This window comes from Stenotrophomonas riyadhensis (genome assembly GCF_040256885.1).
Classification (GTDB): domain Bacteria; phylum Pseudomonadota; class Gammaproteobacteria; order Xanthomonadales; family Xanthomonadaceae; genus Stenotrophomonas; species Stenotrophomonas riyadhensis.
The window spans coordinates 1,058,712-1,169,348 of record NZ_CP155568.1; the positions used below are offsets into that span (position 1 = coordinate 1,058,712).

Annotated in this window: 105 protein-coding genes (2 of these 105 running past the window's edge); 44 read left to right on the plus strand and 61 right to left on the minus strand. The window is 67.1% G+C overall.

Annotation, left to right across the window (positions count from 1 at the left end; all coding sequences use genetic code 11):
- The 6 genes from SriyCCGPB3_RS04985 to purM all read right to left on the minus strand — a co-directional run.
- On the minus strand, positions 1-744 hold the 5' portion of the coding sequence (locus SriyCCGPB3_RS04985; protein ID WP_110711428.1) for a DUF3108 domain-containing protein. Its footprint begins 78 nt before the window's first position; the window shows 744 of its 822 coding nt (coding positions 1-744); it begins with the start codon at positions 742-744; its stop codon lies beyond the left edge, outside the window.
- 67 nt (positions 745-811) lie between these two features.
- Positions 812-1,471: a phosphoribosylglycinamide formyltransferase gene (gene purN, locus SriyCCGPB3_RS04990; RefSeq protein WP_164162888.1), complete on the minus strand. Its 660-nt coding sequence runs from the start codon at positions 1,469-1,471 to the stop codon at positions 812-814.
- A complete protein-coding gene (locus SriyCCGPB3_RS04995) occupies positions 1,468-2,130 on the minus strand; it encodes a DUF2238 domain-containing protein (RefSeq protein WP_350259927.1) in 663 nt (220 codons plus the stop codon). Before SriyCCGPB3_RS04995 ends, purN begins: the two co-directional genes overlap by 4 nt.
- 40 nt (positions 2,131-2,170) lie before the next feature.
- Entirely contained in the window at positions 2,171-2,599 is a 429-nt protein-coding gene (locus SriyCCGPB3_RS05000; protein ID WP_350259928.1) for a hypothetical protein, read from the minus strand.
- Positions 2,596-3,084: a hypothetical protein gene (locus SriyCCGPB3_RS05005; RefSeq protein WP_110711436.1), complete on the minus strand. Its 489-nt coding sequence runs from the start codon at positions 3,082-3,084 to the stop codon at positions 2,596-2,598. Before SriyCCGPB3_RS05005 ends, SriyCCGPB3_RS05000 begins: the two co-directional genes overlap by 4 nt.
- A gap of 22 nt (positions 3,085-3,106) precedes the next feature.
- On the minus strand, positions 3,107-4,165 hold the full coding sequence (purM, locus tag SriyCCGPB3_RS05010) for a phosphoribosylformylglycinamidine cyclo-ligase (RefSeq protein WP_350259929.1): 1,059 nt from the start codon (positions 4,163-4,165) through the stop codon (positions 3,107-3,109).
- Positions 4,166-4,264: 99 nt separating this feature from the next.
- Here purM and SriyCCGPB3_RS05015 point away from each other — a divergent pair, with 99 nt between their 5' ends.
- Genes SriyCCGPB3_RS05015 through hda form a run of 3 tightly spaced genes read left to right on the plus strand, consistent with a single transcriptional unit; the run spans position 4,265 to position 7,277 of the window.
- The gene (locus tag SriyCCGPB3_RS05015; RefSeq protein WP_110711440.1) at positions 4,265-5,404 is read left to right on the plus strand and encodes a DUF2066 domain-containing protein; all 1,140 of its coding nucleotides are present in this window, start codon (positions 4,265-4,267) and stop codon (positions 5,402-5,404) included.
- Positions 5,401-6,570, plus strand: coding sequence for an AI-2E family transporter (locus tag SriyCCGPB3_RS05020; protein ID WP_110711442.1), 1,170 nt, complete (start codon positions 5,401-5,403; stop codon positions 6,568-6,570). Before SriyCCGPB3_RS05015 ends, SriyCCGPB3_RS05020 begins: the two co-directional genes overlap by 4 nt.
- A complete protein-coding gene (gene hda, locus SriyCCGPB3_RS05025) occupies positions 6,570-7,277 on the plus strand; it encodes a DnaA regulatory inactivator Hda (protein WP_071228071.1) in 708 nt (235 codons plus the stop codon). Before SriyCCGPB3_RS05020 ends, hda begins: the two co-directional genes overlap by 1 nt.
- A 484-nt stretch (positions 7,278-7,761) precedes the next feature.
- On the opposite strand, the gene murU is transcribed toward hda, so the two are convergent.
- From murU to SriyCCGPB3_RS05045, 4 genes are all read right to left on the minus strand, one after another.
- Complete coding sequence (gene murU, locus SriyCCGPB3_RS05030) at positions 7,762-8,472, minus strand: N-acetylmuramate alpha-1-phosphate uridylyltransferase MurU (protein WP_350259930.1); 711 nt, start codon at positions 8,470-8,472, stop codon at positions 7,762-7,764.
- Positions 8,469-9,494 (minus strand): aminoglycoside phosphotransferase family protein, encoded by a 1,026-nt coding sequence (locus SriyCCGPB3_RS05035; protein ID WP_350259931.1) that lies wholly within the window; start codon positions 9,492-9,494, stop codon positions 8,469-8,471. The genes murU and SriyCCGPB3_RS05035 overlap by 4 nt, the downstream gene beginning before the upstream one ends.
- Positions 9,495-9,558: 64 nt before the next feature.
- On the minus strand, positions 9,559-9,828 hold the full coding sequence (locus SriyCCGPB3_RS05040) for a GlsB/YeaQ/YmgE family stress response membrane protein (RefSeq protein ID WP_005415577.1): 270 nt from the start codon (positions 9,826-9,828) through the stop codon (positions 9,559-9,561).
- A gap of 69 nt (positions 9,829-9,897) precedes the next feature.
- The gene (locus SriyCCGPB3_RS05045) at positions 9,898-11,391 is read right to left on the minus strand and encodes a M20 family metallopeptidase (protein ID WP_088024920.1); all 1,494 of its coding nucleotides are present in this window, start codon (positions 11,389-11,391) and stop codon (positions 9,898-9,900) included.
- A gap of 199 nt (positions 11,392-11,590) precedes the next feature.
- Between SriyCCGPB3_RS05045 and SriyCCGPB3_RS05050 the strand changes: the two genes are divergently transcribed.
- The 4 genes from SriyCCGPB3_RS05050 to SriyCCGPB3_RS05065 all read left to right on the plus strand — a co-directional run bounded on the left by SriyCCGPB3_RS05050 (position 11,591) and on the right by SriyCCGPB3_RS05065 (position 14,742).
- The gene (locus tag SriyCCGPB3_RS05050; protein WP_014036262.1) at positions 11,591-11,917 is read left to right on the plus strand and encodes a ComEA family DNA-binding protein; all 327 of its coding nucleotides are present in this window, start codon (positions 11,591-11,593) and stop codon (positions 11,915-11,917) included.
- Positions 11,918-12,268: 351 nt separating this feature from the next.
- Positions 12,269-13,354 carry a L,D-transpeptidase gene (locus SriyCCGPB3_RS05055; RefSeq protein WP_110711452.1) on the plus strand — a complete coding sequence of 362 codons (1,086 nt, stop codon included), beginning with the start codon at positions 12,269-12,271 and terminating at the stop codon, positions 13,352-13,354.
- A gap of 16 nt (positions 13,355-13,370) precedes the next feature.
- Positions 13,371-14,096: a murein L,D-transpeptidase catalytic domain family protein gene (locus tag SriyCCGPB3_RS05060; protein WP_350259932.1), complete on the plus strand. Its 726-nt coding sequence runs from the start codon at positions 13,371-13,373 to the stop codon at positions 14,094-14,096.
- 34 nt (positions 14,097-14,130) lie between these two features.
- Entirely contained in the window at positions 14,131-14,742 is a 612-nt protein-coding gene (locus SriyCCGPB3_RS05065; protein ID WP_164162718.1) for a HutD/Ves family protein, read from the plus strand.
- A 241-nt stretch (positions 14,743-14,983) separates the two neighbouring features.
- Here SriyCCGPB3_RS05065 and SriyCCGPB3_RS05070 read toward each other — a convergent pair whose 3' ends face one another.
- The 11 genes from SriyCCGPB3_RS05070 to SriyCCGPB3_RS05120 form a co-directional block, all read right to left on the minus strand.
- Positions 14,984-16,588 carry a sulfite reductase subunit alpha gene (locus SriyCCGPB3_RS05070; protein WP_350259933.1) on the minus strand — a complete coding sequence of 535 codons (1,605 nt, stop codon included), beginning with the start codon at positions 16,586-16,588 and terminating at the stop codon, positions 14,984-14,986.
- Positions 16,585-17,556: an FAD:protein FMN transferase gene (locus SriyCCGPB3_RS05075; protein ID WP_350259934.1), complete on the minus strand. Its 972-nt coding sequence runs from the start codon at positions 17,554-17,556 to the stop codon at positions 16,585-16,587. The genes SriyCCGPB3_RS05070 and SriyCCGPB3_RS05075 overlap by 4 nt, the downstream gene beginning before the upstream one ends.
- Positions 17,557-17,611: 55 nt before the next feature.
- Positions 17,612-18,415: a DUF4198 domain-containing protein gene (locus SriyCCGPB3_RS05080; RefSeq protein ID WP_032129250.1), complete on the minus strand. Its 804-nt coding sequence runs from the start codon at positions 18,413-18,415 to the stop codon at positions 17,612-17,614.
- 124 nt (positions 18,416-18,539) lie between these two features.
- Positions 18,540-19,058, minus strand: coding sequence for a DUF2271 domain-containing protein (locus SriyCCGPB3_RS05085; RefSeq protein ID WP_005408420.1), 519 nt, complete (start codon positions 19,056-19,058; stop codon positions 18,540-18,542).
- 41 nt (positions 19,059-19,099) lie between these two features.
- Positions 19,100-19,738, minus strand: a complete 639-nt coding sequence (locus SriyCCGPB3_RS05090) for a PepSY-associated TM helix domain-containing protein (RefSeq protein WP_110711460.1) — start codon at positions 19,736-19,738, stop codon at positions 19,100-19,102.
- A 124-nt stretch (positions 19,739-19,862) separates the two neighbouring features.
- Positions 19,863-22,283, minus strand: a complete 2,421-nt coding sequence (locus SriyCCGPB3_RS05095) for a TonB-dependent receptor domain-containing protein (RefSeq protein WP_350259935.1) — start codon at positions 22,281-22,283, stop codon at positions 19,863-19,865.
- Between the two features lie 146 nt (positions 22,284-22,429).
- A complete protein-coding gene (locus SriyCCGPB3_RS05100; protein WP_049463139.1) occupies positions 22,430-22,831 on the minus strand; it encodes a hypothetical protein in 402 nt (133 codons plus the stop codon).
- 164 nt (positions 22,832-22,995) lie between these two features.
- Positions 22,996-23,673: a Fe2+-dependent dioxygenase gene (locus tag SriyCCGPB3_RS05105; protein ID WP_049463140.1), complete on the minus strand. Its 678-nt coding sequence runs from the start codon at positions 23,671-23,673 to the stop codon at positions 22,996-22,998.
- Between the two features lie 48 nt (positions 23,674-23,721).
- On the minus strand, positions 23,722-26,046 hold the full coding sequence (locus SriyCCGPB3_RS05110) for a catecholate siderophore receptor Fiu (RefSeq protein WP_110711462.1): 2,325 nt from the start codon (positions 26,044-26,046) through the stop codon (positions 23,722-23,724).
- Between the two features lie 708 nt (positions 26,047-26,754).
- Positions 26,755-27,087 (minus strand): non-heme iron oxygenase ferredoxin subunit, encoded by a 333-nt coding sequence (locus SriyCCGPB3_RS05115; protein WP_100437470.1) that lies wholly within the window; start codon positions 27,085-27,087, stop codon positions 26,755-26,757.
- Positions 27,084-27,623: a GNAT family N-acetyltransferase gene (locus SriyCCGPB3_RS05120; protein ID WP_180846464.1), complete on the minus strand. Its 540-nt coding sequence runs from the start codon at positions 27,621-27,623 to the stop codon at positions 27,084-27,086. The genes SriyCCGPB3_RS05115 and SriyCCGPB3_RS05120 overlap by 4 nt, the downstream gene beginning before the upstream one ends.
- 208 nt (positions 27,624-27,831) lie before the next feature.
- On the opposite strand from SriyCCGPB3_RS05120, the gene SriyCCGPB3_RS05125 reads away from it, so the two are divergent.
- On the plus strand, positions 27,832-28,482 hold the full coding sequence (locus SriyCCGPB3_RS05125; RefSeq protein WP_350259936.1) for a transposase: 651 nt from the start codon (positions 27,832-27,834) through the stop codon (positions 28,480-28,482).
- 141 nt (positions 28,483-28,623) lie between these two features.
- On the opposite strand, the gene SriyCCGPB3_RS05130 is transcribed toward SriyCCGPB3_RS05125, so the two are convergent.
- The 5 genes from SriyCCGPB3_RS05130 to SriyCCGPB3_RS05150 form a co-directional block, all read right to left on the minus strand.
- On the minus strand, positions 28,624-29,880 hold the full coding sequence (locus SriyCCGPB3_RS05130) for a cysteine desulfurase (protein ID WP_350259937.1): 1,257 nt from the start codon (positions 29,878-29,880) through the stop codon (positions 28,624-28,626).
- The gene (gene sufD, locus SriyCCGPB3_RS05135) at positions 29,877-31,139 is read right to left on the minus strand and encodes a Fe-S cluster assembly protein SufD (protein WP_350259938.1); all 1,263 of its coding nucleotides are present in this window, start codon (positions 31,137-31,139) and stop codon (positions 29,877-29,879) included. The genes SriyCCGPB3_RS05130 and sufD overlap by 4 nt, the downstream gene beginning before the upstream one ends.
- Positions 31,139-31,903: a Fe-S cluster assembly ATPase SufC gene (gene sufC / locus SriyCCGPB3_RS05140; RefSeq protein WP_019337095.1), complete on the minus strand. Its 765-nt coding sequence runs from the start codon at positions 31,901-31,903 to the stop codon at positions 31,139-31,141. The genes sufD and sufC overlap by 1 nt, the downstream gene beginning before the upstream one ends.
- A gap of 74 nt (positions 31,904-31,977) precedes the next feature.
- Positions 31,978-33,453: a Fe-S cluster assembly protein SufB gene (sufB, locus tag SriyCCGPB3_RS05145; protein ID WP_350259939.1), complete on the minus strand. Its 1,476-nt coding sequence runs from the start codon at positions 33,451-33,453 to the stop codon at positions 31,978-31,980.
- A 17-nt stretch (positions 33,454-33,470) separates the two neighbouring features.
- Positions 33,471-33,926 (minus strand): SUF system Fe-S cluster assembly regulator, encoded by a 456-nt coding sequence (locus SriyCCGPB3_RS05150; protein ID WP_061479214.1) that lies wholly within the window; start codon positions 33,924-33,926, stop codon positions 33,471-33,473.
- A 209-nt stretch (positions 33,927-34,135) separates the two neighbouring features.
- Between SriyCCGPB3_RS05150 and SriyCCGPB3_RS05155 the strand changes: the two genes are divergently transcribed.
- Positions 34,136-34,603: an SET domain-containing protein gene (locus tag SriyCCGPB3_RS05155; protein ID WP_012479369.1), complete on the plus strand. Its 468-nt coding sequence runs from the start codon at positions 34,136-34,138 to the stop codon at positions 34,601-34,603.
- 72 nt (positions 34,604-34,675) lie between these two features.
- Here SriyCCGPB3_RS05155 and SriyCCGPB3_RS05160 read toward each other — a convergent pair whose 3' ends face one another.
- The 4 genes from SriyCCGPB3_RS05160 to SriyCCGPB3_RS05175 all read right to left on the minus strand — a co-directional run bounded on the left by SriyCCGPB3_RS05160 (position 34,676) and on the right by SriyCCGPB3_RS05175 (position 36,908).
- On the minus strand, positions 34,676-35,272 hold the full coding sequence (locus SriyCCGPB3_RS05160; RefSeq protein WP_350259940.1) for a DUF1439 domain-containing protein: 597 nt from the start codon (positions 35,270-35,272) through the stop codon (positions 34,676-34,678).
- 81 nt (positions 35,273-35,353) lie between these two features.
- Complete coding sequence (locus SriyCCGPB3_RS05165) at positions 35,354-35,890, minus strand: hypothetical protein (RefSeq protein ID WP_350259941.1); 537 nt, start codon at positions 35,888-35,890, stop codon at positions 35,354-35,356.
- Between the two features lie 56 nt (positions 35,891-35,946).
- Positions 35,947-36,255 carry a DUF3861 family protein gene (locus SriyCCGPB3_RS05170; protein WP_350259942.1) on the minus strand — a complete coding sequence of 103 codons (309 nt, stop codon included), beginning with the start codon at positions 36,253-36,255 and terminating at the stop codon, positions 35,947-35,949.
- Positions 36,256-36,509: 254 nt separating this feature from the next.
- Complete coding sequence (locus tag SriyCCGPB3_RS05175) at positions 36,510-36,908, minus strand: HU family DNA-binding protein (protein ID WP_010483539.1); 399 nt, start codon at positions 36,906-36,908, stop codon at positions 36,510-36,512.
- A gap of 371 nt (positions 36,909-37,279) precedes the next feature.
- Here SriyCCGPB3_RS05175 and SriyCCGPB3_RS05180 point away from each other — a divergent pair, with 371 nt between their 5' ends.
- A complete protein-coding gene (locus SriyCCGPB3_RS05180; protein ID WP_005408443.1) occupies positions 37,280-37,711 on the plus strand; it encodes an OsmC family protein in 432 nt (143 codons plus the stop codon).
- Positions 37,712-37,762: 51 nt separating this feature from the next.
- Here the strand turns inward: SriyCCGPB3_RS05180 and SriyCCGPB3_RS05185 are convergent, their stop codons facing one another.
- Positions 37,763-38,641, minus strand: coding sequence for a PhzF family phenazine biosynthesis protein (locus SriyCCGPB3_RS05185; protein WP_350259943.1), 879 nt, complete (start codon positions 38,639-38,641; stop codon positions 37,763-37,765).
- A 131-nt stretch (positions 38,642-38,772) separates the two neighbouring features.
- Entirely contained in the window at positions 38,773-39,645 is an 873-nt protein-coding gene (locus SriyCCGPB3_RS05190; RefSeq protein ID WP_350259944.1) for a PhzF family phenazine biosynthesis protein, read from the minus strand.
- 75 nt (positions 39,646-39,720) lie between these two features.
- Between SriyCCGPB3_RS05190 and SriyCCGPB3_RS05195 the strand changes: the two genes are divergently transcribed.
- The 3 genes from SriyCCGPB3_RS05195 to murD all read left to right on the plus strand — a co-directional run bounded on the left by SriyCCGPB3_RS05195 (position 39,721) and on the right by murD (position 45,134).
- Positions 39,721-42,315, plus strand: a complete 2,595-nt coding sequence (locus tag SriyCCGPB3_RS05195) for a bifunctional aspartate kinase/diaminopimelate decarboxylase (RefSeq protein ID WP_100437481.1) — start codon at positions 39,721-39,723, stop codon at positions 42,313-42,315.
- Between the two features lie 76 nt (positions 42,316-42,391).
- Positions 42,392-43,744, plus strand: coding sequence for a UDP-N-acetyl-alpha-D-muramoyl-L-alanyl-L-glutamate epimerase (murL, locus tag SriyCCGPB3_RS05200; protein WP_350259945.1), 1,353 nt, complete (start codon positions 42,392-42,394; stop codon positions 43,742-43,744).
- Positions 43,725-45,134, plus strand: a complete 1,410-nt coding sequence (gene murD / locus SriyCCGPB3_RS05205) for a UDP-N-acetylmuramoyl-L-alanine--D-glutamate ligase (RefSeq protein ID WP_350259946.1) — start codon at positions 43,725-43,727, stop codon at positions 45,132-45,134. Before murL ends, murD begins: the two co-directional genes overlap by 20 nt.
- A gap of 94 nt (positions 45,135-45,228) precedes the next feature.
- On the opposite strand, the gene SriyCCGPB3_RS05210 is transcribed toward murD, so the two are convergent.
- Positions 45,229-45,822: an SMI1/KNR4 family protein gene (locus tag SriyCCGPB3_RS05210; RefSeq protein WP_350259947.1), complete on the minus strand. Its 594-nt coding sequence runs from the start codon at positions 45,820-45,822 to the stop codon at positions 45,229-45,231.
- A gap of 134 nt (positions 45,823-45,956) precedes the next feature.
- On the opposite strand from SriyCCGPB3_RS05210, the gene SriyCCGPB3_RS05215 reads away from it, so the two are divergent.
- Positions 45,957-46,748: a dienelactone hydrolase family protein gene (locus SriyCCGPB3_RS05215; protein WP_350259948.1), complete on the plus strand. Its 792-nt coding sequence runs from the start codon at positions 45,957-45,959 to the stop codon at positions 46,746-46,748.
- A 96-nt stretch (positions 46,749-46,844) separates the two neighbouring features.
- Here SriyCCGPB3_RS05215 and SriyCCGPB3_RS05220 read toward each other — a convergent pair whose 3' ends face one another.
- Positions 46,845-47,843 carry a polyprenyl synthetase family protein gene (locus tag SriyCCGPB3_RS05220; protein ID WP_350259949.1) on the minus strand — a complete coding sequence of 333 codons (999 nt, stop codon included), beginning with the start codon at positions 47,841-47,843 and terminating at the stop codon, positions 46,845-46,847.
- A gap of 214 nt (positions 47,844-48,057) precedes the next feature.
- Here SriyCCGPB3_RS05220 and SriyCCGPB3_RS05225 point away from each other — a divergent pair, with 214 nt between their 5' ends.
- A complete protein-coding gene (locus SriyCCGPB3_RS05225; RefSeq protein ID WP_110711493.1) occupies positions 48,058-49,671 on the plus strand; it encodes an alpha-glucosidase family protein in 1,614 nt (537 codons plus the stop codon).
- A 265-nt stretch (positions 49,672-49,936) separates the two neighbouring features.
- On the opposite strand, the gene SriyCCGPB3_RS05230 is transcribed toward SriyCCGPB3_RS05225, so the two are convergent.
- Together SriyCCGPB3_RS05230 and SriyCCGPB3_RS05235 are read right to left on the minus strand one after the other, a co-directional pair.
- Complete coding sequence (locus SriyCCGPB3_RS05230) at positions 49,937-52,714, minus strand: TonB-dependent receptor (protein WP_350259950.1); 2,778 nt, start codon at positions 52,712-52,714, stop codon at positions 49,937-49,939.
- A 251-nt stretch (positions 52,715-52,965) separates the two neighbouring features.
- Positions 52,966-55,017 (minus strand): glycoside hydrolase family 97 protein, encoded by a 2,052-nt coding sequence (locus SriyCCGPB3_RS05235; RefSeq protein WP_350260356.1) that lies wholly within the window; start codon positions 55,015-55,017, stop codon positions 52,966-52,968.
- A gap of 237 nt (positions 55,018-55,254) precedes the next feature.
- On the opposite strand from SriyCCGPB3_RS05235, the gene SriyCCGPB3_RS05240 reads away from it, so the two are divergent.
- The 6 genes from SriyCCGPB3_RS05240 (at position 55,255) to SriyCCGPB3_RS05265 (ending at position 62,025) form a co-directional block, all read left to right on the plus strand.
- On the plus strand, positions 55,255-57,447 hold the full coding sequence (locus SriyCCGPB3_RS05240) for an MGH1-like glycoside hydrolase domain-containing protein (protein ID WP_350259951.1): 2,193 nt from the start codon (positions 55,255-55,257) through the stop codon (positions 57,445-57,447).
- Positions 57,444-58,931, plus strand: a complete 1,488-nt coding sequence (locus SriyCCGPB3_RS05245; RefSeq protein WP_350259952.1) for an MFS transporter — start codon at positions 57,444-57,446, stop codon at positions 58,929-58,931. The genes SriyCCGPB3_RS05240 and SriyCCGPB3_RS05245 overlap by 4 nt, the downstream gene beginning before the upstream one ends.
- Positions 58,931-60,646 (plus strand): alpha-amylase family glycosyl hydrolase, encoded by a 1,716-nt coding sequence (locus SriyCCGPB3_RS05250; protein ID WP_125427720.1) that lies wholly within the window; start codon positions 58,931-58,933, stop codon positions 60,644-60,646. Before SriyCCGPB3_RS05245 ends, SriyCCGPB3_RS05250 begins: the two co-directional genes overlap by 1 nt.
- A gap of 122 nt (positions 60,647-60,768) precedes the next feature.
- Positions 60,769-61,155, plus strand: coding sequence for an SseB family protein (locus SriyCCGPB3_RS05255; RefSeq protein WP_350259953.1), 387 nt, complete (start codon positions 60,769-60,771; stop codon positions 61,153-61,155).
- Positions 61,156-61,270: 115 nt separating this feature from the next.
- Positions 61,271-61,735, plus strand: a complete 465-nt coding sequence (locus SriyCCGPB3_RS05260; protein ID WP_180854121.1) for a GNAT family N-acetyltransferase — start codon at positions 61,271-61,273, stop codon at positions 61,733-61,735.
- Entirely contained in the window at positions 61,732-62,025 is a 294-nt protein-coding gene (locus SriyCCGPB3_RS05265) for a hypothetical protein (protein WP_350259954.1), read from the plus strand. Before SriyCCGPB3_RS05260 ends, SriyCCGPB3_RS05265 begins: the two co-directional genes overlap by 4 nt.
- A gap of 44 nt (positions 62,026-62,069) precedes the next feature.
- Here SriyCCGPB3_RS05265 and SriyCCGPB3_RS05270 read toward each other — a convergent pair whose 3' ends face one another.
- The 4 genes from SriyCCGPB3_RS05270 to SriyCCGPB3_RS05285 form a co-directional block, all read right to left on the minus strand.
- Positions 62,070-62,375, minus strand: coding sequence for a hypothetical protein (locus SriyCCGPB3_RS05270; protein ID WP_153856434.1), 306 nt, complete (start codon positions 62,373-62,375; stop codon positions 62,070-62,072).
- An 82-nt stretch (positions 62,376-62,457) separates the two neighbouring features.
- The gene (locus SriyCCGPB3_RS05275) at positions 62,458-66,042 is read right to left on the minus strand and encodes an ABC transporter permease/M1 family aminopeptidase (RefSeq protein WP_350259955.1); all 3,585 of its coding nucleotides are present in this window, start codon (positions 66,040-66,042) and stop codon (positions 62,458-62,460) included.
- Positions 66,043-66,054: 12 nt separating this feature from the next.
- Positions 66,055-66,957 (minus strand): ABC transporter ATP-binding protein, encoded by a 903-nt coding sequence (locus SriyCCGPB3_RS05280; protein WP_350259956.1) that lies wholly within the window; start codon positions 66,955-66,957, stop codon positions 66,055-66,057.
- 129 nt (positions 66,958-67,086) lie between these two features.
- Positions 67,087-68,118 (minus strand): LacI family DNA-binding transcriptional regulator, encoded by a 1,032-nt coding sequence (locus SriyCCGPB3_RS05285; protein ID WP_153856432.1) that lies wholly within the window; start codon positions 68,116-68,118, stop codon positions 67,087-67,089.
- Between the two features lie 138 nt (positions 68,119-68,256).
- Between SriyCCGPB3_RS05285 and SriyCCGPB3_RS05290 the strand changes: the two genes are divergently transcribed.
- From SriyCCGPB3_RS05290 to SriyCCGPB3_RS05315, 6 genes are all read left to right on the plus strand, one after another.
- Positions 68,257-68,652, plus strand: a complete 396-nt coding sequence (locus tag SriyCCGPB3_RS05290) for a hypothetical protein (protein ID WP_110711515.1) — start codon at positions 68,257-68,259, stop codon at positions 68,650-68,652.
- Between the two features lie 170 nt (positions 68,653-68,822).
- The gene (locus SriyCCGPB3_RS05295; RefSeq protein ID WP_010483495.1) at positions 68,823-69,398 is read left to right on the plus strand and encodes a single-stranded DNA-binding protein; all 576 of its coding nucleotides are present in this window, start codon (positions 68,823-68,825) and stop codon (positions 69,396-69,398) included.
- A 201-nt stretch (positions 69,399-69,599) separates the two neighbouring features.
- Positions 69,600-70,496: a hydroxypyruvate isomerase family protein gene (locus tag SriyCCGPB3_RS05300; protein ID WP_350259957.1), complete on the plus strand. Its 897-nt coding sequence runs from the start codon at positions 69,600-69,602 to the stop codon at positions 70,494-70,496.
- 27 nt (positions 70,497-70,523) lie between these two features.
- Positions 70,524-72,209 carry a GMC family oxidoreductase gene (locus SriyCCGPB3_RS05305; protein ID WP_350259958.1) on the plus strand — a complete coding sequence of 562 codons (1,686 nt, stop codon included), beginning with the start codon at positions 70,524-70,526 and terminating at the stop codon, positions 72,207-72,209.
- Complete coding sequence (locus SriyCCGPB3_RS05310; RefSeq protein ID WP_350259959.1) at positions 72,209-72,784, plus strand: gluconate 2-dehydrogenase subunit 3 family protein; 576 nt, start codon at positions 72,209-72,211, stop codon at positions 72,782-72,784. Before SriyCCGPB3_RS05305 ends, SriyCCGPB3_RS05310 begins: the two co-directional genes overlap by 1 nt.
- A gap of 14 nt (positions 72,785-72,798) precedes the next feature.
- Positions 72,799-73,542: a 3-keto-disaccharide hydrolase gene (locus SriyCCGPB3_RS05315; RefSeq protein ID WP_350259960.1), complete on the plus strand. Its 744-nt coding sequence runs from the start codon at positions 72,799-72,801 to the stop codon at positions 73,540-73,542.
- A 30-nt stretch (positions 73,543-73,572) separates the two neighbouring features.
- Here SriyCCGPB3_RS05315 and SriyCCGPB3_RS05320 read toward each other — a convergent pair whose 3' ends face one another.
- The 5 genes from SriyCCGPB3_RS05320 to SriyCCGPB3_RS05340 are packed head-to-tail and all read right to left on the minus strand — an operon-like array spanning position 73,573 to position 78,204.
- Positions 73,573-73,869, minus strand: coding sequence for a c-type cytochrome (locus SriyCCGPB3_RS05320; RefSeq protein WP_350259961.1), 297 nt, complete (start codon positions 73,867-73,869; stop codon positions 73,573-73,575).
- 18 nt (positions 73,870-73,887) lie between these two features.
- Positions 73,888-74,751 carry a sugar phosphate isomerase/epimerase family protein gene (locus SriyCCGPB3_RS05325; RefSeq protein ID WP_350259962.1) on the minus strand — a complete coding sequence of 288 codons (864 nt, stop codon included), beginning with the start codon at positions 74,749-74,751 and terminating at the stop codon, positions 73,888-73,890.
- An 18-nt stretch (positions 74,752-74,769) separates the two neighbouring features.
- Positions 74,770-75,894: a Gfo/Idh/MocA family protein gene (locus SriyCCGPB3_RS05330; protein WP_350259963.1), complete on the minus strand. Its 1,125-nt coding sequence runs from the start codon at positions 75,892-75,894 to the stop codon at positions 74,770-74,772.
- A gap of 12 nt (positions 75,895-75,906) precedes the next feature.
- Positions 75,907-77,124 carry a nucleoside permease gene (locus SriyCCGPB3_RS05335; RefSeq protein ID WP_350259964.1) on the minus strand — a complete coding sequence of 406 codons (1,218 nt, stop codon included), beginning with the start codon at positions 77,122-77,124 and terminating at the stop codon, positions 75,907-75,909.
- 27 nt (positions 77,125-77,151) lie between these two features.
- Positions 77,152-78,204, minus strand: a complete 1,053-nt coding sequence (locus tag SriyCCGPB3_RS05340) for a sugar phosphate isomerase/epimerase family protein (RefSeq protein ID WP_350259965.1) — start codon at positions 78,202-78,204, stop codon at positions 77,152-77,154.
- Positions 78,205-78,299: 95 nt separating this feature from the next.
- Between SriyCCGPB3_RS05340 and SriyCCGPB3_RS05345 the strand changes: the two genes are divergently transcribed.
- Positions 78,300-79,307 (plus strand): LacI family DNA-binding transcriptional regulator, encoded by a 1,008-nt coding sequence (locus SriyCCGPB3_RS05345; protein ID WP_350259966.1) that lies wholly within the window; start codon positions 78,300-78,302, stop codon positions 79,305-79,307.
- 105 nt (positions 79,308-79,412) lie between these two features.
- Positions 79,413-80,465 carry a sensor domain-containing diguanylate cyclase gene (locus SriyCCGPB3_RS05350; protein WP_350259967.1) on the plus strand — a complete coding sequence of 351 codons (1,053 nt, stop codon included), beginning with the start codon at positions 79,413-79,415 and terminating at the stop codon, positions 80,463-80,465.
- Positions 80,466-80,501: 36 nt separating this feature from the next.
- Here the strand turns inward: SriyCCGPB3_RS05350 and SriyCCGPB3_RS05355 are convergent, their stop codons facing one another.
- Entirely contained in the window at positions 80,502-81,422 is a 921-nt protein-coding gene (locus SriyCCGPB3_RS05355) for a bifunctional helix-turn-helix transcriptional regulator/GNAT family N-acetyltransferase (RefSeq protein ID WP_350259968.1), read from the minus strand.
- A 53-nt stretch (positions 81,423-81,475) separates the two neighbouring features.
- A complete protein-coding gene (locus tag SriyCCGPB3_RS05360; protein ID WP_228756438.1) occupies positions 81,476-82,408 on the minus strand; it encodes a LysR family transcriptional regulator in 933 nt (310 codons plus the stop codon).
- Between SriyCCGPB3_RS05360 and SriyCCGPB3_RS05365 the strand changes: the two genes are divergently transcribed.
- From SriyCCGPB3_RS05365 to SriyCCGPB3_RS05385, 5 genes are all read left to right on the plus strand, one after another.
- Positions 82,394-83,365, plus strand: a complete 972-nt coding sequence (locus SriyCCGPB3_RS05365; RefSeq protein ID WP_248859607.1) for an isocitrate lyase/PEP mutase family protein — start codon at positions 82,394-82,396, stop codon at positions 83,363-83,365. The genes SriyCCGPB3_RS05360 and SriyCCGPB3_RS05365 overlap by 15 nt on opposite strands.
- A 114-nt stretch (positions 83,366-83,479) precedes the next feature.
- Complete coding sequence (locus SriyCCGPB3_RS05370; RefSeq protein ID WP_350259969.1) at positions 83,480-84,505, plus strand: AI-2E family transporter; 1,026 nt, start codon at positions 83,480-83,482, stop codon at positions 84,503-84,505.
- Between the two features lie 162 nt (positions 84,506-84,667).
- Positions 84,668-86,410, plus strand: coding sequence for a GGDEF domain-containing protein (locus SriyCCGPB3_RS05375; RefSeq protein WP_110711540.1), 1,743 nt, complete (start codon positions 84,668-84,670; stop codon positions 86,408-86,410).
- 70 nt (positions 86,411-86,480) lie between these two features.
- Positions 86,481-86,918 (plus strand): hypothetical protein, encoded by a 438-nt coding sequence (locus SriyCCGPB3_RS05380; RefSeq protein ID WP_153856418.1) that lies wholly within the window; start codon positions 86,481-86,483, stop codon positions 86,916-86,918.
- A 13-nt stretch (positions 86,919-86,931) separates the two neighbouring features.
- The gene (locus SriyCCGPB3_RS05385) at positions 86,932-87,432 is read left to right on the plus strand and encodes a GNAT family N-acetyltransferase (protein WP_350259970.1); all 501 of its coding nucleotides are present in this window, start codon (positions 86,932-86,934) and stop codon (positions 87,430-87,432) included.
- A 3-nt stretch (positions 87,433-87,435) separates the two neighbouring features.
- On the opposite strand, the gene SriyCCGPB3_RS05390 is transcribed toward SriyCCGPB3_RS05385, so the two are convergent.
- The gene (locus tag SriyCCGPB3_RS05390; protein ID WP_110711543.1) at positions 87,436-88,410 is read right to left on the minus strand and encodes a LysR family transcriptional regulator; all 975 of its coding nucleotides are present in this window, start codon (positions 88,408-88,410) and stop codon (positions 87,436-87,438) included.
- A gap of 138 nt (positions 88,411-88,548) precedes the next feature.
- Here SriyCCGPB3_RS05390 and SriyCCGPB3_RS05395 point away from each other — a divergent pair, with 138 nt between their 5' ends.
- Positions 88,549-89,472, plus strand: a complete 924-nt coding sequence (locus SriyCCGPB3_RS05395) for an alpha/beta hydrolase (RefSeq protein ID WP_110711545.1) — start codon at positions 88,549-88,551, stop codon at positions 89,470-89,472.
- A 21-nt stretch (positions 89,473-89,493) separates the two neighbouring features.
- On the plus strand, positions 89,494-90,408 hold the full coding sequence (locus SriyCCGPB3_RS05400) for an alpha/beta hydrolase (RefSeq protein WP_153856416.1): 915 nt from the start codon (positions 89,494-89,496) through the stop codon (positions 90,406-90,408).
- A gap of 29 nt (positions 90,409-90,437) precedes the next feature.
- On the opposite strand, the gene SriyCCGPB3_RS05405 is transcribed toward SriyCCGPB3_RS05400, so the two are convergent.
- The gene (locus tag SriyCCGPB3_RS05405; RefSeq protein ID WP_350259971.1) at positions 90,438-91,832 is read right to left on the minus strand and encodes a DUF2867 domain-containing protein; all 1,395 of its coding nucleotides are present in this window, start codon (positions 91,830-91,832) and stop codon (positions 90,438-90,440) included.
- Between the two features lie 24 nt (positions 91,833-91,856).
- Positions 91,857-92,168 carry a metalloregulator ArsR/SmtB family transcription factor gene (locus tag SriyCCGPB3_RS05410; protein ID WP_004147836.1) on the minus strand — a complete coding sequence of 104 codons (312 nt, stop codon included), beginning with the start codon at positions 92,166-92,168 and terminating at the stop codon, positions 91,857-91,859.
- 250 nt (positions 92,169-92,418) lie between these two features.
- On the opposite strand from SriyCCGPB3_RS05410, the gene SriyCCGPB3_RS05415 reads away from it, so the two are divergent.
- From SriyCCGPB3_RS05415 to SriyCCGPB3_RS05445, 7 genes are all read left to right on the plus strand, one after another.
- On the plus strand, positions 92,419-92,886 hold the full coding sequence (locus SriyCCGPB3_RS05415; protein WP_110714278.1) for a DUF2975 domain-containing protein: 468 nt from the start codon (positions 92,419-92,421) through the stop codon (positions 92,884-92,886).
- Positions 92,886-93,110: a helix-turn-helix domain-containing protein gene (locus SriyCCGPB3_RS05420; RefSeq protein WP_010483459.1), complete on the plus strand. Its 225-nt coding sequence runs from the start codon at positions 92,886-92,888 to the stop codon at positions 93,108-93,110. Before SriyCCGPB3_RS05415 ends, SriyCCGPB3_RS05420 begins: the two co-directional genes overlap by 1 nt.
- A gap of 43 nt (positions 93,111-93,153) precedes the next feature.
- A complete protein-coding gene (locus tag SriyCCGPB3_RS05425; protein WP_153856414.1) occupies positions 93,154-94,692 on the plus strand; it encodes a TerC family protein in 1,539 nt (512 codons plus the stop codon).
- Positions 94,693-94,857: 165 nt separating this feature from the next.
- The gene (locus SriyCCGPB3_RS05430) at positions 94,858-95,994 is read left to right on the plus strand and encodes a metallophosphoesterase (RefSeq protein WP_153856413.1); all 1,137 of its coding nucleotides are present in this window, start codon (positions 94,858-94,860) and stop codon (positions 95,992-95,994) included.
- Positions 95,995-96,042: 48 nt separating this feature from the next.
- Positions 96,043-96,432 carry a hypothetical protein gene (locus SriyCCGPB3_RS05435; RefSeq protein ID WP_350259972.1) on the plus strand — a complete coding sequence of 130 codons (390 nt, stop codon included), beginning with the start codon at positions 96,043-96,045 and terminating at the stop codon, positions 96,430-96,432.
- A 101-nt stretch (positions 96,433-96,533) separates the two neighbouring features.
- Positions 96,534-97,547: a hypothetical protein gene (locus SriyCCGPB3_RS05440; RefSeq protein ID WP_110711557.1), complete on the plus strand. Its 1,014-nt coding sequence runs from the start codon at positions 96,534-96,536 to the stop codon at positions 97,545-97,547.
- A 78-nt stretch (positions 97,548-97,625) separates the two neighbouring features.
- Positions 97,626-98,885, plus strand: a complete 1,260-nt coding sequence (locus tag SriyCCGPB3_RS05445) for an MFS transporter (RefSeq protein WP_110711558.1) — start codon at positions 97,626-97,628, stop codon at positions 98,883-98,885.
- Positions 98,886-98,889: 4 nt separating this feature from the next.
- On the opposite strand, the gene SriyCCGPB3_RS05450 is transcribed toward SriyCCGPB3_RS05445, so the two are convergent.
- On the minus strand, positions 98,890-99,837 hold the full coding sequence (locus SriyCCGPB3_RS05450; protein ID WP_004147861.1) for a nucleoside hydrolase: 948 nt from the start codon (positions 99,835-99,837) through the stop codon (positions 98,890-98,892).
- A gap of 151 nt (positions 99,838-99,988) precedes the next feature.
- Here SriyCCGPB3_RS05450 and SriyCCGPB3_RS05455 point away from each other — a divergent pair, with 151 nt between their 5' ends.
- Positions 99,989-100,315 (plus strand): hypothetical protein, encoded by a 327-nt coding sequence (locus SriyCCGPB3_RS05455; RefSeq protein WP_153856411.1) that lies wholly within the window; start codon positions 99,989-99,991, stop codon positions 100,313-100,315.
- A 71-nt stretch (positions 100,316-100,386) separates the two neighbouring features.
- Here SriyCCGPB3_RS05455 and SriyCCGPB3_RS05460 read toward each other — a convergent pair whose 3' ends face one another.
- The 10 genes from SriyCCGPB3_RS05460 to SriyCCGPB3_RS05505 all read right to left on the minus strand — a co-directional run.
- Positions 100,387-101,106, minus strand: coding sequence for a GntR family transcriptional regulator (locus tag SriyCCGPB3_RS05460; RefSeq protein ID WP_012510388.1), 720 nt, complete (start codon positions 101,104-101,106; stop codon positions 100,387-100,389).
- Positions 101,107-101,211: 105 nt separating this feature from the next.
- Positions 101,212-102,579: an SLC13 family permease gene (locus tag SriyCCGPB3_RS05465; protein WP_153856410.1), complete on the minus strand. Its 1,368-nt coding sequence runs from the start codon at positions 102,577-102,579 to the stop codon at positions 101,212-101,214.
- Positions 102,580-102,683: 104 nt separating this feature from the next.
- A complete protein-coding gene (gene mdcH, locus SriyCCGPB3_RS05470; RefSeq protein WP_153856409.1) occupies positions 102,684-103,604 on the minus strand; it encodes a malonate decarboxylase subunit epsilon in 921 nt (306 codons plus the stop codon).
- Positions 103,601-104,458 carry a triphosphoribosyl-dephospho-CoA synthase MdcB gene (gene mdcB, locus SriyCCGPB3_RS05475; RefSeq protein ID WP_153856408.1) on the minus strand — a complete coding sequence of 286 codons (858 nt, stop codon included), beginning with the start codon at positions 104,456-104,458 and terminating at the stop codon, positions 103,601-103,603. The genes mdcH and mdcB overlap by 4 nt, the downstream gene beginning before the upstream one ends.
- Positions 104,455-105,096 (minus strand): malonate decarboxylase holo-[acyl-carrier-protein] synthase, encoded by a 642-nt coding sequence (gene mdcG / locus SriyCCGPB3_RS05480; RefSeq protein ID WP_153856407.1) that lies wholly within the window; start codon positions 105,094-105,096, stop codon positions 104,455-104,457. The genes mdcB and mdcG overlap by 4 nt, the downstream gene beginning before the upstream one ends.
- Positions 105,089-105,793: a biotin-independent malonate decarboxylase subunit gamma gene (mdcE, locus tag SriyCCGPB3_RS05485; protein ID WP_324187356.1), complete on the minus strand. Its 705-nt coding sequence runs from the start codon at positions 105,791-105,793 to the stop codon at positions 105,089-105,091. The genes mdcG and mdcE overlap by 8 nt, the downstream gene beginning before the upstream one ends.
- A 2-nt stretch (positions 105,794-105,795) precedes the next feature.
- Positions 105,796-106,704 (minus strand): biotin-independent malonate decarboxylase subunit beta, encoded by a 909-nt coding sequence (locus SriyCCGPB3_RS05490; protein WP_153856405.1) that lies wholly within the window; start codon positions 106,702-106,704, stop codon positions 105,796-105,798.
- Positions 106,701-107,021 (minus strand): malonate decarboxylase acyl carrier protein, encoded by a 321-nt coding sequence (gene mdcC, locus SriyCCGPB3_RS05495; protein WP_350259973.1) that lies wholly within the window; start codon positions 107,019-107,021, stop codon positions 106,701-106,703. The genes SriyCCGPB3_RS05490 and mdcC overlap by 4 nt, the downstream gene beginning before the upstream one ends.
- 10 nt (positions 107,022-107,031) lie before the next feature.
- Positions 107,032-108,675, minus strand: coding sequence for a malonate decarboxylase subunit alpha (mdcA, locus tag SriyCCGPB3_RS05500; protein WP_153856404.1), 1,644 nt, complete (start codon positions 108,673-108,675; stop codon positions 107,032-107,034).
- A 222-nt stretch (positions 108,676-108,897) separates the two neighbouring features.
- On the minus strand, positions 108,898-110,637 hold the 3' portion of the coding sequence (locus SriyCCGPB3_RS05505) for a TonB-dependent siderophore receptor (protein WP_153856403.1). It continues 453 nt past the right edge of the window; only the last 1,740 of its 2,193 coding nucleotides appear in the window; its start codon lies off the right edge, out of view — the gene reads right to left on this strand; it ends in the stop codon at positions 108,898-108,900.

Genomic DNA, 110,637 nt, shown 5'->3' on the forward strand with positions numbered 1-110,637 from the left:
GGGGACACCGTTGGCGATCCAGAGGATGGTTTCGTTGTTGCCGCCGTTGGTCCGGTAGACCCGCAGGGCGTTGTAGGACAGGTCGCCGACCTCTACGTTCTCGGTCTGCGGCGCGGCCTGGTAGTCGTGCTGGCGGACCTTGCCCATGTCCACGTAGCGGTAGTGCATGGTGGCACCCGGGCGGGCGTCGCGCATGATCGCCAGGTTGATCAGCAGCGCGCTCTGGTCACCCGGCTGCAGCGGGATCGGCTGCGCACGTTCCTTCTTGACGTCGCCGGTCCACTGCGCGGTACCGGCCTGCCAGTTGTAGGTACCGACCGCCTTCTTGCCCAGGAACAGGCCCTTGCGCACCGTGCTCTGGCTGAGCGGTGCATAGGTGCCGCCGCGTTCTTCGAACACGGTGCTCTGCTCGATGTTCAGGCCCAGCACGCTGGCGAAGCCGCGGCGGCCGACCACCTGCATGTCCACCCGCCACTGATTACCGCCGGTGTGGGTGACCTGCATGCTGGCATCGCCGGCCTCCTTGCTCTTGTAGAAGGCCTGGTAGGTGGCGGTGAACGGCTGCAGCGGCGGCGGCTCCCAGGCCAGTGCCGGAGGCATCGGCACGGCCGGTTCGGCGGGCGGCTGCACAACGGGTACCGGCTGCGCAGGGGCCGCAGGCGGTTGCGCCTGTCCCCAGCCCACGCCGGGAAGCACGGCAAGCGACAACAGCAGTGAAGTGGACAGCAGGGTCGTGGTCTTCATGGAGGACAGGGACCGCAGGAGGGGGCAGGATGCCAGCCCCGCAGTCATCGGGGCGTGTGCATGGGGACTACCGGTTCAGGTTCCCGGCGGAATCTAGGGCCAACGGGCTAAACAGGGGGTGACCGTCCAGTTGCGGCTGGCCCTCCCGTTCAGCCAGGCGGCCGGCGCACAACAGCTGCAGGGTGGCGATCAGCAGGGGATGCTCCACCGCCAGCACGCGTGCAGCCAGGCTGTCCGCGTCATCGCCGGGCAGCACCGGCACCCGCACCTGCGCCAGGACGGCGCCGGCGTCCAGCTCGGGCACGACGAGGTGCACGCTGGCACCGTGCTCGGCATCGCCGGCGTCCAGTGCGCGCGCGTGCGTGCCCAGGCCCTTGTGCAGTGGCAGCAGTGACGGGTGGATGTTGACCAGGCGGCCATCGAAGCGCTGCACGAAGGCGGCGCCGAGGATGCGCATGTAGCCGGCGCAGATGATCCAGTCTGGCTGCACGGCGGCCAGTGCATCGCCCAGTGCCTGCTCGTAGGCGGCGCGGTCGTCGAACTCCTTGGGTGCATGCGCCCAGCGCAGGCCGGCATCGACACGCAGCAGAGCGTCCGCGGCGGGGCGGTCGGAAAACACGCCGACCACCTCGGCCGGCAGTCGGCCGTCGGCAATGGCATCGAGGATGGCCTGCAGGTTGCTGCCACGACCGGAGGCAAGCACGGCGATGCGGGTGGGTGTAGTCATTGCAGGGCGCTCCGGCGGATCAGCGGCCAGGTCAGCAGGCTGCCCACGGTGGCCATCAGCATGTCGGCATGCGCGTCCCACATGTCGCCCTGCTGGCCGTTGTAGGCCTCGGCGGCATCCGGTGACAGGGCCAGTGCGATGGCCCACTCGAACCATTCATAGACCAGGCTGGCGCACATCACCGTCATCACCACCAGGGTGAAAGCCTGGCCCAGGCGCAGCGCCGGCCACGCGTGGCGGGCCAGCTGCAGCAGCGCAGGGGTGAAGCAGACGCCGAACAGGAAGTGGATGAGGCGATCGAAATGGTTGCGCTGCCAGCCGAATGCCGTATTCGGCGACCAGCCGGTCAGCGTCTGCGCCCAGGCGTCGTAGGGTACGTTGGAATACAGCCAGCGCGCGGCCACGCAGTGCAGGGCGATGAAACCGCAGATCGCGATGAAGGCACCGTTGCCCAGCCAGCCGCCGCGACGGTCGACCCACAGCAGCGCGGCCAGCCCGATCACGGTCAGGGTGCTGTGCAGGGCCTGTTCGGTAGGCCACAGCGGGTGGGCCCAGCTGATTGCGAACACCGCCAGCACGGCGGCAAAGGCCAGCTTCTTCGGGCCGGAGAAGCGGGTGGTGGTGGGCGACGCAGTCGTGGAGAGGGCAGGCGAGGACATGTCGGGTCGATCAGGAAAGGGCGGTCGTCTGCCGGCCGGCTCAGACGCTGAGGTGGTCGCCGCGGTCGAACAGGGCGGCCATGTCCGGCTTGCCGAGGAAGACCCAGGCATAGGCGGCCAGCGCCATGCCCAGTGGGCCGGCCAGCACGCCCAGCCACGCCGCGCGCCGGCACCAGGCCAGTCCCGTGCAGCGTGACAGCAGGCGGGCGGTATGCAGCTGCACGAAGCCCAGCACCGCAGCCAGCGCGGCGATGGACGCATAGATCGTGGTCAGCATCCAGGCATCGTCCAGCCCACGCGAGTGGGCCACCCACGCGCTGAGGCCAAGGAACGCCACTGTGGCGAACCAATGGAAGCCGGCCAGTGCGAAGAACAACACCTTCAGCGTCTGCAGGTGGCTGGCCAGCTGCAGCTGCGCCAGGGTCTGCTGCGGCAGCGGCAGCGGTGGCGGATTGCCGGAGGCGGTCATGCGGGCGTGGCGGGAAGGTCGAAGGCGGCCTTCACCTGCGGGCGCAGCAGGGTGATCAGGCTGAACACCCCCAGCACCGTGCCGATGGGGGTGAACAGGCAGGCCAGGCCGGCCGCGATCAAGCACAGCAGGTAGCGGCGTCTCTGGGCCAGGCAGCGGCCGGCATAGGCGACGAACGCGCCCAGGGTGACGCCACCGAATACGGCGACGCAACCGATGAGGGTGAACATCCAGCCGAACAGGCGCTGCTCGGCCGGCGACGAGGGCTGGCCGCCGGAATTCATCGGCAGGTTGCCGGTGAGCGCGGTGATGCCCAGTACGATGTGGATGATGAAGATCAGCGAGAACAGCACGATCAGGCCGCCGACCACGTAGTGCGCGATGGCCAGCATGCGCAGGTGGTCGGCGTCCTGCGCGCTGAACACCGGTACCGTCGCCAGCGGCGGCGGCACGGGGGCGGGCGACAAGGGGGGCGTTGCGTCCATGCGGGCTCCTGGGTTGCCGGGATCAGCCGATGTGGACGCGCTCGGCGCCTTCGGCGGTGACCACCTGGCCGATGGTCCAGTGCTCCAGGCCCTGCGCCTTGACCGCATCGGATACCGCGGCCACCTGGTCCGGCGCGACGATCAGCACGAAGCCGATACCGCAGTTGAAGGTGCGCCACATCTCGCTGTCGGCCACGGCGCCTTCCTTCTGCAGCCACTGGAACACCGGCGGCAGGGTCCAGGACGAGGCCTGGATGTCCAGGCCGAGGCCGTCGGGCACCACGCGGATGATGTTCTCGGTCAGGCCGCCACCGGTGATGTGGGCCATGCCGTGGATGGCCTCGCCGTGCGACTTCAGCAGCGACAGGATCGGCTTGACGTACAGGCGGGTCGGCGCCATCAGCGCATCGACCAGCTTCACGCCGCCTTCCAGCTCCAGCTCGGCCGGGCGGCCGGCGCGGTCGTAGATGCGGCGCACCAGCGAGTAGCCGTTGGAATGCGGGCCGGACGAGGCGATGCCGATCAGCACGTCGCCGGCAGCCACGCTGGCGCCGTCCTTCAGCTCGCTCTTCTCGACCGCGGCGACGGTGAAGCCGGCCAGGTCGTACTCGCCCGGGGCATACATGTCGGGCATTTCAGCGGTTTCGCCGCCGATCAGCGCGCAGCCGGCCTCGGTGCAGCCGTTGGCGATGCCGCCCACGACCGCCGCGGCGGTGTCGATGTCCAGCTTGCCGGTGGCGAAGTAGTCCAGGAAGAACAGCGGCTCGGCGCCCTGCACCAGCACGTCGTTCACGCACATGGCGACCAGGTCGATGCCGATCGTATCGTGGCGGTTCAGCTGGTGGGCCAGCTTCAGCTTGGTGCCCACGCCGTCGGTACCCGACACCAGCACCGGCTCGCGGTACTTGTTGGACAGGTCGAACAGGGCGCCGAAGCCACCCAGGCCGCCCATCACTTCCGGGCGGAAGCTGCGCTTGACCAGGGGCTTGATCCGCTCGACCAGCGCGTTGCCGGCGTCGATGTCGACACCCGCGTCACGGTAGGTGAGGGGGAAAGGGGCGGAAGACGGGGTGTTGGTCACGGGCGTCGGCGCTGGCAGGGGTTGAACGGGCGATTTTAACAGGCCGCATTGGCGCAAAGGCCGTATTCGGGCAACAATTCCCCCGGATACGTCGAGCCAATGGATGTCCTGATGCGCCGCAGCCTGATTCTGACCCTGCTCCTTGCGCTGAGCCTGCCGGTGGCCACGATGGCCCAGAGCGGCCTTCGCACCGAGGGTGATGTCGCCACCGCCAGTGGTGCGTACGAGGCCGAAGTGCCCGTCAACAGCCAAGCCGAAGCCGACCGCAACGGTGCGCTGGCCCGCGCCTTGAGCGTTGTACTGGGCAAATTGTCCGGCGATCGCAGCGTGATGTCGCGCCCTGGTGTGGCGCAGGCGCTGCGCAATGCCAAGGATTACGTGGCCAGCTACGACTACAAGCAGGACCAGAGCGTGAGCGCCAGTGGCGCCCCCAGCTTCCGCACCCTGCTGGTGGCGCGCTTCCGCGAGGACGACGTCGATTCGCTGGTGTCGGCGCTGGGCCTGCCGCTGTGGCCGCAGCCGCGACCGAAGCCGGTGCTGTGGCTGGCCGTCGATGACGGCAGCGGCCCGCGCCTGGTCAGCGTGCAGCAGGCCAACGCCGCCCGACCGCTGCTGAACCGCGCCATTGAACGCGGCTACAAGCTGGGCCTGCCCAGCGGTGGTGCCGCCGAACAGGCGCTGGCCGGTGCCATCTGGCGCCAGGACAGTGCCGCCGTGGCCCGTGCCTCTTCGCGCTACTCGCCGCCGATGCAGCTGATCGGCAAGCTGTACCGCGCCAACGGCGGCTGGCAGGCGGACTGGGTGTTCGTCGACAACGGCCGTGAGCTGAACAAGTGGACCAGCAAGGACGCCAACGCCATGCGCGCGATGGCCGCCGGTGCCGATGGCGCCGCCGATGCGCTGGTCAAGCGCTATGCCAAGGCCGGCGCCGCCGTCGGCCAGGCCGGGAGCTACCGGGTGGTGGTCACCGGCATCAACAGTGCCGACGACTACCTGCGCCTGGCCGCCGGCCTGCGCGAGGTGCCGGTGGTGCGCAACGTCACCCCGCTGCATGCCTCGGCCGGCCAGCTGGAGCTGAGCCTGGAGATGACCACCGGCCTGGCCGGCTTCAACCGCATGCTGGGCGACAACGGCGTGCTGGTGCCGAGCGCGCCGCTGCCGGCCCTGCCGACGCCGATCGACGACACCACCGGTGCCCCGGTGGCCCCCCCGGTCAGCAACGAGTACCGCCTGCGATGACTCTGACCCCGGAAGCGGAAATCGCGCAGTTCCTGCGCCGCCTGAAGTACATCCTGTTCGCCGGCCTGATCGGCTGGGTGGTGTGGCTGCTGGCACCGATCCTGACCCCGTTCGTGCTGGCGCTGGCGCTGGCCTGGCTGGGTGACCCGCTGGTGGACCGCATCGAGGCCACCGGCCGCTCGCGCATGACCGGCGTGGTGCTGGTGTTCGCGGCGATGGTGCTGGTGATCGTGGCGCTGCTGCTGGTGCTGGTGCCGATGATCGAGCGCCAGATCACCACCCTGATTGCGGTCGCGCCGCAGGCACAGGCGTGGCTGATGGAAAAGGGCATTCCCTGGTTCGAGCAGAAGACCGGCCTGGAAGTGATGCAGTGGCTGGACCCGGACCGCCTGATCGAATGGGTGCGCAGCCACTGGCAGCAGGCCGGCGGCTTCGCCACCACGTTCATGGGCTACGTCTCGCGTTCGGGCTTTGCGATGGTGACCTGGGTGGTCAACATCCTGCTGCTGCCGATCCTGGCGTTCTACTTCCTGCGCGACTGGGACAAACTGGTCGAGCGGGTGGCGTCGGTGATTCCGCGCAACCAGGTCGGCACCATCAGCGCGCTGGCGCGTGAGTCCAACGAGGTGCTGGGCGCGTTCATCCGCGGCCAGTTCCTGGTGATGCTGGCGCTGGGTGTGATCTATGCCGGCGGCCTGTCGCTGGTCGGCCTCAAGCTGGGGCTGCTGATCGGCCTGATTGCCGGCCTGATCAGCTTCATTCCCTACCTGGGCGCGACCACCGGCATCCTGATGGCGGTGGTGGCCGCACTGGTGCAGGCGCAGGGCTTCGACCTGAAGCTGCTGATCCTGGTCGGCGTGGTGTTCACCGTGGGCCAGCTGCTGGAGAGCTATGTGCTGACCCCGCGCATTGTCGGCGACAAGATCGGCTTGCACCCGGTGGCAGTGATCTTCGCGGTGATGGCCGGTGGCCAGCTGTTCGGCTTCCTCGGCATGCTGCTGGCGCTGCCGGTGGCGGCGGTGACCAACGTGTTGCTGCGCTATGCCCACCAGCGTTACCGGCAGAGCGAGCTGTACGTGGGCGAGAAGCCGGCGATCGTGCTTGATGGCGTGGTCGACGCCCCCCATATCATCATTCCGGACGACAAGGGCCCCGACCTGAAGTGATGGGTGTGCCGCAACTGCCGCTGGCCCTGCATTACCCGCGGGACCAGCGCCTGGAGACTTTCATCGGTGCGCCGGATGGCGCGCTGGCGCAGCTGCGCGCGATCGCGGTCGGCGCCAGCCACGATTGGGTCTACCTGGAAGGTGCGGCGGGCACGGGCAAGACCCACCAGGCGCTGGCGATGTGCTCCAGCGCCGAGCAGGCCGGGCGACTGCCGACCTACGTACCGCTGGCCAGCGCCGCTGGCCGCGTTCGTGCGGCGCTCGATGGGCTGGAAGCGCGCGAACTGGTGGCGCTGGACGGCCTGGATGAGGTTGCCGGCAACCGCGAGGACGAGATCGCGTTGTTCGATTTCCATAACCGTGCGCGCGCTGCGGGCGTGACCGTGCTGTACACGGCGCAGAAGGCGCCGGGCGAACTGGGCCTGGTGCTGCCGGACCTGCGCTCGCGGTTGGGCCAGTGCGTGCGCGTGTTGCTGCAGCCGCTGGATGAGGAAGGGCGGGCCGCAGTGCTGCGCGAACGCGCGCTGCGGCGTGGGCTGGCGATCGACGAGGCCTCCATCGAGTGGCTGCTGTCGCATACCGGGCGTGAGCTGGGTGGCTTGATCACGCTGCTTGACTGGCTGGACCGCGAGTCGCTGGCGGCGAAGCGGCGGATCACCGTGCCGTTCCTGCGCCAGGTGCTGGAAGAAGGCCGGCCGCGTTACTGAGGGTGGGGTTTGCTTTGCAGGGCTGCCGCCCTGCACCCGCAGAAGCCGAAGCAACGTCAACGTCAAAAGCTGGCTATCCGTGGGATGGCGGGGTGGCTCAGGTTGCGGGGGACGGCGCAAGTACGTCCATGTAGCCTCGGTCGCGCCATCCATGGCGCTCACGCCCCCGCAACCTGAGCCACCCCGCCTTCGACAGGTTCCCGCGATCTGCCGGGACTGCGTACTGCATTGCTGTTGATGGGTGTCGACCTTGGTCGACACCAGAGCGAGCGTAGCGACGCGACCCGCTTTTGCTTTTCTTTTTTCTTTTCCGTGGCTGGACGCCCACGGAAACTGTCAGAGGCCGGTCGGGTGGGCCATGCAGGGGCGTTGGCGCCATGGATGGCGCCATCGAGCTTACATGGACGTACTTGCAGCGTCCCCTGCATGGCCCACCCGACCGGCCAAACACGCGATCCGCTCTACGCGACCAACCACGAGGGGCTCAGCCGTTCGCCGCCAACTCAGCATCCAGCGCGCGCAGGCGATCCACGGTCCCGACATCGGTCCAGCGCCCGCGATGGTGCTGCCCCGTCATCAATCCCTGCGCCATGAAGTGCTTCTGCAGCGGCACCACCGAGAACTTCGGCAGCAGCCGCTCGCTGCCCGGCGCATCGCCGATCACCGCGCGCCAGTCGGCCACGATCGAAGGACGGTACACGCCGATGCCGGCATAGGTCAGGCAAGGCCCTGCACGGTCGTGGTGCAGCAGGCCCTGTGCATCCAGGCGGTAGTCACCGTCCGGGTGCTGAACCGGATTGTCGACCAGCACCAGATGCGCCTGGCCCTGCGGCTCGCGCGGCAGCGTGGCGAAATCGAAATCGGTCCAGATGTCGCCGTTCACGACCAGGAACGGGGCGTCGCCCAGCGCCGGCAACGCGTTGAGGATGCCGCCGCCGGTTTCCAGCGGGGTCGCTCCTTCGTACAGGAAATGCAGGCGCAGGCCCCATTGGCTGCCATCGCCCAGTGTCGCCGGAAACTGCTCGGCCAGCCATGCGGTGTTGACCACCACCTCGCGTATGCCCAGCGCCGCGAGGCGTTCCAGGTGCCAGACGATCAACGGCTTGCCAGCCACGTCCAGCAGCGGCTTGGGCGTGTGCAGGGTCAGCGGGCGCATGCGCTCACCCAGCCCAGCGGCAAAGACCAGTGCCTTCATCGGGCCACGCGCATCGGTGCGGACAGTTCGGCCAGCGCCGGCTTGATGCGGTCTTCCAGCAGTTGCTGCAGCGGTGCCAGCTCGCGGTAGCGCGGCAGCACTTCATCCAGATAGGTGATGAAGCGCGGTGCATCGTCCAGGTAGTGACCCTTGTTGTCGCGGTAGCGCAGGCGGCAGAACAGGCCAAGGATCTTCACGTGGCGCTGGATGCCCATCCAGTCGGCATCGCGCAGGAAGGTGGCGCGGTCGGGCACCGGCAGGCCGGCGTCGCGGGCACGCTCGTGGTACTGCGCCAGCCACTCGTCCACGCGCTGCAGCGGCCAGCTCAGAAACGCGTCCTTGAACAGGCTCATCGCATCGTAGGCGATCGGGCCACGCACCAGGTCCTGGAAATCCAGCACCGCGGGGCCGTCGTCGACCGGCATCAGGTTGCGCGGCATGTAATCGCGGTGGGTCATCAGCTGGGCCTGGCCCAGCGCGTTGTCCATCAACCGGCGGTGCACCAGCTGCAGCCCTTCAATCTCGCCACAGTCCAGCTCCAGCTTCAGGTGGCGCTGCAGGAACCATTCGTCGAACAGGCCGGCATCGCGCTGCAGCAGCGCTTCACCGAACTGGCCGAAGTCGGCCGGCACCGGAATCGCCTGCAGGCGCAGCAGCTGTTCGATCGAACGGCCGAACCATTCATCGGCATTGCGCTCGTCGAGGATCCTGGCCAGGGTCGGGCCGCCGAGATCTTCCAACAGCAGGAAGCCGGCATCCAGGTCCTGCGCCAGCAGCGCGGGCACGCGCAGGCCGTTGTCGTGCAGCAGGCCGCGCATGCGCAGCCACGGCCGCGGATCTTCCAGTCCCGGCGGGGCGTCCATCACGATGTGGCTGCCGCGCGTGCTGGTGGTGCGCCAGTAGCTGCGCATGCCGGCATCGACCGAGGCGCGTTCGACCACCGCGTTGGCATCATCGAGCTGGGTACGGGCCCACTGCAGGCGCTGCGCGCTGCGCTGGGGATCAGAGGCGGGTTCGGTCATGCAGGCATATCCGGGCGCGCCGGGCGCGCCAACGTCGGCAACAGGAAGGGAAGGGGGAGCGGCGTCAGCGGCGGCCGCTGAACAGGCGCAGGACGGCAAGAACGGCTACCGCGCCCACCACCGCACCGAGGAAACCGGCCGGTTCGCCGGGGGCGTACCAGCCCATGTACTGGCCGAACCAGCCGGCCAGCAGGGCACCGAGAATGCCCAGCACGATGGTCAGCAGGCAGCCCATGCGGTTGTTGCCGGGCATGAAGAAGCGCCCGAGCAGGCCGACGAAGAAGCCAACCAGCAGGATGTACAGCCAGCTGCTGCTGCCGAACAGACCATTCATGCGCGCGGATTCCGCTTGAGTGTGGACGCAGCCTAGCAAGGCCAGGCTGCGTCCGTCACGGGTGCCGGATCAGCAGCAGCCGTGGTCGCCGTGGCGGGTGCCGCTGTCGGCAGCCACCGGCGAACCGCTGGTCTCGCCGCGCAGGCTGGCGGCGTAGTGCTCGCTGATCACCTTGGACACGCAGGCGGTGACCTTCTTGCCCATCGGGATGTGCAGGAACTCGTTCGGGCCGTGCGCGTTGGAGTGCGGGCCGAGCACGCCGGTGATCATGAACTGGGCGCCCGGGAACTTCTCACCCAGCATGCCCATGAACGGGATCGAGCCGCCTTCGCCCATGTACATCGCCGGCTTGCCGAAGAAGGCCTGGCTGGCATCGTCGATGGCCTGGGTCAGCCACGGCGCCATCGCCGGGGCGTTCCAGCCGGTGGAGGCCTTTTCCAGGTCCAGGGTGACGTGGGCGCCGTTCGGCGGATCGCGCAGCAGCGCTTCCTTCAGCAGCTCGCCACAGGTCTTGCCATCGGCGGTCGGCGGCAGGCGCAGCGACAGCTTCACCGAGGTCTGCGGGCGCAGCACGTTGCCGGCCGATTCCAGCGCCGGCATGCCACCCACGCCGGTGACCGACAGTGCCGGACGCCAGGTGCGGTTGAGCACCAGTTCGGTCAGGTCTTCGTTCATCGGGCGCAGGCCGTCGACCATCGGGAACTTCTCGAAGATCTCGGTATCCACCACTTCCGCGGCGCGCTTGGCCTGTTCCTGGCGCTCGGCCGGAATCTCAACGTTCATGCCGTCGATCAGGATGCGGCCGGTGTCCTGGTCCTCGATGCGCGACAGCAGCTGGCGCAGCAGGCGGAAGCTGGACGGCACCACGCCGGAGGCATCGCCGGAGTGCACGCCTTCATTGAGCACCTTCACAGTGAAGTTGCCGCCGGTCAGGCCGCGCAGCGAGGTGGTGCACCACAGCTGGTCGTAGTTGGCGCAGCCCGAATCCAGGCAGACCACCAGCGACGGCTTGCCGATGCGGTCGGCCAGATGGTCGACGTAGGCCGGCAGGTCATAGCTGCCCGACTCTTCACAGGCTTCGATCAGCACCACGCAGCGGGCGTGCGGCAGGCCCTGGGCCTGCAGCGCCAGTACCGCAGCCAGCGAGCCGAAGATCGCGTAGCCGTCGTCGGCGCCGCCGCGGCCATACAGCTTGTCGCCGCGCAGGACCGGGGTCCACGGGCCGAGGTCGTCGTCCCAGCCGGTCATTTCCGGCTGCTTGTCGAGGTGGCCGTAGAGCAGGATGGTGTCGTCGCCGGTTTCGGCGCCGGTGGCCGGAATTTCCAGGAAGATCAGCGGGGTACGGCCTTCCAGGCGCACCACTTCAACCTTCAGGCCGGGCAGCTGCTGGGCCTTGGCCCAGTTCTCCATCAGGGTGACCGCCTGTTCCATGTAGCCGTTCTGCACCCAATTGGCGTCGAACATCGGCGACTTGTTGGGAATGCGGATGTAGTCGACCAACTGCGGGACGATTTCGCTGTCCCACTTGTCATTGACGAATTGGCCGAGCTTGGCGCTGTCCATCTGAAACTCCAGTTGCATGGGCTGATCCGCCCATTCTACGCCTGTGCTGCGGGTAGGGTTTTTCCTACATCACGTCGGGTATTTGGCTGGCTTACGGAAATCCGGGAAACCGATAGGCTGTGCACATGTGGTGACGGACACTGTTCCTGCCGACGGGATTGCCGGTCGGGACGGCCAGAATCACAGGGAGATACACGTCGTGCCTTGGTTTGTCGTGTTGAGGGCACTGGTGCTGGTCGTGGGGATCGCTGGGGCGCATGCCGCCGAACCGATCGACATCAACCGCGCCGATGCCCAGGCGCTGCAGCAGGGATTGACGATGGTCGGAGCCGCCAAGGCCGAGGCAATCGTCGAGCACCGGCGCAGACACGGCCCGTTTCACCGCGTCGAGGACCTGACGCAGGTGAAGGGGATAGGGAAAGCAATCGTCGAACGGAATCGACAGCGGATCACCGTAGGCAACAGGCTGTTGCCAGCGGATCCGGTACCCGGATCGGTACCGGTGCGGACCGTACCCAGGCGCTGACAGCAGGAATCGTCGGAACCGGCAGGAGGCTGGTTCACCGGACACGGGCAGGAAGTCCGTGACCACCGACCGCCGCAGGATGCGGCACCAATCACCAGGATGGTGGCATCACAGACCTGTGGAAGGGGCTGAGATACAAACAGGACAGACGCGGCCGCGTGCAGGATGCATCGCTACCCCCACTGCGCAGGATGCGAGGGGGCGGCAGCAGGCCGACAAGGACGTAACGATTGCCCGGTACGACACATGGCTGTGTCGCCGGGCAGTTTCATTTCCGGCGCCTGGTTTTGCCGTGGCCACCACGGGCCGATGGTGTACGGTGGCCGCTCCGCATGGAAAGGACACCGCTGGATGTTTCCGCACCGCCCCACCACCCTGATGCTCGCCCTTGCACTGGCCCTGCCGCTGCTGGCCCAGGCTGCCGCGCCGACGCCGGCTGCCAAGCCCGCAGCTGCCACTGCCGGCAGCGCCGACGTGCGCGGGCCGACCGATCTCAAGCCGGGCGAATACCTGTGGCATCCGGAAATCTCGCCGACCGGCCCGATCGTGCTGGTGGTCAGCCTCGATGAGCAGCGCGCCTACGTCTACCGCAACGGCATTGCCATCGGCCTGACCACGATCAGCTCGGGCAAGGCCGGGCATGAGACGCCGACCGGTGTGTTCACCATCCTGCAGAAGGACAAGGACCACAAGTCCAACCTCTACAACAGCGCGCCGATGCCGTACATGCAGCGGTTGACCTGGGATGGCATCGCCCTGCATGGCGGCAGCCTGCCCGGTCATCCGGCCTCGCATGGCTGCGTGCGGCTGCCGCAGGCCTTCGCGCAGAAGCTGTTCAGTGAAACCCAGCGCGGCGATACCGTGGTCGTGGCCGATGCCAAGAGCTCGCCGATGACGCTGGCCTATCCGTCGGTGCTGGCACCGGTCAACGCGCGCGGCCAGGCCCTGCCGGAGACCGAGGGCGGGGCGCCGGCGCAGGCCTGGTGGGATGACAGCGCGGCCCCGGCCGGGCAGGTCGGCATCCTGGTCAGCCTGCACGACCAGCGCCTGTACGTGCTGCGCGATGGCGTGATGATCGGCGAGTCGCCGCTGAAGGCCGACGCCCTGCCGGCGTTCCAGGGCACCACCCTGTTCGTGATGGGGCAGGGCTACAGCGATACGCCCAGCCCGTTGGACGCGAACCAGCGCCTGCACCAGTGGACAGCCTATCCGCTGCTGGGCCAGGACCGTGCCCAGGCAACCCCGGACCTGCTGGCCACGCCCTCGCTGCCGATGGCGCTGCCGGCCGATTTCGCCCGCCAGCTGTACCAGGTGCTGGTACCGGGCACGACCCTGCTGGTGACCTCGCTGCCGGCGGTCCGCCCAAGCCCGGCTGAATCCGGAATGCAGCCGGTCTTGGAATCCGAGCCGCCAGGGTCCACCCTCAAGGGCAACTGAGTCTCTTGTTGTGCCCATGACTGCATCCCGCCTGTGCCGGCTGGCCGCGTTCGGCCTGCTGGCGACCTCGGCCAGCGCCCCGGCGCTGGCACAGACGCCCGCCCTCGCCACCAGTGCCGATGATCTGGCTGCCCTGCTGTCGCGCAGTGCGCCCAAGGCCGACCGCCACGTGTTGCAGCTGGCGGCGCACGCCATGCGCTGCGCGCTGCAGCGGCCGGAGCTGGGCATCAATGGTGATCGCCTCAGCGTGATCGATTATTCGCGGCCGTCCACCGAGCCGCGTCTGTGGGTGTTCGACCTGGCCCACCAGCGCCTGCTGTTCGAGGAATGGGTGGCGCATGGCCGCAACAGCGGTGAGAACCGCACCGAACACTTCTCCAACCGCGATGGCAGCTTCATGTCCAGCCTCGGCGCGTTCACCGCGCAGGAGACCTACATGGGCGGCAATGGGTATTCGCTGCGCCTGGCCGGGCTGGAGCCGGGCTTCAACGACCGCGCGCGCGAACGCGCCATCGTCATCCATGGCGCCCCCTACGTGAACCCGGCGACCGCGCAGCTGCAGGGACGGCTCGGCCGCAGCCTGGGCTGCCCTGCGGTACGCCTGTCGGTGGCCAAGCAGCTGATCGACGCATTGCGCGGCGGCACGATGGTGTTCGCCTACTACCCCGACCAGGACTGGCTGAAGCACTCGCAGCTGCTGGGCGGCGAGTGCGGTGGCCAGGGCACGCTCGCCACGCGGTGATGCATGACAGCGCGCGGCATGATGCAATGCGCCGATGAACATCGACTCCCTGCTGCACACTCCGAGCCAGGTAATCTCCAGCCTGGACTATCGCCGCGAACGTTGGCGCAACGGCCTGGGTTGGACCCGCGAGATTCTGCGCCTGCCCGCGCAGGGGGATGACTGGGCGCTGCGCCTGTCGGTGGCCGAAATCGAACAGGATGCCGCGTTCTCTGCCTTCCCCGGCGTGGAGCGCGAACTGGTGTTGCTGCAGGGCAATGGTGTGCGTCTTCGTTTCGAGGATGGCCGTGTGGCCGAGGTTCTGCCGCCGCACGGGCGCGTGCGCTTTGCCGGCGAGGACGCGCTGCACGGCGAACTGGTCGATGGCACCACCCACGACTTCAACCTGATGTGGAAGCGCGAGTTGCTGCAGGCCGAACTGCTGCACCGGCCGCTGGTGGGCACGATGTTCTTCTTCTGCGAACCGGGCGTGGCCTGGGCGCTGCATCTGCTGGCCGGCCAGGCGGAGTTTGGTGCCGACAGTGGTTTGCCGGCGCTGCAGGCGGGAGACACTGCGTGGTTGGCGGCCGGTGAACGGCAACGCCATGCGTTGCAGGGTGGGGGCGAGTTGCTGGCGATCCGGGTGAGTGCGGCGACGATGGCATGACCGTGTAGAGCCGAGCCCATGCTCGGCTGCGGTGAGGTCAGCCGAGCATGGGCTCGGCTCTACAGTAGATCCACGCCATGCGTGGATGCGGCCGCCGATACCGCGTCATGGTGCGAACCAAGGTTCGCACCCACCAGAAATCGGTTCGCACCCACCAGAAGGCGATTCGCATCCGCCAGAAGGCGATTCGCATCCGCCGAAGTGGAGCAGTACATCCACGCCATGTGTGGATGCGGTGGCCTCAATACACATCGCGCCGGTAACGACCGGCCAGCAACAGCGCTTCTTTGCCCGCGGTACCCAGCACCTGCTCGATCACTGCATCCACGGCCGGTGCCATGCCCTGCAGGCTGCCGCAGACCAGGATTGTCGCGCCTTCATCCACCCACTGGTGCAGCGCTGCCGCTTCGGCCAGCAGCCGGTCCTGCACATAGCGATGCGCGTCGCCGTCGCGGCTGAACACTGCATCCAGCCGCGCCAGCGAGCCGTCTACCAGCATCGCCTGCAATTCTTCGCCGAAATGGAAGTCGTGCGCGGCGGTGCGCTCGCCGAACAGCAGCCAGGTACGGCGCGCGCCCTGCTGGGCACGTTCGTGCAGGTGCGCGCGCAGGCCGGCGATGCCGGTGCCGTTGCCGATCAGCAGCAGCGGCACATCGGCGGGCACGCCCTGGAAATTGTCGTTGCGGCGCAGACGCAGCTGTACCGGTTCGCCGATGGCAGCGTGGTCGCACAGCCAGCCGCTGCCGATGCCGGGTGTACCGTCAGCGCGCAGTTGGCGGCGCAGCAGCAGCTCAACCGCACCGTCGGCCATCACCGAGGCGATGGAATACTCGCGATGGGGCAGTGGCTGCAGGGTCGCCAGCAACGCAGGCAGGTCGCCGGGTGGAACCAGTGAGGGCAGGTGCGAGCGCTCGATACGGGCCAGCAACGCCTGCCCGTCATCCAGCACCGTGTCGGCATTGAAGCCCTGTGCATCGAGCCAGGCGCGCGCGCTGTGGCGTGGGTGCTGCGGGCCGATCTCGGCGATGTCACCGGCCTGCCACTGCACATCGACGCCAGGCGGTGGCTGCAGGCGCAACCAATACACCGGACCACCGGGGCTGCCCGGATTCAGATGCTCGCGTTGCAGCAGCGTCCACGGCTGATACTCGGCCGGGCTCCAGTCGGGCAGTTCACTGGCGCCGCCGCCAAGTTGTCCCAGCAGCTGCTGCCAATGGCGCAGTGCCGCCGGATCGGCGTTGTCGACTTCGATCGCGTCGAACAGCGGATGCGCGCCATGCTGGCGCAGCCAAGTGTCCAGCTGGTGGCCGAATCCGCAGAAGTGGCCATAGCTGCGGTCGCCCAGCGCGAGCACGCCGTAGTGCAGGTGCTGCAGCGGGGGCGGGGTGGCCATCACCCCGCGCAGGAACGGCAGGGCGTGGTCGGGCGGGTCACCCTCACCGGTGGTGCTGGCGATGAACAACGCGCGCTGGCTGGAAGCCAGCAGTGCTGCATCCACCTCATGCAGTCCGCGCACACGCACTGGCACGCCGGCACCGCGCAGGGCCTCGGCGCTGCGCTCGGCGAGTTCACGGGCGAAGCCGGTCTGGCTGGACCAGACCAGCAGGATCGGGGGCCTGTCACCGGTTGTGGCATCGTCGCGCGGGCGCCCTCGCCACCACAGTGCAGCGCAGGCCAGCGCGTACAGCGCCGTGGCGATTCCCGCGATCTGCGCGTGCCGCACCGGTGGCGCGCCCTGCCACCAGGCTTCGCCGAGATGCAGGCGCAGCAGCGCCCAACCGATCAGCGCCAGCAGGAGCAGGACCAGAGTGTTGCCGAGCCACGCGCGCGATGGACGTGCGCTCATGCGTCCTGCCCGTCGAGCAGGCGCTGGAAGGCGCTGCTGAGAAATTCCTGCGGGCCTTCTGCGGTGCGTTGCAGGTAGCGTGCAGCCAGTCCTTCGCGTTCGGCCAGCGCCATGCCCTGTTCGCGACCCAGCACGGTCAGTGCGGTGGCCCAGGCATCGGCGCGCATGGCGTCGTCGGCCACCACAGTTACTGCCGCGGCAACCTGCCGCACCGGCCTGCCCGTACGCGGGTCGAGACTGTGGCTGTAGGCCTCGCCACCGGCCTGGTACTGGTGCCAGCGATCGCCGGAAGTCGCCACCGCCTTGCCGTCCAGCGCCAGCACCCGTGGCGGGGTATCGGTGTGCACGTCTTCTTCCGGTGCGGATTCCACCAGCACGCGCCACGGCTGGCCGTCCGGTTTGCGACCGTAGCCGGCCAGCTCGCCACCGACTTCGATCAGCGCGGCAGTGATGCCCTGTGTGCGCAGCCACGCAGCGACATGGTCGACGCCAAAGCCCTTGGCGATCGCAGAGAGATCCAGTTCCAGTCCGCCCGGTTGCAGCAGCGCATCGTCCTGCCACTGCAGGCGCTGCCAACCGCAGCGATCGCGCGTGGCCTGCAGGGTAGCGTCGTCGGGCTGCCGGCGTTCAGCGGCATGTGCACCGAAGCCCCACAGTGCAACCAGCGGACCGATGGTGGGATCAAAGGCGCCGTCACTGGCGGAAGCGATGGCCTGTGCGCAGGCCACAACGTGGCGCGTTTCGGCGGGCAGCACGCACCATTGGCCTGTGTTGGTGCGGTTGTAGCGGCTTAGATCCGAGCCGGGCTCCCAGGTGCTCATCTGCGCGACCACTTCATCCAGCCGCGCCTGGATGCCGGCATGCAGCGGGTGCAGGTCGCGCTGGCGCGGCGCGACCAGCGACACGCTCCAGGAGGTGCCCATGGTGGTGCCGCCGAGGCGGGCGATGTCGAGCAGGGAATCGGTCATGGTGATGCGTTGCGGCGGCGATGCCGGGGCCTGCCCGGCATCGCGGTCCACGTCATTACTGCGGCAGCACTTCCAGCGTGGCGACGTAGCTCAGGCGGCGCTTGGCGGCCTGCTTCACCGACGTCTTGTTGTCTTCGGTGCCGGTCTCCAGCCAGTACATGCCGGCTTCCGGCCAGGTCACCTTGATCTCGCCCTTGGCATCGCTGGTCAGCTTCAGCTCGTCCTGCGCGTTGCGGTAGCGGGTGGCGCCACGCACGATCTCGAACTCCAGGCCGGCGGTCGGCTTGCCATCGACCAGCACGCGGAAGGTGGCTTCCTCGCCGGCGAACAGATCGTTCGGGTGGCCGACGGCGACCAGCTCGATGCCACGGTTGGTCGGCTTCAGCGCAGTATCGTTCGGCGCGCCGTTGGTGACGAAGGTCTCCACGCGGCCGACCGACTGGCTCACTTCCAGCTTCTTCGCGTCTTTCGGCAGTTCGCCGAAGGTAGCCACGCTGCCGCGCCAGCGCTTGCGCTCGCCGTTCTGCTCGTAGGTGGCGAACAGGCCGTCATTGACCGACGCAATGCGGTAGGTGCCCGGCTGCTTCAGCTCGACATCGAACACGCTGCGGTACTTGCCGGTGGACGCGTTCTGCGGCTGCACGGTGCTGCCATCCGGTGCGGTGATCACCACCGATTCCAGGCGCAGCGGCACGTGGTTGAAGTAGAACAGGTCGTTGGAGACCGCACCGTCGACGGTGATCCACGGCGCGTTGCCGGCGATCACGGTCTGCGAGGGCAGCAGCCAGGCCTTGTGGGCCAGGGCGGAGAAGGGAAGGGCAGCGGCCAGGGCGGCGGCGAGGACGAGCGTGCGCTTCATGCGGAAGACTCCAGTTGGAAGGGGTCGGATCCCTTTCCATCGGAAAGGGCTCTGACCCCGGGGGATAGGGCGATGGGGTCAGAGCCCTTTCCGATGGAAAGGGATCCGACCCCGGGTCAGGCGGTCAGGGTTTGACGGCGAGGGTGACCTGGCCCAGTTCGGTGGCGCCCTGCGCCTTGCCGTTCTGCGCGGCGGTGGCCGGCCAGGTGAAGGGGATCTTCAGCAGTTCACGGCCGCCGACTTCGCGCACTGCTTCCACCACCAGGGTGTAGTTGCCGGGGGCCAGCTGCTTCAGCGCCGGCTGCCTGTCGTTGAACGACAGCGCGTGCTTGCCGGCCGGGCGGGTCGGGCCGGTCACGCCGTCCACCGGCACCTGCAGGGTGCGGCCGCTCTTGCGCCACCACTGGCGCAGGTCGGGCAGCCACTTGGTGCCGTGGCCTTCGCTGTTGCTGGTCTGCTGGTACCAGACCGACAGGTTGGCCGCGACCTTCTGGTCGGCGCCTTCCAGCCACACCGCCACGTACGGGCGGTGGTACTCGGCCACGTTGAGCTTGGGCACTTCGACGTTGATGTCGAGGGTGGTGGCGTAGGCCGGCGAGGTGGCCAGCAGGCCGCTGAGGGCGATGGTCAGGGTGACGCGCATGGGGCGGCTCCGGAGAAACGGATGGAATTCATGGGGGGACGTCAGTGGATCAGCAGCAGGGCGATCAGCAGCGGAATCATCAGGCCGAGGCCGACCAGCGGCCAGGTCATGCGCCGCTGCCGTGCATGCAGGTGCAGCAGGAACAGGCCGGTGATGCAGAACACCAGGCAGGCCACGGCGAACAGGTCCAGGAACCAACCCCATGCCGGGCCGGCATTGCGGCCCTTGTGCAGGTCGTTGAGGTAGGACACCGCGCCGCGCGAGGTTGATTCGTACTCCACCGCGCCGGTCTCGCGATCGATGCTCAGCCAGGCGTCGCCGCCGGGGCGCGGCAGCGACAGGTAGATCTCTTCGGCCGACCACTCGGCCGGGCGCCCGCCGATGGCGATGCCTAGCTGCGTGTCCAGCCATTGCCGTGCCGGGCGCGGAATCGGCGCGTTGCCGTCTTCGCGCGTGCCCAGTTGGCCCAGCAGTTCGGCGGGCAGTTCCAGATGCTGGTTCTGCACCTGGGGCTTGGCCTCGATCTTCGCCGCATGGTTGAGGGTCAGGCCGGTCACCGCGAACAGCAGCATGCCGATCAGGCACACCGCCGAACTGATCCAGTGCCACTGGTGCAGCGTCCGCAGCCAGAAGCCACGGTTCTGTTGCTGCTGCACGGTGGAGGAGGCAGGACGGCTCACGGCACGGTTCGGGGCTGACGGGGACTGCCCATTACATCATTGATGAGAATAGCTCGCAATTGCGTATCGTTCTGTATCCCTGGGGGATTGCCGGCCAGCGGCCGGCACTACCGGTGCGCAGAGATCAGAACTTCGCGTTGAGCGAGATCCAGTAGCTGCGGCGCTGGTCCTTGGTCGCGTAGTCGTCCACGCAGCTGAACTCGCTGGGATTGAGCAGCAGGCACGACTGCGAGACGAAGTCCTTGTCGAACAGGTTGTTGACCCGCGCGTTGACCGTCAGCCAGGGCGTGGCCTTCCAGCTGCCCCCCAGGTGGAAGATCGTGTAGTCCTCGTAGTAGCGGACATGGCGGGCGCCGGTGCTGTCGATCAGCGTGTCGCGATAGCGGTCGTAGCGGCCCTCGCCGATCAGCGACAGGCTGATCGCATCGTTGATCTGCCAGTTGAGGCTGGCGTTGGCCATGTGCTTTGCCGGCGTGGTGCCTGAGATCGGGCGTCCCTTGTCGGGGCCGCTGGTCTGCTCGCTCTTGGTCCAGGTGTAGTTGCCGCGCAGCTGCAGGGTGTCGAGCAGGTCGACGTGGCCGGCCAGTTCCGCGCCGCGGGTCTCGGCCTTGTCGATGTTCACGCTCTGGGTGAAGGTGCTGTAGCCCAGTGCCGCCCAGCCCGGGCCGATGTCCACGCAGTAGCCGCTGCCGGCGCGGGCCACTTCGCAGTTCGGGAAGGTGCCGCCGCTGGCGATCTTGTCCTCGAATTTGTTGAAGAAGCCGGTGACATTGAAGCCCCAGCGCTGGCCTTCGTAGTACGCGGCCAGCTCGTAGTTGGTGCTGGTTTCAGGCTTCAGGTTCGGCGAACCCACCAGCGGCAGCACGCCCTGGCCACCGAAGCCGGTGATGCCCGGGAACAGCTGATCCGGTCGCGGGGTCTTGTAGCCGGTGCTGACACCACCCTTGAAGGTCCAGGCGTCAGTGGCGTTCCACACCAGGTAGCCGCGCGGGCTGACATGGCTGCCGAACACGTTGTGGTCGTCGTAGCGCAGGCCGAAGGTGGCGGTAAGGGTGTCGGTCAGCGACCAGTTGTCCTCGGCGAACAGCGCCCACATGCGGTGCTTCTGCTTGGTGTTGCTGCGGTAGCCGGCGCCATCCATGCCGAACACACCGTCGATCATGTCGGTGTCGTTGTACTGGCCGCCGACGGTCAGCTTGTGCGCGCCGAAGTCGAGGTCGAGCATGGTGTCGAGCACGTAGCCTTCCAGCTCCATGGTGCGCAGCGGACGCGGCAGGAATGCCTGCAGGCGTGCCATTTCACTCGGGTTGAGGGCGGCCAGTGCATTGCCACGGCCGGCCGCGCAGTTGTTGGCGCCGCCGGTGCGGCGGCAGACGTCGTTCCACAGGGTCTGCAGGTTGGCGCGTTCGTCCAGGGTCAGCGGCAGCGAGCGGCCCAGGTTGCTGCTCTTGCTGTGGGTCAACGAGGTCTGCCAGGTGCCGAAGCTGTAGCGGCCCTGGTGGGTCAGCGACAGCTGGTCGCGCTCGTAGCGCTGGTAGGCGGTGTAACCCACGCGTGGCTGCACCACGCGGCGGGTGACGGTGCCGCTGCCGTTCGGGTTGGGGATGACCGCATTGCCGACGCGCCACAGGCTGGCCAGGCTGTCCAGCGTGCCGGTCTGGCCTTCGCTGTTGTCGTACTTCTGCCGCGACACGTCGTAGTCCAGCCACAGTTCGTGATCGTCGTTGACGCGGAAGTCCAGGCGTACGCCGGTGTTCCAGTTGGTGTTGGCCACCGACTTGCCACCGCCACCGAAGCCGATGCTGCGCTCCCACAGGCTGCCGTCGGGCAGGGTCAGCGCCTCCCATTCCGGGTTGGAGGCCTTGGCGTCGTAGTAGCTGCCGCGCACCGCCAGGCTCAGGCGGTCCTTCAGCAGCGGGCCACTGAGGTAGACGTCGGTGGTGCGTGCATCGCCGAACTGATCGTCCTGCTGCACGGTGAAGCCCTGGGTCACGGCGCCGTGCCAGCTGTCCTGGTTGCGTCGGGTGATGATGTTGATCACGCCGCCCATTGCATCCGAGCCGTACAGCGTGGACATCGGGCCGCGCACCACTTCGATGCGCTCGATGGCATCCAGCGGCGGCAGGTAGGCGAACTGGCCACCGCCGAAGTTGTTCGGATACAGCTGGCCGACATTGCTCTGGCGGCGGCCATCGATCAGTACCAGCGTGTATTCGGAGGGCAGGCCACGCATCGAGATGGTGGCACGACCGTTCTTGTCGCTGGCTTCCAGGCCGACGTCGATGCCTTCGACGTCGCGCAGCGCGTCGACCAGGTTGGTGTAGGGGCGCTTGCTGAGTTCTTCGCGGCTGACCACGCTGATGCTGGCCGGGGCGTCGACCACCTTCTGCTCGAAGCCGGAGGCGGTGACCACCACCTTGTCCAGCGTCTGTGGCGCGCCGGAAGCGTCACCGTGGGCGAAGGCAGGAGCGGTCATGGCCGCCAGCACGGCGCTGGTCAGCAGGGTACGGGACAGGGACGAACGGACACGATGGCGCTGGGCCATGGCAGTAACCTCGAAGGATGCAGGGTGGTGCAATGCCAGGCGCGAACGGCGCGGCATGCACGGGGAGGCCCGGTCAGGGGCGGCAGGGATGAAGCAGGCAGCGGCGTGCGGGCACGACCGCGCAGGCGGTCACGCGGGGCCGTGAATCAGGCGAGCGGCGGCGCCTGGCCGCGTTGCTGGCGGCGCCCGGGCGCGTCGGCCCAGGGCGTGTCCGGAGCGGCCAGCGGCCAGTCCGGGCGCACGCCGGGCATGGCCGGCGTGGCGGGTACGAGTTCAAGCTCGGTGCGCAGCCATTGGCTGGCCAGCAGCAGCGGCGGGCGCGCCTTCTCGGCCGATTTCACCGGGGCGGCAGCACAGCGGCGCAGTTTGGCCGGTGCTTCTTCCTGCGGGGACGCTTCGCCACCGCGCTCTTCCAGCGGCATCTGCACGGCCATTCCGGCCTGGCCGTGTGGCAGCAGCGGCAGGGTGCCCAGCAGCAAAGCCAGCATCGCCACCCACGCCAGCAGGCTGGCCAGCGCAGGACGCTGACCGCGCATGGCGGTGCCCATCTTGCGATGGATGAGTGGGCGAGGGCGAAGCGGGCGCAGCAAGCAGGGGTCCCCAGGGGTCTGCCGGCAGCGGCCGGCATCAACGGGGCGCGATTGTAATGAGAGCTGTTAGCTGTTGCAAATGAGAATGATTGCCAAATTGTCGCGGGTCGGCCGGATGTGGCTCAGACTTCGCTCCAGCGTCGCAGCAGGTTGTGGTACACGCCGGTCAGCTGCAGCACCGCCTCGGCGTCACCGCCGGTCTGCCGCAGGCGCTCGATCGAGCCATCCATTTCCCACAGCAGGCGGCGCTGCACATCGTCGCGGATCATGCTCTGTACCCAGAAGAACGAGGCCACGCGCGCACCGCGGGTGACCGGCCGCACCTGGTGCAGGCTGCTGGACGGATACACGATCAGGTCGCCGGCCGGCAGCTTTACCTCGTGCTCGCCGTAGGTATCGCTGATGATCAGCTCGCCGCCTTCGTATTCGTCCGGATCGGACAGGAACAGGGTGCAGGAGATGTCCGAGCGCAGCTGTTCGCCGTTGGCCAGGTTCATCACCGCGCCATCGACATGGAAGCCATAGGTGCCGCCCCCGCTGTAGCGGTTGAAACGCGGCGGCAGGATCTTCAGGGGCAGCGCGGCAGCAAAGAACAAGGGGCTGCGGCTCAGCGCGGCCAGTAGGTCCCTGCCCAGCTCCGCCTTCAGGGGAGATGCATCGGGTAGCTGCAGATTGTGCTTGACCATCGCGCCCTGTGCACCGACGGTCTCGCGACCGTCGGTCCAGTCTGCAGCGTCGAGTCGCCTGCGTGCCTGCGCCACGTCCTGGGGTGAAAGCACGTCGGGAATGTGCAGCAGCATGGCGGTTCCTTTGGGGGCGCGGGGGAGTGGGCTCCCCCGCGTGCTGCATCAGAAGCGGATGTCCGCGCTGAGCAGGAAGGTGCGCGGGGCACCCGGGGTGTAACGGTAGCCGCTCTTGTTGATGCTGGCCACGTACTGCTTGTCGAACAGGTTGTAGCCGTTCAAGCGCAGCGAGATCGTCTCATTGATTGCCCAGGACACGACCGCGTCATACACCACGTAGGACTTGGTGAACGACGGGGTGCCCACCGCGCCGTCGGTGCCGCGGTGCATGCCGGCGGCATAGCGTACGCCGCCGCCCACGGTGATGCCGTAGGGCAGGGTGTAGCTGGTCCAGCCGGTGAACGTGTCGTCCGGGGTATAGGTCAGGTTGGTGGTGCCATCGGCGGCCACCTTCGCGCCTTCCCTTACGTCGGTGTCCAGGTGGCTGTATCCGGCGCTGACCGACCAGTTGTCGGTCAGGCGACCGACTGCGGAGAGCTCCACGCCCTTGACCCGCTTGCTGCCGGTCTGGGTCGGGTTGCCGGCATCGTCGAGCACGGTGGTGTTGATCTCGTTGTCCACGTCCGTCTGGAACAACGCAAGGTTCACTGCCAGGGCGTCATCCAGGAACGCCCACTTGCTGCCCACTTCGAAGGTCTTGGCCTTCTGCGGGTCCAGCTTGGGGTTGTCGGCACTGCTGGCCGAGCTGCTCAGCTGGAAATTGGCACCACCCGGGGGTTGTTGCGAGATGGCGTAGTTGACGTAGACGCTGACGGCATCGCCGACCTTGTAGAGGGCGCCGAGCTTCCAGTTCAGCAGCGTATCGGACGCGTCCAGCGTCGGGTTGCGCAGCACCGTGCCGGCAGGATTGCTGCCACACGCCGGGCCGCCGCGGCCACCACACACCGACGCGCTGGCGTACTCGGTCTTGTAGTGGTCTGCACGCACGCCAGCGGTCAACAGGAAGCTTTCGCCGAAGGACAGGGTATCGAACAGGTACACCGAGGAGGTGGTGGTCTTGCCATGTGCATCGGCGCCGTTGTGCGCCCAGTTCAGGCCGCTGACGTTCCAGTCCGGGTTGTACAGGTTCGCAGCGGGCCAGCTGGTACCGGCAGCGGCGGCCTGGCCGTAGCTGTCCAGTTCTTCACGGGTGAATTCCAGGCCAGCGCTCAATGCGTGCCCGACCGCGCCGGTGGCGAAGTCGGCGCGCAGGTTCAGCTGATCGGTGAGGATCGTGTTGCGCTGGTCCTTGAAGGTCGGCAGGCTGCGCGCGATGGCGTAGCTGGAAAGGTCGGCCGGGTTGGCATAGGTGATGTTGCCGGTCGGGCGGCCGCCTGCGCCGCGCACGCCGGTGCCCATGAAGGCGGTGAGCAGGTAATCCTGTTCGGTGCGACCCCAGCGGGCGGTGTTGGTCAGGCGCACGCTGTCGTTGAAGTCGTGCTCGAAACGGAACGTGGCCATCTTCGCGGTCACGTCATCGTGGTCGGCGCGGGTGCCGTAGAAGTTCTCCGGATCGACCGGGTGCCCGGCCAGCGCTTCCAGCGTCGGCTGCGGCGTCCAGCCCGGCAGGCCCAGGGTGGGCACGCCACCATCGGGCACGTTGTCCTGCTTCACATACAGCAGGTTGAGGTAGTAGCGGGTGGCGGTACCCAGACCGAAGGCCAGCGACGGTGCGATGCCCCAGCGCTTGTTCTGCACGTGGTCGCGGCCGGGCTGGTCGCTGTCCTGCCACATGCCGTTGATGCGTAGCGCGCTGGTGGTGCCCAGCGACTGGTTCCAGTCGGCGGTGGCGCGGCGCTGCTGGTCGCTGCCCAGCGAAATGCTGGCCGACGTCGCGTCCTGCAGGTTGGCCTGCTTGCTGACAAGGTTGATCGCGCCGGTCGGCGCCGAACGGCCATTGTCGGTGCCGGCCGGCCCCTTGGTCACTTCCACCTGTTCGATGTTGAACACATCGCGCGAGATCGAGCCCAGGTCGCGCACACCGTCCACATACAAGCTGTTGGAGGTGTCGAAGCCGCGCATGAACAGCGCATCGCCGGTGGTCGTGTTGCCGTTCTCGCCGGCATAGAAGGTGCCCACGCCCGGGCTGTTGCGCAGCGCCTCGGTCAGCGTGGTGGCACCCTGCTGGTTGAACAGGTCGCTGGTAATCACTTGGATGGTTTGCGGCGTGTCCTGCAGGCGCTGGGTGAACTTCGGCGAGGCAACCTTGTCGGCTTTGTAGCCCCGGGTGGCGTGCACGTCGATCTTGTCCAGGGTGCGGGCGTTGTCGGTGGCTTCAGCGTGGGCCAGCGCGGGCAGGGTGGCCAGGCCGAGGCCGGCGGCAAGACTGGCGGTGGCCAGCGGCAGGGTACGAAGCGGCGAAGCGTGCTTGCGGCTCTTGATCGGGTTCATGGGCGTCTGCAGAAGGGGAACAGGGAGAGGCGGCCGGCGCGGGCCGCGCGGCAGCAGTACGTAGAACGAGGGGGGGCGTGCGGATGCGGCTGCGCATGGCGCAGCAGAGCGTCAGGCCAGCAGCGCGGGCGGTGCGTGGGATGGGGGCTGGCGCCGGCCCGGTGCGAGCACCGGAGGGGTCGGTGTCACCGGCGCCGGAGCGTCTGCAGGTGCATTGTCAGGGTGCTGCAGGCAGAGTCGCCGCAGGGCACGAGGTTTGTCACCGCGACTGCCATCGGGTTCGGATTCAGCGGGGTGCATTGCCTGTTCGTGCGGCAGCACGTGTGGCGGGGACGCGGGCGACACATCATGAGCATACAGAGTCGGCGCATCGGCGGTCGCCGTGTGCCTGCCTTCATGCAACGCAGACCAGCCCAACACCAGCGTCAGCAGCACGGCTACGAGCAGCGGCCACCCTTGACGGGCAAGCTGGCACAGCGTGGCGGTGGGCGCGGGCGAAGCCATGGCGCGGGGGCGGAGTCGTTACGAAGATGTTACGTAGAATAACATCAACGATAATGATTCGCATGTACTGGTCGTTCCGGGCCACCGAGATGGCCCGGGGACGCCCTGGGGAGGCTCTAATGGCCTTTCGGTAGATCCACCCCCATGAGTGGATGCTCTTTCGCGGGGCACCCCTTGGGAGATCTCTCCGGGCCGCGCACCGCCTCAATCCCGGTCGTCGCGGGTCCAGACGGCGTCGTGCTCGCGCTTCACCGGAAACTTGGGCACAGGGCTGTAGGCCGGGGCGCACAGGGCGCGGCCGTCACGCACGTCGAAGCGCGCGCCGTGCAGCACGCACTCCACACTGCCCTCGGTGGTGTTGAACTCGCCCGAGGACAGCTCGAACTCTTCATGCGTGCACTGGTCTTCCAGCGCGTACAACTCACCGTCGAGGTTGAACACCACGATCGGCGTGCCGGTCACTTCGTCGAACACGCTCTTCATTTCACCCGGCAGCAGCTCGGTGCCGGCACAGACGAAGGTCCAGGTATCGCTCACGCGGCGGCTCCGGCCAGCGGCTTTTCCAGGATCTCGAAGCGCAGGTCGTCGCGCTTGGGAATGCCGAAGCGTTCGTCGCCGTACGGGAACGGCTTCTTGATGCCGGTGCGCAGATAGCCGCGGCGCTCGTAGAAGGCGATCAGCTCGTCGCGCACGTCGATCACCGTCATCTGCATCACCGGCACCTTCCATTCGCGTGCGGCGTGCGCTTCGGCGGCGTCCATCAGCTGCTTGCCGACGCCGCCACCCTGCTGGGCCGGGTCGACCGAGAACATGCCGAAGTAGCCCTTGCCGTCGACATCGGCGACGTGGGCGCAGGCCACCAGCTGGCCGTCGCGTTCGGCCAGCAGGATGGTGGAGCGCGGGCGGTCCAGGTCGGCCTGGATGCCTTCGGCGTCGATGCGGGCACCGTCCAGCAGGTCGGCTTCGGTGGTCCAGCCGACGCGGCTGGCGTCACCCCGGTAGGCCGAGGTGACCAGGGCGATCAGGGAGGGGATGTCGGCCGGCGTGGCGGCACGGAAGGTCAGGGTGGTCATGGGCCCATTCTAGGTGGGGTGGGGGCGGGCGCAAATGGGGAGGTAGGGTCAGATCCCTTTCGCAGCGCGAAAGGGATCTGACCCCGGCGTCTACTGACCCAACGGCAGGCTATGGACCGACTGGCACGGGCGCGGAGTTGGCAGATGCTCGGGGTCAGATCCCTTTGTGCAGCAAAGGGCTCTGACCCCTCAGCCCCAGGAAACGCTCATGCCACGCCCCCGAAGGATCGATGCGCCCGGATACCCGCAGCATGTCGTCCAGCGCGGCAACAATCGCCAGCCCGTGTTCTTCATGGATGACGATCGCGTGGCCTACCTGCGTCTGCTGTGTCATCACGCAGACCAGCAGCACTGCCGGGTCCACGCCTATGTGCTCATGGACAATCACGTCCATCTTCTGGCGACGCCTGATGTCTCTGGCGGGCTGTCGCGGATGATGCAGGCCGTGACCCGGGCCTACGTACGTCGGGTGAATGGTCAGCAGGGCCGCACCGGCACGTTATGGGAGGGGCGCTTCCACTCCACGGTGGTGGATACGGATCGCTATCTGCTGGCCTGCCAACGCTACATCGAGCTCAACCCGGTTCGGGCGGGGAAGGTGGCTCATCCTGGTGACTATCGCTGGTCGAGCTATCGCGCGAATGCACGGGGACGGGCAAACGCACTGCTCGTACCGCATTCGGCATTCGAGTTCATTGCTGCTGATGCGGATGAGCGGCACAGACGCTATGCGGAGTTCATCGCGCAGGGCATTCCTGCCGGGGATCTGGTGGCGATGCGTGGCGCGCTGCAGTCGCAGCGGCGGCTGTCGGGGCCGTTGATGGGGTCAGAGCCCTTTCGCGTCGCGAAAGGGATCTGACCCCGGTGTGCTACGGGTGGTATGCCGGGTTCATCTGGTCGCAATCCGGCGGGCATTGCAGTCGCAACGGCGGCTGTCGGGGCCGTTGATGGGGTCAGAGCCCTTTCGCGCGGCGAAAGGGATCTGACCCGGTCTGCGGGCTCAGCCCAGCAGCTTGCGCACCTTGGTCAGCGCGGTCATGAAGCGCTCGATCTCGGCGTGCGTGTTGTAGAACGCCAGCGAGGCACGGCAGGTGGCGGCGACACCGAAGTACTGCAGCAGCGGGTGTGCGCAGTGCTGGCCCGAGCGCACGGCCACGCCTTCCAGATCCAGCAGGGTCGCCAGATCGTGCGCATGCGCGCCGTCGATCAGGAACGAGACCACGGCGGCCTTCTCCGGCGCTTCGCCGATGATGCGCAGGCCGTCAACGCGGCGCAGCTCTTCGGTGAAGTGCGCCAGCAGTTCGGCTTCGCGTGCTTCCACGTTCTCCTGGCCAAGCTGCTGCAGGTAGTCGGCAGCCACGCCCAGGCCGATGAAACCGGCGATGTTCGGGGTGCCGGCTTCGAACTTGTGCGGGGCATCGTTGAACACGGTGCCGTCGAAGCTGACTTCCTTGATCATCTCGCCGCCGCCGAGGAACGGCGGCATCGCGTCCAGGTGCTCGCGGCGCGCCCACAGTGCGCCGGTGCCGGTCGGGCCGCACATCTTGTGGCCGGTGATGGCGTAGAAATCGCAGCCGATCGCGGCGACATCGACCTTGCGGTGCGGTACCGCCTGCGAGCCATCGACCACGGTGATGATGCCGCGCTTGCGCGCTTCACGGCAGATCTCGCGCACCGGGTTGACCGTGCCCAGCACGTTCGAGACGTGGGTGACCGCCAGCAGCTTGACCTCCGGGGTCATTGCCGCGCGCAGCGCATCCAGATCGAGTGCGCCGTCAGGCTTGATCTCGGCCACGCGGATGGTGGCGCCGGTGCGCTGTGCAACCAGCTGCCACGGCACGATATTGGCGTGATGCTCCATGCGCGTGATCAGGATCACGTCGCCGGCCTTCAATCGCGGCAGCGCCCACGAGTAGGCCACCAGGTTGATGGCGAAGGTGGTGCCACTGCACAGCACCAGGTCGCTGGAGCGCACGTTGAGGAAGCGCGCCAGCTTGTTGCGTGCGCCTTCGTAGGCATCGGTGGCTTCGCTGCCCAGTGCATGCACTGCACGGCTGACGTTGGCGTTGTAGCGGCGGTAGAACTCGTCCACCGCGCCGATCACCTGCACCGGCTTCTGGCCGGTGTTGGCATTGTCGAAATAGACCAGCGGCTTGCCGTGCACTTCACGCATCAACAACGGGAAGTCGAGGCGGACGCGGTCCCAGTCGGGGGCGCCGGTGCGTTCTTCGATCGGTCGCGGCGTGGACAGGTTCATGCCACACCCGCCTCGGCGAGGGCCTTGTCCAGGCGACGTGCCAGCTGCGCACGCAGTGCGTCGGGCAGGATCTTCAGCGGCTCGTGGCAGAACGCGGCGCTCAGCAGTGCCTGCGCCTGTGCCTGCGGCAGGCCGCGCGAGCGCAGGTAGAACAGCGCATTGGCGTCGAGCTGGCCGACGGTCGCGCCGTGCGCGGCCTTCACTTCATCGGCGTCGATCACCAGTGTTGGCTGGGTGTCGATCTCGGCATCGGCCGACAGCAGCAGGTTCTTGTTGGACAGGTTCGCGTCGGTGCCATCGGCGCCTTCGCGGATCTGGATGCCACCATGGAACACCACGCGGCTGCGGTTGGCGGCGACGCCGCGCCACAGCAGTTCGCAGGCGGTATCGCGTGCGATGTGGTCGATGCCCAGGCGGGTTTCGACGTGGCGGCGGCCATTGCCAAGCAGCACGCCGTTGGCGGTCAGCTGGGCATTGTCGCCTTCCAGGCGCACGTTCAGTTCATGGCGGCTGAGCGCGGCGCCCAGTTCCAGGTCGACGCGGTGGTACTGCGCGTCGCGGGCCAGCACCGCGTCGGTGCGCAGGAAGCTGGTCTGGCGCGCGCTGCCGGCCTGCACGCGGGCGTGCTTGAGCACGGCATCACGGGCGACGTGGGCATGCAGCACGGTGTTGTCCAGGTGGGCGGAGTCACCCACGCTGAAGCGATGCTCGACCACGCCCAGGCTGGCGCCGGCACGCAATTCGATCAGGTGACGGTGGTGCCAGGCCAGGTCGGTATCGCCGGCGACGCTGGCGAACACCAGCTGCAGCGGCACGTCGACCTGTACGCCTTCATCCACGCGCAGCACCACGCCTTCATCGGCAAGCGCAGCGTTGAGGCGGGCGAAGATCTCTTCGCTGCGCTCGTAGCGACGGCCAAGGAAACGCACGGCGTCTTCGCCGGAGGCCAGTGCGGCCGACAGCGGCTGCAGTTGCACGCCGGCCGGCAGGGCCTGCACGTCGCTCAGCGCGGCATCCAGGCGGCCGTTGACGAACACCAGGCGCGGGACCGGGATGTCGTCCAGCAGCGCGGCGTCCAGCGCCGGGCCCTGCAACGGTGCCGCGGCGAACGAACGGCGTTCCAGCTGGCGCAGCGAGGTGTACTTCCAGGCTTCGTTGCGGGCGGCCGGCAGGCCGTCGCGCAGGGCCGCGTCCAGCACTTCGCGGCGCGCATCGCTGCCGCAGAAGGCCTGGGCCATCGAATCAAGCAGGGCGCTCATCAGACCGCCGCCTCGGGCACGACCCGGTCCTTCAGGAAATCATAGCCGTGCGCTTCCAGTTCCAGTGCCAGCTCCGGGCCGCCACTCTTGACGATGCGGCCATCGGCCAGCACGTGCACCACGTCCGGCTTGATGTAGTCCAGCAGGCGCTGGTAGTGGGTGATGACCAGGAACGAACGGTCGGCGGCGCGCAGTGCGTTGACACCATCGGCCACGCTCTTCAGCGCGTCGATGTCCAGGCCCGAGTCGGTCTCGTCCAGGATCGCCAGCTTCGGTTCCAGCACGGCCAGCTGGAAGATCTCGTTGCGCTTCTTCTCGCCACCGGAGAAGCCTTCGTTGACGCCACGGTGCAGCAGTTCGTCCTTCAGGTGCAGCACGGCCAGCTTCTGGCGCACCAGCTTGAGGAACTGCATGGAATCGAGTTCTTCCTCACCGCGCGCCTTGCGCTGGGCGTTCAGTGCCGCGCGCAGGAAGTAGGTGTTGTTCACGCCCGGGATTTCCACCGGGTACTGGAACGCCAGGAACAGGCCGGCGGCGGCGCGCGCTTCCGGGTCCTGCTCCAGCAGGTCGACGCCGTCGAACTGCACGCTGCCTTCGGTCACTTCGTAGCCGTCGCGGCCGGCCAGGACATTGCCCAGGGTGGACTTGCCGGCGCCGTTCGGGCCCATGATGGCGTGCACCTGGCCGGGCTGGACGTCCAGCGACAGGCCCTTGAGGATTTCCTTGTCGCCGATGCGGGCGTGGAGGTTTTCGATCTTCAGCATGGTGGGGGTTTCCGTGGGGCGGGCCGCGGCCCGCCGGTAAAGAGAATGCGTTTGCGAGGGGCAGGGGCGGGCGGTCAGCCCACCGAACCTTCCAGCGAGACTTCCAGCAGCTTCTTGGCTTCCACCGCGAACTCCATCGGCAGTTCGCGGAACACCTGCTTGCAGAAGCCGTCGACGATCATCGACACCGCGTCTTCCTGGCTGATGCCACGGGCGCGGCAGTAGAACAGCTGGTCGTCGGAGATCTTGGAGGTGGTGGCCTCGTGCTCGACGGTGGCGCCCGGGTTCTTCACCTCGATGTAGGGGAAGGTGTGGGCGCCGCACTGCTTGCCGATCAGCAGCGAATCGCACTGGGTGTAGTTGCGCGCGCCGTCGGCGTTGCGGTCCACCCGCACCAGGCCGCGGTAGGTGTTCTGGCCACGGCCGGCACTGATGCCCTTGCTGACGATCTTGCTCTTGGTGCGCTTGCCGATGTGGATCATCTTGGTGCCGGTGTCGGCCTGCTGGCGGTGATGGGTCAGCGCCACGGAGTGGAACTCACCGACCGAGTCGTCGCCCAGCAGCACGCAGGACGGGTACTTCCAGGTGATCGCCGAGCCGGTCTCGACCTGGGTCCAGGTGACCTTGCTGCGCGCGCCACGGCATTCGGCACGCTTGGTGACGAAGTTGTAGATGCCGCCGACGCCGTTCTCGTCGCCCGGATACCAGTTCTGCACCGTGGAGTACTTGATCTCCGCATCTTCCAGCGCGACCAGCTCGACCACCGCGGCGTGCAGCTGGTTCTCATCGCGCATCGGCGCGGTGCAGCCTTCCAGGTAGGAGACGTAGGCCTTGTCCTCGCACACGATCAGGGTGCGCTCGAACTGGCCGGTGTGGCCGGCGTTGATGCGGAAATAGGTGCTCAGTTCCATCGGGCAGCGCACGCCCTTGGGAATGAACACGAAGCTGCCATCGGAGAACACCGCCGAGTTGAGCGCGGCGAAATAGTTGTCGCCCACCGGCACCACGGTGCCCAGGTACTGGCGGACCAGCTCCGGGTGTTCCTTGATGGCCTCGGACATCGAGCAGAAGACGATGCCCTTCTCGGCCAGTTCCTTGCGGAAGGTGGTGCCGACGGACACCGAGTCGAACACCGCGTCCACCGCCACGCCGGCCAGCTTGGCGCGCTCATGCAGCGGCACGCCCAGCTTGTCGTAGGTGTCGAGCAGCTCCTTCGGCACGTCATCCAGCGAGGCATACTTCGGGCCCTTCGGCGCGGAGTAGTAGCTGAGCGCCTGCAGGTCGATCGGCGCGATCTCCAGCTTGGCCCAGTCCGGCATCGGCATGGTCAGGAAGTGGCGGTAGGCGTCCAGGCGCCACTGCGTCATCCACTCCGGCTCTTCCTTCTTGGCCGACAGGGCACGGATGGTGTCCTCGTCCAGGCCCGGCGGCAGGGAGTCCGATTCGATCTCGGTGATGAAGCCGGCCGAATACTTGCGGCCGAGCTGCTCGTGGATCTCGCGGTTGGGGGTGTCGTCGTGGGCGACGTTTTCGATGGTTTCGGTGGCCATGGGGGGCTGCCTACGGATCAGGAGACGACGTCGACAGCGATGGTGCGGCGCTGTTCGTCATCGACAAGGGGGAGAGGGGGCAGGATCTGCGCGAGGCTGACGTCGCGCAGGGCCTCGGAGACCACGTCGTTGATCAACCGCCAGCTGCTGCGCGCGCCGCACTTGGGGGCCATGCCGCACTGGTGGTGGTCGTGGCTGCATTCGGTCAGGGCCAGTGGCCCTTCCATCGCTTCGACCACTTCGAACAGCGAGATCTCGATGGCCGGGCGGGTCAGGCGGTAGCCGCCACGCACGCCGCGCAGGCCTTCAACCAGGCCGGCCTGGGCCAGCGGCTTGAGCACCTTGCTGACGGTGGGCGGCTCCAGACCGGTGAATTCGGCCAGCTCGGTGGCACTGAGCACCTCGCCCGGACGGGCGGCGAGCACGGTCAGCACGACGGTGGCGTAATCGGTGAGTTTGGTGACGCGCAACATGGGGATGCGAGTGGTTCTTAAAGCGGACTGAAATTGTACGCTTTTATTCGCCGCCATCCAACCCGGGCATTCAGCCGGCGCTGGGGCCGGGCCGGGAGGACACACCGGGGCCGTTGCCAGGGCGCAATGCTGCGCCAACGGGGTGATTTTCGCAATCACCCGGAATGGGCGAGAATCCCTGTTCCATTCGCTGCAAACAGCCCGTGCCGATGCCGAAGAAGATCCAAGCCCGCAAGTCCGCCATCCATGGCAACGGCGTGTTCGCCGTGGCCCCGATCAAGCAGGGCGAGCGCGTGATCCAGTACAAGGGCCTGCTGCGCAGCCACGGCGACGTTGATGCCGATGACAGCGGCGACGTCGAAAGTGGCCATACCTTCCTGTTCACCCTCAACGACGACTGGGTGATCGATGCCAACTACAAGGGCAATGACGCGCGCTGGATCAACCACAGCTGCGACCCGAACTGCGAGGCGGTGATCGAGGAAGACGAGGACGGCGACAGCCGCGGCGACAAGGTGTTCATCGAGGCGCTGCGTGACATCAAGGCCGGCGAAGAGCTGACCTACAACTACGGCATCACCCTGGCCGAGCGCCACACCGCCAAGCTGAAGAAGATCTGGGAATGCCGCTGCGGCTCGCCCAAGTGCACCGGCACCATGCTGCAGCCCAAGCGCTGACCCGCAGCGGGTAGTGCCGGCCGCTGGCCGGCACACATGTGAAAAGCGTGCCGGCCAGCGGCCGGCACTACCTTACTTACCCAGCACGCCTGCCGGCACCAGGTTGCCCAGGTTCTGGTTGAAGGTGACCACCAGCTTGCCGTTCTTCACCTGCGCCGACTGCACCTGCAGGGCGCCGAGCAGGCCGGCCACGGCCGGGTCCAGCTTGTAGATCGGTTCGCGCTGGGCGTAGTCGCTCAGCCAGGCATTGAGCAGGCCGCGGGTGCGCGAATCGAGGCGACCGCCCTGGCTGGCCGGGGTGAAGTCATCCACGCTCGGCTGCTGCAGGTGGAAGCCCTGGGTCTGCGCGTCGTAGCGCAGTCCACTGCTGAGCTTCACCGTGCCCAGCTTGGCCGGGTTGCCACCGGCGGTGGCCAGTGCCACATCCATGCCCAGGTTCAGCCGCTCGCCGGCCGGAAGGCTCAGCTGTGGATGGCTCATGGTCAGCGCGATCAGGCCACCGAGGGCGTCCTGGGTGCGTGGGAAGCTGCCATCGAGGTACTGCTGCACGTCACTGGCGCCGACCGACAGTTCGCGGCCGGAAATGGAAGGGGCGGCCTGGGCGCCGATCGCAGCGGCGATCAGTACGGTGGAGGCCGCGAGGCGGGTCATCAGGGAACGCAGGCGCATGGCGGTGACCGGTGGATATGAATGGACGAATCAAAGAGTAGCCGTGCCGGCTGAATCGCGCGTGCATGCCGCTGCAACGGTTCAGTCCAGCGACGGGCGCAGTTGCGCCGACTGGATCTGCCAGGCGCGGCCATCGGCACGGGGTTGCACCCGGTACCAGCCACCGAAGCGGAAGGTGCCCTCAGGGGTCACTGCGCGGATCCGCACCGGCACCTCCAGCAGCCGGGGAGGCTGCTGGTCGTCGCGTGCGATCAGGGGCTCGCTGTCCAGGCGCAGCGTGCGCAGGTCCTGCAGCTGGCGCAGGACGGCATCGTCTGCGTGCCGCGGATCGGCGGGCGGGAATGCCCAGGCGGCGTCGCTGGTGCTGCGGTCGCGGTTGAGCAGCGCGATCACGTAGCGGTTGAGCATCACCGAAGGGGGGACGGCGTCGGTGTCCACTGCAGCAAACAGCGGATCGACCGTCGGTGATTGCAGGGCGGATGTGGCGGTTTCCGCGTTGGCCTGTACCTCCGCGCTGGCGGCTGCGGGGGGCGGGGCCGGTGTTGGATCCGATTGCGCTGCTGGCCGGGAACAGCCCAGCAACACCAGTGGCGAAATCAGCAACAGGAACCTGCGCATGCCTGCCTCCTCCCCGAGGCGACGTGAAGGAGCGCAGTGTATCGGTTGCGCCGGTATCAGCGGGAGGAGGGCAGCTGTTCCAGCGCGTCCAGGGCCGGCAGTACCTGTGCTGCGATGGCGGCCAGCGCGTGGCCGTCGGACTCGGCATGGCGCTGCACGATGTCGCGCAGCAGCTGGGCGGCGATCACCAGGGTGGCGCGCTCGTCGCCGCTGAGACCTGCCGTGCGCGGCGCTCCTTCCAGCAGGCGCATCAGGTCACGGCTGGCACGGTGTTCCAGTTCGATGGTGCAGCGCCCGGTGCACTGCAACCCGTCCTTTTCGATCGGGGTCACCGAGATCCGGTAGCGGGTGGAGGGGCTGGCCATGAGGGGGTGCTCGCCGTAGCTGTGGAGGATGTGCCCACCATAGGCAAGGCCGCGGCCGACAGCGACGGCCGGCGCTGCACGCAGTGTTCCACCCGGTACGTTCCGGTACTGCGGCAGGTCGGGCGCAGCCAATGCTGGCGGGCCTGTGCGGGCATTCCCGGGATTGCGGCAACGCTGTGTTGCGGACCGTGGTTGGGACAAAAAAAACGGGACGGCCAGAGCCGTCCCGTCGGAATCCGCGTTGGGGCGCGCGCTTACAGCGCGGCGTCCTTCAGCTTCTTCAGCGGACGCACCTTCAGCTTGGTGGTGGCCGGCTTGGCGGCGAACCACTGCTCTTCCTTGGTGAACGGGTTGATGCCCTTGCGCTTCGGCTTGGCCGGCACATTGACGGTGGTGATCTTCAGCAGGCCCGGCAGGGTGAACGAGCCAGCGCCCTTCTTGTGCACCGAGGAGGCGACGGCGCTTTCCAGCGAGGCCAGCACAGCGCGGACGTCCTTGGCGATGACGCCGGAGGCTTCAGCGATGTGTGCAACCAGGCCGGACTTGGTCAGCACTTCCTTGATCGGCTTCGGAGCGGCCGGCTTGGCGGCTGCCTTCGTCGCGACTTTCTTCACTGCCTTCTTCGGGGCAGCCTTCTTAGCGGTCTTTGCCATGGTTTCCTGTTCCGTGAACGGTTGGTTGTTTGGTCGGCGCCGAACCCCGTCGGCAAGCGCAATGTAGGGCAACTCTCGGGCGCCGCCAATAGCCTGAAGCGCGGAAAGTGCATGTTTTTTCATATCCAGGCCGATTCAGTACATGGCCGGCCGTGGGGGATGGGGGCGCGGCAGCATGCGCGATGGCCGGTGCCCGTCCATCGGTGGAATGCGCGAAACCACTGAAAACAAGGGGGAAATGCGCAGATGGCTGGTGAAGAAGTGTCCATCTTTCCGGTTCCCGGCGGACGTTCGGCATGCGGCGGAGCGACGCAGGGCTAACGCGTGCCGTGCGAGGGTGACCGTTCATCACCGCCACGCAGGAGCAGCACATGGGAATCTCGCGACACGCCACCGCGCACTGGGAAGGCGATCTGAAGTCGGGCAAGGGACAGTTGAGCACGCCGCAGAGTGGGCTGCTGGACAAGACCCGCTACGGCTTCAACAGCCGCTTCGGTGACGAGAAGGGCACCAATCCGGAAGAACTGATCGCTGCCGCGCACGCCGGCTGTTTCACCATGGCGCTGTCGGCCAAGCTCGGCGAGGCCGGCTTTACCCCGACCTCGCTGGATACCGAAGCCAAGGTCGATCTGTCATTGGAGGGCGGCCCGCAGCTGTCGCAGATCCGGCTGAAGGTGAAGGCGGTGGTGCCGGGCATCGACGCGACGCAGTTCCGTGCGATTGCCGATGACGCCAAGCAGAACTGCCCGGTATCCAAGGCGCTGAGCGCAGTGCCGATCAGCCTGGAAGCCGAGCTGGGCTGAGCGGCCGCTACCTGTAGAGCCGAGCCCGCGCTCGGCTCTACCGCTTGCGGATCACCAATCGATGGTGCCGCTGATCACCGTCTGCACCTGGCCGCCCGACCAGACCTCGCCGTCCTCGTCGACCAGCAGCGTCAGGCGTGCATCGTGGCCGACTTCGCGGCCCTGGCTGACTTCGAACGGTGCACGACCACGGGGCAGCGCATCGCGCAGGTCCAGCCATGCGGCCAGCACGGCGTTGGCGGCACCGGAGGCGGCGTCCTCGAAGCGGCGTCCATTGCCGACGAAGGCACGTACCGCCAGATCGAAGCCCTCACCACCATCGCTGAAGGCATAGGCGAACACGCCCATGCTGTCGGTGGACTCGGCCAGTGCGGCTACGGCATCCCAGTCCGGACGCAGGGCACGCAACGCGGCTTCATCGGCCACCTGCACCACCCACCAGCTGCGCCCGCCCTGCATCCGCGCCGGCGGCAGGGAGCCCAGCGGCCAGTCCTTCAGCGCCGCCTGCAGACGAGGATCGGTCGCCTCGGCAGTCTCGGCCAGCTGCGCGCGCGGCGTGCGGATGGCGATGCGCTGCTGCGCACCCTCACCGCTGACGCGCAGCGGCAGGGCACCGGCAATGCCGTCCTGCACCAGCACACCATCGACCGCTGCGGCCAGGCCGGCCTGCAGCACCGCATGCGCGGTGCCGACGCTGGGGTGGCCGGCAAACGGAACTTCCTTCTGCGGGCTGAACATGCGCAGCCGGTAACTGGCACCGGCGACCTGCGGCGGGAACACGAAGGTGGTCTCGGGCAGGCGCGTCCAGCGTGCGATGGCCTGCATGCTGGCACCGTCCAGGCCCTCGGCATCGAGCACCACGGCCAGCGGGTTGCCGGCGCCGGCGCGCGGGGAGAACACATCCAGCTGCAGGAAACGGCGGGTGGACATCAGGCGGCACTCCAGTAAACAGGCCGCATAGCGTAGCGCGGGGCAGCAAAAAGGGGACGGAGGGAATTAAGTCGCTTTTGCCCCATGTGCCATAAGCGACTTAATTCCCTCCGTCCCCTTTTTTCCGTGCGCTACCAGCGGATGTGGCCGTCGATGACCGGCTGCACCTGGCCGCCGATCCAGACCGTGCCCTGTGCATCGACCTCGACCTGTACGCGGCCATCGCGGCCCACTTCGCGGCCCTGGCTGGCCACGTAGCGGCCCTCGCGGCCCGGCAGGGCATCGCGCTGGCGCAGCCAGGCGCCGATCAGCGCATTGGCGCTGCCGGTCACCGGGTCCTCGGGTACGGCGGCCGCATCAGCGGGGCAGAATGCGCGCACCACCCGGGTATGGTCGGTGCCGGCTTCGTCGGCGAACACGGCCAGGCCGGTGGCATCAGTGGCGAGGCTCCAGTCGGCCAGTGCGGCCATGTCCGGCACCAGGTTGCGTACGGCGGAGGCGTCGCGCAGCGGCAGCAGCCACCAGCGAGCGCCGTTGTCCCAGAGTTCGGGTACGTGCCCGCTGGCAGCCAGCGCCAGCAGCGTTTCCGGCGCTCCGTCCGCCGCTGTGTCCAGCTGCTGCGCCGGTGGGCTGGCCAGTTGGATCTGCAGTGCCTCGGCCGGGCCGCACACCCGTACCGGCAGCAACCCCGCCGCGCATTGCTGCAGCAGGGCACCGTTGCGTGGATGCGCCAGGCCGCAGGTCACCGCTGCCCAGGCGGCGCCGACGCTGGGGTGGCCGGCAAATGCCAGCTCGCGGGTCGGGGTGAAGATGCGGATGTGGTAGTCGGCGCCCGGTGCACTGGGGCGCAGGAAGAACACCGTCTCGGACAGGTTCAGCCAGGCGGCCAGGGCCTGCATCTGCTCGCCGGAGAGCCCATCGGCGTCCAGGATGGCGCCCAGTGGGTTGCCGGTGCCGGGGCGGGGGGCGAAGACATCGAGCTGCAGGTAACGGAGGACGGCCATCTACGGGGATATTGCGCTTAGAATCAAAGGTTCCGCCCCTGAGGGCGGCTTCCCCACATTCTACATAGCCAATCCATGTCAGCTTCCCCCCTTGTCGATCGTTGGATCGTACTGAAGTTCGGCGGCACCTCGGTGTCGCGTCGTCATCGCTGGGACACGATCGGGAAGCTGGCGAAAAAACGTGCGGAAGAGACCGGCTCGCGCGTGCTGGTGGTGGTTTCGGCGCTGTCCGGGGTCACCAACGAACTGACCGCGATCGCCGATGGCGCGCCGGACAGCCGTGATCGCGTGGCGGCGCTGGTCGAACGCCACGAGGCCTTCCTGGTTGAACTCGGCCTGGGCCGCGAGGTGCTGGCCGAGCGCCTGGCGGCGCTGCAGGGGCTGCTCGACGACGCGCGCGCGGCCACCCGGCCGCTGCAGTGGCAGGCCGAAGTGCTGGGCCAGGGCGAACTGCTGTCCTCCACCCTGGGCGCGGCTTATCTGCACGCTTCGGGCCTGGACATGGGCTGGATGGATGCTCGCCAGTGGCTGGACGCGATGCCGCCGCAGCCGAACCAGAGCGACTGGTCGCAGCGGCTGTCGGTGAACTGCCAGTGGCGTGCCGATGCGGAGTGGATGCAGCGCTTCCGCGCGCAGCCGACCCGCCTGCTGATCACCCAGGGCTTCATTTCGCGGCATGCCGATGGTGGTACCGCCATCCTCGGCCGCGGTGGCTCGGATACCTCGGCGGCGTACTTCGGTGCGCTGCTCGGTGCCAGCCGCGTGGAGATCTGGACCGATGTGCCGGGCATGTTCAGTGCCAACCCGAAGGACGTGCCGGACGCGCGCCTGCTGACCCGCCTGGACTATTACGAAGCGCAGGAAATCGCCACCACTGGCGCCAAGGTGTTGCACCCGCGCTCGATCAAGCCGTGCCGCGATGCCGGCGTGCCGATGGCCATCCTCGATACCGAGCGCCCGGAACTGCCGGGCACCAGCATCGATGGCAGCGCTGCGCCGGTCCCGGGCGTGAAGGCGATCAGCCGCCGCAACGGCATCGTGCTGGTGTCGATGGAAGGCATCGGCATGTGGCAGCAGGTCGGCTTCCTGGCCGATGTGTTCAACCTGTTCAAGAAGCATGGCCTGTCGGTGGACCTGATCGGTTCGGCCGAAACCAACGTCACCGTGTCACTGGATCCGTCCGAGAACCTGGTCAACACCGATGTGCTGGCCGCGCTGTCGGCCGACCTGTCGCAGATCTGCAAGGTGAAGGTGATCGTGCCGTGCGCAGCGATCACCCTGGTTGGCCGCGGCATGCGTTCGCTGCTGCACAAGCTGTCGGACGTGTGGGCCACGTTCGGCCGCGAGCGCGTGCACATGATCTCGCAGTCGTCCAACGACCTGAACCTGACCTTCGTCATCGACGAAGCCGATGCCGATGGCCTGCTGCCGATCCTGCACGCCGAGCTGATCGACAGCGGTGCGATGCCGGTGGAAGAGACCGAAGTGTTCGGCCCACGCTGGCGCGAGATTGCCGGCACCGTGCGCCCGCGTGGCACGCCGTGGTGGCGGGGCCAGCGGGCGCACCTGCTGCAGCTGGCCGACGCCGGTACGCCGCGCTATGTCTACCACCTGCCGACCGTGCGCGCCCGTGCCCGCGCGCTGGCCGCGATCAAGCCGATCGACCAGCGCTACTACGCGATCAAGGCCAACAGCCACCCGGCCATCCTGCAGCTGCTGGAAGCCGAGGGTTTCGGCCTTGAGTGTGTATCGCACGGCGAACTGAAGCACGTGTTCCAGCACCTGCCGGAACTGTCGCCCAAGCGTGTGCTGTTCACCCCCAGCTTCTGCCCGCGCAGCGAGTACGAAGCCGCGTTCGCGCTGGGCGTGACCGTCACCGTCGACAACGTCGAAGCGCTGCAGCGCTGGCCGGACCTGTTCCGCAACCGCGAGCTGTGGCTGCGCGTGGATCTGGGCCGTGGCGAAGGCCACCATGCCAAGGTCCGCACCGGCGGCAAGGACTCCAAGTTCGGCCTGCCGATCGCCCGCGTCGATGAGTTCGTGCGCGCGGCCACCGATCTGGGCAGCCGCGTGGTCGGCCTGCATGCGCATCTGGGCAGCGGCGTGGAAACCGCACAGCACTGGCGCCTGATGTGCGATGAGCTGGCCGGTTTCGCCCGTCGCATCGGCAGCGTACACACCATCGATATCGGCGGTGGCCTGCCGATTCCGTACAGCGACGAAGACGAGCCGTTCGACCTGGACGCCTGGGCCGAGGGTCTGGCCGAGGTCAAGGCGCTGCATCCGGCATTCCGCCTGGCGATCGAGCCGGGCCGCTACCTGGTGGCCGAGTCCGGCGTGCTGCTGACCCATGTCACCCAGGTGGTGGAGAAGGACGGCGTGCGCCGTGTTGGCCTGGATGCCGGCATGAACGCACTGATGCGCCCGGCCCTGTACGACGCCTGGCACGACATCGAGAACCTCAGCCGCCAGGGCGGTTATGCCGAAGCGGCATTCGACGTGGTCGGCCCGATCTGCGAATCCAGCGATGTGTTCGGCAAGCGCCGCAAGCTGCCGGTGTCGACCGCACCGGACGACGTGATGCTGATCGCCGATGCCGGCGCCTACGGCTATTCGATGGCCAACACCTACAACCAGCGGATGCTGCCGCGCGAAGACGTGATCGAATGACCATCGCGCGCGCCCTGCACCCGCCCACCGACACGCCCCGCGCCATCGCGCGGGCCCGTGCCTGACCGGATACACCATGACTGCTTTCGACAAACACCAGGTTTCCCGCTTCCGCTTCGTCCGCTGCGAATTCGCCGCGGACACCGGCGTGGCCAGGCTGGTCTACGCCTTTGATGACGGCCCGGAGATGGTGGAAACCATCACCGTGCCGGGCGCCCCGTTCGTGCTGGACGAAGCGCGTACCGCCGCTGTGCAGCGCGCGCTGCAGCTGCTGCACCTGATCGCCGGTGTCAGCTACTACAAGGCGGGCGTGCCGGAGACGGTCAGCATCGACAGCTACGCCATCGATGCCGATACCGCTGCGCTGGTGGAGGCGGTCTACCTCAACGGTCTGGGCGAGTTCGCCTACCGCAACGGCCTGAACCTGCGCGGCCGCTTCCGCCTGCCGGCGCAGGGCGAGGCAGTGCAGGCGCCGGTGCTGGGCCTGCAGCCGCACGCGCTGGTGGCGATCGGTGGCGGCAAGGATTCGCTGGTCAGCATCGAAGCGCTGCGCCGTGCCGGCGTGGACGAGACGGTGACCTGGATCGGTGGCTCGCAGCTGATCCGTGCCTGCGCTGAACGCACCGGCCTGCCGACGCTGAACCTGGGCCGCGCGCTGGCGCCGGAACTGTTCGAGCTCAACCGCCAGGGTGCCTGGAACGGGCATATCCCGGTTACCGCGGTGAACTCGGCGATCATGGTGTTGGCCGCGCTGCTGCAGGGCGTGGACCAGGTGGTGTTTTCCAATGAGCGTTCGGCCAGCTACGGCAGCCAGATTCCGGGCACCGGCGAAGTGAACCACCAGTGGTCCAAGGGCTGGGCGTTCGAGCAGGCGTTCGGCAGCCATGTGCAGAAGCACGTCGCTGCGGACCTGCAGTACTACTCGCTGCTGCGCCCGATGTCGGAGCTGGCGGTGGCTCGCCAGTTCGCCAAGACCGATTTCTACGACGCGCATTTCTCCAGCTGCAACCGTAACTTCCACATCCTCGGCGAGCGCCCGGTGAACCGCTGGTGCGGTGTCTGCCCGAAGTGCCATTTCGTGTTCCTGGCGCTGGCCCCGTTCATGCCGAAGACGCGCCTGGTGCGCATCTTCGGCCGCAACCTGCTGGACGATGCCGAGCAGGCCGGCGGCTTCGACGCGCTGCTGGAATTCCAGGACCACAAGCCGTTCGAGTGCGTGGGCGAAGGCCGCGAATCGCGTGCGGCGATGGCGACCCTGGCGCAGCGCCCGGAGTGGAAGGAAGACGTGCTGGTGAAGCGCTTCTGCAATGAGATCCAGCCGCAGCTGGATGCCGCCGAACTGGAACTGGCACCGCTGCTGCAGCTGCAGGGCGAGCACCGCGTTCCGGCTGCGCTGTGGGAACGGGTGCGTGAAGATTTCGACGCTTGAAGGAAAGCGCGTTGCGCTGTGGGGCTGGGGCCGTGAGGGCCGCGCCGCGTTTGCGGTGCTGCGCGAGCGCCTGCCCACGCTTGGCCTGAGCCTGTTCTGCCCGGCGGCCGAAGTGGAGGCCGCGCATGCGGAAACACAGGGCGTGCTGGACGTGCGTGGCGAGCCTTCCGCTGAAGCGCTGGCCGCGTTCGATGTGGTGATCAAATCGCCCGGCATCAGCCCCTACCAGCCGGTCGCGCTGGCGGCGGCGGGGCAGGGCACCACCTTCATCGGTGGCACCGCGCTGTGGTTTGCCGAACATGCAGGTGCCGATGGCATCGTGCACGACACCGTGTGCGTGACCGGTACCAAGGGCAAGAGCACCACCACCGCGCTGGTCGCGCACCTGCTGCGTGCCGCCGGCCACCGCACCGGCCTGGTCGGCAACATCGGCCTGCCGCTGCTGGAAGTGCTGGACCCGCGGCCCGCGCCCGCGTACTGGGCGGTGGAACTGTCCAGTTACCAGACCGGCGAAGTGGCACGCAGTGGCGTCCATCCGCAGGTGGCGGTGGTGCTGAACCTGTTCCCGGAGCACCTGGACTGGCACGGCAGCGAGCAGCGTTACATCGACGACAAGCTGCGGCTGGTGACTGAAGCCGCACCGCGCATCGCCGTGCTCAATGCCGCCGACCCGCAACTGGCCGCACTTTCGTTGCCCGACAGCGAAGTGGTCTGGTTCAACCAGCCGCAGGGCTGGCATATGCGCGGTGACATCGTGCATCGCGGCGAGCAGGCCGTGTTCGATACCCGCAACACGCCGCTGCCGGGTCGCCACAACCGCGGCAACCTTTGTGCGGTACTGGCGGCGCTGGAAGCGCTGGGGCTGGACGCCGTGGCGCTGGCACCGGCGGTGCAGGATTTCCGTCCGCTGCCGAATCGCCTGCAGCGCATCGGCGTGGCCGATGGCCTGACCTACGTCAACGATTCGATCAGCACCACGCCGCATGCCAGCCTGGCCGCGCTGGAGTGCTTCGCCGGGCAGCGCATCGCGTTGCTGGTGGGCGGGCATGACCGTGGCCTGGACTGGACCGATTTCATGCAGCACATGGCGCACGACGTGCCGCCGGTGGAGATCGTGACGATGGGCAGCAACGGCCCGCGCATCCACGCGATGCTGCAGCCGCTGGCCGATGCCGGTCGCTTCGGTCTGCACGCGGCGGCGGATCTGCCCGAGGCAATGGCGCTGGCACGTGCCGCGTTGGGTTCTGAAGGCGGGGTGGTATTGCTGTCGCCGGGCGCGCCGAGTTTCGGCGCCTACCGTGACTACGTGGCGCGTGGCCGCCACTTCGCCGAGCTGGCCGGTTTCGATCCGGACAGCATCAGTGCGATTCCGGGGTTGGGCATCGCCTGAGGGGTCGGATCCCTTTCCGCAGGAAAGGGCTCTGACCCCAACGGGATTCTAGCCGGCAACCCTCCGGAGAAATTCATCCACGCATGGCGTGGATCTACTGTTCCTCGTCGATGAACGCGTAATCGCGATCAATCATCTGCTGCAGGTACGCATCGAAGCTGGGTGCGATCACCGCATAGCTGTCCGGATCGTGCAGGTAGCGCACCACCTGGCCGACCGTGCCGCCCGGTACCGGGTCGAAATCCAGGTACAGCATCGAGGTGCCGCCGTTGTTCATGCAGTGCGAGAAGCACAGGCGGCGGTTCATCGGCAGATCGGCGTCGATGCCCTCACCCAGGATCTCCGGCTCGTCATCCAGCCACTCTTCGTAGATCGAACGGATGCTGTCGTCCCACTGCTGCTGGTCTTCGAAGATCTGCGCAACCGAACGCAGGTAGTAGGGATAGCCGCCGTCCTCCACGTCCGAGCCGAGCACCAGCACGCAGACCTCGCCGCCGGGGTACTCACGGAAGTGGGTGCCATCCACGCGGGACAACAGTTCCAGCAGGCTGTCTGGCACCTGAGGCCACTGCGCACGCAGGCGCTGCAGGTCTTCGCCGCTGGCGCCCTGCACGTGGGCCCACTGCGGGGCATCCTCGGCAGGCAGGCGGGGGATCAGGCCAGACAGAAAGCGATCAACAAGGTTCATGCAGAAAAAGGGGGACGGAGGGGATTAAGTCGTATCCAACCACACCTGCGTCACGTCGCCAATGCAGAATGCGACGCGGGAGGGGCGAATACGGCTTAATCCCCTCCGTCCCCTTTTTCTTGCGGAGCAGGCGCATGAATCGTTGGCGATGCGGTGTGGCGGTGATGCTGGGGCTGGCAGCGATGCCGGCATGGGCGGCGATGAAGACCCAGCCGGTGGAGTGGAAGCATCAGGGCACGACCTTCAGTGGTGTGCTGGTCTACGACGATGGCGGGCATGACAAACGCCCGGGACTGGTGATGGTGCCGAACTGGAAGGGCGTGAACGAATCGGCGGTCGAGAAGGCCAAGCAGCTGGCCGGCGATGACTACGTGGTGCTGGTGGCCGATGTCTACGGCAAGGGCGTGCGGCCGAAGACCGATGCCGAGGCCGGCCCGGTCGCCAGCAAGCTGCGCAACGACCGGCCGCTGCTGCGCGCACGTGCGCTGGAGGCGGTGAACGTGCTCAGGGCGCAGGCCGGCAAGGTGCCGCTCGATACCCGTCGGATCGGTGCGGTGGGCTTCTGTTTCGGTGGCACCACGGTGCTGGAACTGGCCCGTGCCGGCGCGCCGCTGGCCGGTGTGGTCAGCCTGCACGGCGGGCTGGGCTCGCCGCTGCCGGCGCAGGCCGGTGGCACGCACCCGTCGGTGCTGGTGCTCAATGGCGCCGACGACACCAGCGTGACCGCCGAGGACATCGCCGGCTTCCAGAGGGAAATGAACGCGGCCAAGGTCGACTGGGAATTCACCAACTACAGCGGCGCGGTGCACTGCTTCGCCGAGCGCGATGCCAACAGTCCGCCAGGCTGCCAGTACAACGAACGGGCGGCCAAGCGCGCCTGGAAAGCGCTGGATGAGTTCTTCGAGGAGCGCTTCGAGAAACGTTGATCCTTGCAGCGGTAGTGCCGGCCGCTGGCCGGCAATCTCATGATGCTGCGGATGTCATCGGGAATGCCGGCCAGCGGCCGGCACTACCGAAGGCGGTCAATGCGAACGCTGCACCGCGTAGCGGGCCAGGCCGCGCAGGGCGGCGACGGCGTCGTTGTCGGCCAGGCCATCGAGCGCACGTTCGGCGGCTTCGGCGTATTCCTCGGCGCGGTGGCGGCTGTACTCGAGGCCGCCGGTGGTACGGATCGCGGCCAGCACTTCCGGCATCGCCGAGGCGTCGCCGTCCTGCACGATGGTGCGCAGGCGCTCGCGGGTGGCGGCGTCCGAATGGGCCATGGCGTGGATCAGCGGCAGCGTTGCCTTGCCCTCGGCAAGGTCGTCGCCCAGGTTCTTGCCCAGCTCCTCGGCATTGGCCGAGTAGTCCAGCACGTCGTCGGCGATCTGGAACGCGTAGCCCAGGTGCATGCCGTAGTCGAACAGGGCCTGCTGGGTGGCTTCGTCCACGCCGCTGGCCAGCGCCCCCAGGCGGGTGCCGGCGGCGAACAGCACCGCGGTCTTGCGCTCGATCACGCGCAGGTAGGCGGCTTCGTCGGTATCCGGGTTGTGCACGTGCAGCAGCTGCAGCACTTCACCCTCGGCGATGCGGTTGGTGGCGTCGGCCAGGATCTGCATCACCGACATGCGTTCCAGCTCGACCATCAGCTGGAAGCTGCGCGAGTACAGGAAGTCGCCGACCAGCACGCTGGGCGCGTTGCCCCACAGCGCGTTGGCGGTGCTGCGGCCGCGGCGCAGGCTGGATTCGTCCACCACGTCGTCGTGCAGCAGGGTGGAGGTGTGGATGAATTCGATGATCGCCGCCAGCTGGTGGTGATCCGGGCCGGCGTGGCCGACCGCGTGGCCGGCCAGCATCACCAGCATCGGGCGCAGGCGTTTGCCGCCGGCGGAAATGATGTGGTCGGCGATCTGGTTGATCAGCACGACGTCCGAGGACAGCCGGCGCCGGATCAGGGCGTCGACGGCGGCCATGTCGGCCGCGGCAAGCGACTGGATCTGGGGCAGGCCCAGGGCGGGACGGGTGTCTTCGGTGATGGTCATGCGATCAGGCTTTCAGGCTCATCGCTGATTATAGGCGTTGCCTGTGAATTCGGGCGCAAACCGGGCTGGCCGACGTCCCCGGCCCGGCCACGGCTGCCGCCTGCGTGAATACGTATGCAGGTTGCGCCATGCCCGGGAGGGCGCCGCTAAGCTTGCCGGAACAGGATTTAGGCCCGCTTCCGGCGGGCCCTGCATGCCCGGAGGGGGGCTGTCGATGTCGCACTATCCATGGTGGCGCGGAGCCGTCATCTACCAGATCTACCCGCGCAGCTACCTCGACGCCAACGGCGATGGCGTGGGCGACCTGCCAGGCATCATCCAGCGCCTAGACCACATTGCCGCGCTGGGCGTGGATGCGATCTGGATTTCGCCGTTCTTCAAGTCGCCGATGGCCGACTTCGGCTATGACATCGCCGACTACCGCGATGTCGACCCGCTGTTCGGCAGCCTGGACGACTTCGACCGCCTGCTGGCCAAGGCCCACGGCCTGGGCCTGAAGGTGATGATCGACCAGGTACTGAGCCACACCTCGATCGAGCACGCCTGGTTCCGCGAGAGCCGCCAGGATCGTAGCAACCCGAAGGCGGACTGGTACGTCTGGGCCGACCCGCGCGAGGACGGCACGCCGCCCAACAACTGGCTGTCGCTGTTCGGCGGCTGCGCCTGGCAGTGGGAGCCGCGCCGCGAGCAGTACTACCTGCACAACTTCCTGGTCGACCAGCCGGACCTGAACTTCCATCACCCGGACGTGCAGCAGGCGACCCTGGACAACGTGCGCTTCTGGCTGGACCGCGGCGTGGATGGCTTCCGCCTGGATGCGATCAACTTCTGCTTCCATGACGCGCAGCTGCGCGACAACCCGGCCAAGCCGGCGGAGAAGCGCTTCGGTCGCGGCTTCAGCCCGGACAACCCGTACGCCTACCAGTACCACTATTACAACAACACCCAGCCGGAGAACCTGCCGTTCCTGGAGCGGCTGCGCGCGCTGCTGGACGAGTACCCGGGGGCGGTCAGCCTGGGCGAGATCTCCTCGGAGGACTCGCTGGCCACTACGGCTGAGTACACCCGCGATGGCCGCCTGCACATGGGCTACAGCTTCGAACTGCTGGTGGACGACTACAGCGCGGCCTACATCCGCGACACGGTCTCGCGGCTGGAAGCGGCGATGACCGAAGGCTGGCCGTGCTGGGCGGTTTCGAATCACGACGTGGAGCGGGCGGTCAGCCGCTGGGGCGGCCACCCGGCCGACCCGCGCCTGGCGCGGATGCTGGTGGCGATGCTGTGCTCGCTGCGCGGCTCGGTCTGCCTGTACCAGGGCGAGGAACTGGGCCTGGCCGAGGCCGAGGTGCCGTTCGAGGCCCTGCAGGACCCCTATGGCATCACCTTCTGGCCCAACTTCAAGGGCCGCGATGGCTGCCGGACCCCCTTGCCGTGGACCGACGCGCCGCTGGCCGGTTTCACCGCCGGCCAGCCGTGGCTGCCGATCCCGCCCGAGCACCGCGCCGCGGCCGTGGCGGTGCAGGAGCGCGACCCGGACTCGGTCCTGGCCGCGTTCCGCGGGTTCCTGGCCTGGCGGCATAGCCAGCCGGCACTCCTGCATGGCAGCATCCGATTCATCGAAAGCGCCGAGCCAGTGCTGCTGTTCGAGCGTATGCTTGCAGATGAAACCCTCCTGCTGGCCTTCAACCTGTCGGCCGAAGCGGTGAGCCATCCGCTGCCGCCGGGCAACTGGCAGCAGGTGGCGGTGCCGGGCCCGGATGCGGGCACGGTGCAGGGCAATGAACTCCAGCTGCCGCCGCGCGCGGTGTATTGCGCCCGACGCAGCTGACCGTTTTCTCCGGTGGCGGTACTTGCGGGGACGGGGCCGAAGCGCCCCGTCCCTTTTTTGTGGGTGGGATTGTGGTGAAGGGCATCTACGCATGGCGTGGATCTACCCAGCGACACCCCAACCAGTAGATCCACGCCAGGCGTGGATGGGCCTTGCCGACCAACGGCCGGCATTCGCGCAAAAGAAAACCCGCTGCCTGCGCAGCGGGTTTCCGGTCCTGCTCCCCTTGTGTTGCCGGCCAGCGGCCGGCACTACCCGGTCGTGGTCAGAACTTGTAGTTCACGCCCAGCATGTAGGTACGGCCCCACTCGATGTATTCCAGCGGGCGGTCCTTGCTGCCGGCGTAGGTGCGGTACGGTTCGTTGGTCAGGTTGCTGCCCTGCAGCAGCAGGGTCAGCCCGCGCAGGCTGCTGCTGTCGCTGAAGGTGTAGCTGACCTGTGCATCGGTCACGTTCTCGCCCACCACGTAACGCAGCGTGCGGTTGCCGTTGAAGTTGCCGATCTCACCAATGAAGTCCGAGCGGCGGCGCTGGCTCACGCGTGCTTCAAAGCCACTGCGCTCGTAGTAGGCGGTGAAGTTGTACACGCGCTTGGACAGGCCCGGCAGGCTGATCGGGTCGGTGCCCACACTGGAGGCACTCTCCGGATCCAGGATGGTGATGTCGCTCTTGTTGAAGGTCGCGCTGGCCTGCACGCCGAAGCCGCGCAGGCTGTCGGTCAGCATCTCCAGCGGGAACGACCCGGTCAGCTCCAGCCCCTTCAACGTGCCGCCCTTGCCGTTCTGCGGCGTGGAGAAGGTGCCGGTGGTCAGCACCGGTGCGGTCATTCCCGGCGGCGGCACGTAGTTGCCCAGCAGGCCGCTGAAGTCGTAGTTGTCCACCGACTGCGTGTAGACGTAGCTCTTCAGGTCCTTGTAGAAGATCGCCGCAGCCACGTAGGCCTTCTCGCCGAAGTATTTCTCATAGGACAGGTCCAGCGCGGTGGCGCGCCACGGATCCAGCAGCGGGTTGCCGCCACTGCCGCCTGGGCGGCCGTTGTTGGTATCCACGCCGAATTCCAGGCCGGCACGCATCTGGTCCACGCGCGGGCGTGCCACCTGCTTGGCGGCGGCGAAGCGCAGCGTCTGCTGGTGCGGGAACATGAACACCAGATTCAAGCTCGGCAGCCAGTCCTTGTAGGTCCTGCCGGCAGAGAAGGGCTGGATATTGCTGCCTGCCGGCTGCGAGCTGTCCCAGTAGCGCGAATCCGAGCTCTGGTCGGTGTGCTGCATCTGCACGCCGATGTTGCCGCGCACGCCGACCACGCCGATGTCGGTGTTGATGTTCAGGCGTGCCCACGCGGTGGTGATCTTCTCCTCGACCGTCCACGACTTGGGAATCAGATAGTCCAGGTTGTCGACCGGGTTGAAGGTCATGTAACGACCGACGGCTGCCGGCACATTCCACGACGGGATGTAGCCGATGCCGGCGAAACCGAGGTTGACCGGGCGGTACTGCAGGTCCGGAGCGATGGTGGATTCGCCTTGGGCGCCGAGCAGGATGTTGCCTTCGGCCTGGGCCTTCTGCTTGCGGCGGTCGGCATAGTTCACGCCCACGTCCACATCCGAGAACCAGCTGGACATGGCTTCGGGAACCGGCAGCGTCGCCGCCAGCTTGGCGCCCTTCAAGCGGTCTTCGACCTCCGGCACCTTGCCGTAGCCGGAACCATAGATCGTGTTGGTCAGGAACAGGCTGTCCGGATTGGAATAGTCGCGCCCCGGCGTGATCTGCGAGAAGCTGTTGTTGTTCACCACCAGGCCGATCGTGTCGAACTGCGGGCGCGGCACCAGCTGCAGGTTGTTCTCCAGGTTGATCTCGCGGCGGGTTGCCTTCGAATAGTTCAGGTCGGCGACCAGCTTCACGCCACCGACGTTGAACTCGTTGTTCCAGCCGAACGCATCGATCTTGTCCTTGCGCTTGTTGTACATGCCGCGCACCAGCGGGTACGCATTGTTGATCGTGCCACCGGTGAAGCTGCCATCGGCATTGCGGCCGACATTGCTGAACACCGGCAGGATCGCGTTGGGATTGTTGCTGTCCTCGCCGTTGCCGCTGAGGCTCAGCTCGAACTGGTTGGCGGTGTCGATCTGCTCGGCTTCGGTGTGGAACGCATCGAAGGTGCTGGTCCAGCTGTTGCTGGGGCGGAACTGGATCGTTGCCATCACACCGTCGCGCTTGTTGTTGCCGGTACGGCGCAGCGCCTTGATGCCATCGGTGAAGTAGGTGCCAGGTGCGATTCCGCGACGCTCGCCCTTGTCGGTGTGTTCGGTGGTCCACGGCTCGTACAGGCCGACCTGGTTCTCCTGGATCGGCATGTCGCTGTGCGCGTAGCCAATGGCGATGCCCAGGGTGTTGTCGAAGAACTGGTCGATGTAACTGGCGCTGAAACGGTTGCCATACGGATCGATGTTGGCGGCGCGGCCCAGGGAGCTCTTCTGGTAGCGGCCGCTGACTGCGATCACGCGCTCGCCGAAGCTGAGCGGGCGCGCGGTCTGCATGTCGATGGTGCCTGACAGGCCCTGCCCGACCAGGGCGGCATCCGGGGTCTTGTAGACGGTTACACCATTGACCAGCTCGGATGGGTACTGGTCGAACTCGACGCCGCGGTTGTCACCGGTGCTGACCACTTCACGGCCATTGAGCAGGGTGGTGGCGAAGTCGGGCGACAGGCCACGCACGCTGATCACCTGTGCACGGCCAGCCACGCGCTGGGCAGCCAGGCCGGGCAGGCGCGAGATGGATTCGGCGATGCTGACGTCGGGCAGCTTGCCGATGTCTTCGGCGGAAATCGCTTCGACCACCGAGGTGGCGTCCTGCTTGATCGCGATTGCGTTCTCGATGCCGCGGCGGATGCCGGTGACCTGCACCGTATCCAGGTTGGTGGCGGCGGTGGCGGCGGTGGCGGCCGGCGCGGTGGTGTTCTGCGTGGACTGTGCCGACGCCAGCGTCGGCGCCAGGACAACGGCCAGCGCGATGCTCAGCGCGCTGCGCTTGTGGTTCAACATTTTCCCCTCCCAGGCAATGTTGCAGATCGATTCGTGAACGTCCCGGCGTGACCGTGGACGTGCGACGCGGTGGCCGCTGTCGTCGCCGCTATGGTAGGCAGCGCGTTCTTCGCGGGAATCACCCTGCATACGTATTCAATGGCGTTTGCAGGGGTGTAATCGCTTTCAGGTACCTCGTGCGGTAGTGCCGGCCGCTGGCCTGCAATCACGATCACCGGGTTGCCGGCCAGCGGCCGGCACTGCCGGGGCATTCAAAGCGGCGTGAAACGAATGGCCTGCCCGCCACCCGGCGCAAGCACCAGCGTCAGTGCGTCGGCGCTGGTCACCTCACGGGTTTCGCGCGCGAACGCGAATGGATTGCTGCGGAAATCAGCACCCACGCCATCGCGGTAGATTTCGGCGCGGTAGCGCATGCCCGGTTCCAGGAAGCCCAGCGATACCGGCAGCACACGGCCGTGCTCGTCGGTGATGCTGCCGAGGAACCAGTCGCGGCTGTTGCGGTCGCGGCGCACGATCGTCACGTAGTCGCCCACTTCGCCATCGAGCACGCGGCTCTGCTCCCAGTCCACCGCCACGTCCTCGATGAAGCGGAACGCCTCGCGATGCTGCAGGTAGTGCTCGGGCAGGTCGGCGGCCATATGGATCGGGCTGTACAGCACCACGTACAGCGCCAGCTGGCGTGCCAACGTGCTGGGAATGGCCTGGCCGTGGCGGCCCTTCAGGCTGAGGATGCCGGGGGTGTAATCCATCGGCCCGGCCAGCATGCGGGTGAACACCAGGTTGACCTCATGTTCCGGCGGGTTCGGCGGCTGGCCCCAGGCGTTGTACTCCATGCCACGTGCGCCTTCGCGCGAGATCCAGTTGGGATAGGTGCGGCGCAGGCCGGTGTCCTTGATCGGCTCATGCGGGTTCACCGACAGGTGCCGCCGCGCCGCTTCCTGGACCACCTTCAGGTGGTGGCGCGCCATGAACTGCCCGTCATGCCACTCACGCCACAGCGGGCCGCCCGAGGGATTGCGGCGGTCGACCTGGCCGTCGTCACAGACGTAGCCGGTCTTGAACTGGTCCACGCCCAGCCGCGCATACAGGTCCAGTGCGGTACCCAGCTGGTCCTCGTAATGCTCGATGGCACAGCCGGTTTCGTGGTGGCCGATCAGATGTACATTTTTCTTCAGGCCATACGCTGACAGCGCTTCAATGTCGAAATCGGGTGTGGCACGGGTGAAATCGAAGTCGTAGCCATTGCCCACCCACATGCCGTCCCAGCCCGGATTCCAGCCTTCCACCAGCACGCCACGGAAGCCGTGCGCGGCGGCGAAGTCGATCACCTTCCTCGTCTTGGCGGTGGTGGCCGCATGCTTCGGCCCGGTCGCCCAGCTCTCGTTGTCCAGGTGCATTGACCACCACACGCCCAGGTACTTGGCCGGTTTCACCCAGCTCACATCGCCCAGTGCATTGGGCTCGTTGAGGTTGAGGATGAGGTCTGATTCGACCAGGCCACCTGCACGGTCGGCAATCTGCAGCGTGCGCCACGGCGTGGCGAAGGGCAGGGCACGGCGCACCTTCCAGCCTTCGGCCGAGGGCGACAGCTGCGCGCGCAGACGCTGGCCCTCGGTTCGCCGCAGCCACATGCCGGCATAGTCCACCAGCGCGGCCTCGTGGATCGCCACGTGCAGCCCATCGCGGCTGCGCAGGGTCATTGGCGTATGCACCAACGGCACCTCATTCAACGGCGTGCGCTGGTACAGGTACTCGTAGTGGATCGGTTCGCCGGCAGGGATCCACCACGCGGTGGAATCCTGTGCGATGGCGAACTCGGTCAGCTCGTTATCGATGATGGCTTCGCGCAGGTTCGGCTGCTCGGGGAATACGTAGCGGAAGCCGAGGCCATCGTCGTAGATGCGGAACACCACATCGAGCCGGCGCTTGCTGCCGGTGGTCTCGGCCAGATGCACGGTCAGCTCATTGAAACGGTTGCGGGTAATCCGGCGCTCGCCCCAGGGCTGTTCCCAGCTGTCATCGACGCTGCGTTGCTGCTGGCCGAGCAGGGCGAAATCGCGGTCCAGGCGGCCATCGCGCAAGGCAAAGCCCAGCTTCGAATCTTCCACCACGGTCTCGCCGAAACGCTCGACGCGATAGCGCGCCGTGCCGCCGTCCAGCACCATGCTGGCCTTGAGCATCCTGCCAGGCGATTCGACAGTGACGACCTGCGGCGCGGCCTGCGCCAGCGTGGCCAATCCCAGCAGAGCCAGTCCGAGCATATGCGCGAACACCGCGCGTACAGCAGTAGGTGACATCGGCAGTTCCCCTCCCAAGGCGCCGTTGGCAGACCCGGACCATAAGCCAGCGCGGCAGGCCCGCTACCGCGCAACGCCATGAATACGTATGCAGCTGGACGCAGCCGACAGCCCCGCGTCTACCATGGGGCCAAGGCACCTTGAGGGAGGGGCCGCGCCCGCCCGCCGGCAACGGTGGTGCGGACCTACAACGCGTGCAGAGAGGGAGGGAGGCCGACGGGCGCAAGCCGGTCCGCCGCTTCGATGCTGAAGATCATTTGCCTGACCGCTGCCCTGGGGGCAGCGCTGGGATCGACCGCGCAGGCGGCCGACCTGCAATTCGACGGCCGCCATGCGCGTGCCGAAGCCGCTGCCAACGGCAGCTTCGTGCTGCATGCGCCGAAGGGTGAGGTGCGTATCGCGCCCATGCCGATGCGCAGCCAGACCGGCAGCGTGATGTTCGATGCCTTGTTCGCGCTGGCCCAGCAGGAAATGGACCAGGACCGCGTGGATGCGATCCGCGATCCCGCGTTCGACGAAGGCCGGCCGGTGCCCTGCGAGTGCTTCCAGACGGGCGCGCGCTGGCCCTACGTGTGGACCCGCGATGTCAGCTTTGCCGCCGACCTGGCGCTGGCGCGGCTGGATCCGCAGCGCACCCGGCAGTCGCTGCAGTTCAAGCTGTCGGCAGCGCGCGATGGCCATACGCCCGACCTGTTCGTCGCGCAGGACACCGGTTCCGGCGGCAGCTGGCCGATCAGCAGCGACCGCGTGGTGTGGTTCCTGGCGGCACGTCACCTGCTGCAGGATCGCGCGTTTGCCAACCAGGTCTGGCAGGCGCTGCAGGGCACGCTGGCGCAGGATCGCGCGATGGTGTTCGACGCGCAGATGGGCCTGTACCGTGGCGAGACCTCGTTCCTGGACTGGCGCGAGCAGACCTATCCGGACTGGACCCGTGAGGACGTGCGCTTCATCGGTGACTCCTACGCACTGTCCACCAATGTGCTGCACTACCAGGCGCTGCGCCTGGCCGAACGGCTGGCCAGCCAGCACGGCGACGCCCGCGCAGCCGACTACAAGGCCTGGGCCGATGCGCTGGCGCAGCAGATCGATGCACGCTTCTGGCGTGAGGATATCGGCCAGTACATGAGCTACATCGGCGAAGCCGCGCACCCTGTGCCGTACGCCAAGGTCGATCTGCTCGGGCTGTCGCTGGGCATCCTCGCCGAGGTGCTGCCGCCGGAGCGCGCGCGCCGTGCACTGGCTGCCTACCCGATGGGGCCAGCCGGCAGCCCGGTGGTCTGGCCGCAGGAATCGCAGCAGCCGATCTACCACAACCGTGCGATCTGGCCGTTTGTCAGCGCGTACTCTCTGCGTGCGGCGCGGCAGCTGGATGATGCACCGCGCATCGCCGCCGAGATCCGCTCGCTGATGCAGGGCGCGGCGCTGGCCGGTTCCAACATGGAGAACTACGAACTGGTCAGCCAGGCGGTGCATGTTGACGAGGGCGCGTTGAGCGGCCCGGTGGTCAACTCCGAACGCCAGCTGTGGTCGGTGGCCGGCTATCTGTCGATGGTGGTCGAGGGCGTGTTCGGCGTGCAGGACGATGGCCGCGTGCAGCCCAAGTTGCCGGCCGTGCTGGTGCCAGAACTGTTCGGCACGCGCCCCCGCATCACGCTGGAAGCCAACGGCAAGCGCTATGTGCTGGAGCGCCCGCAGAACGTGGGCGATGGCCTGCTGGTGGCCGGCAGCACCACCACGCGTGGCACGACGACCACGGTGGAGCTGGTCGCCGCCCCGGCAGCAACCGGTTTTTCTGCCACGACTGCGGATGCCAACGCGCGTGCGCCAGCTACACCGACTGCGCCGCAGGCCACCCGCAAAGGCACTGGCTGGAGCGTCCCGGTTGCGGCTGACCAGACGCTATGGAAGGACGGCAGGCATGTCGCCGCCAGCAATGGCCAGGTGCACATCAGCGACGATGGCCTGCAGCACTGCCTCAGCCTGACCTGGCGCGTGGGTGCATTGGAATCACTGCACAGCCCGACGCGCTGCGTCGGTCCGCAGCAGGTGCTGAAGGGCGATGATCGCTGGCAGTTCACCTCGGCCAGGGCCGGGCAGGTGCGCCTGCGCCTGCAGTACCGCAACCCGAACGGGCCGATCAACACTGGCGTCACCGCTGCGGTCAAGCAGCTGGTGCTGCAGTGCCCGGGCCAGCCGTTGCAGCGGCATGCGGTCACCCTGCCGCACAGCGTGGCGGTGCAGGACTCGACCTCGGCGACATTCACTGTGCCAGAGGGGCAATGCACGGTCGCGCTTGAAGAGGGCTTCAACATGAGCGCGCTGCAGCACTTCGCGCACTACACCGGCGGCAAGGGTGGGCGCGATGGCGTGCTCAACCAGGCCCAGGTGCAGGCGCTGAAGGTGTCGCCGGTGGCGATGGAAGAGGGCGCACGATGAGTCGTCCCGCCAAACCGCAGCTGTCGTTCTGGCAGATCTGGAACATGTGTTTCGGCTTCCTCGGCATCCAGTTCGGGTTCGCCCTGCAGAACGCCAACGCCAGCCGCATCTTCGAGACACTGGGCGCGGACATGGACGCGGTACCCGGGCTGTGGATCGCGGCGCCACTGACTGGCCTGCTGGTGCAGCCGGTGATCGGTTACCTGTCCGATCGCACCTGGACGCGCTGGGGCCGTCGCCGCCCGTTCTTCATGATCGGTGCGGTACTGACTACGCTGGCGCTGCTGGTGATGCCGAATTCGCCGACGCTGTGGATCGCCGCCGGTACCTTGTGGGTGCTGGACGCCTCCATCAACGTGTCGATGGAACCGTTCCGCGCCTTCGTCGGTGATCAGCTGGCACCACGCCAGCGGCCGGTCGGCTACGCGATGCAGAGCTTCTTCATCGGCGTGGGCGCCATCGTCGCCAGCTTCCTGCCCTTCATCCTCGCCCGCTTCGGGGTCGCCAATACGGCCGCCGCAGGCGAAGTGCCCGATACCGTGCGCTATGCGTTCTACTTCGGCGCGGTGGTGCTGCTGGCGGCGATCACCTGGACGGTGGTCAGCACCCGCGAGTACTCGCCGGCAGAGCTGGCCGGTTTCGATGACGCCGAGCCGCCGGCACATCATGCAGCGGCGGCGATCAACGGCCCGGCACCGTGGGCACAGGTGGCCGTATGGCTGGGGCTGGGCGTGCTGCTGGCGCTGCTGATCGCCTGGCGGCAGGGCGACAGGATGCTGTACGTGCTGGCCGGCCTGTGTGCCGGCTATGGCCTGCTGCTGGCGGCCGCGCGTGCGTTGCCGGCCACGCATATGCTGGCCGCCATCGTCGGTGACCTGCGCGCGATGCCGGTGACCATGCGTCGTTTGGCGTGGGTGCAGTTTTTCTCGTGGTTCGCGCTGTTTGCGATGTGGATCTACACCACCGCCGCGGTGGCGGGTACCCACTTCGGCTCGACCGATCCGCAGTCAGCGGCCTACAACGAGGGCGCCAACTGGGTGGGCGTGCTGTTTGGTGCCTACAACGGCTTCGCCGCGCTGGCCGCAGTACTGATCCCGCCGATGGTGCGTGCGATCGGCCTGCGCTGGAGCCACCTGGTCAACCTCTGGTTGGGCGGCGCCGGCCTGGTCTCGCTGATGTTCATCCGCGACCCGCACTGGCTGCTGCTGTCGATGGTCGGCGTCGGCTTCGCTTGGGCGTCCATTCTTTCGCTGCCCTATGCGCTGTTGTCCGACAGCGTGCCGGCCTCGAAGATGGGCGTGTACATGGGCATCTTCAATTTCTTCATCGTGATCCCGCAGCTGGTCGCGGCCAGCGCGCTCGGCTTTGCCCTGCGCGCCTGGCTGGGCGGCCAGCCGATGCATGTGCTGGTGCTGGGCGGCTGCAGCCTGTTCGTCGCCGGCCTGTGCGTGCTGCGGGTTCCGTCCCGTCCGGAGGTGGTGTGATGCGTGGTGCGCTGTCTGTTGCTGTTTCCCTGGTACTGCTGGCCGGCCATGCGGCGGCCGCGCCACGCCCGGACTATGTGGGCACCACCGAACCGTTCGCCAGCGATGCGGTGTACTTCGTGGTCACCGACCGCTTCGTCAACGGCGACCCGTCCAACGACCATCGCGACCAGGGCGGCACGCATCGCACCTTCGATATCCCGGTGCCGTGCCCGGACAAGGTGGACGGCAACATCGGCTATCTCGGCGGTGACTTCCGCGGCGTGCTCGACAATGCGCAGTACATCCGCAACCTCGGCTTCGGCGCGGTATGGATCACGCCGATCGTTGACAACCCGGACGAGGCGTTCACCGGCAGCAAGCCGATCAGCTGCACCAGTACGCTGACCGATCGCGGCAAGACCGGCTACCACGGCTACTGGGGCATCAACTTCTACAAGCTCGATGAGCACCTGCCCAGCAAGGACCTGGACTTCGCGGGGTTGACCAAGGGCCTGCACGGCGCAGGCCTGAAGGTGGTGCTGGACATCGTCGGCAACCACGGCTCGCCAGCCTGGACCATGCCGGCGCGGCAGCCGCAGTTCGGCCAGATCTTCGACAAGGACGGAGCGCTGATCGCTGATCACCAGAACCTGCCGCCGCAGAAACTGGACCCGAAGCACAACCCGCTGCACGCGTTCTACAACAACATCGGTCCGGTCGACGGCAAGAACGGATCGATCTTCGACGGCAACCTTGCCGAGCTGTCCGACTTCAATCAGGACAATCCGGCAGTGATGGACTACCTGGTCGGCGCTTACCTGCAGTGGACCGCGCAGGGCGTGGACGCTTTGCGCATCGACACCATCGGCTGGCTGCCGCACCCGTGGTGGCATGCCTTCGTCAAACGCATCCGCGCCGAGCACCCAGGCATGTTCATGTTCGGCGAAGCGTTCGATTACGATGCCGCGCGCATTGCCGAGCACACCTGGCCGGCCAACGCCAACGTCAGCGTGCTCGATTTCCCGTTGCGCGGCGCACTGGAACAGACCTTCGGTACCGCCGGCAAGGGCTTTGAAACCCTGGCCGAGCCGCTGCACCTGAGCGGTGGGCCGTACGCCAACCCGTACGAGCTGATGAGCTTCTACGACAACCACGACATGCCGCGGCTGCAGGCCAGCGACAACGGCTTCATCGATGCGCACAACTGGCTGTTCACCGCGCGCGGTATTCCGGTGGTCTATTACGGCTCGGAAACCGGCTTCATGCGTGGTCGCGCCGAGCATGCCGGCAATCGTGCCTACTTCGGTCAGCCGCGCGTGGACGCTGCCCCGCAGAGCCCGATCTTCGCGCCGCTGCAGCGCATCGCCAGGCTGCGCGCAGCCACCCCGGCCCTGCAGCGCGGCCTGCAGGTGAACGAACGCCTGCAGGGCGACGAGGCGGTGTTCCTCCGCGTGCTGCAGCAGGGCGACGTGGCGCAGACCGCGCTGGTGCTGCTGAACAAGGGGGACCAGGCCAGAACCTTCACCGTAGCGCGTTACGTGCAGGCGGGCCGCTGGCGCGATGCACTGGACGGCGGTTGGTTGCAGGTGGATGCCTCCCTGAAGGCCGACGTGCCCGCGCACGGCGTGAAGGTCTACGTGCTGGAGGCCACCGTGCAGCAGCCGGCATTGCAGGCCGAGCTGGACAAGGCGATGGCCGACCAGCGGGCGCGGGACCAGCGACTGGGACGGTAGTGCCGGCCGCTGGCCGGCAACCCATGAATCCATGGCACCTTCAGGTGCCGGCCAGCGGCCGGCACTACCTGGTTTGCCTGCATCCGGCACAATAGGCACCCCTCACGCCCCACCGTACCGCCATGACCGACCTCGCCGCGCAGACCCCGATCGAAACCCTGCTGAAGGCGGCGATGGATGGGGCGGTGCCGATCCGCACCTTCATGGAGGCCTTCGTCGCCTCCGAAGTGGTGCTGCTGACCGGCAGCCTGGTCACCCCCGACGGCAGCGGCTTCGACCCGCTGCTGTTCGACAAGCAGGGCACCCTGCACGTGGCCGTGTTCACCGACCCGTCGCGGGTGGGCATCTACAGCCAGCAGGCCGAACACCAGATCCGCTGGCGGATGCTGGATGTACTGCGTCGCGTGCCGGGTGGCTATGGCGTGGTGATCAACCCGGGTACTTCGCTGGGCTTTGAGATCTCGCCCAGCGGCATCGGCGAGATCCTGAAGGACTTCGCCCAACGCTGAGCGGCCACCGCGCTATATTTGTAGTGTCGAGCCACGCTCGACTGCCTTTCGCGCAGTGCCAGATCAGTCGAGCATGGCTCGACGCTACAGAACGCTTCCCCATCGAGGCATTGCCATGGAATTCAGGGTACTACCCGCCGATGCACCGGAACGGCAGCAGTTGGCCCGGTGGTACCACGCCGAATGGGGCCGCGACGCTGGCCTGTCGCTGGAACAGGAACTTCAGCGGCTGAACCCGCCACAGGATGCCGAAGGTTTCCCGCACCTGATCGCTGCCTTCGATGACGGTCAGGTGGTCGGTGCGGTGCAGCTCAAGCGCCGGGAGATGCAGGCCTTCCCGCAGTACGAGCACTGGCTGGGCAGCGTGTTCGTGGCCGATAGTCATCGCGGGCGTGGGCTGGCTGGCGGCCTGGTCGAGCAGGCCGCGGCGCAGGCGGTGCGGATGGGTGTGTCCGACCTGTATCTGCAGACCGAGGCCCTGGATGGTGGGCTGTACGCGCGGCTGGGCTGGAAGCCGCTGCAGGAAGCCGACAACCGCAGCTATCGCGTGCTGGTGATGGTGCGCAGGCTGGCCGCATGAGCGCCGCAACGGCCCGGCATTCCCGCTCCGCGCTGATCTTCCTGATCGCGGCCATCGTCGTCGCGCTGGTGTCCATGCCCGTGCTGCGCGCGATAGGCATGGTGCTGTGGCCGGTGTTCGCCATTGCCTGGCTGATCAACCTGGGCGCGGCCTGGCATCTGGCGCAGTGGGCGCGCCAGCAGGGCCGTTCGGCGTGGGTATACGGATTGCCGGCAGCGCTCGGTACCGCCGCCTCGATCGTGGTCTATGTGCTGCTGGCGTTGCTGGGGCCGAAAGCCCCGGTGCACTGAATCTTCGCGGCTGTCGTGGACAATGTGCCGAGCATGGCTCGGCACTACAGCGGGGCGGGGTAGTAGAGCAGGGCAGAGCCGGCTTCCAGCGCTTCTTCGTAGAAGACAGCAAAGCCGCGGTAGGCATCGGTGTTGAGTACATCGACCTGCAGATGGCCACAGCGTAGATCCCGGATTTCATCGAAGCCGAAACGGAAGCATTCGGCCAACGCGAGGTCGAATGCATGGCGTTCATCGTCCTGCAGCAGGAACAGCATTGCCTGATGGTGTGCTCCGACGCTGGGTGCGTTCCACTCGAATTCGGCGTTGCCGGTGTATCGACCAGTGAAACCGTAGATCATGACCGGCACGGCAGTTCCCCACAGAGTCCATGTGCTCGAAGCAGCTCCGCCAGCGATGATGCCGGCCGCTCGACCGGCATCACCTCGTCCTTCACATCGTCACCTTGCGCCGGTTGTCATCGCTCACCCGGTCGATCAGCTTGTTGTACGGGTCGAAGCCCGCTTCATCCGGCTTTTCATCCACGGTTACCGTGATCTTCGGCGCGGCGCTGGTGATGTGGTGGCGCTGCAGGTACAGCACCTTCTGGTCGCGCTCCTTGCCCGACGGCCCGTTGGCGAACACGCCGATCTCGACCCAGTCATCCATCGTGCCGTCGCTCTCCTTGCCCTTGCCGTCGGCGTACTGCTTGGCGGCGTGCAGGTCCAGGGTCACCTCGTAGCGGCCGTCATCACGCTTGCGGGCGCTGGCGGCCATCACCCGGTTGTCGTAGAAGCTGATTTTCTCGAACAGGTCGGTGACCAGCTGCTGGCGGTCGGCCGGGGTCTCCGCCCGGATGTAGTCCAGCAGTTCGCGTGAGGTGGTGTACGGCGGTTGCTGATAGCCCTTGTCCTGCAGGAAGCGCTTCAACGCGCGGTTCAGCGCCTGCTCGCCGATTTCCTCGCGCAGCCGGTAGAACACCAGCGAACCCTTCTGGTAGTGGATGTACTGCTGGTTCTCCACGCGCTCCAGCGGCTGCTCCTCGATGGCCTCGCCACCGCGTCCGGACAGGTAGCCATCCAGCTCGCGCTTGAGGAACTGGCGCATGTGCTGGCGGCCGTACTCCTGCTCCATCACCATCAGCGCAGAGTACTGCGACAACGATTCGGACAGCACCGTCGCGCCCTGCACGTTGGCGCCGATCACCTGGTGCGCCCACCACTGGTGCGCGATCTCGTGCGCGGTCACGTAGAACACGTAGTCCACCTTGTCCGGATCGCGCAGGTCGGCGATGAAGCCGATGGCCTCGGAGTAGGGGATGGTGTTGGCGAACGACTGCGCGAAACGCGCATAGCCCGGGAACTCGATGATGCGCACCTGGCGGTGCTGGTAAGGCGTGAAGTTGGCTTCATAGTAGGCCAGCGACTTCTGCACCGCTTCGATCATCCGGTCCACGTTGTAGCCGTGCGCCGGGTCGAAGTAGACCTCCACCGGGATGTCCTTGTACTTCGCCCTGCGCACCTCCCAGCGTGCCGACAGGTAGGCGTAGAAGTTCAGCATCGGCCGGTCCATGGCGTAGCTGAAGCAGCGGCGGCCATTCACCGTGGTCTCCTTCTGCAGGTAGCCCGGCGCCAACGCCACCTGGTCCGGTGCGGTGCAGACCGTGGTGCGGAAATCGAGCCAGTCGGCGTCGTTGGAAATGTAGGTGTTGGCGCGCGCGGCTTCGTCTTCCAGCTTGGGCATGCGCCGCGGCTCGCCGAGGCCGCGCTTGCGGCGTTCGTTGCGGTCGCTGATCTCGGCACCCTCGTTGTAGCCGAAGGAGGGCAGCACGCGGCTGTTGAAGAAGGTGCCGTTGTCGACAATGTTGCTTGGTGCCTGGCCGGCGGTGATGCCGTTGGGTTTCTGCACCACCCGGAAGTGGACGTTGCGGCTTTCACCCGGTTGCAGTGGCGTGGCCAGGCGGTAGATGCGGTAGCCAAGGTCGGCGTCGTGCATCGACAAGGTCTGCCCACCCAGGTCAACCGCGACCAGCTGCTTGTCGTCGCCCATCGAGACATGCACGTCCTGGATCGGCACGGCATGCGTGTTGCGCACCGTCCAGTTCGCATCGATCACCATCGACTGCGATTCGGGGAACAGGTCCACGCGGTTGTCCACCGCCACGATGCGAGGCTGCGGCAGAGAGCGGTACTTCGACAGTTCACGCTCGTAGCGCGCCTGCAGGTCCAGCTGTTGGTCGGGCGAGATGAACTCGTTGCGGATGTTGGTGCTCCAGTACAGCCAGCCGCCCACGCCGATGAAGGCCAAGGCCGCTACGCCAGCGAAGACGCCGGTCGGGCCGCGCAGGCGGCGGCCGGCCAGGGCCAGGCGCTGGCGCAGCCCTTGGCTGACGCCGCGCACCCAGAATGCCGACGCCAGGCACATCAACGTCAGCAGGAACAACGCCCAGTAGCCCTGGAACGCCAGCTGACCGGTCAGGAAGTGGCCGTAGCCGTTCATGTCCGAATAGGGCGCGTTGGGCCAGCTGCCGAAGTTGTACAGGTTCTGCGTGTAGTCGAGCAGGCCGAGCACACCCTGGCCGATCATCACCACGATCAGCAGCGCGTAGCCGACGAACTTGTTGTTGGTGAGTACCTGCAGCACAAGCGCCAGGCCGCCCATCAGGATGTAGACCACTGAATCCAGCGCCAGGCTGCGCAGGTACAGCAGCGGCTCAAGATGCGTGTAGCCCTTGGCCAGCTGCACGCCCATCGCCGCCATCGCACCGGCGGTCTGGAAGCAGACGATCACCGCCAGCAGCGCGGTGAACTTGGCCAGCAGCGGTACCCAGTTCGGCACCGGCATGGCGTCCGTCACTTCGTTGATGCGCGCGCTGCGTTCCTTCCAGACCAGCTCGCCGGCGAAGAACAGCACGATGATCACCAGCAGCCAGCTGAAGGCGCCCTGCAGGCCCATGATCATCTGCGAGGTGACCGGCCAGATCGAGGTGCCGTACAGCGTCTGCCGGAACAGCGCGCTGGGCAGGAAGTTGGCCAGGCCCAGTACCAGCAGCACGATGAACGGCACGCTGCGCAGAACGCCGCGTGTATCGAAGCGGACCTGGCGCAGGAACTGCTGCCACGCCGTGGTGGCAGTGAACGCCGGCACCACGCGCGGCAGCGGTGCGCGGGTGGGGCGGACTGCCACCGCATCAGCAACCGGAAGCACCTGCCTGCGGCCCCAGCGGCGGCGGCCACTGCCGCTGCGCTCGGTACGGAACAGCGCGAAGGTGGCGGCGAACAGCACCGCCGCTACGCCGAGCCACAGGGCGCGGTTGGCCAGCAGATAGCCGGCCAGCTCAGGAATTCCACTGTTGCGCTCAGCGGTGGACCAGTAGCGGATCGTGCGGCTGAGTGCGCGCATGCCCAGCGGCTCGCTCAGCACTGCGATCCACGTGTTGTCGATGTCGCGCAGCAGGGCTGCACTGACGCCATACAGCACGAGGTAGGCCACCAGGCCGATGTAGACCCACAGGATCGAACGGGTCAGCGCCGCCAGCAGTGACAGCAGTGCCGTGGTGAACAACAGATTGGGAATGACGATGACCGCGAACGTCCAGGCATAGCCCTGCCAGCTGATCGGGCCCATGCGTTCGGGGTCGACCCACGGCATGAACGGCGCCAGCCACAGGCCGAACGCAATCACGACGTAGACCAGCACGCCGGCCGCCAGGGCGGCGGCGATGCGTCCGGCCAGGTAGTCGCGGCGCTTCACCGGGCTGGCGAAGATCAGCTCGGCGGTGCCGAGCTCGAAGTCACGCAGCAGCGCATTGCTGACAAACAGCGCAGTGACCAGCATGCCGAGCAGGGTGAAGATGCCCAGCATCTGCGCGATCACGGTGGGCGCGTTGCCGTGCACGTTGCCGCTGCCGCCACCGATCTGCACGGCGTCGCTGGAGGCGGCGGCGAAGGCGAGCAGGGCGAACAGCCCGGCCAGCAGCCACAGCAGCGGGGAACGCAGCTGCTCGCGCAGCTCGAATCGGAAGAAGTCGAGGATCATGGCGTGCTCCGCTCAGGCTGCCGCGCGGGCACGGGCCTGCAGGCGCAGGCGCTGGAAGTACACGTCCTCGAGGTCGGGCGCCACGGCCGCAAAGCCGTCACCGGGGTCGTTGGCGCTGTGCACGTGGATCACCGGACGGCCACCGACCAGGCGGGTCGACAGCACCACATAGCGCGCCTCGTGGTCGGCCAGTTCCGAAGGATCGACCTGTTTGCGCCAGACCTGGTGCTGCAGGGCGTCGATGGCCTCGGCAGGGCGGCCGGTCAGCAGTACCTGGCCCTTGTTCATGATTGCCATCGTCGGGCACAGGTCGGTCACGTCCTCGACGATATGGGTGGACAGGATCACTGCCACGTTCTCGCCGATCGCCGCCAGCAGGTTGAGGAAACGGTTGCGCTCTTCCGGGTCGAGGCCGGCGGTGGGTTCATCGACGATCACCAGCCGCGGGTCCCCCAGCAGCGCCTGGGCGATGCCGAAGCGCTGGCGCATGCCGCCGGAGTACGTGCCCAGCTTGCGCTTGCGCGCGTCCCACAGATTCACCTGCTGCAGCAGCCCATCGACCACCTCGCGGCGCTGGGCGCGCTGGGTCAGGCCCTTGAGCACTGCGAAATGTTCCAGCAGGTCCAGCGCGCTGACTTTCGGGTACACGCCGAAATCCTGCGGCAGGTAGCCCAGCCGGCGGCGCACCGCGTCCTTGTCGCGCAGCACGTCGATCGACGCTTCGCCCGGAATGCTGAGCGTCGCCGTGCCGCTGTCGGCTTCCTGCAGGGTGGACAGCGTGCGCATCAGCGACGACTTGCCGGCGCCGTTCGGGCCGAGCAGGCCGAACATGCCGCGCGGGATGTCCAGGGTGACCTTGTTGAGGGCATGCACGCCGTTGGCGTACGTCTTGGACAGCGAATCGATCTTCAGCATGCGACGTACACCTTTCCATGGGCGATGTCTGCGCGTTATCCGCGCATCAGCGTCCGTGCGCATCCGCCGTTGGTCATGGGGGGAGAATCCGGCCGTCGTGCGTTGGCAGGGGCGCCGGCCCTGCGGTGCCTACCCGCGCAGCGACGATTCCCGCACCACCAGCTTCACCGGGATGCTCTGGCTCTCCACCGGCTGCCGGCCGATCAGTGCCAGCAGGCGCTCCACCAGCAGCTGGCCGGCCTGCTTGGTGTCCTGCTGCACCGTTGTCAGCGCCGGGGACACAGAGGCTGCGAGTGGAATGTCGTCGAACCCGGTCACCGCGACGTCCTGTGGCACCTGCAGGCCGGCCTCGCGCAGGGCCCGCATCGCGCCGATGGCGATCAGGTCGCTGGCCGCGCAGATGGCGTCGATCGGCGCGTTGCGAGCCAGCAGGGCCTGGCAGGCTTCCTGGCCCGACGCCTCGGTAGTGATCGCATCGTGCTGCAGCGCCGGCTCCGCAGCCAGGCCGTGTTCCTGCAGGGCCGCGACATGGCCGCGGTAGCGCTCCTGGAACTCGGGGTAGTGGCTGGAGGCATGACCGAGGAAGGCAATGCGGCGGCAGCCCTGCTGCAGCAGGTGGGTGGTGATGTCGTGCCCGCCCTGGAAGTTGTCGCTGCCGATCGACACGCCGGGCTGGCCGGGCAGGGCGGCGCCCCAGCGCACGAAGTGCGTGCCCTGTTCGACCAGCCGCTGCAGGCGGTCGCGCGATTCGTGGTAGTCGCCGTAGCCGAGCAGGATGATGCCGTCGGCCTTGTTGCTGTCCTCGTAGTCGGCCTGCCAGTCGGTGGACAACTGCTGGAACGAGACCAGCAGGTCCTGCCCGTGCAGCGCGCAGGCGCGGGTGATCGAGCCCAGCATCGAATGGAAGAATGGGTTGATCAGCGAGTCGTCGTTGGTCGGGTCTTCGAAGAACAGCAGGGCCAGCGTGCCGGCATTGCGCAGGCGCAGGCTGGAGGCGTTCTTGTCGACCTTGTAGTTCAGCTCGCGGGCGATGCGCAGGATGCGCTCGCGGGTCTCGGCGTTGACCATCGGGCTGCCCCGCAGGGCCCGCGACACGGTCGGCTGGGAGACCCCGGCCAGGTGGGCGATGTCCAGGGAGGTGGCTTTGCCTTTGATCGTCATGGGAACGCGGAAGGGGGCAGGCGGAAGGTGCCTGGGCATGATGCCATGCGGTGGCTGCCGGCCGTCCTGGCGGTCACTGCTTGTGGCCACGGTCGCGGTCGTGCGACGGTCAACACCATAGCCTGATGGAGCCAAGCGGTGACCTTTCGCCTGTACCCGGGTGTCCCCGACGATTTCGAGGCGCGGATCCGCATCCTTGCGCCAGAGGAGGGTGGGCGTCGCAGCCCGGCCCGGAACGGTATCCGCTGGGACTTCGCCTACGCCGATGACGCCGGGACACCCGAGCTGTTCATGATCTGGCCCGACTTCCGGCACGCTGAGGGCGACAGCTGGGCGACCGAGCTGCCGCTGCCGGTGGGAGAGTCCCTGTTGGCCGGCCTGACCGTGGTCAATGAGGTGCTGAGGGCGGGGCTGCACCGGGAGCGTATCCGGCCGGGCGTGCGCTTCCACTGCCATGAAGGGCCCAAGGTGGTGGCGGTGGGGGAGGTTACGCGGGTCACCGGCCTGCTGCTGGATCGCCCCCTGCTTCGTTGAGGCCGGTTCCGACCCGTATCGGCCGGATTCCCGACGGGCCGGGGGCGAAGGGAATGGTAAGATGCCTCGTTCCGATATCCCCCATTCGCAACCGTGGGAGGTCCAGCGTATCGGCACCCCGTCGGGTGTGCTATCACTGGTCCAGCCCCGGACAACGGAAGAATCCATCTATGGCGCGCGGCATCAACAAAGTCATCCTGGTCGGCAACCTCGGCAACGACCCGGACGTGAAGTACACCCAGAGCGGCATGGCGATCACCCGCATCAGCCTGGCCACCACCAGCGTCCGCAAGGACAAGGATGGCAACCAGCAGGAACGTACCGAATGGCACCGCGTGGTGTTCTTCGGCAAGCTCGGCGAGATCGCCGGCGAGTACCTGCGCAAGGGCAGCTCGGTCTACGTCGAAGGCAGCCTGCGCTACGACAAGTACACCGGCCAGGACGGCGTGGAGAAGTACTCCACCGACATCGTTGCCGATGAAATGCAGATGCTGGGCGGCCGTGGTGAAGGCGGCGGTGGCGGCGGTGGTGGCAACTACGGTGGCGATCGCCCGCAGCGCCAGCAGGCCCCGCGCCAGGAGTACGGCGGCGGTGGCGGCGGCCAGCGCGGCGGCCAGGGCGGTGGCTATGGCAACCAGGGCGGCAATCAGGGCGGCGGTTACGGCAACCAGGGTGGCAACCAGCGCCCGCAGCCGCAGCAGGCGCCGCCGATGGACGACTTCGCTGACGACGATATTCCGTTCTGATCGAACGCTCGTTCGCAGCAGAAAAGAAAGCCCCGCTCATGCGGGGCTTTTCTTTGTCCGCGATTCCCGCGGAGTTGTGCCCCGCAGCATCAGTTTTCGTGCACCGCGACTTGCAAACAGACAATTTCCTCCCCTATGGTGCAATCGATTGCATTGCTGTGAATCGTTGCGTTTGATACCGGTTGGGAGGCCGGCAGGTGGATGTCCATCCATTCGATCAGACCGGCCCCGGCGACGGGCCTCACGCGGCGCGATGCGTTGCGCATGGCGGTTGCTGGGGGCGTAGCTCTGGGTACTGCGGGAGCGTTGCCTGCATTCGCCGCCACCGCAGCGCTCAAGGGCAATTTGAAACATTCCGTTGCCCGCTGGACGTTCCCGCAGCTGTCCGTCGCCCAGCTCTGCGCGACGGTGAAGGACATCGGCTTTGCCGCGATCGACCTGGTCGGCCCGGAAGACTGGCCCACGCTGAAGGCCAATGGCGTGTACAGCTCGATGTGCAACGGCGCGGAGCTGGGCCTGACCAAGGGCTTTGCCGGCCGCGAATTCCACGACCAGCTGGTGGAGCGCTACACGCAGCACATCGACCTGGTGGCTGACGCCGGCTACCGCAACCTGATCTGCTTCTCCGGTAATCGCAACGGCATGGACCCCGCCGAAGGCATGGCCAATGCCGAGGCCGGCCTCAAGCGCATCCTCGGGCATGCCGAGAAGCGCGGCGTCGTACTGGTGATGGAGCTGCTGAACTCCAAGGTCGACCATCGCGACTACCTGTGCGACCACTCCGCATGGGGTGTGGAGCTGTGCCAGCGGCTCGGCTCGGACAACTTCGGCCTGCTCTACGACATCTACCACATGCAGATCATGGAGGGCGACATCATCGCCACCATCGGCAAGCATCACGCCTGCTTCAAGCATTACCACACCGCAGGCGTGCCTGGCCGGAACGAGATCGGAGACCAGCAGGAGCTCCACTATCCGGCCATCTGCCGCGCGATCCGCGATACCGGTTTCAAGGGGTATCTGGCGCAGGAGTTCACGCCTGCAGCGCCCGATCCCGTTGCCTCATTGCGCGAGGCGATCCGCCTCTGCGACGTCTGAAACGATATCCACCCAGGTGAGAAACCCATGGCAGATAATCACTACGACGCCATTGTTGTTGGCTCGGGAATCAGTGGCGGTTGGGCGGCGAAGGAGCTGACCGAAAAGGGCCTTAAGGTCCTGATGCTGGAGCGCGGGCGCAACATCGAGCACGTCAAGGACTACGTCAATGCGATGAAGGAAGCGTGGGACTTCCCGCACCGCAACCGGCCAACGCAGGCCATGAAGGCCGAGTTCCCGGTGCTGATGCGCGACTACGGACTGGCCGAGAACCTGGAAGGGATGTGGGCCAACGAACAGGACTCGCCCTACATCGAGACCAAACGTTTCGACTGGTTCCGTGGCTACCACGTGGGGGGGCGCTCGCTGCTGTGGGGACGGCAGAGCTATCGCTTCTCCGACCTGGACTTCGAGGCGAACCTCAAGGACGGCATCGCCACCGACTGGCCGATCCGCTACGCCGACATCGCGCCGTGGTACGACCATGTAGAGAAGTTCGCCGGCATCGCCGGCACGCGCGAAGGACTGGACGTATTGCCGGATGGTGAGTTCCTGCCGCCGATCCCGTTGAACATCGTCGAGAAGGACGTAGCTGCACGGATAAAAAAGGCGTTCGGCGGTACCCGGCACATGATCCACTCGCGCACCGCCAACATCACCAAGCCGATGCCCGAGCAGGGGCGCGTCAACTGCCAGTACCGCAACAAGTGCATCCTTGGCTGCCCCTTCGGTGCCTACTTCTCGACCCAGGCGGCGACGCTGCCAGCGGCGATGAAAACCGGAAACCTGACGTTGCGGCCGTTCTCGATCGTCAAGGAAGTGCTCTACGACAAGGACCGCAAGCGTGCCCGCGGCGTGGAGGTCATCGACGCCGAGACCGGCCAGACCTACCAGTACACGGCCAAGGTGATCTTCCTCAACGCGTCGTCGTTCAACTCGACCTGGCTGCTGATGAACTCGGCCACCGAAGTGTGGGAGGGCGGGCTGGGCTCATCGTCGGGCGAGCTCGGGCACAACGTGATGGACCATCATTTCGGAGCGGGCGCCTCCGGCCGGGTCGAGGGCTATGAAGACAAGTACTACTTCGGCCGTCGTCCCTGCGGCTTCTACATTCCGCGTTTCCGCAACGTCGCGGCCGACAAGCGCGGCTACCTGCGCGGGTTCGGCTACCAGGGCGGCGCCAGCCGCACCGGCTGGTCGCGCGAGATCGCCGAGCTGAACATCGGTGCCGACCTGAAGGAGGCGCTGACCGTGCCCGGTGACTGGCGCATCGGCATGACCGGGTTCGGTGAAATGCTGCCGCACCACGACAACACGATCCGCCTGGACCGCGACCGCAAGGACAAGTGGGGGCTGCCGGTGCTGGCGATGGACGTTGCCATGCGCGCCAACGAACTGGCGATGCGCAAGGACATGGCCGCCGATGCCGCCGAGATGCTGGAGGCGGCCGGCGTCAAGGACGTGAAGATGCACGACAACGATTACGCCCCTGGCAAGGGCATCCACGAAATGGGGACCGCGCGCATGGGACGTGATCGGAAGAGCTCGGTGCTGAACCAGCACAATCAGGTCTGGGATGCACCCAATGTCTATGTGACCGACGGTGCCTGCATGACCTCCAGCGCCTGCGTGAATCCTTCGCTGACCTACATGGCGTTGACCGCGCGCGCGGCCGACCACGCCGTGCGCGAACTGAAAGCGGGGAACCTGTGATGGATCGCCGCGAACTGCTGAAAATGATCGTCGCCGCCACCGGTGCGGCCATGGTCGGCCTGCCTGCGCTTGTGCAGGGGCAGGCACCGGCCGCCGCCACCAAGATTCATTTCTCCGATGCCGACGTCGCCACGCTGGACGAGATCGCCGAGACCATCCTGCCGCGGACCCGGACGCCAGGGGCGAAGGATGCCGGTGCCGGCCTGTTCATGGCGACGTTCGTCAGCGACTGCTATACCGCCCGGCAGCAGGCGACGTTCCGCGCAGGGCTGGCCGACATCGACAAACGCGCCGGCGGTCGCTTCGCGTCGCTCACACCGGAAGCCCGCGCCGAATTGCTGCGCACGCTGGACGCCGAAGCCAAGGCACGCCATGCCGATGTGACCGAAACCGGTACGCCTGAAGAGGGCGAGGCGATGCCGCATTACTTCACGATGCTCAAGCAGCTGGCCATCTTCGGCTTCTTCACCTCCAAGGTCGGCGCGACCGGAGTGCTGCAGTACGTTGCGGTGCCGGGGCGCTACGACGGCGATCTCGCCTATGTTCCCGGCACGCCCGCCTGGGGGACCAGCTGATGGAGCGCAACAGGATGATCAAGCCGCTGCTGATCGCGGCCACCGCGCTGGCCGCCGCACCCGTGTTCGCGCAGAACGGTGCCGACGCCGCGCGCGATCCGAAGAAGACCGAGGTGTGGACGCCGGTGCCTGCGACCGTGGCTACGCCGCCAGGCAAGGCCCCGTCCGATGCAATCGTGCTGTTCGATGGCAAGGATGTCTCCGCGTGGGAGTCGGAGCAGGGCGGACGCGTGCCCTGGAAGGTTGCCGATGGCGCCATGACCGTCGTGCCCGGCAGCAAGGGCATTCGCACCAGGCAACGCTTCTGCGACGTCCAGCTGCATGTCGAGTGGCGCACGCCCACCGACACGAAGGGCTTCGACGGACAGAACCGCGGCAACAGCGGCATCTTCCTGCAGGAGCTGTACGAGCTGCAGGTGCTCGACAGCTACAACAACCCGACCTATGCCAATGGCCAGGCGGGCTCGATCTACAAGCAGGCCATGCCGTTGGTGAACGCCTCGCGCGCACCGGGACAGTGGCAGGCCTACGACATCCTCTGGAAGGCGCCACGTTTCTCGCAGGGCGGCGGGCTTGTCTCGCCCGCGCGCATCACGGTGCTGCACAACGGCGTGCTGGTGCAGGACGACACAGTGCTGGCCGGCAGGACCGAATACATCGGTGCGCCTTCCTACGCGCCGCATGGGTGTGCGCCGCTCTATCTGCAGGAACATGACGCCAGGGTCAGCTACCGCAACATCTGGGTGCGCGAGTTGTAGTGGCAGGCGGCCAGCGTGGTCGCCGGCCGCTTACTTCGCCAGGTAGCTGGCGATGTCATTGATCTCCTGCTGTGACAGCTGGGAGAAGGGCGGCATCAGCCCACCGCCCTTGCTGATCTTCTCCTTGATCTGCGCAGGTGCCATGCGCTTGCCGATGTCGGTGAGCGCCGGGAACGCGCCCGGCATGCCCGCACGATCGGCGCCGTGGCAGGCCACGCAGTTCGCGGTGTAGAGCTTTGCACCCGCAGCCGGATCGTCCTTGCACCAGGCGGGCGTCGCAACGCTCATGCCGCCCAGGGCCACCGCCATTGCCAGGATCATTTTCATGTGGGGCTCCTTGATGCGTCAGCGCCGCGCACGGGCGGGCACGCGGGTGGTCAGGTGTTCACGCAGGTAGTCCGCACCGGTCTGGATGACCTTGGCCGGATCGCGCGGCTGGTCGTGCTCGATGATGTACCAGTGCACGCCGGCGGCTGCCGCAGCAGGCAGGATCGCGTTCCAGTCCAGTACGCCCTGGCCCACCGCAGCGAATCCGCCTTCGTCCTGGGCCTGGCCCTTGGGCGCATTGTCCTTGGCATGCACCGCGAATACGTGGCCGCGGAACTTTGCCAGCATCACCGCCGGGTCCAGGCCCGCACGCGCGACCCAGGCCAGGTCCAGCTCGCTCTGCAGGTCTGGACCGGCGGCGGCGAACAGCAGCTCCAGCCCGGTCCTGCCGTCGAAGTCGGCCAGTTCGAAGTCGTGGTTGTGGTAGGCCAGGCGCATGCCCTTGCCACGCACCTGCTTTGCGATGCGGCCCAGTTCCTGGCCCAGGGCGGTCCAGCCGGCGGCATCGCTCGGACGATCCTTCTTGTCCAGGTACGGCACCACCAGCGTTGTGTTGCCGATCGACCGGTTGAAGGTCACCACCCCATCCAGGTTGCTGCGCAGCTCGGCCAGCGGCACATGCGATGAAACCGCCCTGATCGAATACCGGTCCAGCAGCTGCTTGAGTTCGGCCGCGCTGGTGTTCTGCGTGCCGACCGTTTCCACCGCATGGACGCCTGCGTCGTGGACGATCTTCAACTGCTGCTCGAGCGAGCCGGCATCGCGCAGGGTGTACATCTGTACCGCGATCGGCTTCTGCGTGCTGGCGGCTTCGAGTGCGAAAGCGGGCAGGGCAGCGAGCAGCAGAATGAGGCTTGCAGTTCCATGGACAAGGGCTTTCATCAACAGATCCTCCCGGATTCAACCGATGGTGGTCCAGGCACGCGACCTGGCTGATGCAATGACACGATCGACGATCTGCGCCGAGCGCACGCCGTCCTCGAAGGTGGGCAGGCCCTGCGGCCGCTCGCCCTCGATGGCGCGATAGGTGTCGGCGACAAACGCTTCGAAGCACTGGGCGTAGCCCTGCGCGTGGCCGGCCGGCAACACCGACAGCCGGCGCTGTTCGGCACCGCCGGCGCCCGGTCCGCGCACGAAGACCTCCTCGCGCTGGTCGGGCAGGCCGATCCACAGCCGCTCGGCATCCTCCTGGTTGAAGGCCACGCTGGCCTTTGCGCCATCGATCTCGAACCAGAGGCGATTGTGGCGCCCGGCCGAGACCTGGCTGACCGTCAGAGATGCCAGCGTACCGGCACCGGTCCTGAACATCGCCGCAGCCACGTCCTCGCTCGTTACCGCCTGCATTGCGCTGGCTGCGGTTGGCGTGCTGAAGCTCTGTCCGCTGACGGCGCCGCGCTCGGCGATGACCGTAGAGAACGCCGCGCTGACCTCGACGAAGCGTTCGCCGCTGACCCATTCCACCAGGTCGCACCAGTGCGAACCGATGTCGGCGAATACGCGCGACGTGCCGCCCAACGCCGGGTCCACGCGCCAGTTGTTGCTGGCCGGGTCCAGCAGCCAGTCCTGCAGGTAGCTGCCGTGGATCAGGTGCAGCGGCCCCAGATCGCCGTGGGCGATGCGTGCGCGCGCTTCGCGGATCACCGGGTGGTAGCGGTAGACGAAGGGTACCGTGGCGACGAGTCCGTTCGACGTGGCCAACGCCGCCAGCGCCTGCGCATCGTCCAGCGTGGTCGCCAGCGGTTTCTCGCAGATCACGTGCTTGCCGGCTTCCAGCGCGGCCTGCGCCATCGCGCGGTGCAGATGGTTGGGCGTGCAGACATGCACGACCTGCACCTGCGGATCGGCGATCACCGCCTCGATATCCCGGTAGGCGCGCGGGACATTCCACAGCTGCGCCATCTCACGCGCGCGCTGCGCTGACGAAGCGGCGACGCCGCGTACCTCGGCACCGGCGAGCAAGGCCGCGCGGCGGTGCACGGCGCCGATCATGCCGGTGCCGACGATGGCGATTCCAAGCGTTGGCATCGGCTCGAATCCTCAGGGTGTGGAAGATGCGGCGGCCACGGCGGGCCGGTCGCGGAACAGCAGCAGGAAGGCGATCAGCACGACCAGCGCGACAGCGGCCGGGAACAGCCAGATCTGCTGCCAGTCGCGTCCGGCGGCCGTGGTGAAGTGCTCCACCACCGCGCCGGACAGGAAGGTGCCGATCAGCATGCCCACGCCGTACGTGGCCAGGGTGATGAAGCCCTGCGCGCTGCTGCGCACGGCGGGGCCGGCATGGGCATCGGTGTAGATCTGGCCGGTGACGAAGAAGAAGTCGTAGCAGATGCCGTGCAGCACGATGCCGATCACCAGCAGCGAGAAGCCGCTGCCCGCATCGCCGAAGGCGAACAGGACGTAGCGCACCACCCAGGCCGCCATGCCGACTGCCAGCATGGTCTTCACCCCCAGCCGCACGAACAGGAACGGCATGGCCAGCATCAGCAGCACCTCGGAAACCTGGCCCAGCGACTGCAGGCCCGCGGCGCCGCGCACGCCCAGGTCGTTGAGATACGGATTGGTGAAGTTGTAGTAGAACGACAGCGGGATGCAGATGGCGATGGAGGCCAGGAAGAACACCAGGTAGGCGCGCGACTTCAGCAGCCGCAGCGAGTCCAGCCCCAGGATCTGCCCCAGCCCAGCGTCGCGCTGCTGTGCCAGTGGCGGCGTGTGCGGCAGGGTGAACGCATACAGGCCCAGTACCAGCGATGCCAGCGCCGCCATGCGGAACGTCAGTTCAAGCCGATGGGCCTGCTCCCACCCCAGCCAGCCGATCAGCACGCCTGCGACGATCCAGCCGATGCTGCCGGCCACGCGTACCAGCGGGAACTGTTTCTCGGGCGACTGCATGTGCCGCATCGCCACGCTGTTGGCCAGTGCCAGCGTCGGCATGAACAGCAGCATGTAGCCCATCACGCAGGCCGAGAAAACACTGAAGCTGGTGGCGGTGGACGCCAGCCACATCAGTAGCGCGCCGGCCAGGTGCAGCACCGCGAGGATGCGCTGCGCGGCGAAGTAGCGATCGGCGATCAGGCCGACCAGGAACGGCGCCACGATCGCGCCGATCGACTGGCTGAGGAAGGCGGTGGCCACCTGGCTGGCGCTGGCCTGCAGCGGGCCCTGCACCAGGTACGTCCCGAGGGTCACGAACCACGCTCCCCAGATGAAGAACTGCAGAAACATCATCGCGCCCAAGCGCGACATGGCGTGCGACATGGCTTGCCCTCCCGGGGCGGTAATGGCTCAGATTCCCAGCATGCGGTGCAGTGATGCGGCGTCCGTGCCACTGTCGGCAAAGTCATCGAAGGCGCGCTCGGTCACCCGGATGATGTGGTCGCGGATGAAGGCAGCACCTTCGCGCGCGCCGTCCTCCGGGTGCTTCAGGCAGCACTCCCATTCCAGTACCGCCCATCCGGGGAAGTCGTACTGGGCGAACTTGGAGAAGATCGCCTTGAAGTCGATCTGGCCATCACCGGGCGAACGGAACCGGCCCGGACGATCGATCCAGTCCTGGTAGCCGCCATACACGCCGCTGCTCGCGCTGGCGCGATACTCCGCGTCCTTGACGTGGAAGATGCCGATGCGCGCGTGGTAGCGGTCAATGAAGCCCAGGTAGTCCATCTGCTGCAGCAGCAGGTGGCTGGGGTCGTACAGGATCTTGGCGCGGGGGTGATGGTCCACCACGTCGAGGAAGCGTTCGAAGGTCGCGCCGTCGTGCAGGTCCTCACCCGGGTGGATCTCGAAGCACAGGTCCACGCCGCAGGCGTCGAACGCATCCAGGATCGGGCGCCAGCGGCGGCCGAGTTCGGCGAAGGCTTCTTCCACCAGTCCCGGTGGACGCTGCGGCCAGGGATAGAAATAGGGCCAGGCCAATGCGCCGGAGAACGTGGCATGCGCGGTCAGCCCCAGGCGCTGACTGGCTTTGGCGGCCAGCAGAAGCTGCTCGACTGCCCAAGCCTGGCGGGCAGCCGGATCGCCGCGCTTGTCCGCCGGCGCGAATCCGTCGAACAGGCTGTCGTAGGCCGGATGCACCGCGACCAGCTGCCCCTGCAGATGGGTGGACAGCTCGGTGATCTGCACGCCATGACCGGCCAGCATGCCGGCGACGTCGTCGCAGTACGCCTGGCTGCGCGCGGCCTCGGCCAGATCGAACAGGTGGGGCGCGCTGGTGGAGACTTGTACGCCAGAATAGCCCAGACCCGCGGCCCATCCGGCCAGCGTGTCCAGCCGATCAAAAGGAGCTGTGTCGCCGATGAACTGCGCCAGGAACAGCGCTGGACCCTTGAGCGTCTTCAACGTGATTCGCCCTCGATGCAATCGATTGCATTATCCTAGCAGGGGCTCACGCAGGACCTGTTGTGCACTGCACAGCAGACAGGAGAACTAACGCCATGGCCACCATCTACGACATCGCGAAGCACGTCGGCGTCTCGGCAGGCACGGTGTCGCGGGCGCTTTCCCGGCCGGACAAAGTGCTGCCCGCCACGCGCGCGCGCATCGAGCAGGCCGCCGCCGCACTGGGCTATGTGCCCAACACGGTGGCCCGCACGCTCAAGACCCAGCGCAGCGGCAAGATCCTGGTTACCGTCCCGGACATCGCCAATCCATTCTTCGCGCAGATCCTGCAGGGGGCGGAGGACGCCGCACAGGCGGTCGGCTATGCGGTTCTGCTCGGCGATACCCAGCATCAACCCGACCGCGAGGAGCGCTATGCGCAGATGCTCCGGCGCAACGAGGCCGACGGCATGATCGTGCTGGGGCACCGCCTGCCGCCCACGGCGCGCGAGATCGTCCAGCAGCGCGGTGCCGCCGCGCCGGTGATCAACGGCTGCGAGTTCGACCCCGCGCTGGGCATTCCCAGCGTCCATATCGATAACGCCGCGGCCGCGCGCGTGGTCATGGAACATCTGTATGCGCTGGGACACGAGCGGATCGCCGTGGTCGGCGGACCGCCGGACAATCCGCTGCACCAGCAACGGCTGGAAGGGGTACGGGCGGCCGGCAAGGTGCGTGGTCGCCTGCGCCAGCTGAGCATCGTGCCGGGTGACTTTTCGGTGGAGTCCGGCCATGCGGCTGCCATGGCGCTGCTGGACGGCAGGTCCGCACCAACGGCGATCTTCTGCTTCAGCGACCAGATGGCGCTGGGTGCGCTGGCGGCCTGCCGCGATCTGGGCATCCGCGTGCCGGAGGACCTGTCCATCGTCGGCTTCGATGATCTGGCATCTTCCCGCTACCTCACGCCGCCATTGACCACCATCCGGCAACCGATGCGGGAGATCGGTGAGCGGGCGGTCCATCTGCTGCTCGCCATCATCGAACATGTCGACGTGCCGCTGCAGCAGACGCTGGATTTCAGCCTGATGCTGCGGGGCTCAACGGCGCCACCCAGGCGTGGGTGAGGCAGGGTCGCCGCCGTGGATTCCTTGATCCCGAATTGACGCAGAGCTGTCAGACTCACCACAGGCCGCCCGGCAAGGGCGTGCGATCGCGCAAGGGGGTCGGCAATGCCGTTCTTGACGGACTCGGCGGAAGTCGCCGTCGAAGGCATCGGCGCGGCACGTCGCATCGGCTGGATGCGCTTCGTCGGCAATGGCCTGGGCGCGATTCCCATCGCCTCGATCATTCTCGAACGCCAGGACGGTGTGTTGGCCTGGGCGTTGCTGCTGCTCAATGCGCTGGCCTGGCCGGCGCTCGCGCTGGTGCTGACCCAGCGCGCCCGCCAGCCCGCACAGGCGCAGTTCCGCTGCATGGTCGCCGACTCCTTCTTCGGCGGCGGTTGGATCGCCTTCATGGCGCTGAGCGCGGTTCCCAGTGCGCTGTTCGCCGCATTGCTGGTCGCCGACAAGATCGCTGCCGGCGGTGTGCGCTTGGCGATGCGGGCCACGTTGGCACTGCTGCTGGGTTTCGCGATCACCTGGTGGGCGCTCGGCTTCCCTTACCAACCCGTCTCCTCGCAGCGCACGATCGTGCTCAGCGTGCCGTTCCTGTTCGTCTACGGCATCGGGCTGAGCATCCTCAGCTGGCAGCTGGCGCGCCGGGTCAAATCGCAGAACCGGCAGCTGCAGCGGCTGAGCCGGATGGATCCGCTGGTGGAGCTGGCCAACCGCGGCTTCCTGATCCTTCGCGCGCAGCAGGTGCTGGACAGGGCGCAGGGGCAGGGGGGCCTGGCCTGCCTGCTGATGCTTGATGTGGATGATTTCAAGCACATCAATGATTCACACGGCCACCGCGCCGGGGATGAGGTGTTGCGCCAGATCGCCGCCACATTGCGCGAATTCGCGCGCCCCGGCGATACGCCTGCGAGGCTGGGTGGCGATGAGTTCGTCGTGCTGCTGCGCGACTGTGCGCCCAGTGACGCGATGCATGTGGCCGAACGGGTCCGCCTGCACCTGCTGGAAGCCGCGCGGCAGGCGACGCCGGGTATCGAGTTCAGCGTCAGCATCGGCATTGCGGCAACGCCGGGCCAGGGCAGCGTGGAAGACTGGCTGGCCACGGCAGACAAGGCTCTCTATCACGCCAAGCGGCAAGGCAAGAACACCGCCAGCTGGGGGGACTGACGCGCAGCCGTGCGTGCCATGCGCACGTGGCGGCTGTCAGAGCGCCCGTTCCCAGACCTGGCCGAGCAGGTCATGGCCAAAGCTGTGGTGAGGGGCTTCCTGTACGAGCTGGAAACCGGCACGTTCGTACAGGCGCCGGGCATCGGCCAGCACGCTGTTGGTCCAGAGCGTCATCCGCGTGTAGCCGGCGGACGTCGCAAACGCGATGCACTCCTCGACCAGGCGGGCACCGATGCCCATGCCGCGCGCAGTGGCATCCACATAGAGCAGGCGCAGCTTGGCGGTGGTGTCGTCCTGCCGGACCACGAACACCGAGCCGACCATGTCGCCGTCCTTCTCGGCGATCCAGCAGCGTTCGCGCGCCGGGTCCAGCTCGCGCAGGTACTTGGCGACGATTTCCGATACCAGTGCTTCGTACTCCGCGTTCCAGCCGAATTCGCGGGCGTACAGCGCGGCTTGCCGCGAGACCACCAGCCCCATGTCGCCCGGCCGCGGGTCACGCAGCAGGTACGAGGGCGGGCTGTCGCCCAGCACGCTTTCGATCTGGCCCATGGCCGCAAGCAGTTTCACCTGCGCCATGTCGGGCAGCGCCGCCAGCAGATCGATCATCTCCTGCCGCGAGGTCTCTTCCAGCGGCGCGAACACGCTCTGCCCCAGCGCCGTCAGGGTCAGAACGACCACGCGCGCGTCCTCGGCCGAGCGCTCCTTTCGGAGGTAGCCCTGCCGCTCGAACCTGGCGGTTACCCGGCTCACGTAGCCAGCGTCCAGGCCCAGCTCGCGGCACAGGTCCGAGGGCGACAGCGGTGCATGGTGGGCCAGTTCGTACAGGATGCGGACTTCGGTGAGGGACAGGCCGCTGCGCAGCAGTGATTCCTGCAGCACGCCGATCTGCCGCGTGTAGAAGCGGTTGAAGCGCCGCACCGCGTCGGCGCGTTCGGAAAGGGTGCCCGTCGACATGGCAGGTCCATATATTTGACTTGGGCAAATAATTGCTTGCCAAAGTCAAATAATCAAGCGCCGGGCCGATCTTTGCTGGCGGGGTCGTCAGGACATGGCTGCGCTTGCCCGGTGCCACCTGCGCAGCGAAGGAGCGCGGCTGCCAGTGCGGGATGCTGGCTGCGCACGGCCAGCTGCAGCGTTGTGGTCGGCATCCCCAGCTGCAGCGCCACGAAGGCGAGGCCGGGCCGGTGCAGGTTCTGCATCGAGGCCGGCACGATGGCGATGCCCAATCCGGCGGCGGCGAGATTGATGGCGGAGGCGACCTGCGGCGCTTCCTGCTGGATGGTGGGCGTGAAGCCCTGGCTGCGGCAGGCCGCGACCACGTCTGCACTCAGGCCATAGCCTGATTTCCGCGAGAAAAGAATGAAGCGCTCGTCGCGCAGCTCGGCCAACGCGATGCTCCCGCGGCCGGCCAACGGGTGGTCGGCGGGGAGTACCGCCACCAGGGGCTCGGCACTGAGCTGCTGGATCACCAGTTCGCCAGGATGCGAGTACGGTGGACGCATGATCGCCGCGTCCAGTTCGCCGTCATCCAACCGCCGGACCAGCGATTCACTGCCATCTTCGACCAGCTGCAGCTGCACGGCGGGATGCGCCTGCTTGAACCTGCGCAGCAGTGTGGTCACTGCTTCATTGAACGAGGCCGATTCGGTCAGGCCCAAGGTCAGGATGCCGGCCTCACCATGCGCGGCGCGCAACGCATCCTCCTTGGCGCGGTCGACACGGGCGAGGATGTCGACTGCCGCTGACCAGAACACGCGGCCCGCATCGCTGAGCACGACGCCGCGCCCCTGGCGATGGAACAGCGGCGTACCGATCTCCTCCTCCAATGCACGGATCTGCTGCCCCAGCGGCGGCTGGGCAATGTGCAGCGCCTCGGCTGCCCGGGTGAAGCTCTGCAGCTGGGCAGTCATGACGAAGTAGCGCAGGTGCCGCAGTTCCATTGGAACCTCAAACGTTCTGGTGCTGTACGAACACGGTATTGGACGGTCGCCGGTGGCGGCAACATCATCGGTATCCCACGACAGAAGTCCAACGACAAGGGAGACCCCATGAAAAAGACACGTCGGCTGCGCGATCTGCTCCGCCAGGGCAGCGTGATTGCGCCGGGCGCATTCGATGGATTGTCAGCACGCCTGGTGGAGCTGGCCGGCTTCGATGCGGTCTATGCCAGCGGCGGGGCCATCGCGCGTTCGGCCGGTGTGCCGGACATCGGCCTGCTCGGTCTCAGCGAAGTGCTGGCACAGGTTGAGCGGATCGTCGATGCCTGCGACCTGCCGGTGATCGCCGACGCTGACACCGGCTTCGGCGGCACGGCGAATGTTGAACGCACGGTGCGCGCATTTGAAAGAGCAGGCGTCGCCGCCCTGCATATCGAGGACCAGGCCTTCCCCAAGCGCTGTGGTCACCTGGATGACAAGATGCTGATCGACGCGGGTGAGATGTGCACCAAGATCCGCGTCGCCTGCCAGTCGCGGATCGATCCGGAACTGATGATCGTCGCGCGTACCGACGCCATCGCCTGCGAGGGCCTGGGGGCGGCGATCGCCCGCGCTCGGGCGTATGTCGAGGCGGGCGCGGACATGATCTTCGTCGAGGCACCGGAAACACTGGAGCAGATCGAGGTGATCTCGCAGCAGGTTCCCGGCCCGAAGCTGATCAACATGTTCCACAGCGGGAAGACACCGCTGGTGCCGGCGCAACGGCTTGCCGAACTCGACTACCGGCTGGTGATCATCCCCTCGGACCTGCAGCGGGCCGCGATCCGGGCCATGCAGCGCACGCTGCAGGAGATTGCCGCGACCGGCGACAGTGGGCGCATTGCCGGCGAGCTGGCCAGCTTCGGCGAACGTGAAACGATCGTGCGCACGGCGCGGTACCTGGCACTGGACCGGGCCTGATCCGGGCAGTGAACCCGTTGCGGCCGGTGCCGTAGCGTAATGGCCATTCAGGCTGCACGCGGAATCGTCCTGGCAATCCTCTACCATGGGCCACCCTGCCCGGACGTGCCGCCCATGCAAGACGCCCTCGTTGCCCAGCCCAAGCCCCCTGTTCCGAGGATCGCGGCCTGGCTGATGATGCTGCTGGGCATGTGGCTGGCGCTGAAACTGGGCCTGGTGGTGACCCTGCTGTCCGGCCTGCTGGTGTTCCAGCTGACCCACCTGCTGGCCTCCACCGTGGAAGGCAGGTTGCCGCCGGGCAGAGCACGGGCCATCGCGGTGATCGTGCTGTCGGCGGTGATCATCAGCGCGCTGGTGCTGGCCGGGATCGGCGTGGCCTCGTTTTTCCGCAACGAGACCGGCGGCCCGGACGCGTTGCTGGCGCGGCTGATGGACATCCTCAATTCGTCCCGGCACCAGGTGCCCGCGCTGCTGCAACCCTATATTCCTGAAGACATGCCGGCGCTGCGCACGGCGCTGAACGACTGGGCCGCCGAGCATCAGCGCCAGCTGGGCGTGGCCGGTACCTCGGTGGTGCAGGTGGGTGTACGCGTACTGATCGGTATGGTGCTGGGCGCGATGATCGCGCTGTATGACGAACTGCCGCTGCCGAAGATGGGGCCACTGGCGCAGGAGCTGATCGGGCGTACCAGCCGCCTGGCCACCGCGTTCCGCCAGGTGGTGTTCGCGCAGGTGAAGATCTCGCTGCTCAACACCGTGTTTACCGCCATCTTCCTGCTGGGCGTGCTGCCGTTGTTCGGCGTGTACCTGCCGCTGTCCAAGACCCTGGTGCTGATCACCTTCATCGCCGGCCTGCTGCCGGTGGTGGGCAACATCATTTCCAACACCATCATCACCATCGTTGCGCTGTCGGTCTCGTTCTACGTAGCCGTTGCGGCACTGCTGTACCTGATCGTGATCCACAAGCTGGAGTACTTCCTCAACGCGCGCATTGTCGGTGGCGAGATCCAGGCGCGTGCCTGGGAGCTGCTGCTGGCGATGCTGGTGATGGAGGCGGCGTTCGGCCTGCCGGGCCTGGTTGCCGCGCCGGTGTTCTACGCCTACGTGAAGCGCGAGCTGGTGGACCAGCGCTGGATCTGACGCGGCGCGATGTGACGCAATTGCCACGGTGAGGTCGCCGCGTCCATCTTGTCGGCGCGTTCGCAATGGCTGGGGTATATGCAGGGGCGGGGTGCACGTGGCGCTGGCTTGGCACTGCCGGAACCGCTCAGTACAGTTGTCCGCACGTCAGGGGAAATTTGAATGGCCGGCAAGGCATCACCCATCGGGTTGCGGACCTGGGTCTGGATCCTGGCGGGGCTGTTCGTGGTCTGTACGCTGCCGTTGATGGCCATCGCCCTGATCCAGGGCACGCTGCGCTATTCCGCCGCCGAGGACAACCTGGTCAGCCTGCGCCAGCTGCGGCAGACCTTCGATCTCGCCAACCTGGTCTCTGCCGAGCGCGGCCCGGCCAACAGCCTGCTCGGTGCCGACCCGGCCGATGCCGGCGAGCATGCACGGCTTGGCATGCAGCTGGCCGTGGCGCGCAGGCGTGTGGACACCGCGCTGCAGCAGCTGGATACCGTGTTCAAGGCCGATCCGGGCGTGGTGGATGAGCATGGAATGCTGGCCGATGCACAACGTCGCCTGCAATCGGCACGTGCAGGCGTGGACCGGGTGGCGGCGCAGCCGCGTGACGCGCGGCGCGTCGAAGACGTTGAACGCGCGATCAGCAGCATGTTCGCCGTGGTCGATCGCCTGCACCTGCTGACCTCGGCGCAGATCAACGTACTGGTCCGAGCGGACCGCGAAGCGGCGATTCCAGCCATGCAGGGCCAGGTGCTGATCGACCTGCGCGAGCACGGGGGGCGTCTGGCATCCAACGTGATGGCACCGGTGGCGGTACCGGGGGCCTGGCGCAACGAGCAGGTGCGCGCGGCGCTGCAGACCGAGGGTCGCCTGCTGGAGCTGTGGCGGTTGGCCGGCAGCCACGAGTCGGTGTTCCGCAGTGATCCTACGCTGTCCTGGCATTGGGACATGGCGCGACGGCAGTTCTTCGGTGAGTCGCTGCCGATGATCGAACAACTGATCGAAGACGGACGGCGTGGCCTGCCGCCGCCGTGGACCGCTGCCGAGTTCACCCGGCGCTACGTGCCGACCCTGCAGTCGCTGGAAGCGCTTCGCGACGGTTACCTGAGTGTGTCCATCGCCCGGTTCGAACGCACCCGCAACCGCGAGGCGACGCGGCTGGCGGTGCTGGTGGCGACGGCACTGGGGACTCTGGTGGTGCTGGGCGTGGCGCTGCGCATCGCGCACCTGCAGATCCTGCGGCCTCTGCTGCAGGCACAACGGCAGGTGATCCAGATCGCCTCTGAAGCGCCGGGACCGGAGCAGCACGTCACCCATCCGCTGGCCGAGATGCAGCGCCTGTTCGATGCCATCGAGGTGCTGCGCGAGAAGTCGCGCGAGCGTTCGGCGCTGACCAGCGAGCTGCGCCAGCTGGCCGGTACCGACGAGCTGACCGGTCTTCTGAACCGGCGTGCGCTGGACGAGCTGGTACAGCAGCGACATGCCGAGGGCGGCGCCAGTGCGGTGGTGATCCTGCTGGACGTTGACCGTTTCAAATCGATCAATGATGGCCATGGCCATGATGCCGGCGACGAAGTGCTGGTGCAGGTGGCACAGCTGCTGCAGCGCCACCTCCGTCGCAGCGACAGCATTGCCCGCTACGGTGGCGAGGAGTTCCTGGTGCTGTTGGCCGACGGCGACCTGGCGGGTGGCCGCCAGCTGGCCGAATCGCTGCGGCTTGCATTGCAGCAGCTGGATATCGTGGTGGCCGGCGGTACCGCGTTGCGGGTGACCGCCAGCTTCGGCGTGGCCGAGGGTGGCACCGATGCGCTGGGCTGGCGGACCTTGATGCGTGCTGCCGACACTGCCATGTACCAGGCCAAGGCACAGGGCCGCGACCGCGTGCGGGTGGCAGGCGGAGGCCGCATCACGCGCTGACCCGCGATGTTCATCACCGGCGCACGTGGCGCCCCCTAGACTGGGTGTCCGACCGCTGCTGGAGCCCGCCATGACCGTGCGTCCCATTGCCACCGCCGTGCTGCTCGTTGGGCTGCTTGCCGGCTGCGCTACCCCCGCATCAAAGACCGTCGCCGACCCGCCGCGTCATCCTTCCATTGCGGCCGGCATGAGTCCGGTGCCTGCCTTCACCGGTGGCGGGGCGGGTTGGAGCATCGAGATCGCTTCCACCGGCCAGGGCAACCACGATGCCAGCCTCAGCGCTGACGGCCGCACCCACAAGGGCAGTTTGCGCTATCTCGGCCAGCCGGCCGATGCGCCGAGTTCGCTGATCGTGCTCAACGGCGAGCTTGGCAGGCAGCCGGCCATTGTCGAGATCAAGCGCGAGTCGTGCCGCAATGCCGAGGGTGTGGACACCATGGCCAGTGTGCAGGTGACGATGGAAGGACAACCGCAGCGTCGTGGCTGCGGCCACCTGGCCGTGTACTGAGTCGCTGCCCAACATGCTCGAGATTCCTACCCTGCACACCGCACGCTTGCGGCTGCGCCCGCAGCAGCTGGATGACTTCAGCGTCTACGCGGCGTTCCTGGCGTCGCCGCGCGCGCTGGGCATGGGCGGACCGTTTGGCGAGGTGGCCGCATGGGGCCAGTTCTGCCACGACCTCGCCAGCTGGCATCTGTTCGGCCATGGCGCATTGATGATCGAGCGCGCCGACACGGGGGCCTGTATCGGCCAGGTCGGGATCAACCATGGCCCACTGTTTCCGGAGAAGGAACTGGGCTGGCTGCTGTATGACGGCCACGAAGGGCAGGGCTTCGCCACCGAAGCGGCCGGTGCATTGCGCGACTGGGCCTTCGTGGTGGCGCAGCTGCCGACCCTGGTCAGTTACATGGCGCCGGACAACCAGGCGTCGCAGGCAGTTGCACAGCGGCTGGGCGGCGTGATCGATGCACAGGCGGTTCGCAGTGACGCGGAGGATCTGGTGTACCGCTACCAGGCATGACGCCTAGCGGCGGGTGGCCGGGGCCTGCACTGCGCGGCCAAGTGCCTTGGCGACGCCTTCGCGCTTCTCGATCAGGAATTCCATCAGGGCGCGCACCCGCGGTGGCATCTGCTCGCGCGAAGGCACGTACAGGTAGAAGCCGGGGAACGGTGCCGACCACTCGGGCATCAGGCGGACCAGACGCCCGTCCGCCAGCATTGGCTGCAATGACAGATCGATGTGCTGCATCACGCCGAGTCCCTGCAGCGCGGCGCGGATCATCCCTTCATCGTCGTTGGTGACATAGCGTCCGCGCGGTTCCACTTCAAAGTCATGGCCGGGCTGGCCCGGCGTGCTGAATTCCCAGGCATAGACCCCGCCACTGCCGGTCTGCCGGTAGCCCAGGCACTCATGGGCGGCCAGTTCAGCGGGCGTGGTGGGCGTGCCATGCTGGGCCAGGTAGGCCGGCGAGGCGACGACGACCATTTCCAGCATCGGTGTGACTGGAACCGCAATCATGCCTTCGGCCAGGCGTTCACCTAGGCGGATGCCGGCGTCGCAGCCGTCGGCAATGATGCTGGACAGGCCGTCGTCCATCACCAGCTCGATGCGCAGCTCGGGGTAGCGCGCGAAGAACTCCGGCAGATGCGGTTCGATCAGCGTCTTGGCGGTCAGGCGCGCGGTGTTGATGCGCAGCAGGCCAGAAGGTACATCGTGGCTGGCGCGCAGGTTGTGCACGGCTGCCTCGATGGTGCCCAGTGACGGCCGCAGTGCGTCGAACAGGCGCTGGCCTTCTTCGGTCAGCGACATCTCACGGGTGGTCCGGTGCAGCAGGCGCACGCCCAGCTGCCTTTCCAGGGTCTTCAGGTTCTGCGACAGCGCTGGACGCGAGATGCCCAGCTCTTCGGCGGCCCGGGTGAAGCTGCGGTGGTGGGCAATGTGGGCGAAGCCGGCCAGGTGCGGCAGCAGGGCGGGGCTGAATGGGGTGGCTGGATTCATCGGGAAAGCCCCTGCTGACTGGTAATTCCAGCTTACTACTGTGGTCAGCATTGTCGGCTTTTTCCGGTCCAATGCCAGGCCTATCGTGTTGGCAACGGCGACACCCGGTCGCCCTTTCGCCGCGCAGAGGAAACGCTCATGGAAACCGTCAGCATCCAGAATCCGGACATGGCCTGGCAGATTGCCGCCGACCTGTATTTCCCGCCGGGCTTCGATCGCCAGCGCAGCTATCCTGCCATCATCAGCATGCACCCGATCGGCAGCTGCAAGGAGCAGACCTCGGGCAACATCTACGGTGAGGCCCTGGCTCGCGAGGGCTACGTGGTGATCGCCTATGACGCCAGCTTCCAGGGCGCCAGCGGCGGCGAGCCGCGGCGGATCGAAGACCCGACCCAGCGCGTGGAGGATGTACGCCGGGTGGTCGACTATCTGGTCACCCTGCCGTACGTGGACGCCGAACGCATCGGCGTACTGGGCATCTGTGGCGGTGGTGGCTACGCGATCAACGCCACCATGACCGAGCGCCGCATCAAGGCGGTCACCAGCATCACCGGAGTCAACTTCGGCCGGCTCAGTCGTGAGGGCTTTGGCGGTTTCGATCCGATCGGCACGCTGGAGGCCATCGCTGCCCAGCGCACCGCCGAGATGCGCGGCGGTGAGGCCCGTGTGGACCTGTTCCTGCCGGCTTCGGTGGAACAGGGGCGCGCTGCCGGCATCACCGATATCGACGTGCTGGAGGCCACGGACTATTACCGCACGCGCGGGCCGCAGCCCAATGGCGTGGTCAGTGCGTTGTTTTCGCATCGCGGTGCAGCGGTGGGCTGGGATGCCTTCCACCTGGCCGAAGTCCTGCTGACCCAGCCGCTGCTGGTGGTGATCGGCGACAAGCCGGGCGGCTTTGGCGCCTACCGCGATGGTCTGGAGATCCATGGCCGTGCGGCGTCGAAGCACAAGCAGTTGAAGGTCGTGGAAGGCTGGTCGCACTACGATCTGTATGACAAGCCGGAGCCGGTGCATCAGGCGCTGTCGGCCATCATTCCCTTCTTTAGGCAGCACATCTGACGTCCTTCGAGGAGATCCTCCATGAGCACGATCACTTTCAGCAGCCGCAGCGGCCAGGACATCACGCTGGCAGCGGTGCTTGAGCTGCCGCCGGGCTTTGACGAGCACCAGCAATACCCAGCGGTGGTTGTTGCGCATCCGGGAGGCGGCGTGAAGGAACAGACGGCCGGCCTGTATGCACGCAAGCTTGCCGCGCAGGGACTCGTGGCCATCGCCTTCGATGCCTCCTACCAGGGCGAAAGCACCGGCATGCCGCGGCAGCTGGAGAACCCGTACATCCGCACCGAGGACATCAGCGCGGTGATCGATTACCTGACCACGCTGCCATATGTCGACAACGCGCGTATCGGAGGCATGGGCATCTGCGCGGGCGGAGGCTACATCGCCAACGCCGCGATCAATGATCGTCGCCTGAAAGCGATCGCCACGGTCAGCGCGGTCAACATTGGTTCGATGTTCCGCAATGGGTGGGACAACTCGCTGACTGATGCAGCAGCGATTCCCGCATTGCAGGGTGGCTCTGATGCACGAACGGCAGAGGCCGGCGGTGCCGATACCGTGAGGATTCCGTTGGCCCCGATGCGCCGCGAGGATGCGCCCAACCAGGAGCTGGAAGAGGCGTGGGAGTACTATCACACGTCGCGTTGCGCGCACCCCAATGCTCCGGGTTTCGCCACCGCACGCAGCCTCAACCAGATCATCACCTACGACGCCTACAACAGGGCCGAGGCCTTCCTGACCCAGCCGCTGCTGTGCATCGCCGGCAGCATGGCCGGCAGCAAGTGGATGAGTGACGATCTGTTCGCGCGTGCGGCCAGCCAGGACAAGCGCTTCCACATCGTGGAGGGGGCCAATCACATGTCGTTGTATGACGTGCCACAGTTCGTGGACGAAGCGGTGGCGCAGCTGGTGCCGTTCTTCAACGACGTACTGTAGGTCCCGATGGTGCCGGCCACCGGCCGGTGTCATCCATGTGTACGCTGCACGGCCCAGTCATCGAGATCGGCCAGTTCCGGCGCCAGTGCATGTTCCACCGCCCGGCGCAGCAGCGCCGGTGCAACGTAGTGCCGGTGCGTGGCATCGATCAGCGCCATGTAGATGCGGCCGAACGCGTTGCGGGTCTGCACGCGCGAACCGAGGCTGATCTCGACGCCTCCATCCGCATGCAGCTGCACGCGCACGCTGCTGCGGAAACGCAGGTGGCGATCGTCGGCGCCGAGCAACACTTCGGCGCAGTTGTCCTCGGCATCGATGTGCGCATCCAGCACCGGGTAGCGGCCGGCGAACAACCGGCTGCGATCGGTGGACAGCAGCGACGATACCGGGCAGCCCAACGGGGAGGTGCGCAGCCGCAGCGGTGCTACCAGACGGTTGCGCAGTGCCATCAGGTGGCCCACGCCGGTGGGCGGATTGCGCAGGAAGCCTTCCAGTACATCGGCCAGCAGTACCGACGCGGAACGATGGGTGACCTGGGTGTTGTCCAGGCGCAGGGTGGTCAGATCCCGGTAGTGGCTGTGCGGCAGGGCCGCCAGCAGCAGGCCGTCGTTGGTGGCGGCCTGCGAGTGGACGGGATAGGCCGGCGTTGCGCGTTCGACGAAGCCGCGCAAGCGCCGCAATGAAATCCTGCGCAGCGGCCCCAACAGGGCGCGGGTACGTGCGCACAGGTGGGCGCACAGGCTGGGAGGTGCTGCCTGCAGCGACAGCTGCAGCAGGGGCGCGGCCGCGAGGCTTGCGGCCGTGGGCCAGTGTGGTTCGGGCAGTACGTCGGTCAGGCTGGGAATATCGGCGGCATTGCGTTGCACCTGCGCGCGGGCCTGCTCGCTCATCGCACCGGCCAGTTCATTGCTGTGGCAGGACAACGCGAACAGCGCCGGATGTGCGCGATGGTTCGATGCGAACTGGTGCCACGTCCCGCCACCGAAGCGCACCGTGAACAGGCAATCCGGTGGGATACGGATGCGCCGCAGGGTGCGGGCGAAGGCGCCGGGATCGTTCGCCAGCTGCGCATCGGACGCGGTGGCGAAGCGCAGTTCGGCGCCCGCGCTGCCGGCGATGGCAGTGAACATGCGCGGCCCGGCATGGCGATGGAAGGGATGGCCGCCGGCGCCGACAGTGAAGCTGTACAGCGACGAGGCGTCGCCATGCTGCAGGTGCATGCCGCCGAGCCGTGCCGAAGGCTCGTCCAGCGCGTCGATGAAGGCCGGGTGGTGGCGCTGGCGCTGGCTGGCGTCGGCAACCAGCGCATCGCCGGCGCCAATGCCGAGCTGTGCGATCAGCGTGACTTCGGTCGGGCTGCCACCCTCCTGTGCGGGAAGCTGTACGCCTGGAAACGAACGGCGGTCGCGGGTCGAACCAGGCATCGTCATGCTCCTTGGCAGGCAGGATCAGCGGGCAGGGGACTTGCGGCGGGCACGGGCTTCGCGCTTGAGCGGGCCACCGACCGGACAGACTTCGGCCGCCCAGGAAAACAGCGTGTTCGCCAGGCGGTCAGGCACCTGCCGGAAGTACACGAACTGGCCGCGCTTTTCGCGCTCGATCAGCCCGGCTTCCTCAAGGATGCGCAGGTGGCTGGACAGCGCGGGCTTGCTGAAGTCGAAGCGCTCGGCCAGCTCACCCGCACTGAGTTCACCGGCGCTGAGATAGGCCAGGATCTGGCGGCGGGCAGTGGAGGCGAGGGCTTCGAAGATGCGGTCCATGGCTAGGCAATTAGCTAATTCGTTAATTAATGGTCTTCCTGTGCAGGGCGGCTGTCAAGCGCCCGTTGCCTGCCGTGCTCGCGATTCAGCCTTTCACGCCGCATGTGGTATATCGTTTATCGATAAATCCACCCCGGGGCGGCGATGCTGCCTCAATGCCGGAGGCCGCTTGACCGCTCGTCCCGCCCGCGCCAGACCCGCGCGAGGCTTGTTCACCCTGGCCCAGGCCGCCGTACAGGCCGTCCGGGCGATGTGCTGGCTGGGCATCCTGGCCGCACTGCTGGCCGTGCCACTGGTCGCCCACGACCGCCGCTGGCTGCTCGACAGCGTGCACGACACCGCTGCCGCCGCCGCACATGGCAATGATCTGTTCCTGCATTTCTGCCTGGGCCTGGGCGCGATCGTCGCGTTGCTGGTGCTGTGCCTGCTGTTCCTGCGCCACCTGCTGCGGCTGCTGAGGTCGGCGGCGCGCGAGCGGCCGTTCACCCACGCCAATGCACAACGGCTGCAACGCATGGCGTGGCTGATGCTGGCAATGGAGCTGCTGTCGATCCTGATCGGCGCCTACGCGGCCTGGATGGGCCCGGACTTCACCTGGATGGAGGTGGGGGGCGGCATGTCGATCACCGGCCTGGTCGCGGTGCTGATGCTGTTCGTACTGGCCCGCGTGTTCGCGGTGGGTGCAGCGATGCGCGATGATCTTGATGGTGTCATCTGATGGCGATCGTCATCACCCTGGACCGCATGCTGCAGGAGCGGGGCATGACCCTGTCCGAGCTGGCCGGGCGTATCGACATCACCCTGGCCAATCTCTCGATCCTGAAGACCGGCAAGGCGCGCGCCATCCGCTTTTCCACGCTTGATGCAATCTGCCGCGAGCTGCAATGCACACCGGGTGACCTGCTGGGACATGACCCGACACAGGCGCAGGACGCTGACTGAGTGTTTCCCCTTCTCCCTTACCTACTGACGAAACGGACCTGAAATGGAATGGTTGGCTGACCCCTCGATATGGATGGGCCTTGCAACCCTGGTCGTGCTGGAGATCGTTCTCGGCATCGACAACCTGGTGTTCATCGCGATCCTGGCTGACAAACTGCCGCCGCACCAGCGCGACCGCGCGCGGGTGATCGGCCTGGCGCTGGCACTGCTGATGCGGCTGGTGCTGCTGGCGGCGCTGGCCTGGATCATGAAGTTGACCGAGCCGCTGGTCACCTTGTTCGACCACAGCTTCTCCGGGCGTGACCTGATCCTGCTGGGTGGTGGCCTGTTCCTGCTGTTCAAGGGCACCATGGAGCTGCACGAGCGTCTGGAAGGCCGCGAGCACCACGAAGATGGCAAGAAGGTCTACGCCAGCTTCGCGATGGTGGTGGCACAGATCGTGGTGCTCGACGCGGTGTTCTCGCTGGACTCGGTGATCACCGCAGTCGGTATGGTCGACAACCTGGGCGTGATGTACGCCGCGGTGACCATCGCGATGGCGCTGATGCTGGTGGCCAGCAAGCCGCTGACCCGCTTCGTCAACAAGCATCCCACGGTGGTGGTGCTGTGCCTGGGCTTCCTGCTGATGATCGGCTTCAGCCTGGTGGCCGAAGGCCTGGGCTACAAGATTCCGAAGGGATATCTGTACGCGGCCATTGCCTTCTCGATCCTGGTTGAAGCCTTCAACCAGTGGGTGCGCTTCAATCGTGAGCGCAACGAGCGCCGCCAGCCGTTCCGCCAGCGCACCGCCGATGCCGTACTGCGCATGCTCGGCGCGCGGCCGGCCAACGGCCATCACGACGAAGAGGCCAGCGAGCAGGTGGATGCTGAAGAGCGGTTGCAACCGGCCGAGCACGAGATGATCCGCAGCGTACTGGGCCTGGCTGATCGCCCGGTGTCGAGCGTGATGACCGTGCGTGCCGACGTGCAGTGGATCGACTTGGCACGTGGGCAGGAGGACGTGGTGGCGCGCTTGGTGGCATCGCCGCATACCCGCCTGCTGGTCGGCGACGGTGATCTGGACAGCCTGCGCGGCGTGGTGCAGAGCCGCGACCTTCTGGCCGACCTGCTGCAGGGCAGGCCGCTGCAGCTGGAGGGCAACCTGCGCGAGCCGCAGTACGTGCTGTCCAGCGCCAGCGCACTGCAGGCGCTGGAGCTGATCCGCCAGCACCCGGTGCCGCTTGCGGTGGCGGTGGACGAGTACGGCAGCGTGGAAGGCCTGGTGACCGCCAATGACCTGCTGGCGGCGATTGCCGGTGATCTCGTCGATACCCAGGATGAGCGCTATGGCGTGGAGGCGCAGGGCGAGAACCAGTGGGAGGCCGACGGTGCGCTGACCCTGGACGACCTGCAGCGCCTGGCCGGCGTCTCGCTGCCGCGCAGTGCCGACTACATGACCATCTCCGGTCTGGTGCTGGAGCGTCTGGGGCGCCTGCCGGACATCGGTGACACGGTGGAGATTGCGGATGTACGCATCACCGTACTGGCAATGGAGAAGCGTCGCATCGCCCGCCTGCGGGTGGAACGCATCGGGCTTTCGTAGAGTCGAGCCATGCTCGACTGGCCCTCTGTAGAGTCGAGCCATGCTCGACTGGCCCTCTGTAGAGTCGAGCCATGCTCGACTGCTTCCTGAGCAGCCGGGTACGGGCCCGGCTCTACACAACACTGCCGGCAACCGTCACCATGGCAGGCCCGTTTTCTTTCCAGGATGGTTGCAGTGCTGAGTACGATCGGTTTGTTGATGGGCCTGTACGTGGCCTGGCGCCTGTTCTGGCCGCTGCGCATGCCCGCCGCATTGAAGGTCGTGCTGTCGCTGCTGCTGGTGGGCGTTGCCGTGCAGCTGCGCATCGTCGCCACGTTCTGGGGCACGACGGCGTCGCCCGAGATACCGAAGCTGGCCATCGCCACGCTGGCCACCGGCTCCACCGCGGTGTTGCTGCTGGCGCTGGTGATGCTGGTGCTGGACGCCGGCCTGCTGCTGTCGCGCCTGTTGCGCTGGCCGCGTACTGTATCGGTCCTGCGCGCACCGAAGCTGCGGCCGACGGCAGGTCTGCTGGCCCTGCTCGTGAGCGGTTATGGCGTCAGCCAGGGCATGGCCGTACCCAAGCCCCGGCAGATCGAGGTGAGCATTGCCGGGCTGCCGGCCGCGTTCGACGGCTATCGCGTGCTGCAGTTGACCGACATTCATGCCAGCCGCCTGCTGACCGGCGACTGGGTACGCAGGGTGGTGGACGAGAGCAATGCAATGAAGCCGGACCTGATCGTGATCACCGGCGACCTGATCGATGGCAGTGTCGAGGCCCGGCGCGACGACGCGCGTCCTCTGGTCGATCTGCAGGCACCGGATGGTGTCATCGCCATCACTGGCAACCACGAGTACTACGCGCAGTACCAGGCGTGGATGCAGGCGTTCCGCGCGCTGCACATGCAGGTGCTGGAGAACAGCCACCTGCAGGTGCGGCGCGGCGATGCGGCGCTGACCATCGCCGGCGTCACCGATCCGGTGGCGGCACGCTATGGCCTGCCGTTGCCGGATCTGGAGACCGCGCTGGCCGGTGCCGATCCCGCCGCGCCGGTGATCCTGCTCGATCACCGCCCGCGCAATGCGCGCGAGGCGGCCGCGCGTGGCGTGAAGCTGCAATTGTCCGGGCATACCCACGGCGGGCAGATCATCGGCATGGACCAGCTGGTGAAGCGTGCCAACGGTGGCTATGTCTCCGGCCGCTACGAGGTGGATGGCATGACCCTGTACGTGAGCAATGGTGCAGGCCTGTGGGCCGGATTCCCGGCACGCATCGGCGTGCGTTCGGAAATCACCCTGATCACCCTGCGCCGCGCCCCGTGACCCCTGACAAACCACATGGAAGGAACCATGGTCCATCCCCGCGCACCGATGGAGCGCCTGATCCGCGCCAATGCCGATGAGATCAACCGGCTCCGCCAGCTGATCCGCGATACCGCTGGCGCGCGCTGGCGTGGCCCGGAAGAAATGCAGCGGCATGCGGCAGCCTGCGCGGAATACAACCAGCGCTATGAACAGCTTGCTTTCCCGGGTGGCTACGCCAACGCGCTGAAGCAACTTGCCGAACACGATCCAAATACGCTGGAAGTCGCGCTGACCTTCCTTGAGGTGCGGCCGTATTTCTTCCGGTCTGGATACATGTGGAAGACGCTGCTGAAGCGCGTGCAACGGGTATCCATGGGAACGAAGCAACACGCACGGCTGCAGAAGATCCTCGATGCCTACGCCGCTTACCGGGCGGGAAGCCGGCATACCGGGTAGCTCCACGCCATGCCTGGAGGTCATGCCGCACCCAGCGCCCCAGCCGGCCCCGGGATCGGCGATCATCTGCAGCGAGTGTTGAAACCAGGGAGCACCACGCAATGCAGGGAACGCATCATTCAATCCGGCGCCCACGCCACGCTGCACTGCTGATCGCCGCGCTGCTGCTGGCGGCCTGCCAGCGCACGCCTGAGCTGCCGGACGAGGCACCCACTGCAGACACGCCGGTTGTCGCGCCAACGGCCGCCATCGATCTCTCCGCGCTGCTGGATGCCCTGCCGACCTGCGCGCTGGACGGCTGGTACATCGATCAGCAAACCGCTCGCCCGGCCCACCCCTGGTTGGCTGCGAACGCACCGAAGCCCTGCAAGGAGGACGAGGAGAACGAGATCGCCACGTTCTGCGTGCAGGGGCAGTGGAAGGGGCTGCCGGTGGAAGAGGTGATCCTGCCGACGATGACGTTCGTCTCGTTCCGTGGGGCCAGGATCGGCCTGCCGCTGGAGAAGGCGCGTTCAATCGCCCGCCAGCACCTGGGGCAGGACTTCCCGGGGGGCGCGGCTTACGAAGCGGGCCGTGAGCCGAAGCTTCTGGCTGACCCGGAGGATGCTCAGCGTTCGTGGTTGCTGTGCAGCACCCCGGAACTGGGCCACGACGTGGACAGCGAAGGGAGCATCAGTTATTCCGGCATGAACCTGCCCTACGACCACGACGGTTGCAGCTACCGCTACAGCCCGGTCGACTTCTGCGATGCGCGGCACCGCGCCGCCATCGAAGGTGCCCTCCAGCACCAGAAACCCAATTTCAACCAGCACTATCTGCTGGTGCAGGTTGATGATCGTCCCGAGTACTTCCAGCGCACGCTGGTGCTGGTCGATACCCGCACGGGCAGGGCGACGCCATTGCCGTTCGATGCCTTCACCGGGCCGGCGGGGAAGGGCGGTGATGCCACCGGCTACGGGACCCTGGAAACGGGCGTGGACCGGCAACAGTTCTGCCTCGATGGCGCGTTGCTGGTCTACCGCGTGTTCGAGGAAGGCCGTTTCTGCTTCGGCTTTGACGGCGAGCGTTTCACCGGCCATGAAACCCAGTACATGCAGGCGACGGACAGCCGATGACCGGTATTTCACCCCGGCCATGCCACCCTGCTTCGAACCTGCGCAACCGGGATCGAGGCTGTTGAAGGCGAATACGCAATGATCGCGGCGCGGCAGCGCTCGATGTGGGTGGCGGGCCTGTCCACGGTGGTGGAGTGGTACGACTTCACCCTGTACCTGTACTTCGCCACGGTCTTGTCGCGCGTGTTCTTCGGCGGTGGCGAGCAGGCGCTGCTGGTCACCCTGGCCGGCTTCGCGGTGTCTTACCTGATGCGCCCGCTGGGCGCACTGTGCTTCGGCCACCTGGGTGACCGGCTGGGCCGGCGCTGGATGTTGCTCGCGTCGATGGCCTTGATGGCAGCGGCGATGCTGGCCACTGCATTGCTGCCGACAGCGGCCACGGCGGGCACTACGGCGGGCGTGCTGCTGTTGGTACTGCGCTGCGTGATGGCGTTTTCGGTGGGCGGCGAGTACACCGGTGTGGTGGCGTATCTGCTGGAAAGCGCGCCGGTGCGGCGACGTGGCCTGGTGACCTCGCTCGCTTCGGCAGCCAGTGAAGTGGGCGCGCTGCTGGCGGTAGCGATCTCCGCGCTGACCGTGGCGCTGCTGCCCATCGCGCAGCTGGACAGCTGGGGCTGGCGCATTCCGTTCTTCGTCGGTGCCGCGCTGGCACTGGTGATCCTGGTCGCGCGCTCGGGCATGCACGAGTCGCCGGAGTTCGAGCGGCAGCGCCGTGAGGGCAGCATTCCGGCTACACCGCTTCGCCACGTACTGCGCAACCATCCGCTGGCGGTGGCACGCACGTTCGCGATCTCGGCGCTGGGCTCGATCACTTATTACGTTGGCATCACCTATGTGCCGGCCTTCCTGCATGCGCAGGGCCATGACGAAGGTGACGCACTGTGGCTGTCGACGATTGCGGCGGTGGCGGTCATCGCGATCACGCCGCTGTGTGGTGCCTTGTCCGACCGCGTCGGGCGGCGGCCGATGCTGCTGGGCCTGACGGTGCTGGCAGCGCTGTTGCCGCTGTCCCTGTTCGCCTGGATGGCACAGGCGCCGCCGCTGGGCATCGCGCTGGCCGCGGTGCTGCTGGCCTGCGTGGCCGGTGGGGTAAGTGCCGTTGCTGCGCCGGCCACGGCCGAACAGTTCCCAGGCGAAGGCCGGGTCAGCGGGCTGGCACTGGGGGTGACCATGGCCACCGCCTTTTTCGGCGGCGCAACACCCTGGCTGGCGCAATGGTGGGTGGAACGCAGCGGCTGGGCAGCGGCACCGGGCGCGATGATCGCGCTGGTGGCGGTGCTGGTGCTGCCGGTGCTGTGGACCCTGCCCGAGACGGTCCCGGGCAGGGCCAAGCGCTAGCGGGTCAGACCTTCAGGGTCTGCTCGATGTCGGCCAGTACGGCGGCCGCATCCACGCCGATGGCAATCGACTGCACCACGTGGCCGTCCCACACGCTGGGGCCGAACGCCAGGCCTTCCGGCTTGGGAATGGTCATGCCGCGGGCGACGCCGTCGGTGGCCACGCGCACGCTGGCGCGCTCGAACTGGAACAGCTCCGGGCGGGTCAGCGCGATGCACGCGCAGCAGTCATGCACGACCATGCCCTTGTGGCCGGCCTGCAGGTAGAAGTCCACGTAATCCTGCGACAGCGCACGCACCAGTTCGGCATCGGCACCGCCGATGGCCGCCAGCTTGTCCAGGCCGTCACGGTCCATTTCCACGCGGGTGGTCACGTCCAGGCCGATCGCGGTGACCGGCCAGCTGGCGGTGAACACCACGTCGGCGGCTTCGGCGTCGCCCCAGATATTGGCCTCGGCGGCCGGGGTGATGTTGCCGTTGACGTGGAAAGCGCCACCCATGATCACCACGCCGCGCACCAGGCCGGCGATGTCCGGGGCCTGCTGCAGGGCCAGGGCCAGGTTGGTCATGCGACCGACCGCGACCAGGGTCACTTCGCCCGGATGTGCGCGGACCAGGTCGATGATCAGCTGGTGGGCCGGGCGCGCATCGGCGGCCACGTCCAGGCTGGCCGGCACCGGGTGGTTGCCCAGGCCGTTGTGGCCATGGATGTGCACCGGCCAGGCTTCCGGGGTGGCTTCCGGCTGCAGCGGGCCGCCGGCACCGCGCGCGACCGGAGCGGCAAAGCCCCAGGCCTGCTTCAGGTACAGCGCATTGTGGGTGGTCGACTCCACCGAGGCGTTGCCGAAGGTGGTGGTGACGCCGATCAGGTCGATCTGGGCGTGCTTGTGCAGGTACAGCAGGGCCAGGGCGTCGTCGACGCCCGGGTCGGTATCGAAAATGACTTTCAGCATGTTGTTGTTCTTCTTCTTCCGTGTGGTGCGGGGGGCGCCAGCGGCCCGGAGGCAGGCCGGCGCGCCCTACATTGTCCCATCTTCATGACAGGCAGGGCCAACATCGGGGTGGAAGGCCATAATGCCTCCAGTCCAGGCACGGAGTCGCCGAATGCTGATCGTTGCCCTTCTGCTGGTCCTGCTGGTGCTGGGCCTGAACGTGGTGGCTACCGTGGTGATCGTCAGGCGCGATGGCCTGTCGGCCGGGGGGCGGGCGGTGCAGCTGCTGCTGGTCTGGCTGCTGCCGCTGGTCGGCGCGATCCTGTGCATGGCGGTGGCCACGGCCGATGGCTCGGGCAGCCGGGGGGATGGCGGCGCAAGCCATGACAGCTCAGGTGGCTATTCCGGTGACAACCACAGCCATCACGGCCACAGCAGCTCCGACTGCAGCAGTGATGGTGGTGGGGGTGACGGCGGCAGCTGCGGTGGCGGCGATTGATGAGACGTCCCAGGGGGCCGGCCAAGGTCACGTCCTGGTAGTGCCGGCCGCTGGCCGGCAACCTCAACAGCTCAGCCGCCGCCTTCGGTCGGCAACGGCGCCGGTACGTTCAGCAGCCCGCCTGCCGCCACATAGGCGGCCAGCGCCTGGCCCTGGCTCAGCAGATGGCGTTCCATGGTGCGTTCGGCAGCCTGCGCGTCGCGGCGGCGGAAGCACTCCATCAACTCGCGGTGTTCGGCCAACGACTGCGCGGTGCGGCCCGGCGTCAACAGCTGGCGGCCACGGTGCATTTTCAGGATGCGGTGCAGGTCGTGGGTGATGCGGATCAGCCACGGGTTGCCCGCGTAGTGCTGCACGGTTTCGTGGATCAGGTAGTTGTTGCGGTAGTACTCGGCGATGTTGCCCTCGGCCGCCGCTGCTTCCATCGCTGCATGCAGGTCTTCCAGCTGCTGCACGCCGGCATCGTCGATGTGCTTCACCGCCTCATGCGCGCAACGGCCTTCCAGCATCGCCATCACCGGGAACAGCTGGTTGAGGTCTTCCAGCGTCAACCGGGTGACCCGGCTGCCACGACCGGCATCGATCTGCACCAGGCCTTCGGCGGCCAGCAGTTTCAGCGCCTCGCGCAGGGGCGTGCGGCTGATGCCCAGTTCTTCGCACAGCGCGGGCTCGTCGATCCATTCTCCCGGCGGCAGCCGGTAATCGTAGATGCGCTCGCGCACGTGTTCGGCCACCTCTTCGTACAGGGGGGCGCGCTTCTTCGGTGACCGCGGGGCAGGGGCAATGGCCATGGTGGAAGTGTACCGCCAGGTAGTGCCGGCCGCTGGCCGGCAACCCATGATCGCTGGATGGCTTCATGAGATTGCCGGCCAGCGGCCGGCACTACCGTTGGGTGGTTACATCCAGCCCGGTACCACGAACACCAGCCAGGCCAGTAGCGGTCCCAGGGCCACCACCAGTCCGCTGTAGACCAGGAAGCGGCGGAACAGGGTCTCGCGTTCTTCCTTCGCGGCCGAGGCCACCACCAGTGCGCCATTGGTCGAGAACGGGCTGACATCGACGATGGTGGATGACACCGCCAGCGCGCAGATCACGCCAGCGGCGCTGAGGTGGCCCTGCATCAGGAACGGCACCGCCAATGGGATCGTCGCGCCGAGTACCGCTGCCGACGAAGCGAATGCGGAGACGATGCCGCCGACGTAGCAGACCAGCAGTGCACCGAGCAGCGGGATGCCGATGTCGGAGACACCGTTGCCGATGAAGTCCACCGCGCCGGCATGTTCCAGCACGCCGATGTAGGTCACCACGCCGCAGATCAACAGCACGGTGGACCAGCTGATGCCATCGACCGCACCCTTCTGGCTTTGTGGCGACAGCAGCGCCAACGCGACCGCCACGGTGATCGAGACCAGGCCGACGTTGAGGTTGTAGATCAGCGCCGCCACGCCCAGGCCGAGCAGGCCGATCAGGGTGAACAACCGCTCGCGGGTGAGGTTCACCGCATCCAGTGCCGCCGGATCATTGCTGAGCGTGCCGCCACCTGCCGCGACCAGCGCGCCATGACCTTCGATCGCGAACTGGCGCGACGAGGCCTGTGGGCCACCGGCCATCGCCAGCTCGGCAGTGCCGAGCATTCCTGCTGCGGTGATCGAGCCACGGCGCAGCAGGGCGATGCCACCAAAGGCGAAGAAGCAGATCGTCGCCATCATGAAGTTGAAGCCCAGACTGGTCAGGAACACCGCCATCTCGGTCACTTCCAGCCCGGCCTTCTGCACCACGCCATTGGTGATGCTGCCGTACACGCTGATCGGCGAGAAGCCGCCCGCCTGCGCGCCATGGATCACCAGCAATCCCATCATCAGCGGATTGATGTTGTACTGCTTGGCGAAGCGCAGCGCGACCGGGCCGATGATCGCGACCGCCGCCGGGCCCAGCGCACCGAACGCGGTGAGGACTGCGGTGATCACGAACATCACCCACGGAATGGCCACGATATGGCCGCGCACCGCTTTCACTGCCCAGTGCACCAGCAGGTCGATGGTGCCGTTCTTCTGCGCGATGGCGAACAGGTAGGTGATGCCGACCAGGGTCAGGAACAGATCGCCTGGAAAGCCGGCCAGGACTTCCTTGCCCCCCATGTCGACCCACAGCCCGCCGATGATGAAGGCCAGCGCGAAGGCGACGGCTCCCATGTTGATCGGCATCGCGGTGGCAACGATGAACATGATCACCAGACCGATGATCGTTGCGATTTGTGGACTCATGCGCCCTCCCAGACACGTGACTCACGTACAGCGCGGATGGAGACCCGCCATCCCGGGGTAAGGCGACGTACGGCGTGTTGCGTGACACGTACTGCTCGAACCCGTTACTGCAGCCGTTCCAGCGCACTGCGGACCCAGCCCGCGGCGCCTTCAAGGCTCTGGAACTCTTCCACCGCGCGCACCTCGCAGCACGGATAGGCCGGCGCGACCATGCGCGCCAGTGCATTGCCCGGGCCCAGCTGCAGGAACACCCGCGCGCCACGCTCGAAGGCCTGGCGCATCACCTGCGCCCATTCGATGGTCTGTGCCAGTTGCGCCGACAGCGTGTGCACCACTGCAGCGCGATCCCGCACCGGGCGGGCATCGACGCCGGCCAGCAGGGGCAGTCGCGGTGCCTGCACCTGCGCAGCGTCCAGTGCGGCGGCAAACGGTGCCACTGCGCTGGCCAGCAACGGCGTGTGCGCGGGGACATGGACCGGCAATGGGCGGATTTCCGCGCCGCACGCCTGCGCGTCTGCCGCCAACGCGTGCAGCGACCGCCATGCACCACCCACGATGAAGTGGTCGTGGCCATTGGCGATCGCGATGAAGGCGCCATGCGTATCGCACAAGCGCTGCGTGGCAATGCGGTCCAGTCCCAGGACTGCCTGGAGCCCGGCATCTTCCGGGGTTGCGGCATCCATCAGGCGCGCGCGCTGCGCGGACAGTGCCAGGCAGGTGGTGGCATCGAAGCTGCCGGCGATGGCATGCGCGGCGAGCTCACCGATGCTGTAGCCCGCGATCACCGTCGGCGTTGGCAAGACGTCGCGCAGGCCCTGCCAATGCGCCAGGCTGGCCGCGCACAGCAGGGGCTGGGCCTGCACATTGTCGAAACGGTCGTCGGCCGCCGCGGCGGCGAATACATCGCGGCCCAGCAGTTCGCCCGTGGCATCGAGCAGCGGCCGCGCGCCGGCAAGGTCGCGCACGCGATCGAACATCGCCGCATGTTGCGCGCCTTGCCCGGGGCAGAGCAGGGCAAGGCTCATGCGCCCTCCTGCTGCAACAGGAACAGGCTGCAGGCAAGCAGGTCGGCGCTGCCGCCGGGGCTCAGGTGACGCGCAACGAAGGCATCGGCAATGTGCTGCAGGCGTGGCTGCCAATCGTGCGCGAAAGCCCCACCTTCGGCCAGGAAGCGGTGGGCCTGCTGCCGCGCCCAGCGCAGGCCTTCCGCACCACCGCGATGCAGCAGGTTGAGGTCGTCGGTGTGGGCGACCAGCTGCATCAGCGTGTGGCACATCGCGGCTTCGCGTGGCAGGCCACTGGCCAGCGCGTGGCGCAGGCTGGGCAGCGCCACCTCGCGCAACAGCGGGTAACCGGCGGCGGCCTGTTCGCGCACGCCTGGCACCTTGTGCAGGGCGCGCGCGCGCTGGCCGGGGCTGCCTGCATCCAGTGGCGCGTGCGCGAAATCCGCAGCCCAACGACGTACCTCCAGGCAGACCTGCTCACCCGTGGCGGCATGGCCCAGGCGGGAGCGGCAGGCCGCGGCGGCCGCTACCAGCAGGCCGAGGCTGAAGATCGCGCCACGATGGGTATTGATCCCGGCGGTCGCGCGCAGCATCGCGGCTTCGGCGGCGATGCCACGTCGGCGCAGGGCACCGAAGTCCGCCCCAGCGGCACCGAGGTGTGCCACGGCAGCGAAATAGTGGCGCAGCGCGAACAGGCTGCGCAGGAACGTGCCGGCGTCCATGTCGTGATGGCTGCCGCGGTTGAAGGGTGTGACCAGCCCGGGCTTGGGTGCCAGTGCCAGTTCCGCATGCAGGCTGGCGACGGCGAGGCGGCCCAGGCGCGCGCTGTCCACGGCAGCTGCCGGCCTGACCGCCGGTTGCACGACGGCGTTCATGCGCTCACCCCGGCGGGGGCGAACAAGCACTCGCGCAGTTCCAGTGCAGCGCCTTCGGGGCGCTTGACCAGTACCTCGCGGCTGCGTCCCGCGTATTCCCGCCAGTTCACGGCGGCGTCGCCGGCCAGGCACAGCTCGCCATCGACCCGCCGGCCGTGTTCGGTCTCCCATGCCTGCAGCCGTGCGACCAGGGCATCGGCCTGTGCGGCGGTGTCGATCCGCCACAGCAGATCGATGTCCGAGCGCGCGTGCACATAGTGCAGGCCCGTGAGGTGCTGCCATGCGAAGGCACCGAATACGCGCGCTGCAGCGATGTCCTGCAGCGCCTGCAGCGGGTGCTGCCAGTCCTGCACAAGGTCGCCTTCCAGCACCGCCTGCAGCGTCGGTGGCGGCGCGGTGCGCAGCACATCGTGTGCCGGCACGCGCAGGGCCAGGCGCAGTTTGCCCTCGGCGGGTGGCAGCGGCACGCCGAGGCGCAGGCGGGGATCGGCATCGTCGGCGGCACGCCGGGCGACGATGGCGGGCAGCCCCTGCGCAAACCAGTCGCCCAAGCGTGGCTCATGCGCGGCGATGTCCGCCTGCCAGCGGGCGTGCGCTGGCAACCAGACCAGCGTATGGCGTGGCAGCCGCTCAGGCATCGCCCTGGCTCACGGCTGCAGCCACGCGTGCGGCCAGCATGCGACCGCCACGTTCGGCACCCTGCACGGCGCGGCGGTCGCCATCGGTGGGCGTACGCAGCGCCTGCAGCAGGTGTGCGGCGAGGTCGCCGCTCCAGATCGAATCCACCGCGCCCATCGCCACGTAGTTTTCCACGCCCGGTGCGAACACCGGCGAGGTCTGGCTCAGCGCCTGCAGTTTCTCCAGCGGCTGCTTGGTCACCCGCGCCATCGCGCGCAGGTCCATCACCCGCACCTGGGCGTCGGGCAGGGCATGGATGTGGTCGGCCATCAGCCCGAACGAGAGGAAGCCACCACTGACCGATTCACCGTAGACCAGCGTGACCAGTCGCGCACCCCGTCGGCGTGCCAGATCCAGCGTCTGCGCCAGGTGCGCGAAACAGCCATTGATGCCGAGCAGTTCGTCGCGGCGCGCCAGGCGCTGGCCGGCGGTGTCGACCAGCATCACGATCGGTCGCCGTGGATGCGCGGCGGTGCTGGCCAGCACCGTTTCGGCCAGCGCCAGTGCGTGGTCCACGCCGACTTCGAGCTTGTCGGCGGTGCCGATCACGGTCACCTCGCCGTCGTCGGTGATGGCGGTTCCGGTCAGTACCGAGTCCTCCACGTCAACGGCGTGGCCACGCGGGAACAGGGCATCGAGCAGCGCGTGCAGCGGAATACTCATGGCAGGCTCCGATCGGCGGTGGCGGCGAGGAAATCGTCGGTGTCCAGCAGCGGCAGCCGCTGGGGTTCGGCGATGCCAAGCAACGCCCAGATCTCAAGACCATCGCGGCACCCGCCCCAGGCCTGCACGCGCGCTTTCAGTGCAGCATGGCGTCCCTGCAGCGCATCCAATGCGGCATCTGTATCGGTGCTGGCCGTGTCCGGCTGCAGCGCATCGAATGCCGCCTGTGCGAACGCCTCGATGGCATCGGGCACCAGCACCTGTGCCTGGTCGATCAGGTAGCGGTGCTTGCCCCCCGTTACGCGCCAGACCAGCGCACGATCGCGGGAATCGAACTCTTCCACGCCACGCACGGTCTCGATCACTTCCGGCCCGGACAGCGACAGCCGGCCTTCCTCGGACATGATCACCGTGCTGCAGCAGCGGGCGACGATGCCCATGCCACCGAATGCGCCGTTGCCGCTGCCGATCAGCGCCACCACGGGGACGCCTGCAGCGCGCGCATGCAGCGTGGCGCGCATGATCTCGGAAATGGCGATCAATCCCGCGTTGGCTTCGTGCAGGCGCACGCCGCCGGTATCGAGCAGCAGCAGTACGCCTTCGGGCCGGGTCGCGGCTGCGCGGCGCAGCAGGCCAGTGAGCTTGGCGCCGTGCACCTCGCCCACGCCCCCGCCCATGAATTCACCCTGCTGTGCGGCCAGCAGTACGCGTTTGCCGCGCAGCGTGGCTTCACCGACGACGATGCCATCGTCGAATGCCGCGGGCTGGTCGAGCTGGGCCAGGTGTGGGCTCATCATCCGCCGTGCCGGGCCGAGGAATTCACGGAACGAACCGGCGTCGGCCAGGCCGGCGATACGCTCGCGCGCGTCGGCTTCGTAGTAGCTGTGGCGCTGCGTCCGGTTCATCGTGGATCTCCAGCAAGCAGCGTTTCCACCGCCTGGTCCAGGCGCAGGCTGACCACCGCCGGCGTGGCGCCGGCATCGTTGATCGAGATGCGTACATCGCGCAGCGGATGGCGCTGTGCGAAATCGCCGATCACCGCTTCCCAGACGCGGCCAAAGCCCTGTGCGGCGGTGATGATGCGCACCGTCATCGCGCCGTCCAGTGCGGCCGGCTCCAGCAGGATTTCCAGGTTGCCCGAGGCCAGTACGCCGACCAGTACCGCATCGCGCGGGAACTGCACCGGGGGGCGTCCTTCGAATCGATAGTCGAGGGTTTCCATGCTCAGCCCCTTACCAGTTGCGGAAGCGCTTGGGTGGGTCGTACAGACCGCCGGACCAGCGCACCAGATCCTTCACCGAACGTGCCGCCAGCAGGTCGCGGCTGGCATCGCGTACGGAGATGCCGAGGTCATCGGGACGGCGGATCACGCCGCGGTCGCGCAGGTTCTCCACCATCGCGCGGTCGCGGCCCAGGCCCACGGCGGTGTAGCCGGACACGCCGCGGATGGCCTGTTCGCGTTCTTCCGGGGTGCGGCACAGCAGCAGGTTGGCGATGCCTTCCTCGGTCAGCACATGGCTGACGTCGTCGCCGTAGATCATCACCGGCGGCAGCGGCATGCCGGCGCGCTCGGCCAGGTCCCAGGCATCGAGGCGATCGACGAAGGCTGGCGCCATGTGCTCGCGGAACGTCTCCACCATCTGCACCACCAGCTTGCGCCCGCGTGGCATGTCACCGGGGCGTGCGGCCTGCTGGCCGGCCTTGATCCAGGCCTCGCTGGCATGGCGGCGGCCACGTGCATCGGAGCCCATGTTCGGTGCGCCACCGAAGCCGGCGATGCGGTCGCGGGTGGCGGTGGAGCTGTTGCCCTGCAGGTCGATCTGCAATGTCGAACCGATGAACATGTCGCAGGCATACAGGCCGGCGGTCTGCGAGAACGCGCGGTTGGAGCGCATCGAGCCGTCGGCACCGGTGAAGAACACATCGCTGCGTGCGGCGATGTACTTCTCCATGCCCAGTTCGGAGCCGAACGAATGCACCGACTTGACGAAGCCCGATTCGATCGCCGGAATCAGCGCGGGGTGTGGATTGAGCGCCCAGTGCTGGCAGATCTTTCCCTTCAAGCCGAGCGATTCGGCGTAGGTCGGCAGCAGCAGTTCGATGGCCGCCGTGTCGAAGCCGATGCCATGGTTGAGGCGGTTCACACCGTACTCGGCGTAGATGCCCTTGATCGCCATCATCGCCATCAGCACCTGGATCTCGGAGATCTGTGCCGGGTCGCGGGTGAACAGCGGTTCGATATGGTTCGGCTTCGGCGCCTGCACCACGAAGTTGACCCAGTCAGCGGGAATGTCGACGCGGGGCAGGGTGTCGACGATCTCGTTGACCTGTGCGATGACGATGCCGCCACCGAACGCGGTGGCTTCGACGATCACCGGGGTGTCTTCGGTGTTCGGGCCGGTGTAGAGATTGCCGTGGCGATCGGCGGCCTGGGCGGCGACCAGCGCCACGCGCGGGGTCAGGTCGATGAAGTAGCGGCCGAACAGTTCCAGGTAGGTGTGGATGGCACCGATCTGGATGCGCCCTTCGGCCACCAGGTTGGCCAACCGCACCGATTGCGGGCCGGAGAACGAGAAGTCCAGTTTCGACGCTATACCGCGTTCGAATACATCCAGGTGCGAGGGCAGCGACAGCACCGACTGCACCATGTGCAGGTCATGCACCCGCGCGGGGTCGAGTCCGGCCAGGGCCTGGGCGAGGAAGTCGGCCTGTTTCTGGTTGTTGCCCTCCAGGCAGACCTTGTCGCCTGGCTCCAGCAGCGCATGCAGCAGCTCGCCCACGTTGGTGGCGGCGACCTCACGTCCCCGGGCCCACGGCGCGGCACGTTCCAGGCGGGCCTGGCGGCTGCGTTCCAACGTATCCCAGCTCGGGTTCATCGACCGGCTTCCGATTGGCGTCGATTTAATTACGGCATAATTACAGATGGGTATGCAACCCGCACTGCAGCAAAAAGAAGGGCCCGCGCGGAGGCGGGCCCATTCAGACTGAAATGGAAGATGACCCGTACCGATCCGGGTAGTGCCGGCCGCTGGCCGGCTCCTCGTCATCGATACATCGAATGGAGCCGGCCAGCGGCCGGCTCTACCGTTTCCGGTTGCTCAGAACTTCCAGCGCAGGCTGGCCGACACGAAGCGTGGTTCGCCGTAGTTGTTGTAGTCCAGGTTGGCCCAGTAGGTCTTGTCCAGCGCGTTGCGCACGCTCAGGGTTGCCGTCCAGTTGTCGCTGATGCGGTAGTTGGCGTTGAACTGCACCAGCGTGTACGCCGGCTGGTTCACCGTCACCGTGCCGCCCAGCGGGTAGGCGATGTTGTAGCCCTGCACCTTGCTCTGCCACTGCACGCCACCGCCAATGCTCAGGCGTTCCAGCGCGCCGCGCAGCTGCAGCTGGGTGTTGAGCTGCAACAGATCCTTCGGCGGGTTGGCGTACAGCAGATCGGTGGCGGCGCGGGTCACCTTGACGTGGGTGTAGCCGGCATTGACCGTCCAGCCCGGCAGGATCTCGCCGTTGACGTCCATTTCCCAGCCGCGCGCCTTGGTGCCGTTGACGCCGATGTAGGCGGAGGTGCCATCGCTCAGCGAACCCTCCGGCACGCCCATGTCACGCACCGCGTAGTTGTCCTGCTTGGCCTCGAACACGGCGGCATTTGCGGTCAGGCGGCCATCGAGCCATTGGGTCTTGATGCCCGCTTCCAGGTTCGAGCCCTGTACCGGTGCCAGCAGGTTCTCGTTGCGGTCCTTGAAGTTCTGCGGATTGAAGATCTCGGTGTAGCTGGCATACGCCGAGACGTTCGGGGTGATGTCGTAGACCAGGCCTACGTACGGGGTGACTTCATCACTCACCTTGTACGCACCGCTGGTGCCGGTATAGGCGCCTGCGGCGTTGTAGGAGCGGCTGAGGGTTTCCCAGCGGCTCAGGCGCGCGCCGGCAATCAGCGACAGCGGATCGGCCAGGCGCAGGCGGGTGGCCAGGTAGACACCACTCTGCGTGGTCTTGGCCACGCGGCGCGCGCCGGTGCGGCGGTAGGTCACCTCGGAGATGTCGCCGTTCCAGTTGTACACGTTGGGGATGTAGTAGCAGCGCTCGCCGCCGCAGCGTGCCCAATCGTTCGGGAAGTTCAGCGCCAGGGTGTTGGTGGTGCCTTCCAGGTCCGACCACTGTGCGCCGAGGGTCACGTCGTGGTCACGGCCGAACAGATCGAAGCTGCCGGTCAGGTAGGCATCGACGTTGCGGCGGGTGTCCTTCGAATCACCGGCGGCAGCACGCAGGAAGATGCCCGAGCCGGTCACCGGGTCCGGGTTGCCGGTGCCGTACAGGCGCACGTTCTGCACGTTGCCGCGGGTGTAGGCGGTGTTGATCTTCAACAGCCAGTTGTCGCCGAAGCGCTGTTCCAGGTTGGCGAAGGCGGTATTGCTCTCGCGCTTCCAGTAGCTCCACTTCGGCGACAGGTTGGTCGAGCGCGGCAGATGCGCGAAATTGCCCTGGTTGTCGAAGAACGGCACGGTGCCCCAGGTCGAGCCGGTGGGGTTGTTGTCCTGGCTCTGGTAACCCAGGGTGATCGTGGTGCTGTCGGTGAGGTCGCCCTCCAGTACCGCCATACCGGCCATCTTGTTCTCGTCGTAGCGGTCGTAATACAGCCCGCGATCGGTATAGGCGGCGACCACGCGGCTGCGGAAGCGACCATCGGCGGTCAGCGGTGCGGTCACGTCGGCCTCCATGCGGCGGTAATCCCAGCTGCCGGCACTGACCGCGAACGACGCATCGAATTCCTTGCCCGGGCGCTTGCGCAGCAGGTTGACGGTGGCCGACGGCACGCCGGCGCCGCTGAGCAGGCCGTTGGC

Bases quoted from the DNA above. Each gene is read 5' to 3' on its own strand.
- SriyCCGPB3_RS05220 (WP_350259949.1), bottom strand. From the start codon at position 47,843: ATGACCATCACCGAAGACACCCGTCCCGCCCTGGGCCTGCCCCAGATC.
- SriyCCGPB3_RS05360 (WP_228756438.1), bottom strand. From the start codon at position 82,408: ATGGAACTGCGGCACCTGCGCTACTTCGTCATGACTGCCCAGCTGCAG.
- sufD (WP_350259938.1), bottom strand. From the start codon at position 31,139: ATGAGCGCCCTGCTTGATTCGATGGCCCAGGCCTTCTGCGGCAGCGAT.
- SriyCCGPB3_RS05170 (WP_350259942.1), bottom strand. From the start codon at position 36,255: ATGGCCAGCCCCTCCACCCGCTACCGGATCTCGGTGACCCCGATCGAA.
- SriyCCGPB3_RS05255 (WP_350259953.1), top strand. From the start codon at position 60,769: ATGACCGACCTCGCCGCGCAGACCCCGATCGAAACCCTGCTGAAGGCG.
- SriyCCGPB3_RS05440 (WP_110711557.1), top strand. From the start codon at position 96,534: ATGCAGGGAACGCATCATTCAATCCGGCGCCCACGCCACGCTGCACTG.
- SriyCCGPB3_RS05435 (WP_350259972.1), top strand. From the start codon at position 96,043: ATGGAGCGCCTGATCCGCGCCAATGCCGATGAGATCAACCGGCTCCGC.
- SriyCCGPB3_RS05055 (WP_110711452.1), top strand. From the start codon at position 12,269: ATGTTTCCGCACCGCCCCACCACCCTGATGCTCGCCCTTGCACTGGCC.
- SriyCCGPB3_RS05195 (WP_100437481.1), top strand. From the start codon at position 39,721: ATGTCAGCTTCCCCCCTTGTCGATCGTTGGATCGTACTGAAGTTCGGC.
- SriyCCGPB3_RS05400 (WP_153856416.1), top strand. From the start codon at position 89,494: ATGAGCACGATCACTTTCAGCAGCCGCAGCGGCCAGGACATCACGCTG.
- hda (WP_071228071.1), top strand. From the start codon at position 6,570: ATGGGTGTGCCGCAACTGCCGCTGGCCCTGCATTACCCGCGGGACCAG.
- SriyCCGPB3_RS05100 (WP_049463139.1), bottom strand. From the start codon at position 22,831: ATGGGCACCGCCATGCGCGGTCAGCGTCCTGCGCTGGCCAGCCTGCTG.
- SriyCCGPB3_RS05380 (WP_153856418.1), top strand. From the start codon at position 86,481: ATGACCGTGCGTCCCATTGCCACCGCCGTGCTGCTCGTTGGGCTGCTT.
- SriyCCGPB3_RS05130 (WP_350259937.1), bottom strand. From the start codon at position 29,880: ATGAACCTGTCCACGCCGCGACCGATCGAAGAACGCACCGGCGCCCCC.
- SriyCCGPB3_RS05075 (WP_350259934.1), bottom strand. From the start codon at position 17,556: ATGACCGATTCCCTGCTCGACATCGCCCGCCTCGGCGGCACCACCATG.
- SriyCCGPB3_RS05295 (WP_010483495.1), top strand. From the start codon at position 68,823: ATGGCGCGCGGCATCAACAAAGTCATCCTGGTCGGCAACCTCGGCAAC.
- SriyCCGPB3_RS05000 (WP_350259928.1), bottom strand. From the start codon at position 2,599: ATGACCGCCTCCGGCAATCCGCCACCGCTGCCGCTGCCGCAGCAGACC.
- SriyCCGPB3_RS05305 (WP_350259958.1), top strand. From the start codon at position 70,524: ATGGCAGATAATCACTACGACGCCATTGTTGTTGGCTCGGGAATCAGT.
- SriyCCGPB3_RS05080 (WP_032129250.1), bottom strand. From the start codon at position 18,415: ATGAAGCGCACGCTCGTCCTCGCCGCCGCCCTGGCCGCTGCCCTTCCC.
- SriyCCGPB3_RS05160 (WP_350259940.1), bottom strand. From the start codon at position 35,272: ATGCGCCTGCGTTCCCTGATGACCCGCCTCGCGGCCTCCACCGTACTG.
- SriyCCGPB3_RS05240 (WP_350259951.1), top strand. From the start codon at position 55,255: ATGCTGAAGATCATTTGCCTGACCGCTGCCCTGGGGGCAGCGCTGGGA.
- SriyCCGPB3_RS05430 (WP_153856413.1), top strand. From the start codon at position 94,858: ATGGTTGCAGTGCTGAGTACGATCGGTTTGTTGATGGGCCTGTACGTG.
- mdcG (WP_153856407.1), bottom strand. From the start codon at position 105,096: ATGCCTGAGCGGCTGCCACGCCATACGCTGGTCTGGTTGCCAGCGCAC.
- sufC (WP_019337095.1), bottom strand. From the start codon at position 31,903: ATGCTGAAGATCGAAAACCTCCACGCCCGCATCGGCGACAAGGAAATC.
- SriyCCGPB3_RS05325 (WP_350259962.1), bottom strand. From the start codon at position 74,751: ATGAAAGCCCTTGTCCATGGAACTGCAAGCCTCATTCTGCTGCTCGCT.
- SriyCCGPB3_RS05445 (WP_110711558.1), top strand. From the start codon at position 97,626: ATGATCGCGGCGCGGCAGCGCTCGATGTGGGTGGCGGGCCTGTCCACG.
- SriyCCGPB3_RS05410 (WP_004147836.1), bottom strand. From the start codon at position 92,168: ATGGACCGCATCTTCGAAGCCCTCGCCTCCACTGCCCGCCGCCAGATC.
- SriyCCGPB3_RS05280 (WP_350259956.1), bottom strand. From the start codon at position 66,957: ATGCTGAAGATCGATTCGCTGTCCAAGACGTACGCCAACGGCGTGCAT.
- SriyCCGPB3_RS05005 (WP_110711436.1), bottom strand. From the start codon at position 3,084: ATGGACGCAACGCCCCCCTTGTCGCCCGCCCCCGTGCCGCCGCCGCTG.
- SriyCCGPB3_RS05390 (WP_110711543.1), bottom strand. From the start codon at position 88,410: ATGAATCCAGCCACCCCATTCAGCCCCGCCCTGCTGCCGCACCTGGCC.
- SriyCCGPB3_RS05285 (WP_153856432.1), bottom strand. From the start codon at position 68,118: ATGACGATCAAAGGCAAAGCCACCTCCCTGGACATCGCCCACCTGGCC.
- SriyCCGPB3_RS05245 (WP_350259952.1), top strand. From the start codon at position 57,444: ATGAGTCGTCCCGCCAAACCGCAGCTGTCGTTCTGGCAGATCTGGAAC.
- SriyCCGPB3_RS05355 (WP_350259968.1), bottom strand. From the start codon at position 81,422: ATGTCGACGGGCACCCTTTCCGAACGCGCCGACGCGGTGCGGCGCTTC.
- SriyCCGPB3_RS05345 (WP_350259966.1), top strand. From the start codon at position 78,300: ATGGCCACCATCTACGACATCGCGAAGCACGTCGGCGTCTCGGCAGGC.
- SriyCCGPB3_RS05065 (WP_164162718.1), top strand. From the start codon at position 14,131: ATGAACATCGACTCCCTGCTGCACACTCCGAGCCAGGTAATCTCCAGC.
- SriyCCGPB3_RS05180 (WP_005408443.1), top strand. From the start codon at position 37,280: ATGGGAATCTCGCGACACGCCACCGCGCACTGGGAAGGCGATCTGAAG.
- SriyCCGPB3_RS05215 (WP_350259948.1), top strand. From the start codon at position 45,957: ATGAATCGTTGGCGATGCGGTGTGGCGGTGATGCTGGGGCTGGCAGCG.
- mdcA (WP_153856404.1), bottom strand. From the start codon at position 108,675: ATGAACCCGAGCTGGGATACGTTGGAACGCAGCCGCCAGGCCCGCCTG.
- mdcC (WP_350259973.1), bottom strand. From the start codon at position 107,021: ATGGAAACCCTCGACTATCGATTCGAAGGACGCCCCCCGGTGCAGTTC.
- sufB (WP_350259939.1), bottom strand. From the start codon at position 33,453: ATGGCCACCGAAACCATCGAAAACGTCGCCCACGACGACACCCCCAAC.
- SriyCCGPB3_RS05455 (WP_153856411.1), top strand. From the start codon at position 99,989: ATGCTGATCGTTGCCCTTCTGCTGGTCCTGCTGGTGCTGGGCCTGAAC.
- SriyCCGPB3_RS05300 (WP_350259957.1), top strand. From the start codon at position 69,600: ATGTCCATCCATTCGATCAGACCGGCCCCGGCGACGGGCCTCACGCGG.
- SriyCCGPB3_RS05420 (WP_010483459.1), top strand. From the start codon at position 92,886: ATGGCGATCGTCATCACCCTGGACCGCATGCTGCAGGAGCGGGGCATG.
- SriyCCGPB3_RS05370 (WP_350259969.1), top strand. From the start codon at position 83,480: ATGCAAGACGCCCTCGTTGCCCAGCCCAAGCCCCCTGTTCCGAGGATC.
- SriyCCGPB3_RS05035 (WP_350259931.1), bottom strand. From the start codon at position 9,494: ATGACCGAACCCGCCTCTGATCCCCAGCGCAGCGCGCAGCGCCTGCAG.
- SriyCCGPB3_RS05060 (WP_350259932.1), top strand. From the start codon at position 13,371: ATGACTGCATCCCGCCTGTGCCGGCTGGCCGCGTTCGGCCTGCTGGCG.
- SriyCCGPB3_RS05120 (WP_180846464.1), bottom strand. From the start codon at position 27,623: ATGACCACCCTGACCTTCCGTGCCGCCACGCCGGCCGACATCCCCTCC.
- SriyCCGPB3_RS05110 (WP_110711462.1), bottom strand. From the start codon at position 26,046: ATGAACCCGATCAAGAGCCGCAAGCACGCTTCGCCGCTTCGTACCCTG.
- SriyCCGPB3_RS05095 (WP_350259935.1), bottom strand. From the start codon at position 22,283: ATGGCCCAGCGCCATCGTGTCCGTTCGTCCCTGTCCCGTACCCTGCTG.
- murL (WP_350259945.1), top strand. From the start codon at position 42,392: ATGACTGCTTTCGACAAACACCAGGTTTCCCGCTTCCGCTTCGTCCGC.
- SriyCCGPB3_RS05320 (WP_350259961.1), bottom strand. From the start codon at position 73,869: ATGAAAATGATCCTGGCAATGGCGGTGGCCCTGGGCGGCATGAGCGTT.
- mdcB (WP_153856408.1), bottom strand. From the start codon at position 104,458: ATGAACGCCGTCGTGCAACCGGCGGTCAGGCCGGCAGCTGCCGTGGAC.
- SriyCCGPB3_RS05265 (WP_350259954.1), top strand. From the start codon at position 61,732: ATGAGCGCCGCAACGGCCCGGCATTCCCGCTCCGCGCTGATCTTCCTG.
- SriyCCGPB3_RS05210 (WP_350259947.1), bottom strand. From the start codon at position 45,822: ATGAACCTTGTTGATCGCTTTCTGTCTGGCCTGATCCCCCGCCTGCCT.
- SriyCCGPB3_RS05040 (WP_005415577.1), bottom strand. From the start codon at position 9,828: ATGAATGGTCTGTTCGGCAGCAGCAGCTGGCTGTACATCCTGCTGGTT.
- SriyCCGPB3_RS05395 (WP_110711545.1), top strand. From the start codon at position 88,549: ATGGAAACCGTCAGCATCCAGAATCCGGACATGGCCTGGCAGATTGCC.
- SriyCCGPB3_RS05230 (WP_350259950.1), bottom strand. From the start codon at position 52,714: ATGTTGAACCACAAGCGCAGCGCGCTGAGCATCGCGCTGGCCGTTGTC.
- SriyCCGPB3_RS05020 (WP_110711442.1), top strand. From the start codon at position 5,401: ATGACTCTGACCCCGGAAGCGGAAATCGCGCAGTTCCTGCGCCGCCTG.
- SriyCCGPB3_RS05335 (WP_350259964.1), bottom strand. From the start codon at position 77,124: ATGTCGCACGCCATGTCGCGCTTGGGCGCGATGATGTTTCTGCAGTTC.
- SriyCCGPB3_RS05185 (WP_350259943.1), bottom strand. From the start codon at position 38,641: ATGTCCACCCGCCGTTTCCTGCAGCTGGATGTGTTCTCCCCGCGCGCC.
- SriyCCGPB3_RS05105 (WP_049463140.1), bottom strand. From the start codon at position 23,673: ATGCTGCTGCACATTCCCGACGTGCTTTCACCCCAGGACGTGGCGCAG.
- SriyCCGPB3_RS05310 (WP_350259959.1), top strand. From the start codon at position 72,209: ATGGATCGCCGCGAACTGCTGAAAATGATCGTCGCCGCCACCGGTGCG.
- SriyCCGPB3_RS05150 (WP_061479214.1), bottom strand. From the start codon at position 33,926: ATGTTGCGCGTCACCAAACTCACCGATTACGCCACCGTCGTGCTGACC.
- SriyCCGPB3_RS05425 (WP_153856414.1), top strand. From the start codon at position 93,154: ATGGAATGGTTGGCTGACCCCTCGATATGGATGGGCCTTGCAACCCTG.
- SriyCCGPB3_RS05385 (WP_350259970.1), top strand. From the start codon at position 86,932: ATGCTCGAGATTCCTACCCTGCACACCGCACGCTTGCGGCTGCGCCCG.
- SriyCCGPB3_RS05275 (WP_350259955.1), bottom strand. From the start codon at position 66,042: ATGATCCTCGACTTCTTCCGATTCGAGCTGCGCGAGCAGCTGCGTTCC.
- SriyCCGPB3_RS05350 (WP_350259967.1), top strand. From the start codon at position 79,413: ATGCCGTTCTTGACGGACTCGGCGGAAGTCGCCGTCGAAGGCATCGGC.
- SriyCCGPB3_RS05315 (WP_350259960.1), top strand. From the start codon at position 72,799: ATGATCAAGCCGCTGCTGATCGCGGCCACCGCGCTGGCCGCCGCACCC.
- SriyCCGPB3_RS05085 (WP_005408420.1), bottom strand. From the start codon at position 19,058: ATGCGCGTCACCCTGACCATCGCCCTCAGCGGCCTGCTGGCCACCTCG.
- SriyCCGPB3_RS05175 (WP_010483539.1), bottom strand. From the start codon at position 36,908: ATGGCAAAGACCGCTAAGAAGGCTGCCCCGAAGAAGGCAGTGAAGAAA.
- SriyCCGPB3_RS05375 (WP_110711540.1), top strand. From the start codon at position 84,668: ATGGCCGGCAAGGCATCACCCATCGGGTTGCGGACCTGGGTCTGGATC.
- SriyCCGPB3_RS05250 (WP_125427720.1), top strand. From the start codon at position 58,931: ATGCGTGGTGCGCTGTCTGTTGCTGTTTCCCTGGTACTGCTGGCCGGC.
- SriyCCGPB3_RS05260 (WP_180854121.1), top strand. From the start codon at position 61,271: ATGGAATTCAGGGTACTACCCGCCGATGCACCGGAACGGCAGCAGTTG.
- SriyCCGPB3_RS05330 (WP_350259963.1), bottom strand. From the start codon at position 75,894: ATGCCAACGCTTGGAATCGCCATCGTCGGCACCGGCATGATCGGCGCC.
- SriyCCGPB3_RS05450 (WP_004147861.1), bottom strand. From the start codon at position 99,837: ATGCTGAAAGTCATTTTCGATACCGACCCGGGCGTCGACGACGCCCTG.
- SriyCCGPB3_RS05125 (WP_350259936.1), top strand. From the start codon at position 27,832: ATGCCACGCCCCCGAAGGATCGATGCGCCCGGATACCCGCAGCATGTC.
- SriyCCGPB3_RS05405 (WP_350259971.1), bottom strand. From the start codon at position 91,832: ATGCCTGGTTCGACCCGCGACCGCCGTTCGTTTCCAGGCGTACAGCTT.
- SriyCCGPB3_RS05070 (WP_350259933.1), bottom strand. From the start codon at position 16,588: ATGAGCGCACGTCCATCGCGCGCGTGGCTCGGCAACACTCTGGTCCTG.
- SriyCCGPB3_RS05415 (WP_110714278.1), top strand. From the start codon at position 92,419: ATGTGCTGGCTGGGCATCCTGGCCGCACTGCTGGCCGTGCCACTGGTC.
- SriyCCGPB3_RS05490 (WP_153856405.1), bottom strand. From the start codon at position 106,704: ATGAACCGGACGCAGCGCCACAGCTACTACGAAGCCGACGCGCGCGAG.
- SriyCCGPB3_RS05015 (WP_110711440.1), top strand. From the start codon at position 4,265: ATGGATGTCCTGATGCGCCGCAGCCTGATTCTGACCCTGCTCCTTGCG.
- SriyCCGPB3_RS05225 (WP_110711493.1), top strand. From the start codon at position 48,058: ATGTCGCACTATCCATGGTGGCGCGGAGCCGTCATCTACCAGATCTAC.
- SriyCCGPB3_RS04995 (WP_350259927.1), bottom strand. From the start codon at position 2,130: ATGTCCTCGCCTGCCCTCTCCACGACTGCGTCGCCCACCACCACCCGC.
- SriyCCGPB3_RS05165 (WP_350259941.1), bottom strand. From the start codon at position 35,890: ATGCGCAGGTTCCTGTTGCTGATTTCGCCACTGGTGTTGCTGGGCTGT.
- murU (WP_350259930.1), bottom strand. From the start codon at position 8,472: ATGAAGGCACTGGTCTTTGCCGCTGGGCTGGGTGAGCGCATGCGCCCG.
- purN (WP_164162888.1), bottom strand. From the start codon at position 1,471: ATGACTACACCCACCCGCATCGCCGTGCTTGCCTCCGGTCGTGGCAGC.
- SriyCCGPB3_RS05465 (WP_153856410.1), bottom strand. From the start codon at position 102,579: ATGAGTCCACAAATCGCAACGATCATCGGTCTGGTGATCATGTTCATC.
- mdcH (WP_153856409.1), bottom strand. From the start codon at position 103,604: ATGAGCCTTGCCCTGCTCTGCCCCGGGCAAGGCGCGCAACATGCGGCG.
- SriyCCGPB3_RS05155 (WP_012479369.1), top strand. From the start codon at position 34,136: ATGCCGAAGAAGATCCAAGCCCGCAAGTCCGCCATCCATGGCAACGGC.
- SriyCCGPB3_RS05045 (WP_088024920.1), bottom strand. From the start codon at position 11,391: ATGGACAGCGCCAAGCTCGGCCAATTCGTCAATGACAAGTGGGACAGC.
- SriyCCGPB3_RS05460 (WP_012510388.1), bottom strand. From the start codon at position 101,106: ATGGCCATTGCCCCTGCCCCGCGGTCACCGAAGAAGCGCGCCCCCCTG.
- SriyCCGPB3_RS05190 (WP_350259944.1), bottom strand. From the start codon at position 39,645: ATGGCCGTCCTCCGTTACCTGCAGCTCGATGTCTTCGCCCCCCGCCCC.